General features: G+C 48.6%; 110 protein-coding genes, 1 tRNA gene, 1 pseudogene and 1 riboswitch (2 of these 113 cut by a window edge). Of the genes and pseudogenes, 62 read left to right on the top strand and 50 right to left on the bottom strand.

Annotated elements, in window-relative coordinates:
* The 4 genes from H6F51_19650 to H6F51_19635 all read right to left on the bottom strand — a co-directional run.
* A protein-coding gene (locus H6F51_19650; GenBank protein ID MBD1824687.1) for a HAMP domain-containing protein crosses the window boundary here: on the bottom strand, nt 1-1,242 show its beginning. The gene continues 1,407 nt to the left of window position 1, outside the view; 1,242 of the gene's 2,649 nt are visible here — the first part of the coding sequence; it begins with the start codon at nt 1,240-1,242; its stop codon lies off the left edge, out of view.
* Nucleotides 1,243-1,500: 258 nt separating this feature from the next.
* On the bottom strand, nt 1,501-2,031 hold the full coding sequence (locus H6F51_19645) for a chemotaxis protein CheW (GenBank protein MBD1824686.1): 531 nt from the start codon (nt 2,029-2,031) through the stop codon (nt 1,501-1,503).
* A 12-nt stretch (nt 2,032-2,043) separates the two neighbouring features.
* Entirely contained in the window at nt 2,044-2,409 is a 366-nt protein-coding gene (locus tag H6F51_19640) for a response regulator (GenBank protein ID MBD1824685.1), read from the bottom strand.
* A 128-nt stretch (nt 2,410-2,537) separates the two neighbouring features.
* Complete coding sequence (locus H6F51_19635; GenBank protein MBD1824684.1) at nt 2,538-3,782, bottom strand: DUF4388 domain-containing protein; 1,245 nt, start codon at nt 3,780-3,782, stop codon at nt 2,538-2,540.
* A 230-nt stretch (nt 3,783-4,012) separates the two neighbouring features.
* Between H6F51_19635 and H6F51_19630 the strand changes: the two genes are divergently transcribed.
* The gene (locus H6F51_19630; protein ID MBD1824683.1) at nt 4,013-5,722 is read left to right on the top strand and encodes a hypothetical protein; all 1,710 of its coding nucleotides are present in this window, start codon (nt 4,013-4,015) and stop codon (nt 5,720-5,722) included.
* On the opposite strand, the gene tilS is transcribed toward H6F51_19630, so the two are convergent.
* Genes tilS through ccsB form a run of 3 tightly spaced genes read right to left on the bottom strand, consistent with a single transcriptional unit; the run spans nt 5,719 to nt 8,122 of the window.
* Nucleotides 5,719-6,684 carry a tRNA lysidine(34) synthetase TilS gene (tilS, locus tag H6F51_19625; protein ID MBD1824682.1) on the bottom strand — a complete coding sequence of 322 codons (966 nt, stop codon included), beginning with the start codon at nt 6,682-6,684 and terminating at the stop codon, nt 5,719-5,721. The genes H6F51_19630 and tilS overlap by 4 nt on opposite strands.
* Before the next feature lie 49 nt (nt 6,685-6,733).
* Nucleotides 6,734-7,126, bottom strand: coding sequence for a KGK domain-containing protein (locus tag H6F51_19620; protein ID MBD1824681.1), 393 nt, complete (start codon nt 7,124-7,126; stop codon nt 6,734-6,736).
* 36 nt (nt 7,127-7,162) lie between these two features.
* The gene (gene ccsB, locus H6F51_19615) at nt 7,163-8,122 is read right to left on the bottom strand and encodes a c-type cytochrome biogenesis protein CcsB (GenBank protein ID MBD1824680.1); all 960 of its coding nucleotides are present in this window, start codon (nt 8,120-8,122) and stop codon (nt 7,163-7,165) included.
* A gap of 184 nt (nt 8,123-8,306) precedes the next feature.
* Between ccsB and H6F51_19610 the strand changes: the two genes are divergently transcribed.
* The 6 genes from H6F51_19610 to fabI all read left to right on the top strand — a co-directional run bounded on the left by H6F51_19610 (nt 8,307) and on the right by fabI (nt 12,441).
* Nucleotides 8,307-9,326 (top strand): adenosine deaminase, encoded by a 1,020-nt coding sequence (locus tag H6F51_19610; GenBank protein ID MBD1824679.1) that lies wholly within the window; start codon nt 8,307-8,309, stop codon nt 9,324-9,326.
* Between the two features lie 106 nt (nt 9,327-9,432).
* On the top strand, nt 9,433-9,936 hold the full coding sequence (locus H6F51_19605; GenBank protein MBD1824678.1) for an SMI1/KNR4 family protein: 504 nt from the start codon (nt 9,433-9,435) through the stop codon (nt 9,934-9,936).
* A gap of 173 nt (nt 9,937-10,109) precedes the next feature.
* Nucleotides 10,110-10,337 (top strand): hypothetical protein, encoded by a 228-nt coding sequence (locus H6F51_19600; protein ID MBD1824677.1) that lies wholly within the window; start codon nt 10,110-10,112, stop codon nt 10,335-10,337.
* Between the two features lie 5 nt (nt 10,338-10,342).
* Nucleotides 10,343-10,798, top strand: coding sequence for a type II toxin-antitoxin system VapC family toxin (locus H6F51_19595; protein MBD1824676.1), 456 nt, complete (start codon nt 10,343-10,345; stop codon nt 10,796-10,798).
* 184 nt (nt 10,799-10,982) lie between these two features.
* Complete coding sequence (gene aac(3)-I / locus H6F51_19590; GenBank protein MBD1824675.1) at nt 10,983-11,399, top strand: AAC(3)-I family aminoglycoside N-acetyltransferase; 417 nt, start codon at nt 10,983-10,985, stop codon at nt 11,397-11,399.
* Nucleotides 11,400-11,643: 244 nt separating this feature from the next.
* Nucleotides 11,644-12,441: an enoyl-ACP reductase FabI gene (fabI, locus tag H6F51_19585; protein MBD1824674.1), complete on the top strand. Its 798-nt coding sequence runs from the start codon at nt 11,644-11,646 to the stop codon at nt 12,439-12,441.
* A 289-nt stretch (nt 12,442-12,730) separates the two neighbouring features.
* On the opposite strand, the gene H6F51_19580 is transcribed toward fabI, so the two are convergent.
* From H6F51_19580 to H6F51_19550, 7 genes and pseudogenes are all read right to left on the bottom strand, one after another.
* The gene (locus H6F51_19580; protein ID MBD1824673.1) at nt 12,731-13,297 is read right to left on the bottom strand and encodes a hypothetical protein; all 567 of its coding nucleotides are present in this window, start codon (nt 13,295-13,297) and stop codon (nt 12,731-12,733) included.
* A gap of 41 nt (nt 13,298-13,338) precedes the next feature.
* Nucleotides 13,339-13,878 carry a pantetheine-phosphate adenylyltransferase gene (gene coaD / locus H6F51_19575; GenBank protein MBD1824672.1) on the bottom strand — a complete coding sequence of 180 codons (540 nt, stop codon included), beginning with the start codon at nt 13,876-13,878 and terminating at the stop codon, nt 13,339-13,341.
* Between the two features lie 104 nt (nt 13,879-13,982).
* The gene (locus tag H6F51_19570; GenBank protein ID MBD1824671.1) at nt 13,983-15,155 is read right to left on the bottom strand and encodes an aldo/keto reductase; all 1,173 of its coding nucleotides are present in this window, start codon (nt 15,153-15,155) and stop codon (nt 13,983-13,985) included.
* Nucleotides 15,156-15,166: 11 nt separating this feature from the next.
* On the bottom strand, nt 15,167-15,409 hold the full coding sequence (locus H6F51_19565) for a DUF433 domain-containing protein (protein ID MBD1824670.1): 243 nt from the start codon (nt 15,407-15,409) through the stop codon (nt 15,167-15,169).
* 24 nt (nt 15,410-15,433) lie between these two features.
* Nucleotides 15,434-15,625 (bottom strand): annotated as a pseudogene (locus H6F51_19560) (hypothetical protein).
* A 337-nt stretch (nt 15,626-15,962) separates the two neighbouring features.
* Complete coding sequence (locus tag H6F51_19555) at nt 15,963-16,871, bottom strand: ROK family protein (protein ID MBD1824669.1); 909 nt, start codon at nt 16,869-16,871, stop codon at nt 15,963-15,965.
* Nucleotides 16,849-17,010, bottom strand: a complete 162-nt coding sequence (locus H6F51_19550; protein MBD1824668.1) for a hypothetical protein — start codon at nt 17,008-17,010, stop codon at nt 16,849-16,851. The genes H6F51_19555 and H6F51_19550 overlap by 23 nt, the downstream gene beginning before the upstream one ends.
* A 135-nt stretch (nt 17,011-17,145) precedes the next feature.
* Between H6F51_19550 and H6F51_19545 the strand changes: the two genes are divergently transcribed.
* The gene (locus H6F51_19545; GenBank protein MBD1824667.1) at nt 17,146-19,236 is read left to right on the top strand and encodes a flavin-dependent dehydrogenase; all 2,091 of its coding nucleotides are present in this window, start codon (nt 17,146-17,148) and stop codon (nt 19,234-19,236) included.
* Nucleotides 19,237-19,804: 568 nt separating this feature from the next.
* On the opposite strand, the gene H6F51_19540 is transcribed toward H6F51_19545, so the two are convergent.
* On the bottom strand, nt 19,805-20,872 hold the full coding sequence (locus H6F51_19540) for a glycosyltransferase (GenBank protein ID MBD1824666.1): 1,068 nt from the start codon (nt 20,870-20,872) through the stop codon (nt 19,805-19,807).
* Nucleotides 20,865-22,058, bottom strand: a complete 1,194-nt coding sequence (locus H6F51_19535) for a glycosyltransferase (protein MBD1824665.1) — start codon at nt 22,056-22,058, stop codon at nt 20,865-20,867. The genes H6F51_19540 and H6F51_19535 overlap by 8 nt, the downstream gene beginning before the upstream one ends.
* A 225-nt stretch (nt 22,059-22,283) precedes the next feature.
* Between H6F51_19535 and H6F51_19530 the strand changes: the two genes are divergently transcribed.
* The 4 genes from H6F51_19530 to H6F51_19515 all read left to right on the top strand — a co-directional run bounded on the left by H6F51_19530 (nt 22,284) and on the right by H6F51_19515 (nt 25,831).
* On the top strand, nt 22,284-23,318 hold the full coding sequence (locus tag H6F51_19530) for a WG repeat-containing protein (protein MBD1824664.1): 1,035 nt from the start codon (nt 22,284-22,286) through the stop codon (nt 23,316-23,318).
* A 66-nt stretch (nt 23,319-23,384) separates the two neighbouring features.
* Entirely contained in the window at nt 23,385-24,659 is a 1,275-nt protein-coding gene (locus H6F51_19525; protein ID MBD1824663.1) for a sodium:proton antiporter, read from the top strand.
* Between the two features lie 101 nt (nt 24,660-24,760).
* A complete protein-coding gene (locus tag H6F51_19520; GenBank protein ID MBD1824662.1) occupies nt 24,761-24,856 on the top strand; it encodes a photosystem I reaction center subunit XII in 96 nt (31 codons plus the stop codon).
* 552 nt (nt 24,857-25,408) lie between these two features.
* The gene (locus tag H6F51_19515; protein ID MBD1824661.1) at nt 25,409-25,831 is read left to right on the top strand and encodes a hypothetical protein; all 423 of its coding nucleotides are present in this window, start codon (nt 25,409-25,411) and stop codon (nt 25,829-25,831) included.
* A 137-nt stretch (nt 25,832-25,968) separates the two neighbouring features.
* On the opposite strand, the gene H6F51_19510 is transcribed toward H6F51_19515, so the two are convergent.
* Nucleotides 25,969-26,274, bottom strand: coding sequence for a hypothetical protein (locus tag H6F51_19510; GenBank protein MBD1824660.1), 306 nt, complete (start codon nt 26,272-26,274; stop codon nt 25,969-25,971).
* Between the two features lie 651 nt (nt 26,275-26,925).
* Nucleotides 26,926-27,057: riboswitch (cobalamin riboswitch) on the top strand.
* Nucleotides 27,058-27,088: 31 nt separating this feature from the next.
* Between H6F51_19510 and cobG the strand changes: the two genes are divergently transcribed.
* From cobG to H6F51_19480, 6 genes are all read left to right on the top strand, one after another.
* A complete protein-coding gene (gene cobG / locus H6F51_19505) occupies nt 27,089-28,411 on the top strand; it encodes a precorrin-3B synthase (GenBank protein MBD1824659.1) in 1,323 nt (440 codons plus the stop codon).
* Nucleotides 28,404-29,033: a precorrin-8X methylmutase gene (locus tag H6F51_19500; GenBank protein ID MBD1824658.1), complete on the top strand. Its 630-nt coding sequence runs from the start codon at nt 28,404-28,406 to the stop codon at nt 29,031-29,033. Before cobG ends, H6F51_19500 begins: the two co-directional genes overlap by 8 nt.
* 2 nt (nt 29,034-29,035) lie before the next feature.
* Nucleotides 29,036-29,731 carry a precorrin-2 C(20)-methyltransferase gene (locus H6F51_19495; protein MBD1824657.1) on the top strand — a complete coding sequence of 232 codons (696 nt, stop codon included), beginning with the start codon at nt 29,036-29,038 and terminating at the stop codon, nt 29,729-29,731.
* A complete protein-coding gene (cobJ, locus tag H6F51_19490; GenBank protein ID MBD1824656.1) occupies nt 29,719-31,134 on the top strand; it encodes a precorrin-3B C(17)-methyltransferase in 1,416 nt (471 codons plus the stop codon). Before H6F51_19495 ends, cobJ begins: the two co-directional genes overlap by 13 nt.
* Before the next feature lie 366 nt (nt 31,135-31,500).
* Nucleotides 31,501-32,205: a MotA/TolQ/ExbB proton channel family protein gene (locus H6F51_19485; protein MBD1824655.1), complete on the top strand. Its 705-nt coding sequence runs from the start codon at nt 31,501-31,503 to the stop codon at nt 32,203-32,205.
* Nucleotides 32,206-32,213: 8 nt separating this feature from the next.
* Nucleotides 32,214-32,621: a biopolymer transporter ExbD gene (locus H6F51_19480; protein MBD1824654.1), complete on the top strand. Its 408-nt coding sequence runs from the start codon at nt 32,214-32,216 to the stop codon at nt 32,619-32,621.
* 65 nt (nt 32,622-32,686) lie between these two features.
* Here H6F51_19480 and H6F51_19475 read toward each other — a convergent pair whose 3' ends face one another.
* Complete coding sequence (locus H6F51_19475; GenBank protein MBD1824653.1) at nt 32,687-33,769, bottom strand: hypothetical protein; 1,083 nt, start codon at nt 33,767-33,769, stop codon at nt 32,687-32,689.
* A gap of 497 nt (nt 33,770-34,266) precedes the next feature.
* On the opposite strand from H6F51_19475, the gene pstS reads away from it, so the two are divergent.
* The 5 genes from pstS (at nt 34,267) to pstB (ending at nt 39,939) form a co-directional block, all read left to right on the top strand.
* A complete protein-coding gene (pstS, locus tag H6F51_19470) occupies nt 34,267-35,310 on the top strand; it encodes a phosphate ABC transporter substrate-binding protein PstS (protein MBD1824652.1) in 1,044 nt (347 codons plus the stop codon).
* A gap of 124 nt (nt 35,311-35,434) precedes the next feature.
* On the top strand, nt 35,435-37,228 hold the full coding sequence (locus H6F51_19465; protein ID MBD1824651.1) for an iron uptake porin: 1,794 nt from the start codon (nt 35,435-35,437) through the stop codon (nt 37,226-37,228).
* 72 nt (nt 37,229-37,300) lie between these two features.
* The gene (gene pstC / locus H6F51_19460) at nt 37,301-38,260 is read left to right on the top strand and encodes a phosphate ABC transporter permease subunit PstC (GenBank protein MBD1824650.1); all 960 of its coding nucleotides are present in this window, start codon (nt 37,301-37,303) and stop codon (nt 38,258-38,260) included.
* 11 nt (nt 38,261-38,271) lie between these two features.
* Nucleotides 38,272-39,147 (top strand): phosphate ABC transporter permease PstA, encoded by an 876-nt coding sequence (gene pstA, locus H6F51_19455; GenBank protein ID MBD1824649.1) that lies wholly within the window; start codon nt 38,272-38,274, stop codon nt 39,145-39,147.
* Nucleotides 39,148-39,150: 3 nt separating this feature from the next.
* Complete coding sequence (gene pstB / locus H6F51_19450; protein MBD1824648.1) at nt 39,151-39,939, top strand: phosphate ABC transporter ATP-binding protein; 789 nt, start codon at nt 39,151-39,153, stop codon at nt 39,937-39,939.
* Between the two features lie 44 nt (nt 39,940-39,983).
* On the opposite strand, the gene H6F51_19445 is transcribed toward pstB, so the two are convergent.
* Nucleotides 39,984-41,288: an SGNH/GDSL hydrolase family protein gene (locus tag H6F51_19445; protein ID MBD1824647.1), complete on the bottom strand. Its 1,305-nt coding sequence runs from the start codon at nt 41,286-41,288 to the stop codon at nt 39,984-39,986.
* A 355-nt stretch (nt 41,289-41,643) separates the two neighbouring features.
* Here H6F51_19445 and H6F51_19440 point away from each other — a divergent pair, with 355 nt between their 5' ends.
* The 4 genes from H6F51_19440 to H6F51_19425 all read left to right on the top strand — a co-directional run bounded on the left by H6F51_19440 (nt 41,644) and on the right by H6F51_19425 (nt 44,902).
* Nucleotides 41,644-42,918, top strand: a complete 1,275-nt coding sequence (locus H6F51_19440) for a hypothetical protein (protein ID MBD1824646.1) — start codon at nt 41,644-41,646, stop codon at nt 42,916-42,918.
* A 69-nt stretch (nt 42,919-42,987) separates the two neighbouring features.
* A complete protein-coding gene (locus H6F51_19435) occupies nt 42,988-43,587 on the top strand; it encodes a helix-turn-helix domain-containing protein (GenBank protein ID MBD1824645.1) in 600 nt (199 codons plus the stop codon).
* Nucleotides 43,588-43,645: 58 nt separating this feature from the next.
* Nucleotides 43,646-44,245, top strand: a complete 600-nt coding sequence (locus tag H6F51_19430; protein ID MBD1824644.1) for a Uma2 family endonuclease — start codon at nt 43,646-43,648, stop codon at nt 44,243-44,245.
* Nucleotides 44,246-44,359: 114 nt separating this feature from the next.
* A complete protein-coding gene (locus tag H6F51_19425) occupies nt 44,360-44,902 on the top strand; it encodes a DNA starvation/stationary phase protection protein (GenBank protein MBD1824643.1) in 543 nt (180 codons plus the stop codon).
* Between the two features lie 56 nt (nt 44,903-44,958).
* On the opposite strand, the gene H6F51_19420 is transcribed toward H6F51_19425, so the two are convergent.
* The gene (locus H6F51_19420; protein ID MBD1824642.1) at nt 44,959-45,423 is read right to left on the bottom strand and encodes a GNAT family N-acetyltransferase; all 465 of its coding nucleotides are present in this window, start codon (nt 45,421-45,423) and stop codon (nt 44,959-44,961) included.
* Nucleotides 45,424-45,652: 229 nt separating this feature from the next.
* Here H6F51_19420 and H6F51_19415 point away from each other — a divergent pair, with 229 nt between their 5' ends.
* The gene (locus tag H6F51_19415; protein MBD1824641.1) at nt 45,653-46,189 is read left to right on the top strand and encodes a diheme cytochrome C; all 537 of its coding nucleotides are present in this window, start codon (nt 45,653-45,655) and stop codon (nt 46,187-46,189) included.
* A 324-nt stretch (nt 46,190-46,513) separates the two neighbouring features.
* Nucleotides 46,514-49,612: a preprotein translocase subunit SecA gene (gene secA, locus H6F51_19410; protein ID MBD1824640.1), complete on the top strand. Its 3,099-nt coding sequence runs from the start codon at nt 46,514-46,516 to the stop codon at nt 49,610-49,612.
* Nucleotides 49,613-49,686: 74 nt separating this feature from the next.
* Here the strand turns inward: secA and H6F51_19405 are convergent, their stop codons facing one another.
* Nucleotides 49,687-50,871 (bottom strand): NAD(P)H-quinone oxidoreductase subunit H, encoded by a 1,185-nt coding sequence (locus tag H6F51_19405; protein MBD1824639.1) that lies wholly within the window; start codon nt 50,869-50,871, stop codon nt 49,687-49,689.
* A 246-nt stretch (nt 50,872-51,117) separates the two neighbouring features.
* Nucleotides 51,118-52,011, bottom strand: coding sequence for a helix-turn-helix transcriptional regulator (locus H6F51_19400; GenBank protein MBD1824638.1), 894 nt, complete (start codon nt 52,009-52,011; stop codon nt 51,118-51,120).
* Between the two features lie 84 nt (nt 52,012-52,095).
* Here H6F51_19400 and ureG point away from each other — a divergent pair, with 84 nt between their 5' ends.
* The 6 genes from ureG (at nt 52,096) to urtE (ending at nt 58,153) form a co-directional block, all read left to right on the top strand.
* Nucleotides 52,096-52,728, top strand: coding sequence for an urease accessory protein UreG (gene ureG / locus H6F51_19395; protein MBD1824637.1), 633 nt, complete (start codon nt 52,096-52,098; stop codon nt 52,726-52,728).
* 181 nt (nt 52,729-52,909) lie between these two features.
* Nucleotides 52,910-54,229, top strand: a complete 1,320-nt coding sequence (urtA, locus tag H6F51_19390) for an urea ABC transporter substrate-binding protein (GenBank protein MBD1824636.1) — start codon at nt 52,910-52,912, stop codon at nt 54,227-54,229.
* Nucleotides 54,230-54,330: 101 nt separating this feature from the next.
* Nucleotides 54,331-55,491, top strand: a complete 1,161-nt coding sequence (locus H6F51_19385; protein MBD1824635.1) for a branched-chain amino acid ABC transporter permease — start codon at nt 54,331-54,333, stop codon at nt 55,489-55,491.
* Between the two features lie 12 nt (nt 55,492-55,503).
* Nucleotides 55,504-56,679 carry an urea ABC transporter permease subunit UrtC gene (urtC, locus tag H6F51_19380; GenBank protein MBD1824634.1) on the top strand — a complete coding sequence of 392 codons (1,176 nt, stop codon included), beginning with the start codon at nt 55,504-55,506 and terminating at the stop codon, nt 56,677-56,679.
* Nucleotides 56,639-57,394 carry an urea ABC transporter ATP-binding protein UrtD gene (gene urtD / locus H6F51_19375; GenBank protein MBD1824633.1) on the top strand — a complete coding sequence of 252 codons (756 nt, stop codon included), beginning with the start codon at nt 56,639-56,641 and terminating at the stop codon, nt 57,392-57,394. The genes urtC and urtD overlap by 41 nt, the downstream gene beginning before the upstream one ends.
* A 6-nt stretch (nt 57,395-57,400) precedes the next feature.
* Nucleotides 57,401-58,153, top strand: coding sequence for an urea ABC transporter ATP-binding subunit UrtE (gene urtE, locus H6F51_19370; protein ID MBD1824632.1), 753 nt, complete (start codon nt 57,401-57,403; stop codon nt 58,151-58,153).
* 529 nt (nt 58,154-58,682) lie between these two features.
* Here the strand turns inward: urtE and H6F51_19365 are convergent.
* Nucleotides 58,683-59,174, bottom strand: a complete 492-nt coding sequence (locus tag H6F51_19365) for a hypothetical protein (protein MBD1824631.1) — start codon at nt 59,172-59,174, stop codon at nt 58,683-58,685.
* 236 nt (nt 59,175-59,410) lie between these two features.
* Here H6F51_19365 and H6F51_19360 point away from each other — a divergent pair, with 236 nt between their 5' ends.
* A complete protein-coding gene (locus H6F51_19360) occupies nt 59,411-60,391 on the top strand; it encodes an NHL repeat-containing protein (protein MBD1824630.1) in 981 nt (326 codons plus the stop codon).
* Nucleotides 60,392-60,682: 291 nt separating this feature from the next.
* Here H6F51_19360 and H6F51_19355 read toward each other — a convergent pair whose 3' ends face one another.
* From H6F51_19355 to H6F51_19345, 3 genes are all read right to left on the bottom strand, one after another.
* On the bottom strand, nt 60,683-61,393 hold the full coding sequence (locus tag H6F51_19355; protein MBD1824629.1) for a bacteriorhodopsin: 711 nt from the start codon (nt 61,391-61,393) through the stop codon (nt 60,683-60,685).
* Nucleotides 61,394-61,669: 276 nt separating this feature from the next.
* Nucleotides 61,670-62,305 (bottom strand): bifunctional phosphoribosyl-AMP cyclohydrolase/phosphoribosyl-ATP diphosphatase HisIE, encoded by a 636-nt coding sequence (locus H6F51_19350; GenBank protein MBD1824628.1) that lies wholly within the window; start codon nt 62,303-62,305, stop codon nt 61,670-61,672.
* A 27-nt stretch (nt 62,306-62,332) separates the two neighbouring features.
* Nucleotides 62,333-64,060, bottom strand: a complete 1,728-nt coding sequence (locus H6F51_19345; GenBank protein MBD1824627.1) for a CBS domain-containing protein — start codon at nt 64,058-64,060, stop codon at nt 62,333-62,335.
* 99 nt (nt 64,061-64,159) lie between these two features.
* On the opposite strand from H6F51_19345, the gene psbZ reads away from it, so the two are divergent.
* The 3 genes from psbZ to H6F51_19330 all read left to right on the top strand — a co-directional run bounded on the left by psbZ (nt 64,160) and on the right by H6F51_19330 (nt 66,198).
* A complete protein-coding gene (psbZ, locus tag H6F51_19340) occupies nt 64,160-64,348 on the top strand; it encodes a photosystem II reaction center protein PsbZ (GenBank protein MBD1824626.1) in 189 nt (62 codons plus the stop codon).
* Nucleotides 64,349-64,461: 113 nt separating this feature from the next.
* The gene (locus H6F51_19335; GenBank protein ID MBD1824625.1) at nt 64,462-65,037 is read left to right on the top strand and encodes a 6,7-dimethyl-8-ribityllumazine synthase; all 576 of its coding nucleotides are present in this window, start codon (nt 64,462-64,464) and stop codon (nt 65,035-65,037) included.
* Nucleotides 65,038-65,181: 144 nt separating this feature from the next.
* Nucleotides 65,182-66,198 (top strand): sulfate/molybdate ABC transporter ATP-binding protein, encoded by a 1,017-nt coding sequence (locus tag H6F51_19330; GenBank protein ID MBD1824624.1) that lies wholly within the window; start codon nt 65,182-65,184, stop codon nt 66,196-66,198.
* 13 nt (nt 66,199-66,211) lie between these two features.
* Here H6F51_19330 and hpnJ read toward each other — a convergent pair whose 3' ends face one another.
* On the bottom strand, nt 66,212-67,657 hold the full coding sequence (gene hpnJ / locus H6F51_19325) for a hopanoid biosynthesis associated radical SAM protein HpnJ (GenBank protein MBD1824623.1): 1,446 nt from the start codon (nt 67,655-67,657) through the stop codon (nt 66,212-66,214).
* 299 nt (nt 67,658-67,956) lie between these two features.
* On the opposite strand from hpnJ, the gene H6F51_19320 reads away from it, so the two are divergent.
* The 8 genes from H6F51_19320 to H6F51_19285 all read left to right on the top strand — a co-directional run bounded on the left by H6F51_19320 (nt 67,957) and on the right by H6F51_19285 (nt 74,228).
* Entirely contained in the window at nt 67,957-68,544 is a 588-nt protein-coding gene (locus H6F51_19320) for a TetR/AcrR family transcriptional regulator (GenBank protein ID MBD1824622.1), read from the top strand.
* Complete coding sequence (locus H6F51_19315; protein MBD1824621.1) at nt 68,541-69,713, top strand: ABC exporter membrane fusion protein; 1,173 nt, start codon at nt 68,541-68,543, stop codon at nt 69,711-69,713. The genes H6F51_19320 and H6F51_19315 overlap by 4 nt, the downstream gene beginning before the upstream one ends.
* A gap of 33 nt (nt 69,714-69,746) precedes the next feature.
* Nucleotides 69,747-70,364 carry a GNAT family N-acetyltransferase gene (locus tag H6F51_19310; GenBank protein MBD1824620.1) on the top strand — a complete coding sequence of 206 codons (618 nt, stop codon included), beginning with the start codon at nt 69,747-69,749 and terminating at the stop codon, nt 70,362-70,364.
* Between the two features lie 14 nt (nt 70,365-70,378).
* Nucleotides 70,379-70,744 carry a DUF5367 family protein gene (locus H6F51_19305; GenBank protein ID MBD1824619.1) on the top strand — a complete coding sequence of 122 codons (366 nt, stop codon included), beginning with the start codon at nt 70,379-70,381 and terminating at the stop codon, nt 70,742-70,744.
* Entirely contained in the window at nt 70,734-70,934 is a 201-nt protein-coding gene (locus tag H6F51_19300) for a hypothetical protein (protein ID MBD1824618.1), read from the top strand. The genes H6F51_19305 and H6F51_19300 overlap by 11 nt, the downstream gene beginning before the upstream one ends.
* 9 nt (nt 70,935-70,943) lie before the next feature.
* The gene (locus tag H6F51_19295; protein ID MBD1824617.1) at nt 70,944-72,095 is read left to right on the top strand and encodes an FtsX-like permease family protein; all 1,152 of its coding nucleotides are present in this window, start codon (nt 70,944-70,946) and stop codon (nt 72,093-72,095) included.
* 2 nt (nt 72,096-72,097) lie between these two features.
* Complete coding sequence (locus H6F51_19290) at nt 72,098-72,805, top strand: DevA family ABC transporter ATP-binding protein (GenBank protein MBD1824616.1); 708 nt, start codon at nt 72,098-72,100, stop codon at nt 72,803-72,805.
* Nucleotides 72,806-72,899: 94 nt separating this feature from the next.
* Entirely contained in the window at nt 72,900-74,228 is a 1,329-nt protein-coding gene (locus H6F51_19285; protein MBD1824615.1) for a hypothetical protein, read from the top strand.
* A 117-nt stretch (nt 74,229-74,345) separates the two neighbouring features.
* On the opposite strand, the gene H6F51_19280 is transcribed toward H6F51_19285, so the two are convergent.
* The gene (locus H6F51_19280) at nt 74,346-75,281 is read right to left on the bottom strand and encodes a phytoene synthase (protein ID MBD1824614.1); all 936 of its coding nucleotides are present in this window, start codon (nt 75,279-75,281) and stop codon (nt 74,346-74,348) included.
* A gap of 32 nt (nt 75,282-75,313) precedes the next feature.
* Entirely contained in the window at nt 75,314-76,732 is a 1,419-nt protein-coding gene (pds, locus tag H6F51_19275; protein ID MBD1824613.1) for a 15-cis-phytoene desaturase, read from the bottom strand.
* 606 nt (nt 76,733-77,338) lie between these two features.
* Here pds and H6F51_19270 point away from each other — a divergent pair.
* Entirely contained in the window at nt 77,339-79,435 is a 2,097-nt protein-coding gene (locus H6F51_19270) for a pre-peptidase C-terminal domain-containing protein (protein ID MBD1824612.1), read from the top strand.
* Between the two features lie 44 nt (nt 79,436-79,479).
* Here H6F51_19270 and H6F51_19265 read toward each other — a convergent pair whose 3' ends face one another.
* A complete protein-coding gene (locus H6F51_19265; protein ID MBD1824611.1) occupies nt 79,480-79,575 on the bottom strand; it encodes a cytochrome B6-F complex subunit VI (PetL) in 96 nt (31 codons plus the stop codon).
* Nucleotides 79,576-79,694: 119 nt separating this feature from the next.
* On the opposite strand from H6F51_19265, the gene H6F51_19260 reads away from it, so the two are divergent.
* Nucleotides 79,695-80,783, top strand: coding sequence for a 3-dehydroquinate synthase (locus H6F51_19260; GenBank protein MBD1824610.1), 1,089 nt, complete (start codon nt 79,695-79,697; stop codon nt 80,781-80,783).
* 253 nt (nt 80,784-81,036) lie between these two features.
* Here H6F51_19260 and H6F51_19255 read toward each other — a convergent pair whose 3' ends face one another.
* The gene (locus H6F51_19255; protein MBD1824609.1) at nt 81,037-82,638 is read right to left on the bottom strand and encodes a peptide ABC transporter substrate-binding protein; all 1,602 of its coding nucleotides are present in this window, start codon (nt 82,636-82,638) and stop codon (nt 81,037-81,039) included.
* Nucleotides 82,639-82,718: 80 nt separating this feature from the next.
* Here H6F51_19255 and H6F51_19250 point away from each other — a divergent pair, with 80 nt between their 5' ends.
* Together H6F51_19250 and H6F51_19245 are read left to right on the top strand one after the other, a co-directional pair.
* The gene (locus H6F51_19250) at nt 82,719-83,531 is read left to right on the top strand and encodes an RNA methyltransferase (protein ID MBD1824608.1); all 813 of its coding nucleotides are present in this window, start codon (nt 82,719-82,721) and stop codon (nt 83,529-83,531) included.
* Nucleotides 83,532-83,545: 14 nt separating this feature from the next.
* Nucleotides 83,546-83,860 carry a TMEM14 family protein gene (locus H6F51_19245; GenBank protein ID MBD1824607.1) on the top strand — a complete coding sequence of 105 codons (315 nt, stop codon included), beginning with the start codon at nt 83,546-83,548 and terminating at the stop codon, nt 83,858-83,860.
* Between the two features lie 10 nt (nt 83,861-83,870).
* Here H6F51_19245 and H6F51_19240 read toward each other — a convergent pair whose 3' ends face one another.
* The 5 genes from H6F51_19240 to H6F51_19220 all read right to left on the bottom strand — a co-directional run bounded on the left by H6F51_19240 (nt 83,871) and on the right by H6F51_19220 (nt 87,035).
* Nucleotides 83,871-84,524, bottom strand: coding sequence for an FHA domain-containing protein (locus tag H6F51_19240; GenBank protein MBD1824606.1), 654 nt, complete (start codon nt 84,522-84,524; stop codon nt 83,871-83,873).
* Nucleotides 84,525-84,709: 185 nt separating this feature from the next.
* Nucleotides 84,710-85,306 (bottom strand): hypothetical protein, encoded by a 597-nt coding sequence (locus H6F51_19235; protein ID MBD1824605.1) that lies wholly within the window; start codon nt 85,304-85,306, stop codon nt 84,710-84,712.
* A gap of 165 nt (nt 85,307-85,471) precedes the next feature.
* A tRNA-Ser gene (locus tag H6F51_19230) sits at nt 85,472-85,561 on the bottom strand.
* A 69-nt stretch (nt 85,562-85,630) separates the two neighbouring features.
* Entirely contained in the window at nt 85,631-86,722 is a 1,092-nt protein-coding gene (locus H6F51_19225) for a phospho-N-acetylmuramoyl-pentapeptide-transferase (GenBank protein ID MBD1824604.1), read from the bottom strand.
* Between the two features lie 79 nt (nt 86,723-86,801).
* The gene (locus H6F51_19220) at nt 86,802-87,035 is read right to left on the bottom strand and encodes a DUF3134 domain-containing protein (protein ID MBD1824603.1); all 234 of its coding nucleotides are present in this window, start codon (nt 87,033-87,035) and stop codon (nt 86,802-86,804) included.
* A gap of 290 nt (nt 87,036-87,325) precedes the next feature.
* Here H6F51_19220 and H6F51_19215 point away from each other — a divergent pair, with 290 nt between their 5' ends.
* The 3 genes from H6F51_19215 to recJ are packed head-to-tail and all read left to right on the top strand — an operon-like array spanning nt 87,326 to nt 91,018.
* Nucleotides 87,326-87,910, top strand: a complete 585-nt coding sequence (locus H6F51_19215; protein MBD1824602.1) for a PAP/fibrillin family protein — start codon at nt 87,326-87,328, stop codon at nt 87,908-87,910.
* 3 nt (nt 87,911-87,913) lie between these two features.
* Nucleotides 87,914-88,684 carry a PD-(D/E)XK nuclease family protein gene (locus tag H6F51_19210; GenBank protein MBD1824601.1) on the top strand — a complete coding sequence of 257 codons (771 nt, stop codon included), beginning with the start codon at nt 87,914-87,916 and terminating at the stop codon, nt 88,682-88,684.
* Nucleotides 88,685-88,720: 36 nt separating this feature from the next.
* Entirely contained in the window at nt 88,721-91,018 is a 2,298-nt protein-coding gene (gene recJ / locus H6F51_19205) for a single-stranded-DNA-specific exonuclease RecJ (GenBank protein ID MBD1824600.1), read from the top strand.
* On the opposite strand, the gene H6F51_19200 is transcribed toward recJ, so the two are convergent.
* Together H6F51_19200 and H6F51_19195 are read right to left on the bottom strand one after the other, a co-directional pair.
* Complete coding sequence (locus tag H6F51_19200; GenBank protein MBD1824599.1) at nt 91,015-91,425, bottom strand: hypothetical protein; 411 nt, start codon at nt 91,423-91,425, stop codon at nt 91,015-91,017. The two genes, recJ and H6F51_19200, sit on opposite strands and share 4 nt — an antisense overlap.
* Nucleotides 91,426-91,514: 89 nt before the next feature.
* Nucleotides 91,515-93,257: an N-acetylmuramoyl-L-alanine amidase gene (locus H6F51_19195; GenBank protein MBD1824598.1), complete on the bottom strand. Its 1,743-nt coding sequence runs from the start codon at nt 93,255-93,257 to the stop codon at nt 91,515-91,517.
* A gap of 195 nt (nt 93,258-93,452) precedes the next feature.
* Here H6F51_19195 and H6F51_19190 point away from each other — a divergent pair, with 195 nt between their 5' ends.
* Both H6F51_19190 and H6F51_19185 read left to right on the top strand, forming a co-directional pair.
* Nucleotides 93,453-93,917 carry a hypothetical protein gene (locus H6F51_19190; GenBank protein MBD1824597.1) on the top strand — a complete coding sequence of 155 codons (465 nt, stop codon included), beginning with the start codon at nt 93,453-93,455 and terminating at the stop codon, nt 93,915-93,917.
* A 6-nt stretch (nt 93,918-93,923) separates the two neighbouring features.
* Nucleotides 93,924-94,475: a glutathione S-transferase family protein gene (locus H6F51_19185; protein ID MBD1824596.1), complete on the top strand. Its 552-nt coding sequence runs from the start codon at nt 93,924-93,926 to the stop codon at nt 94,473-94,475.
* An 81-nt stretch (nt 94,476-94,556) separates the two neighbouring features.
* Here the strand turns inward: H6F51_19185 and H6F51_19180 are convergent, their stop codons facing one another.
* Both H6F51_19180 and tgt read right to left on the bottom strand, forming a co-directional pair.
* Nucleotides 94,557-94,694, bottom strand: coding sequence for a photosystem II reaction center protein K (locus tag H6F51_19180; protein MBD1824595.1), 138 nt, complete (start codon nt 94,692-94,694; stop codon nt 94,557-94,559).
* 156 nt (nt 94,695-94,850) lie between these two features.
* The gene (tgt, locus tag H6F51_19175) at nt 94,851-95,969 is read right to left on the bottom strand and encodes a tRNA guanosine(34) transglycosylase Tgt (GenBank protein MBD1824594.1); all 1,119 of its coding nucleotides are present in this window, start codon (nt 95,967-95,969) and stop codon (nt 94,851-94,853) included.
* A gap of 220 nt (nt 95,970-96,189) precedes the next feature.
* Here tgt and H6F51_19170 point away from each other — a divergent pair, with 220 nt between their 5' ends.
* Both H6F51_19170 and H6F51_19165 read left to right on the top strand, forming a co-directional pair.
* Nucleotides 96,190-96,996, top strand: coding sequence for a metal ABC transporter ATP-binding protein (locus H6F51_19170; protein MBD1824593.1), 807 nt, complete (start codon nt 96,190-96,192; stop codon nt 96,994-96,996).
* Between the two features lie 2 nt (nt 96,997-96,998).
* A complete protein-coding gene (locus H6F51_19165; protein MBD1824592.1) occupies nt 96,999-97,904 on the top strand; it encodes a metal ABC transporter permease in 906 nt (301 codons plus the stop codon).
* Here the strand turns inward: H6F51_19165 and H6F51_19160 are convergent.
* On the bottom strand, nt 97,882-98,175 hold the full coding sequence (locus tag H6F51_19160; GenBank protein ID MBD1824591.1) for a hypothetical protein: 294 nt from the start codon (nt 98,173-98,175) through the stop codon (nt 97,882-97,884). The genes H6F51_19165 and H6F51_19160 overlap by 23 nt on opposite strands.
* 161 nt (nt 98,176-98,336) lie before the next feature.
* Here H6F51_19160 and H6F51_19155 point away from each other — a divergent pair, with 161 nt between their 5' ends.
* Nucleotides 98,337-99,815: a nucleoside:proton symporter gene (locus H6F51_19155; GenBank protein MBD1824590.1), complete on the top strand. Its 1,479-nt coding sequence runs from the start codon at nt 98,337-98,339 to the stop codon at nt 99,813-99,815.
* Nucleotides 99,816-100,153: 338 nt separating this feature from the next.
* On the opposite strand, the gene H6F51_19150 is transcribed toward H6F51_19155, so the two are convergent.
* From H6F51_19150 to H6F51_19115, 8 genes are all read right to left on the bottom strand, one after another.
* Nucleotides 100,154-102,358 carry a HAMP domain-containing protein gene (locus tag H6F51_19150; protein MBD1824589.1) on the bottom strand — a complete coding sequence of 735 codons (2,205 nt, stop codon included), beginning with the start codon at nt 102,356-102,358 and terminating at the stop codon, nt 100,154-100,156.
* A gap of 64 nt (nt 102,359-102,422) precedes the next feature.
* Nucleotides 102,423-103,619, bottom strand: coding sequence for a chromate efflux transporter (gene chrA / locus H6F51_19145; GenBank protein ID MBD1824588.1), 1,197 nt, complete (start codon nt 103,617-103,619; stop codon nt 102,423-102,425).
* A gap of 75 nt (nt 103,620-103,694) precedes the next feature.
* Complete coding sequence (locus H6F51_19140; protein MBD1824587.1) at nt 103,695-105,329, bottom strand: CTP synthase; 1,635 nt, start codon at nt 105,327-105,329, stop codon at nt 103,695-103,697.
* Nucleotides 105,330-105,546: 217 nt separating this feature from the next.
* Nucleotides 105,547-107,376 carry a polysaccharide deacetylase family protein gene (locus tag H6F51_19135; protein ID MBD1824586.1) on the bottom strand — a complete coding sequence of 610 codons (1,830 nt, stop codon included), beginning with the start codon at nt 107,374-107,376 and terminating at the stop codon, nt 105,547-105,549.
* Nucleotides 107,377-107,501: 125 nt separating this feature from the next.
* Nucleotides 107,502-108,179: a HEAT repeat domain-containing protein gene (locus H6F51_19130; GenBank protein ID MBD1824585.1), complete on the bottom strand. Its 678-nt coding sequence runs from the start codon at nt 108,177-108,179 to the stop codon at nt 107,502-107,504.
* 48 nt (nt 108,180-108,227) lie between these two features.
* Nucleotides 108,228-109,157: an NAD-dependent epimerase/dehydratase family protein gene (locus tag H6F51_19125; protein MBD1824584.1), complete on the bottom strand. Its 930-nt coding sequence runs from the start codon at nt 109,155-109,157 to the stop codon at nt 108,228-108,230.
* A gap of 357 nt (nt 109,158-109,514) precedes the next feature.
* Nucleotides 109,515-109,829, bottom strand: a complete 315-nt coding sequence (locus H6F51_19120; protein MBD1824583.1) for a hypothetical protein — start codon at nt 109,827-109,829, stop codon at nt 109,515-109,517.
* A gap of 103 nt (nt 109,830-109,932) precedes the next feature.
* Nucleotides 109,933-111,711, bottom strand: a complete 1,779-nt coding sequence (locus H6F51_19115) for an AAA family ATPase (GenBank protein MBD1824582.1) — start codon at nt 111,709-111,711, stop codon at nt 109,933-109,935.
* Nucleotides 111,712-111,810: 99 nt separating this feature from the next.
* Here H6F51_19115 and H6F51_19110 point away from each other — a divergent pair, with 99 nt between their 5' ends.
* The 3 genes from H6F51_19110 to H6F51_19100 all read left to right on the top strand — a co-directional run bounded on the left by H6F51_19110 (nt 111,811) and on the right by H6F51_19100 (nt 115,144).
* Nucleotides 111,811-113,589 carry an ArsA family ATPase gene (locus tag H6F51_19110; GenBank protein ID MBD1824581.1) on the top strand — a complete coding sequence of 593 codons (1,779 nt, stop codon included), beginning with the start codon at nt 111,811-111,813 and terminating at the stop codon, nt 113,587-113,589.
* 34 nt (nt 113,590-113,623) lie between these two features.
* On the top strand, nt 113,624-114,208 hold the full coding sequence (locus tag H6F51_19105; protein MBD1824580.1) for a Uma2 family endonuclease: 585 nt from the start codon (nt 113,624-113,626) through the stop codon (nt 114,206-114,208).
* A 66-nt stretch (nt 114,209-114,274) separates the two neighbouring features.
* Nucleotides 114,275-115,144: a 6-carboxytetrahydropterin synthase gene (locus tag H6F51_19100; GenBank protein MBD1824579.1), complete on the top strand. Its 870-nt coding sequence runs from the start codon at nt 114,275-114,277 to the stop codon at nt 115,142-115,144.
* A gap of 56 nt (nt 115,145-115,200) precedes the next feature.
* Here the strand turns inward: H6F51_19100 and phoU are convergent, their stop codons facing one another.
* A protein-coding gene (gene phoU / locus H6F51_19095; protein ID MBD1824578.1) for a phosphate signaling complex protein PhoU crosses the window boundary here: on the bottom strand, nt 115,201-115,343 show its 3' portion. Its footprint extends 529 nt past the window's final position; only the last 143 of its 672 coding nucleotides appear in the window; the start codon falls outside the window, past its right edge; it ends in the stop codon at nt 115,201-115,203.

Genomic DNA, 115,343 nt, shown 5'->3' with positions numbered 1-115,343 from the left:
GGTGGCAAATGAGGCATTTTCCAGGGGGGCTAACCAACCCTGCTCAACGGTGGGTGTGGGGTCGGCAACCGGTGCATCGACCTGAGTGGTAAAGCTCGGAACCGGTTCAGCAGTGCTGGAGATGCTGAACAGTTCGTCTTCAGACAGTTTCGCACCTGCACCGTTTGAAGAGCCGAAGCCTGGGTCTTGGACAAAATCAAGGTCGGTGCTATCTGAAGCGGCTGACAGATCTGAAGAGAAACCAAAGGCACTGCCGACCGAGGGACTGGTAAAGCCGGCAGAATCTTCAGACAAGTCAAAATCGGCTAGATTGCCGAGGTCGTCAAAGTCTTCAAAATTGTCAAGAAAATCAACGTTGCTTTGGCTGCCGGGAGCTACAGGAGCGCGATCGTTCGGTTCATCGTCGATCGGGGCAAACTTGCCCTGCTCAGCCGGAAAGTCAAACTGAGCCGCCGCTTGCTCATCGTAAAAACTGGGAGCTGCCATAAATAACGTATCTTCGCTGGTGTCGCGGCTTACGATCGGACTGTGACCCAGATCTGCTTCGCTAGAGATGCCTGGGTTGGTTGAAACAGTCGTCATGCCGCTGGGAGTTGCGTGATCGTCTGCTGCGAAGACTTGATCAAAATCATCTAGAACGCTTGAAAAGTCAGTGTTTGCTGTGAAGTCTGATTGAGCGAGAGTGTCTGAAGTGTGACTGGGTGAGATCGCGAACGGATCGTCTAAGCCAAAATGATTGTGCTGCTTTGAGCCGTTTCCATTTTGAAGACTTTTGTGACCGTTGTAGTTTGCCTCAAACGGATCGCTAAATAAAGCGTCATGCTCGGTATTTGCATTAAATCCGTCATCGTGTAGCACAAGGTGATCAAGCGAGTTTACATCAGAAGCGGCAAAACCATTGGACTCCCCGAATGCTGAGTAATCGGTTTCTAAGTTTGTATCACCAATGCTATCTACTCCATTTGCTGCAAACTGCCCCGCATAGGCCAATCCGCTATTGGCGTAATCGACGAACTCTGGGTCAGAGGTCAGCTTCAGCACCGATTGATACTGCTCTTGTGCCACATCGTATTTCTGAAGTCCGTAGCAGTAAATGTGACCACGCAATAATCGAGCGCTTGGATCGTCAGGATAGTGATCGACTAGACGATCAACAATGCCTGCGGCTTCTTCATACTTGCCCTGCATATAGGCTCGCTCTGCCTGCTGATATTCTTGGGCAAACTCATTTCCTCGTGCCATATGCCTCCTCCTGCAAGTACGTGCTGCTCTGAAAACCGGATTTGAAACTGGGAGCAGTTAGGGTAAAGTGAAAATGATACATACTCTGATAAATTGCGGCGCAACCAATTAAAACGTTTTTCAAGCGCTCAAGTTTCTGATGTGCAGCATTAAAGTGTATCTCGAGCAGAGAACCTCTCTTGAAAGGAGAATTCCCTAGATTCTTCACAGAATCAACATATTTTTCTAAATTCAGTGTCGATCGGCTTGACACGCTCCTCATGCTGCCCACCGTGCCGATCGTAAGATCGAAACTTGATCGAGCAGCCGCAAACATTGCCCCCCTTCTTGAGCGAGAACCCATTCTCCCCGTAGAAAAGGTGCAACAGAGTCAGGAACGGCGGTTGCAGCTTGTACATGGTCAATATCAAGCCACTCCATCCCCAGAATGCGATCGACCGCCAAGCCCAGCATAATATCTTGATCTTCGATCGCGATCACTGAAATTTCTGGGCGATCGGTGTTGAGTGCTGCCGCATCGCCTAAAAACTGCCCCAAATCTGCCACCCAAACCACTCGACCTCGAACATTCAGCGTTCCGAGCAGGAGCGGCGAAACATTGGGAACAGGCGTAATTCGATCCGGTGAGGGAGAAAGCACTTCGCGAATTCCAGTTGCAGGCAAAGCAAATTCAGCCCCCGACGGTGTATAGAAGCGCAAATGCAACTCACCTTCAGGGCTTTCTAGCTCTTGAAATTCGGGCGCTTGATCCTGCCCTCTTCCGGTTAAGAAATCTGGACTTCCTACCATTACCTCTATTTCCTAACTACGCAACAATTGTTTCACCGTACCCACGAGTTCGGTCGGCTGAAAGGGCTTGGCAATATAGGCATCTGCGCCCTGCTTCATGCCCCAATAGCGATCGAACTCTTCTCCTTTTGAGGAACACATCACGACAGGTACTTTTTGAGTCTTTGGATCTGCTTTAAGCCGACGACAGACCTCGTACCCATTCATTCGAGGCATGACGATATCCAACACCACTAAATCGGGACAGTGCTTCTCAATGTGTTCCAAGGCTTCTACGCCATCGGTCGCGATCGTCACGGCGATTCCACTGCCTTTGAGTAGATTCGTAATCATTTCTCGCTGAGTGACGCTATCTTCCACGACTAAAACTGTACTCATAACCCCCTACCTGTGAGCTTGGCTGAACCGATGACGGGAGGGACTAAGCCCCGTTTACCTTGAATCCTTACTAAATAAAGTACCCGCAAATCTTGAAATAATCTGATTTACTGCAAAAACAAGTATTTTTACGAGGGATTTAAACGAAGCTCTGCTTCTAAAGCATCCAAAATTTGCGCGGTTGTTGGAATTGGGTCAGGTTGTCCAATCCCAATATATTTTTCAAGCAGCATCAGAATTTCATGTTCTCCAAACGGTTTGGTTAAATAATCAGTTGCCCCTACCATTCGCGCCCGCACCCGATCGATAAATCCATCTTTGCCGGTCAACATGACGATCGGGGTGTGCCGAAATGCGGTCGATTGTCGCAGCATGGCACAGAGTTCATATCCATCTAGCTCTGGCATTGCAATATCGCACAGAATAAAATCGGGCTTGAGTTGAAACACCAAACTCAAGGCACTCAGTGGATTTTCGATCGTCGTAATTTCGTAACCATTGCGATTTAGCATTAATTCTACTGCCTTCCCAATCGTTGGGCTGTCATCAATGCAGACGACTTTAGGAGCCTTGATCTGCAAAGACAGTTCCGAAGCAGGCTGTGAGGGTGAAACGGCGTGGTCGGCCTGTAGCCAACCGCGCTGAAGATACGGATAGACTGCCCGTGCAACCGTAGAAATATCACGATTCAGATATCGAGCGATTTGGCGAATGGAAGTTTGTCCGTCCAGGTAGCGATCAAGTGCTTGAAACGTGGCTTCGGGAAGTGCGGCTTTAAGTCTTGCTGCCTCTGCAATCAAGAGACATTGATCCGGAGAATGAAGCTGTGGATGGAGCTGTTTCCACTCTTGAATCTGCTTCAACATTTTCATCGCTAGGGGTGCAATTTCCAGCGTTAGCAGTTGAGGGGTCAGTGGATTTCCTAGCTCAAACACAAATGAGCCTTGATGGAGACTGAGCAAATCAAACAGCGTCTCCTGTACCATGCCTCGGAGAATACTGCGCCCTTGAGCGGGTGTGACGAGATGATTTTCTAGTAGTGCCCAAAGACAGCCGTACTCTGGGGTGTTGAAGGTCGCGATCGACGATGCCGGAATTTGGTCGATCGTGGCTTCTAAGCGATACCGATGTAAATAATCGCGTAAGCGGGATAAATCCGACTCTGTTTCCCCGGCATAGATGATCTGACCGTTGAGAAAAAAGACAAACCAGGACGGATAATGATCAACGCTACTGTGCCGAAGGTGACGACGATTGAGCGCACCAGACGATTGCGGCGAGTAAGCCTCAACAAATAATTCACCCGTGCGCTGACCGAGTTCGATCAGTTGCAGAATACTTCTGATATCAATTTCGCTTAACTGTCCTTGCATGAAGGGATGCCATAGGTCGGGGGACGATCGACATTCACAATGCAGCTAAATTGAATCTGCGTGAATTGACCCCACATTGTATCCGCTAATGCTGGGGTGTATCGAATTTTTTAAAGATTCGGTTTTTTGGGGTATCGAGTGATCAAAATTTTTGATCAGATGGGTAGAACGCAGCCAGTTCGGGCACATTAAGCGAAGCATTGAGCATCGATTAGAAGAGGGCTATTAGTGTGCTGTATCTAGCAGAAGTGGTTCAGAAGAAAGGCGGAATCATGGGCGGTGGCAAGTCTGAACTGAAGTTACTGGCTTGTCAGCGAGCAGAGCAAAATTGGAGCGCGATTACCGCAGAGGAGATTATTGCTGCGGATGAAGCGAGTAAGTTTGGCTCTGGGACGCTCTTGCTCGTCGATTTGACTGGCAATAAGCAGGTACAGCGGGTTCAAGAAGCAGGTCGCCCGATCGCCAACATTCTGCAAACGTTTTCACGGCTGCAAGACAAAATCAAGACTAAAGAAGTCGAAATCGAGCAGTGGAACGAGTCGCTGACGTACCAGAGTCAGGAATTGACCCGCCGGGAAATGGAAATGGAAGCGCGGCAGGAGGAGCTAAAAATCCTGGAGGCTGAATGCCAGCAAATAGAGCAGCAGCGCCAGGAGTTTGAAGCAGAGCGGGAAGAATTGGCGCGCCAACAGCAGGAGCTAGAGCGCAATCGCCAGGAATTAGAGGGGGCATGGGAGCAGTTACATGGACAAAAGCGCCAGTTAGAAGAGCAACAAGCAGAATTATTCGGGGCTTGTGTTCTGGATGAAGCGAAGGCACAGGAACTTTATCAATGGCTCGATCGCTTAGTCGAATCTGGGACATCGCCTGAAGCGATGCAGCAGTGCCATGAGCTACTCAACTATCAGCAAAGTCTCCTAACTCATCACTGGCAAACGCTAGAAGAGCAGCGGCATTCGGCGGAACAGATGCGGCAAGACATTGACCAACAGGCACATCATCTGGCTGAGCAGTGGCAAGCCTGGGAGCAGGCACAAGTGTCTCTTGAACAAGCCAAAATCGAGCTAGGAACCCAGCATTCTCTTTTGCAGAGTCAGCAGGAGTTTGCTGGACTGCTCAGAGCACAGATTGAGTATCAGACTCAGTTGCACCAGCAACTTCAAAACATGGTTGAAGGGGTCGATAGTGACGCACCGATCGTCGATGTGCAAGCGCTGGAAACCATGGATCTTGGAGAACTGCGATCGATTGTGCAAGGAATGCAGCGTGAGTTTGATCAGTCCTCGCAATTTGTGCATCATCAGGATGAGGAGCTTCGGCTGAAAGAGGAGGAGATTCAGGCACTCAAAGACAAGATTGCTCAGGTGAATGAGTTCGATCGCATGAGCCTTGAAACGGAGCTAACCGATGAGCAGGATGCTTATGAATTTCTACATCAAACTTTAGTCGGTCAGCGCCGCAGTTTAAGAGAAAAAGAGGCAATTTTGCGCCAACATAAAGCGGTGCTAGTGCGGCGCGGTGGAGCAGAACCCGATGGAGAACGCGAACTAGATTTTTCGATCGTCTTTTCCCAAATTGAAGCACAGCGCCAAAAGCAAGCTGAAAAATTACAGCAAATCGAAGCACAGATTCAAGAGCTTGAGTTAAAAACTCAACAACTTCAGCATCAAATCAATGAGCAATCGGGTGAGCAAGATGCCAAGCGCAGCGAATTAAAGCAAATTGAAGCGGCATTACAAGTCCAAAGAGTGACAGCGGCGGAACTTGCGGGTAAAGCTTCGCTGTACCAAGAGATGCTACAACCGGTTCAAGATTCGATCGCTGCAATGGGGCAGCACCTTGAAGCGATTGCACAGTCCGAGGGACAACATCACGCGATTGGGGAAATGAAAGCAGTGATTGCGAACCTCACTCAGAGTCCACAGTATGCAGTGGCTTAAGAAATCTGACTGAGACAAATGAAGTTGCCACGGACTTGCGCGATCGTCGTTTTGATCAATGGATCGGTGCGCGATCGGTTTGGCGCAGCGATCAGTGCAACCAGTTTTTCAACTTGCTCAAAATTGGGATTGAAGTTGAGCGATCGCGCTAAAAACTGCCGCATCACTCGGCGCTGGAGGGCGATCGGAGCTTGACGCAAAACTTGACGATCTAAACCATCGGGTGAAATTGCTTGTTCGTAGATTTCATAGGCAGCATTCTCTAAATACTCGACTTCTGCGGAGAGAAGTTCGATCGTTTGGGCTAAGTGTTGCTCGGTTTGAGGATTAAAATACGTTTTTAGATAGGGAATAAGTTCCTGTCGAATTCGATTTCGAGCATAAGTCAGATCCGAGTTTGTGCTGTCTTCCCAAATTTGAAGATGACGATCGCGGCAGAAGTCACCGGTTTGAGATCGGGTCAATTCCAATAGTGGACGCACTAGCGTTTGAGTTGAGCTGAGCGATCGTGTCCAATGAAGGGATTGCAATCCGTCGGCTCCGCTGCCGCGAATTAAGTTGAATAAGAGCGTTTCAGCCCGATCGCTTGCCGTATGTCCCGTGACGATTGCGCTTTTGCCTGAGATCGATTGAAGCTGAGCATAACGCCATTCTCTAGCAGCCGCTTCGCTGCTGGGCGCAGAGTCAGCAGTCTTTAGATAAAACGGTAGGTTCCACTGTTGAGCTAGGGTTGCTACATACTCGGCATTAGCTTGGGAATCAGAGCGCCAGCGGTGATCACAATGCGCGATCGCGAGTTGCCAATTCCAGCGAGATCGTAAATCTACAAGCAGTTGAGCAAGGCAGAGTGAATCTTGTCCACCAGAGACGGCAATGACGATCGATTGATTTTTGTGTAAGAGCTGGCGTTGGCGAATTGTGCGATGAATTTGAGCATGGAGCGGTGTCCAAGATTGCGCCATATAGATAGAGAGACGCTAGAGACGCGATTAATCGCGTCTGTACGGAAGATTAGTAATCGTCTTCGGCAGCGTAAATATCGTCAATATTTCGGGGGCGGAGTCGATCGGTGAGCGGTTCAGGCTTGCCCAAAGGCTCAGGCTGCCGAGCAGAAGAGCGCTCCGGTAATCGTTCTTGGGGTCTAAGCGGCGCAAATTCTAACCGGATTCGGACTCTACCTCGTTGCCATCCTGCACCAGAAGTGAGCCGCAGCGCCTCGCACTCTAAGCCTTCATCAAACCAAGCTTCACAATCTTCTGACCAATCGCTTGAGTTATCGCTGACGGCTTGTGCCAGCTCATCTAGAAATTCGCTGACTTTGAAAGTCGGATTGCCCATCAAAACGCGACCGCGATCGACGAACAAGACTTCATCTTCATTCATTGGGGTAAATCCATTATCCATGTCGCTTTTCTATCCTCGCTCCCGTTCTCTTGTGCATTATAAGAACCATCCGTAGCTATGGAGTCCTTTACCGAGCAGATTCACGCCCAAATAGCAAACCCAAACCACGACGAAGCCGACTGCGGCGAGAATTGCAGGTCTCCGACCCTGCCAACCTTTGGTGATCCGGGCATGAAGATAAGCTGCAAACACAAGCCAGGTAATGAACGCCCAGGTTTCTTTTGGATCCCAACTCCAGTACGATCCCCAAGCTTCGTTTGCCCAAACGCCGCCTGCAATAATGCCGATCGTCAATAGCGGAAAGCCTAACCCAATGACGCGGTAGCTGATGTTATCTAAGGTGTCGGCTAAGGTCAAGCGCTGAGGAGAAAGGGTTGTGCGCTCTAAAACGGCAGTTCCGCCAGAGTTCGCATTCATTTCTTCTGAGCGGTGCAGTTGGTAGGATTTTTCGCGGTAGCTGCCCGTTCCGATCGAGCTTCCTCGGAGTTCGATATTTTGTCCGCGAGTAATGACGAGAAAGGCGATCGCCAGTAACGATCCGACCATCAGCGTGGCGTAGCTCAACATCATGACGCTGACATGCATCATTAACCAGTTGGATTTCAAAGCCGGAACCAGAGGGGCAGAGGCTTGCATCGTGTCGGGTAGAGTGAGGGCTGCAAATGCCGTAATTGCCATCGCAACCGGAGCCGTAACGACTCCAACCAGCTTACTTTTGCTCATGTTCTCAGCGATCAGGTGCATCGTAGTAATGCCCCAAACCAGGAAAAAGAGCGATTCATAAAGGTTGCTCAGGGGAAAATAGCCCGCTTCGATCCAGCGAGCGGCAAGCAGCGTCGCGGTTGAAAGGTTGGCGATCGCCATTCCTGCGGTGCCTAAAGCCGATGCGTAAGGAATCTGTGGAAAGGCTGCACCGACCCAGTAAATCAGCATCGTGGCAAATAAAACGGCAAAGGATAAGTTATCTAAAATCCCTTGAAGCGCAACCAAATCCATTTGTGTTTCCCTTCGAGTAAGTGTCGGTCTCCTTACTATTGTATAAGCCTGTGGAGCGAGAAGGGTTTTACCGGTAGCTGTACTCAGGGTGTAAAAAATCGATTTTGGTATTACAAAGAGCCTGTCAAGTTGAGAATGACAGGTCAGAATAGGAACAATCATCAGAATTGATACAGAGGTTTCCGTGGCTTTATACGCAGAATTGCATCGTCACTTAGGCGGCTCGGTTGTCCCTCGCATTTTGTGGCGCTATTTAGAACGCAGCGAATCGGAATTAATCGATCGCTTTTCCGCTTATGCTGAATTTGAAGATTTTTACACTCGTCCGCGTAACACGCTCGATGAGTATTTGGAACTGCATACGATCGTCGAAGGTGTGCAAACGGCTGAGGCGTTGCCCTATTTCATCTATCGCTTGATGCGGGGCGCGTACATTTTCGAGAATTTGGCGTACTTGGAACTTCGCTATACGCCTTATTTGCGAACGAATCCGAACTTGGATCAGTCGCATCGCATCGAGCAGATGATCGAAATTGCTCAGATTGTCGGTCGTGCCAGTCAGTTGAAAGAATATCCGATCGTCAGCAGTCAGATTCTCTGTATGCACTCGAAATTGCCGTATGAGGTGAATCGAGCGATCGTGGAGTTGGCGGCTCAGATGCCGGAGTATATTTGCGCGATCGATTTGGCGGGCGGTGATTCGTATTACGGGGAACGGTTGGAGGAGTTTATCGGGCTGTTTGAATATGCGCGATCGCTCAATCTCCATACAACTTGTCACCTGTACGAAACGGAAGGCAATTATCCCGAACTGCTACCGTTTTTGGATCGGATCGGGCATGGCATTCAAATTCCGCTCCGTTACCCACATTTGCTGGGAGAAGTAGCGCAACGAGGTCAGTGCTTAGAAGTCTGTCCGACCACTTACCTGAAAACGGGGACGCTTCAGGAAGTTCGGCAACTGAAACAGGTGTTTGATCAGTGTTTTGATGCAGGCGTGGATATTGCGATCTGTACTGATAACGCGGGTCTGAATGATGTGCGGTTGCCGTTTGAGTATGAAACGCTGCTGACTCAGGATGTGATTGGGTTTGAAGAGTTGGAGGTTTGTCAGGATGCGGCGTTCCGTCATGCGTTTGCGTGGCAATATGCACAACGTCCGGCATCGTTGATCGATCGGCTTTTGAAGTCTGAAGCGAGTTAGAAGATTGGGAAGATGGGGAGAAACACTCTCCATCTTTTTCATTCTGCTCTGATTGCTAGTACAACTTATCCACGGTGGATATATTAAATGAAACCCCACTAATTGTATGCAAAGAATCAATTTCCAGGGCATTACATTTATTTCTGACGCACCACTATCTACTGTTTCTATCAAGGAATTAGAAGCTATCGAAGCGCGACTAGGATTTACGTTTCCAGGAGATTATCGAGCATTTATTAGCACTTTAGGTTTTGGGGAAACCGAGTTTCATGTACAAGCATTCCCACCTCTAGATCAAAATTTATTTGAGCCACGTGATCGGCTGGCTGAGTTCTGGTTCTGGGGTAGAAGCTCACAGATTTTGACACAAACTCATGCAGTGGAATGTGTGGGATTTTTTGGCAGTGCTGATGGGGATACCATTCTCTTTCACCCGCTTGATCGAAATCGGTGGTATATCCTTCCACATGAAGAAGAGGAAGCTATCTTAGTGCAGTCATTTCAGGAGCTTAGTGCGTATTTTTTACAGCGTTATGATGATTTACAGGCTCCTTACGAATTTGAACCGTGGTCAGATATTAATATTCATGCTGCAACACAAGATAGCTGAATTTAGGTTGTATCACGCCGCACATAGTAGATAGTTCTAGTGGGTTTATAACAATCGTTGAGAAAGGATTAGCGATCGCATCCGCTACAATCAAGCTACAGCTTTGAGCCACGATCGCAATTCGCTGAACTGCTCAGGAAGTACAATTGAGCTAACTTGTTTGGAGAATCATCATGAGTCCTCGATTGCAGCAAGTTCTGGCTGAAATTGCTCAACTCACATCCGAAGAACGATCGCAACTAATCGAGCAAGTTCAGCAGATGCAAACCCTTGAAGCGCAGCCTAGAAAATCTTGGCAGGATTTAGAAGGAGCCGCGCTGAATTTGCTCAATGGTGAAGATGCTCAAGCTTGGATCAATCGAATCCGCGATGAGTGGGGCGATCGCGAACAGCAGTTCTGAAAACAATATATGTCACGCAATTTGAGCAAGCTTTCAACGGCGCAACCCAACTTTTCTTAGACACAGCCCCAGCCATCTATTATATTGAACGGAACTCTAGTTACTTTGCGATCGTTCAACGTATCTTTCAAGGCGTACAAAATAATACCTTTCAAGCTGTTACCTCGCCAATCACTTTATCAGAATGCTTGATCTTACCAACACGCCAGGGTTTGTTAGCACTGCAACAGGAATTTAACGCAGCAATTGTGAACGGGGAGAACACAATTCTTCAGTCAATCGATGCAGTCATAGGACGAAAGGCAGCAGAATTGAGAGTGAAATATAATTTGAAACTGCCAGATGCTCTCCAAGTTGGGACAGCTATCGTGGCTGGGTGCTATGTTTTTCTTACAAATGATTCAGCCTTAAAGCGAGTTCAGGAATTGAGAGTGGTGGTCATCGGAGATTTAGTAATTTGAGGGGCAACAGAACCCTGATCTTCATTCATCCCATCCCAAAGCTCAGACAGGCACTCCCAATGTACTGGCGAGTTAGGAATTAGAGAAATTCTTTTGTGCTGCAGTTTAGGAGGTGTACTTGTCTTTACAATCCCGTTTCAGCATTCACCAAATCGCGCCCGACGACGTAGCTTTGTTGGAAGCCATGTTGACAATCTTTGGCGAAGCCTTTAATGAAGTGGAGACCTACAGCGGGAATCGACCTAGTGTGACTTATCTCAAGCGTCTGCTCAACAGCGGCTACTTCATTGGGATCGCTGCTGTGCAGGACAGCGAAGTTGTAGGCGGTATCGCAGCCTATGAGTTGATGAAGTTCGAGCAAGAGCGCAGCGAGATCTACATCTATGATTTGGCTGTTGCCGCAATTCATCGTCGTAAGGGTATCGCGACAGCATTGATTCGGGAGCTTAAGCAGATCGCCCAAGACCGAGGAGCATACGTTATTTTCGTGCAGGCAGATATCGATGATGAACCCGCGATCGCGCTGTACACGAAATTGGGCATTCGCGAAGAAGTGCTTCATTTCGACATAGCAGTTGAGGATGGCAATGGCACTGCATAACAACTGCATAACAATTGAGATGTAGCGGGTTTTGAATCAGCGTTGCGGAGATAAATTAAGAAATCGCATCTTCTACAATCAATCTACGGTCTTAAGCTATTCATGCCGTAAATCTCCACGTTTCCTCGATTCAATTGAGTGCTTCGCTTCATTGCACGAGTTTGAGTTCTATCCGAATCGATCAGTTCAATTATGGCGTGTCAGATTCTGGTATCCTCATAAATGCTTACCACGGTAGAAGACCATGCTAGACCTGACTGGAAAAAACGCACTTGTAACGGGAATTGCTAACAATCGCTCGATCGCATGGGGCATTGCTCAACAGTTACACAAAGCAGGCGCAAACATTGGAATTACTTATCTACCCGACGAAAAAGGCAAAGCAGAAAAGAAAGTCGCAGAACTGACCGAATCCTTGCAGCCGAGTTTATTTCTGCCGTTAAATGTGCAGGATGAGGCTCAGATCGAATCCGCATTTAACACCGTGCGCGACAAATGGGGCAAGTTAGACATCCTGATTCATTGTCTTGCCTTTGCCAACAGAGAAGATTTATCTGGAGACTTCTCCAACACTTCGCGCAGTGGGTTTTCTCTTGCACTCGATGTCAGTGCTTATTCGCTGATCCAGCTTGCCGGAGCCGCAAAGCCCCTGATGACCGAAGGCGGTAGCATTGTCACCCTAACTTACCTGGGTGGCGTAAAAGTGATTCCGAACTACAACGTCATGGGAATCGCCAAGGCTGCCTTAGAAATGAATGTGCGTTATCTCGCATCAGAACTCGGTCAGAACAATATTCGCGTGAATGCTATCTCGGCAGGCCCGATTCGCACGTTGGCTTCTTCTGCGGTCGGCGGCATTCTCGATATGATTCACCACGTCGAGGAAGTTGCGCCACTGCGTCGGACTGTGACTCAGATTGAAGTTGGTAACACGGCAGCGTTTCTCTGTAGTGACTTGTCGAGCGGTATCACCGGACAAGTGATTTACGTCGATGCGGGCTACGAAATCATGGGAATGACCGGATCAAAAGCGGCGGAGTAATCAAGCTCTGAATTAATATCAGTGCACTCACCAAATTCTAGAATTTGGTGAGAATCATTGCGATCGAACTCATGAACCCAGCCGTTTTTCCAAACTGTGATCGAATCCGTCGAAGCCCTTTCCGACCTGTTTGGAGACGAGGAATGATACCCAGTCAATTTGGTATGAGAGCGCTGCTTTTTGGTAAGGGCTTTCGTCGTGCCCTGAAGAAACGAGGAAGCCAAAGAAGCAGAGATCGTTTTCATCGACGTGGGAACGCACGCCGAAGCGGACTAACAGGCTCGATCGCTTACTGCACCTTACGATCGCCCACATTCCCCTTCGGCTTCGGAATCGATGGCGGCTGCGGTTGGTTGATGTGCAACTGAGCGCGACCGTTTCGCACAATTCGCAGCATTTCGCTCATCTGCGTTTCCATATCGCGTAAGACCTTATCGGCGTACTCGTCTGCACCATTTTGGACATCTTCGCTTTCTTCGATCGCCAAGCGTCGCATTTCCTCTAAATCCTGCTGCGCTTGTCTTCGCATCTGTTCGATTTGCGCCAGAGTTTGCTGCTGCACCGCTTCACACTCATGCTGTACCGCACTGCGAATTTGCTGCGCTTCTTGCTCGGCTCGCTGAATAATTCCAGTTTCATTCAACATCAGAGCGGCGCGGCGTTCTGCCTCTTCGACAATCTCTTGAGCGTACTGCTCCGCCTGATCCAAAATCTCATCACGGTGCTGCGCGATCTCCACCGCTTCGTGAAACGCCTCTGGTAAGCTCAACCGCACCAGATCTAACTGATCGAGAAATTGTTCCTCGTCGATTAGCGTCCGACGAGACAGGGGAATCCGGGGGCTATCGAGAAGCATTTCCTCTAGCCGATTCAGTTCTCGTTGAATATCGAGACTGCCTACTCGCTGAACGTCGTGGCGACGATCGCTGGGGTTGGCTCCGTCTGGGGTGATGCTGGGTGGGTCTTGGCGTAACATCGGTAAATATCTTCGGCGACGTGGGTAGGAACCAGGTGATCGATCGATCCACCAAAGCGGGCGATTTCTCTGACCACACTGCTGCTGAGGAAGCTGTGCTCGTTCGAGGTCGCAAGGAATACGGTCTCGATCTGAGTCGATAGCGTCTTATTTGTGTGTGCCATCTGCAACTCCATCTCAAAATCTGAGACAGCGCGTAATCCTCGAATCAGGGCGGTCGCTCCCCGCATTTGAGCGTAAGTCACAGTTAACCCTTCAAAACTATCGACTTCAACGTTGGGAAGGTGGTGAGCCGCGATCTTAATTTGATCGAGGCGCTCTTGAACGCTAAAGAGCGGGGTTTTGTTAGGATTTCGCAACACGGCAACAATGACGCGATCGAACAATAGCGCACCTCGCTTGATAATGTCGAGATGTCCGTAGGTAATCGGGTCAAAGCTGCCGGGGTAGATGGCTATCACAAGAAAAATTCAGTGTCTGTACTGAGGGCAATAAAACGAATCTACTTACTTTACCTCGCCGGAAAAAGTTTGAGCCGTTTAATTTAGAAGAAATTTTTCAATGGTTATTGCTCGGATAATCGCTTGACGGCTTCACCGCCTAGCAGTTGGTGGGTTTCGTGCAGTAATTCTGGGATGCGATCGGCAAAGGGACTGGCAGCTAAGCAGGGTCGCAGGGCTGCGATGTCGATTTCATTCACCCGCGCTCCCGGAAACCAGTGGCTGCCTTGACCAAGAAGGTTGTAGCGCATTTTGGCGTAATCGACCAAATCGTAAGCGATCGCTAAATTTCGTAACCATAAAATCGTGTGCAGATTCAGCCGTCCGGGAGTTTCGTCAACTGTGGGTAATCCAGTTTGCCAGCGTTTTACCCAATCGGCACCGAGACGATCGATTGCTGCTTGCTCTAGTCGCTGAAGAATTGGGGGGAGGAGTTCATCGGCACGATCGAGCAGGTCTAAGGTTTTCAGGTGTTCGTCGAAATCGCTCGGTTTTGCGGCTCCGATGCTGAGGGTGTGGACTTGCGGATGGCTCAGACAGAAGAGATTGTTAAACACAATCGGGGAAAGCGGCGCACAGAGATCCACCAAGCGCTGGGGTGGATTGTAGAGGTTGCCGCCTTTGTTGGAGGGGCTGATGATGAAAACGCCCATATCGTGACGGGTTGCGGCTTCGATCGCGCTCCAGTTTTGCTGATTGATGTAGTACCAGTGCAAATTGACGTAATCGAACTGGTCGGTTTCGATCGCTTGGGTAATAATCTCGGTCGATCCGTGCGTGGAAAATCCCACCGATCGGACTTTTCCTTGGTCTTGTAGCTTTCGCACGACTTCTAGGCAGCGCAGTGCCTGTTCTAAGGTTTCTGCATTGTTAATTCCATGCAGTCCCAAGAGATCGACGTAATCCAGTTTGAGGTATTTGAGCGATCGTTCAAACGTATTGCGAAACGCCTTTGGATCTGCCATTGGCACAACTTTGGTTTGGGAGATCAGCTTTTCGCGGGGGAGTTTTGGCAAAATTTGACCCAACTGCATTTCCGAAGATCCATAGCCGCGTGCGGTTTCGATGTGATGAATTCCTAACGCGAAGGCTCGTCGAATGGTGGCTTCTAAGTTTGCCTGATTGTCTGACGGAACTTGATCGCGAGGGACATCTTGCCATTTGTATTGATAGCGCATTCCCCCGCACGAAAATACAGGCATCTGAAGTTCAGTGCGTCCAAAACGTCGGTACAGCATGAGCGATCGCGTCAAAAGTGAAGGTCAGATTCTATCCTAGCGGTTGAAAAAGTCAATTGCGGCGCGGCAAAGAGCAGACAAGCTTGGATGTCCTCAGGTTCTAGATCGGGGAAGTCTTCTAAAATTTCTGTGCTGCTGACATTCTCGGCAAGCATTTCTAGAATGTCGCTGACTCGGATTCTCATGCCGCGAATACAGGGACGACCGCCGCACTGTCCGGGCGTTTGGGTAATGCGATCGAGGAGAGGATTCATAGATGTTTTGCGATCGAGGTTCTTCTATTCTAAAAGTGGATTAGCAATCGGCATTCGAGGCGGCGCGGTTTTCCACATCAAATCAATCTCTTCAGGGGTGAGTCCGTAAGCTTGATTGATCAGATCTGAAAGTTGGTGTTCGAGTTTTTGGGCTTCGATCGTGCGTGTTTGTATCGGAATTGCGTAGTCGTTATAGGCTTCGGTGACTTCTTTCATGCCTGCTATGCCGAGGCGATCGCTGCTTTTTGATCGTCACTGCTATCTTTAATCGGAACATTTCCACTCAAAACAGCAACATTCCTACTTTGAGCAAGACTGTTCCCACGTCAAACAGCAACATTCCTGTTCAGAAGCGAAACACTCCTACTTTGAGCAAGACTATTCCCACGTCAAGCAGCAACATTCGTGTTCAGAAGCGAAACATTCCTACTTTGAGCAAGACTGTTCCCACGTCAAACAGCAACATTCCTGTTTTTAACGCAATTTGTCTCAGTTGACGCACCAATCTTGCTGCTGAAAGCCCCAAACGGCTCTAAAAGGCGAAGAGCAAACCCTAGCGGGTTGCTCTTAATTCCTCGGTGCAATATCGGTCGATCGCTAGTTTCGCGGCTCCAAGCATTCCTGCTCGATTTCCCAATTCTGCTCTCAAAATTCGTAATCCTTCCCGCGAAGTAGGCATGACTCGCTGTTCAATTTCAGCGATCGCACTCGGTAAGAAAAACTCCGCACTCGCGCTCACACCGCCCCCGATGACGATCGCTTCCGGTGTCAGCACATACACTAAGCTCGTCAATCCAACGCCCAAATCGCGCCCATACGATCGCCAAAACGAGAGCGCTTCCGGATCGCCCGATCGTGCCAATTGCCCTAACTCGTCCGGTGCGTTTCCGGTGCGTCGGCGAATTGCCCCGATCGAGAGATGCTGCTCTAGCGATCCACGATTACCGCTATTGCAGAGCGTCCCATTCGCATCGAGACTAATCAGCCCTAGTTCACCGGCTGCACCGTTGTGCCCGATAAATAGTTCACCATTGAGCATAATCGCCCCGCCAACTCCCGTTCCCAGCGTCAGCAAAATGAAATTGCGAAACGATCGCCCCGCTCCTAACCAAGCCTCTCCCAATCCGGCACAATTGGCATCGTTCGCGGCGATCGTGGGTCGTCCGGTTTTCGCTTCTAACCAATCCGCTAGCGGCACATCGACCCAATCCGGTAGATTAATCGCAATTCGCGCAATGCGTCCCGCTGCATCGGTCGGCCCTGGCATTCCAACCCCGATCGCCAAAGCCTCTCGATTCGGATCAAGTTGCTCAATTGCCTCAACGATCGCAGCGAGAACGGCTTCGGGAATTGCAGGCTGCGGAGTCGGAATCGAACACGATCGCAGACAGGTGCCATCGCTCTCAAACTGCCCTAGCTTAATCGCCGTTCCACCGAGATCAATTCCTAGAACCTGCTTCATCCTGTGTGACTTCCCATGCCTGCGCCACCTTTTCACGCCACCAATAGCGCTGCTCAACTTCTAGCAGCGTATCATCTTCCATCACTTCTGCTAATGGTGGGATAGATCTGGAGACGGGGCGCGGACTAGGATAATTCATTGGGCAGATCCAATCTGGCGGCTTCAATCATGAATAATGAGATGTGAAGTTTCTGAAGTTGGTATCAGGAGTAGCTTGTTTTCCCTCAATTTTTCAATCCGCTTTCGTTCTTATTTCGGAGTTTAGAACCCACTCATGAAAGAAATTCTTTATCTCGAAGTTCCTACCCCTGATACCAATGCTGTGATTCAGTGGCTACACACGGATTATCACCCCGATCGCGGCGAAAAAACACAAACTCCTGCCGGAATTCGGCTAACTTTGGGCGGTGAGCTTTCAATTTTTGTCTGGTCGCTTCAGCGATCGACTTATCTTAAAGTCTTTCGTACAGGCACGATCGTCCAAGAAAAACAAATTATTCATCACTTTGTCAGCGCGATTAGAACACAGTTTCCAAACCTTTACCCGGAACCGCCAAACCTTGATCTATCGCAACACTCCATTTTTGAGGCATTAGCACCGTACTATCCCAAAACCGTAGAGTTCTTTAAGAAAATTCCGAACGGGGAATATGATCTCAATCGAGTTTACTGGTGGGAACAGCGCTGGCGTGAGGGAGTCCGAGCACCGCAGACTCCTAAGCAAGTTGTGTTTGTGACCGATGATGGCAATATCTCGCCTGCAAAGCCTGCGTTTGATCTGGTCTATGTTGGCGGGGCATTGGGAATTGTTCATGCGGCAGTAATGGCGAGACTAGGCTATCGCGTGTTGCTGCTTGAGCGGATGCCCTTTGGACGGATGAACCGGGAATGGAATATTTCGCGCGGTGAGTTCCAGAGTTTGATTGATCTGGGATTGTTTACCGCAGCCGAGTTCGATCGCGTGATTGCCAATGAGTACGTCGATGGGTTTCACAAGTTCTTCGATGCGAATAATCCACCGCAAGCGAAGGCAAAAATTCTGCACACGCCTACGGTTCTAAACGTTGCGATCGATGCTGAGAAATTCCTCAAACTCTGCGGCGATAAACTCCGCGAAGCAGGCGGCGAGATTTGGGATGAAACTGAATTTCAACGCGCTGACATCAGCCGCAATCAAGTGACTATTTATGCAACGCATCTTCCAACCCAAAGCGACAGACAAATCACCGGACGATTGTTAGTCGATGCCATGGGAACGGCTTCGCCGATCGCGTGGCAATTAAACGGTGGACGGGCGTTTGATAGTGTCTGTCCAACCGTTGGCGCAGTGATTTCAGACGGCTTTGATCCAGCAGTGTGGGATAGTCACTATGGCGATGTGTTGAACAGTCACGGCGACATTTCACGCGGACGGCAATTGATTTGGGAACTGTTCCCAGCCGAAGGTAAAGAACTGACGTTTTATCTATTTCACTATCATCAAGTGCATCCCGAAAACCCTGGATCACTGTTGGAAATGTATGAGGACTTTTTCACGATTTTGCCAGAATATCGACGTTGCGACATGGATAAGCTGGTCTGGAAGAAAGCAACCTTCGGCTATATTCCTGGACATTTCAGCACCAGTAGCCGCGATCGGACGGTGGCATTCGATCGGCTCATTGCGATCGGTGATGCTGCCTCCTTGCAATCGCCGCTAGTGTTTACCGGATTCGGCTCACTGGTGCGAAATCTTTCCCGCTTGACTCAGTTGCTCGATACAGCACTCAAGCATGATTTGTTAACGAAACAATATCTGAATGCAATTCGAGCCTATCAAAGCAATATCTCTGTCACCTGGATGTTTTCTAGGGGCATGATGGTTCCGACCGGAAAATCCTTGCCACCGCAGCAAGTCAACTCGATGTTGAATACATTCTTTGATGTGTTGGCGACGCAGCCGCCTGCGATCGCAGATGCGTTCATCAAAGATCGCGTCACCTGGACAAGATTCAACAGGATGGCGATCGTTGCGGGTTGGAAGAATCCATCTCTCTTGCTCTGGATCTGGCAAATGGCAGGCGCAAAAGACTTATTACGCTGGACAAGAAGCTATCTTAGCTTCGGGGTAAATGCTTTGATTAGCTGGATTTTGAGCGGCTGGTTTCCGAAATTGCTGTTTCAGATTCAACCCTGGTTAGAGCCAAGATTTCCGGCTTTGTGGCTGTGGGGATTATCGCAAAGCTATGCGCTCACCTACGGTATGGGTAAACCCGACTTGATGCCGAGATTTAAGCTATCGAGACCGAGAACTGCGATCGGCATCAATCCGCGATCGCGCTTAGAGAGCCGAGAACCAGAAGCCGGAAATCGTCAGGTTAGCTAACTAAACAGCTTCTAGAGTGGGGAGATGCTGGATCTTCTCACTCTCTGCTTAAGTAACTGGCACAAAGTTCAACGGTGCGATGATCAAGGTGTTACCGATCCGACCCCTGCCGATTGGGGATTAGTACTTCGTTCACGATCGCTTGCCCTTCAAAGCGCCTTGGAGCAAACAAAGGATTCGCTGGTCTGAAGTTTTCCAATTCTGCGGATGAGTGGTGAACTCCAAAGAACTTGAATAATAGATGAAACATTTCCCCGTCCCTCCAATTCATTCATCTATTAGCTAGTGATGTTCTATCTTGTTTTGTGACTGTTGCAATTCCGTTCACGATTCGATTTTGAGCATTAATTCTCGATTCTCTATTAATTTGTAAATTAACGTCAGTTCGATACAAGTCTTGGCCGCGTTTGGATCTGCGGGTAGCCCCCTAAATCCTCCACGAGTGGGGGACTTTGAAGCTTAGAAGGCGCTTAAATTTGGGGAATCGCGATTCTCTAAGTCCCCCAAAATGGGGGATTTAGGGGGCAGAGCGGCTCAAATCGAAGCGAAAAAACTCATCGAACTGACGTTAATCCTTCGGGCGAGAAACCCGAAATCTAGGCGATCGTGCCTTCCCTCTCAATTCCTGCCAAAGTTGCTCATATTGTTTGGTCATTGCTTCAACCGTGTAATTCGATAGTGCCATTTGTCTGGCTTGTTGCCCCATTTGCAGACGTAGAGGAACATCATCTCGCGATCGCATTAAAGCTTTTACCAATCCATCCACAGCGTTCTTTTCGATCAACCATCCCGTTACACCATCAATCACCGCTTCGGGCATACTTCCAACTCGTGTAGCAATCACCGGACGAGCCGCTAACATGGCTTCGACCATTGCTAAAGGAAAGCCTTCTGAGCGAGAAGGCATTGCCACTACATCGAATTTTGATAGATACGATCGCGGATTGTCCACCCACCCTAAAAGCTGAACTCGCTCTTGAATACCTAGATCAATTGCCAGTTGTTCTAAGTTCGATCGCTCTGACCCTTCACCTAAAATCACCGCATTGATGTTCTCAGTTTGAGCGATCGCTTTCAATAAAATTTCATGCGCTTTCATTGCATCTAATCGCCCGATGCTTCCGACGGTCATGGTGTCTGCTGTGACTAATTGAGCTTCTCCTAAATCCGGTACACCATTCGGAATCGAGATTACTGAATTGCGGCCGAGCGCGTAAAAGTCCTCCATGCGTTGAGCGCTCTTCTTTCCTACGGCAACATGAGCATCAAGCCGCAAGGATAGAAATCGAGTGCGCCAAAGCTCGATCGCATCAGTCGTCCTGAGAGGTAATTGATCCACTCGAACCGCTCTGGTATTTGGAATCATCAATGCGGCTGTTAGACCGATCGCGCAAGCCCAGGGTGTACAGCAATTGATGTGAATGATATCGGGCTGCAATCGAGCGAAGGTTAACCAATGCGAGAAAAGTGTTTTAGGCAGAATAAATTTAGGACGATCATGGGCAATTGCATTCACCACTGTCTCAGAAACACCGACTACAGTTACGTCTGCCGAGGTAGTTGCAACTAAATGACCTAAGCTAATTTCCGCACCACCAATTCCTTCCGAATCAGTGTAGACCACAACTTTAAGCATGAGACAACACCGATCGATAGATTGCAAGATGAGCTTCGGCGATCGTTTTCCAGTTGAACTGCTGCACGAATTGATATCCTTGTTGAGCTAAGCGAAATCGCTCTGATGAATCTTCAATTAGCTCTAACAGTGCATGAATTAGTGCATCAGAATTACGCGACGGAATCTGTTTAACTAGGCTAGTTAAGGTTGAATCCGCCGATCGAGTTGCAATCACAGGTAATTGATGTGCCATTAATGCTAGTAATGAACCGCTTTTCAAGGTCACACCATGATTAAACGGTAGCACTCCGATATCAGCACCCGATAGATAAACAGAAGCAACCTCCCCCGGAACATAGCCTGTCATGTGAACTCTACCATTGAGTTGCAGCTCAGAAATCATGCTTTCTAGCTTGTTCCAATACTGTTTAGCCTCTGCTCCACGCAACGCTAGGCTTTCAACCCCACCTATTAAAATCAATCGTGCTTGAGGTTGCTGCTGCACTACGATCTGAAAAGCCTTGAGCAATGTTTCCAAACCTTTCACCGGATGCAAAAATCCGAAGAACGCGATCGCAATCACATCCTCAGACCAACCACAGTTCTCTAATAGCTTTTGTCTTGCAGTCTTACACGCAGTCACATCAATATTTGCGCCGATTGGAATTCGATGTACTTGTGCATCGGGGAGACGATCGACAATTACTTTTTCAGCCTCATCATTCGTTGCGATAATTGCAGCACTTTGAGTTAGCAAAAAACCATCTTCACGATCCCACCATTGCTGCTGTTGACCCCACTGTTTCAAGCCTTCTAACAATGCAGATGGAATCCATTTCGGTTGCCATTCCCACCAGCCATATTCGTGGGCAGTGGTGATGATCGGTTTATGCCATCCTGTAGCCCGAAGTACGATCGGTAACAGAAAGATGGCTCGATCGAATCCATAAGTTCCTGCTGCGTGTTGAATGTGCAAGAGATCCGCCTGCGTTTGATGAATCGCTTGCACCAATGCAGGTAGATTCTGTAAATTCCAGTCCTCTACAACGCCTAAGACGCTTGGATCGTTGGCAAGTTTGGCGGCTTCAGTTGTCGTTAAAACAATAGTATCGATCGACAGTTCCGATCGCAGTCGTGCCGTATAGTGAGCCACCCCACAGCGATCGGGTAAATAAGTTCCAGCAATCAAAGCAACTTTAGGCATTTCCAATATCACGAACATCCTAGTTAGCGATATTAAATTTGCTACTTCAGATAAAGCGCAACTACTTTACGGCATAGCCACTAGATCGAGGCTTGAATACAATCCCCGTCGCAATACTTGATCGCGGCAATAGTTTTAGTTTAGCGACGATCGACTTTCACCTAGTTTTAATGTTCAAACTGTTGTTCCTCGTTACACTTAAGCATATGTGTTACTGATATTTCGATGATGTTTCGCCTCTTTTTGCTTGCGGCTCTCAGCTTGGTAACGATCGGAGCTTGCACGGCTCCTCCGAGAATTGCAATCGCACAACGCGCTATCGCTGTCACACCCACTCCACTTGCGATCGAAAATCAGTTTGACAGCGCAAGTGACTTCGCTGAAGGTGCAGCGTTAGTGCAGTTCGGACGAGAATTTCGCTACATCGATCACGCTGGGAGATTAACCGTTACGCCAAAAATCGAGCTTGAAGCCTACGCACCGTTTTCTGAAGGATTAGCGATCGTCAAACTCGGCGGTTTATTTGGTTATTTGAATCGGCAGGGTGAGTTCGCGATCGAGCCAAAATTTGAGCAGGTGTCAAAATTTCAAGAAGGACTGGCTGCCATTCGCGTCGATCGACGCTACGGATTTATTAAACCTACAGGTGAGGTAGTGATCCCGCCGAAATTTGAACTGACCTCCGGATTCTCTCAAGGACTCGCAGCCGTAAAATTGGGCGCAAAATATGGCTACATTGACCCAACTGGACAGATCAAAATTGAGCCAAAATTCGATGATGCTTGGCGATTTTCTGGGGGATTAGCGGCGGCTCGAATCGGTCAAAAATGGGGCTACATCAACCAAAACGGTCAATTTGTCGCCCAACCTCAATTTGATGGCGCGTTTAATCTTTCCGATGCAATGGGGCGCGTCCGAGTTGGTGAGCGTTGGGGATATGTCGATTCCAGGGGAAAAGTTGCGATCGCACCTCAGTATTCATTCGCCTCTGATTTCTCTAACGGTTTAGCCTTAGCTCAAAGCAATCAAAAATGGGGCTACATTGATAAATTCGGCAAATTTGTAATCGAGCCAAAATACGAATTTGCTGCAAGCTTTCAAGAAGGATTTGCCCCCGTCAAAATTGGGGACAAGTGGGGCTACATCAACCCAACCGGAAAGATTGCGATCGCGCCTCAGTTTGAAGAGGCAGGCGCATTTCACGAAGGATTAGCGCGAGTCAAACTTAACGATAAATGGGGCTATATCCCTAAGCCCTGAGAAAGACGGCGAATCTATCAGCAGACGAATAGGACATAACCAGATGCCCCATTAGAGTAAAGACGAATGCAATGTGGGAAAGCACCTGTGGATGTTTATATTCTTGATTTATTAGTCATCGGCTTACTGCTACTAATGGTAACGCTGGGAGCAGGATGGATCGCCCGCTTACCGCTCTCCTATGCACTAATTTATCTACTTGTTGGTATCATTTTAAGCCCGTATGGTTTTAATCTGGTTCAGGCTCGCCCAGACGCAAATTTTTTAGAGCGAGTGACGGAAATAGTTGTCTTGATTTCGCTCTTTAGCTGCGGACTCAAAATGAATCGTCCAATGCAATTTTGGGCTTGGCGATCGACCACGCGATTAATCGGTTTATTAATGCCGATCACGATTTTTTCAATTGCTGCGATCGCGCATTTTATTCTCAAATTGGACTGGGGATTAGCCATTCTTTTAGGTGCAATTCTTGCCCCGACTGACCCGGTTCTCGCCGCAGAAGTACAGCTCGAAGACCCCCACGATCGCGATGAATTGAGATTTGGTATCACTTCCGAAGGTGGATTAAATGATGCGCTGGCATTTCCGTTTGTCTACTTTGGTATTCACTCGATCGAAAAAGGCAATTGGCGCAGTTGGTTTCGAGAATGGCTCATGATCGATGTGGTGTGGGCAATTTTTGCCGGATTAGCGGCTGGTTTTTTGGTCGCAAAAGCGATCAAATGGATTGATAAAAAACTCGAACGCTTTCGGACTCCCGATGATTTGATGGAAGATTTCGTCGCTCTCAGTGCCATTCTCATCACCTATGCCGTGACTGAGTTAATCAACGGATATGGCTTTTTAGCGGTCTTTATTGCAGGAATCGCTATGCGAAGGCGACGGAATACCGAGTACACAAAAAATCAACTCCACTTCATCGAACGGTTAGAAAAACTATCAGAAATCGGAACCATTCTCCTGCTCGGCTCGATGCTGCGATTCCAACCGATGCTGAAATATGCGGGCGATGCGTTTCTAATTGCCTTTAGCTTAATCTTTGTGATTCGCCCATTAGGAACTTGGATTAGCACGATCGGCTTAAAGGCTCATCCCGCAACGCGCTGGCTTTATGGCTGGTTCGGAATTCGCGGAGTCGGCTCGATTTACTATCTCGCCTACACGTTCGGTCATGGACTGAAGGGTGAAACGGGTGAACAAATCGCCTGGATTACCTTTTGGACGATTGTCATTTCCGTCCTGCTGCATGGCGTAACTTCAACCCCCCTAATGCGCTGGTACGAGCGTCACGTCGAACACAACCCAACTTTAGAGCAACATCCCGCCCAGCACGAAGCTTAATCGGGACACGCTCTGTTGCATCTTGTTACGAACTACTTCCCGAAATGTGCATTTTCGTTCACATTGAGGAACGATACCCTGAGATAAGGAGTTTTCACACAATGTCTTTATCCGATACTCAAGTTCTGGTTGCACTGGTCGTGGCTCTCATTCCGGGAGTCCTCGCATTTCGGTTAGCCACTGAACTGTATAAGTAGGTTCCGAATCAGTAGGTTCCGACCAAAGTAAGAAACTCGCCTTGATGGTGAACAAGCAAATCGTTAAAAGAAAACTGTCAATTCAGTGCTCATTTTTCGATTCAGCTAGTAAACTATCTAGGCGAGTTTCCTGCCTAAATGGGTTCTTTCCAAGCAGGTAGGCGAACATATCGCGATCGAAAAGCACAAAAAAGCGCCATTCAAAACTGCGAAAAAATTCAAATCTTTTCTCTCAGTTTTCAGTTCTTTTTTGTTGTAACTGTGCTTAGTTCACTCGTACTTCTTGATTTTGGGTGCCAGATTTGTAATCTTGAATAAGCTCTACTGATAATCAAATTTTGAGAGTCAATCCTTTGATGAATTAAAGTTTGATATTCTTCCCGTTGAATCGGTGAGATATTTTGGTCAGTCTCTTATCCAAGAACATCGAATTCAGTTAAGTTACAGGGATTCACGTTAAAAGTGAAGCCTAATCGTGAATACTTCTGGATGAAAGTTTTTTGTGCTTGAGTGACTTTCTTTTGCTATCTGCTATCACACGTTAACGAACCCATGAATGCACTTCCTCTTCCACAGCCGCCTGAATCTCCCAAGCCTCGTCGCGCTCGACAGTCTGCACGTCGCGCCCGTCCGCAGCCTGAGCAGTCAGCCAGCAGCCATCGTATTTTAGCGGCTGAAGCGATCGCGAAACTGGGTGTAAATGCTGTCATTTCTAGCGCCGCGATCGCGGCATTGGTGCAGCTTATTCCTCAGAGCATCAGCCAGCAGACAAAACTCAAAGAAATTCAAGCGGAAGTCCAGATCGCTGAGACGCGAGTGACTCGCTTGAAAGCAGACTTTAACCGCTATTTCGATCCGCAGCAGGCAACCGCGATCGTTCAGGAGCAAACGAATCGTGCAGACCCGAATCAGCGCTTGATTGTGTTAGATGGTGCAGAGTCCCCCAAGCAAGCGGCTCCCGCTCAAAATCCTTAGCGATTCGCAACTCTGAAGCCCCAACAGAATTCGATTGAATGTCGAGGTCAGCTTGATTTCGACGCTTTTGCATGAAAAAATCGCATCCTCATATCAAGGATGCGATGCCCGATTTTGCTTAACGCTTTGCTTAACGCCTAGAGCGAAGAAGCCGTAACTTCCAACTCTGAAAGCATTGCCCCAGACTCAATGACACAAGGAAAGGCGCTGGTAAATGAGTTTCCGCCAGCGCTGGTCGTGCTGCGCGATCGGGCAAATGCTACTTCAGGATGCCAGGGGGCGACTTCCCATTCTGGTTCAAAAATTGGAGTTGCCAGAGAACAAGATTTCCAGGTACTTTGAACGGCGACATTGAGTTGATTACAGTGTCCACCGCGCCGTCCTTCAGGAGAATAGAATCGACAGTGGCGACAGATTGAGGTCAAGGCATCGTTATTGTTCATGTTCTCGGACAGGTTAGAGTGCGAATGTGAAACAGCAGGACTACTTCTTATGAAGTATTTTGGTTTGTTACTGAGTGAAATCAATTAAGAAATATTGAGTAAGTTGCCTATACTCAATACCGATTAGAACGATTAACCGGGGTTCACAACTACTGTGTTTCTGATTCTTATTGTTAAGCAGGTTCGCAGGAATGTGTGTTTATAAAAACCTTGAAAATCGTTGCTATATCTCGCTTCTAGCAATCAATTGCGAAAATGGAGTTTCATATTGATTTTAGATTTCGGGGATCGCTCTAAACCGTGAAAAATAATTGTTTAGAGCTGTACAAAGGCGAACTAGAAGTGCAAAAACGGGATGGGGATCAGAGAGAAACACATAGCAAACTCACTTATTACAAATCAGGCTTTTTGAAGGTGACGAAACAAGAAACCTGTTTTTAGCGTCACTTTTTGATTGCGCCCTACAATAAGTATCCCCAGCAGAATCGCTGTACTCCTCTAGCAAGAGTTAGAAATTGGGATCGCTGAGTAGAGAGTTTACAAATGAACGCAACTATGAATTGAAAAACAACGATCGCGATCGTTACAATCTGTAAAAACTTCTAAATTTGTCAATTTTCAGTTTTCTTAAGAAAGAGGTAACGATCAGAATGCGAGTGAATTGAGTGTGATATGCTGCATTGGCTTAGGATTGGGAAAGTCCGGTCAGATTCCGGCACTGTGGCGCAACTGTGATGAACAAGGGTTCGAGTCAGAATGCCAGTCTTGAGCAGTCTGTTTAATTCTCTGCGACCCACGGAGAAGGGGCATATTCATGAGTTGGTTGGCTGCATCAAATCCCTGTCCAGGCTTGTTTTATGGCACCGCTGCTCAAGACGGAACGTTGATTCGGATTCGCGTTCCGGGCGGTTGTATAAGTCGTGATCAAGCAATTGCGATCGTCGAAATTGCCGATCGCTGGCAGACTTCCAGGGTTCAAGTGACGAACCGCGCGAATCTTCAGTTTCGAGCGCTGCGATCGATTCCAAGTCCCGAAGTGTTTAGCACGCTGCAATCGGTCGGACTTGCATCTCAGAATCCACACCTGGATCACCTCAGAAATATCATGGCAAGCCCAACGGCAGGAATTGATCCAGCAGAGTTAATCGATGTGCGATCGCTAGTTCAGGCAATTGATACTGATCTTCAGAACACGCCCGAATTGATCGGACTGCCGCCTAAATTTAGTATTGGAATTGATGGTGGTGGAGCGATCGGGATTGGGGCGAGATCCAAATCAGCTTGGCAGCATCGGTACAATGAAATTCAACTTTCAGCCGTGACAGACGATCGATTTAAGTTGACGCTGGGGAGCAATCGGCGATTCTATGAGACAGGTGTGCTAATCAAAAAGTCAGATTGTGTGGCAGCAATCTCAGCGCTGACGCAACCGTATCTCGCTTATGTGCAGCAGTCCCAAAGTCAGAAAAAGCCGCGTCTGCGTGATTTATTAAAAGATTGGGGGATTGAATCGTATCTTGAGCGCGTTCCGTTTCAGTTTGAGCATGATTCAGATGCTTCGATTTCGCCTGCTCGAACACGAAGTGCAGCAGAGCTAACGCAGTATTTAGGCATTCAACCGCAGCGCCAACCCGGACGGGCTTATATTGGAATTGCGCTCAAACTGGGATGGATGACGATCGCTCAGCTTCGAGGCTTGATTCAACTGGCGGAAACTTACGGTTCTGGAGAATTGCGGCTCACCCCCTGGCAGTCTATTTTGCTTCCCGACGTGGCGATCGACCAGACAGCAACGGTGCTCGACGCGATCGCAGCGCTTGAGCTTTCCACCGATTTGATCAATTCTACAGTGGTTGCCTGTGCTGGAAAACCAGGCTGTGCAGCCTCAGAAACTCACACTCAAGCCCACGCATTAACCTTGATCGACCAATTAAACCATCCTGTTAACATTCATGTTACTGGCTGCCCAAAACGATGCGCTCAACCCAGCCCCGCAGAATTTACTCTGCTGGGAACAACTGTGCAAGGCTCTGAAGCTTATGCTTTGTTTGCAGGCGATCGACCCCTCAGCGATCGTCCGATTCTCGCAAGTGAACTTTCGACGATCGTAGAGTTAATTAACACGCTACATGATTGATTACATTCGTAACGGTGACGATATCTACCGCAAATCCTTTGCCATTATTCGCGCAGAAGCTCGACTCGATCGCTTACCTGCTGATCTGGCTCATGTCGCAGTCCGGTTAATTCATGCTTGCGGGATGACTGATTTGGCTGAAGATATCGAGGCTTCTCCGGATGCAGTGGAAGTGGGGCGATCGGCGCTTGCGCTCGGTGCTCCGATTCTGTGTGATGCTCAGATGGTGGCAAATGGCGTGACCCGCAAACGCTTACCTGTAGATAATCAGGTAGTCTGTACGCTCAATGATTCGATGGTTCCAGAACTTGCACGATCGATTAACAACACGCGATCGGCTGCCGCTTTGGAACTTTGGAAACCCATATTGGGTGGAGCAGTCGTAGCGATCGGCAATGCTCCGACAGCGTTGTTTCGGTTGCTGGAGTTGTTAGACGAAGGTGCGCCAAAGCCCGCGCTGATTTTAGGGTTTCCGGTGGGATTTGTCGGGGCCGCAGAGTCAAAGGCGGAACTTGCGGCAAATAGTCGGGGTGTCCCGTTTATCACGCTGCACGGGCGGCGGGGTGGAAGCGCGATCGCAGCGGCAGCGGTAAATGCTTTAGCAAAACAAGAGGAGATATAAATATGACAGGTCGGCTTTATGGCATTGGCATTGGCCCTGGAGATCCAGAACTACTGACAATGAAAGCGTTTCGGGTGCTGCGATCGTCCTCAGTCGTGGCTTACCCGATGTCAGATAGTGGGCGCAAATTGGCACGATCGATCGTGGCGGAATATCTCCGACCCGAACAAATCGAAGTGCCGATGTATTTTCCGTTTAAGCTCGAAGAATCAGCACAGCCTTACTACGATAAAGCCGCAGAAACGCTGGCAGAACATCTAGAAGCAGGGCGTGATGTGGCGGTTCTGTGTGAAGGTGATCCATTCTTTTTTGGATCGTTTATGTATCTGTACAATCGCTTGTCCGATCGATTTCAAACTGAGGTGATTCCGGGTGTGTCTTGTGTGATGGCAAGCCCAGCGATTTTAGGAACGCCTTTAACTTACCGCAATGATGTGTTTATGGTGGTCTCTGCCATTCTTCCTGAAGAAGAGTTAGCATCGCGGTTATCAGTCGCTGATGCTGCTGCAATCATCAAACTGGGTAAGCACTTCAATAAAGTTGTCAGTGTGCTGAAACAGTTGGGACTGTACGATCGTGCCAAATACATTGAACGTGCAACCATGCCCGATCAGCGCGTTGTGCCGATTGATCAAATGAATCCGGCTGAAGTTCCTTATTTCTCAATGATTGTAATTCCGAGTCAATGGCAGCCTTAACTTCTTCTACGATCGCAGTAATTGTCTTGAGTCAAGCCAGTATTCCGATCGCTCGTCAGATTGTGAATACTTTCCCGAATGCAACTTTGTACGGCTTAGAACATCGGACTCATGGAGCCGATCGCGCCTTTACTCAGTTCGGGGAAACCGTGCGCGAATTGTTCAGTCAAGGGACTGCGATCGTGGGAATTTGTGCTGCGGGAATCTTGATTCGCACCGTTGCACCTCTGTTAAACAATAAATGGCAAGAACCACCTGTGCTTGCGATCGCAGAAGATGGTAGCGCAGTGGTTCCCTTACTGGGTGGCTTGCAGGGCGTGAATGATCTAGCGCGTCAAATTGCTGCAATTTTTGAAGTTGCGCCCGCAATCACCACGAGCGGAGACATTCGATTTCGCACGGCATTGCTCGCTCCACCCAAGGAATATCGCTTGCTCAATCCTGATGATGCAAAAACTTTTCTAGCGGATTTACTCGCAGGAGCGACCGTTAAGATTGAGGGCGATGCGCCTTGGCTGGTGGAGAGTCAGCTACCGATCGCGCCTGATGCCCGATTAACCATCAAAATTACAGAACAAGGGGACGGCTCAGCGGAGCCGAAGGGCAGCGCAGGTCGCGCAGATTGTTTGGTTTATCAGCGAACTTCAATCAAACGGCTTGCCATTGTTGGCACAGGTCCCGGCTCAGCCGAGTGGATGTCTCCTCAAGTTAAAGAAGTGCTGCGATCGGCGACTGATTGGATCGGTTATCAAACCTATTTGAACTTGGTCGAACCGCTCCGCACAGCACAGCGCCTTCATGTCTTTGATAACCGTGAAGAGCTAGAGCGAGCAGCACTGGCGCTAGATTTGGCAGCAGAGGGGCGATCGGTTGTGATGGTGTCATCCGGCGATCCGGGCATTTATGCAATGGCGGCAGCAGTGTTTGAGGTTCTAGAGCGCGACCAGAAACCGGACTGGAGCGCGATCGACCTTCAAGTTTGCCCCGGAATTTCGGCGATGCAAGCGGCAGCCGCTCAAGTGGGCGCACCGTTGGGACATGATTTCTGTGCGATTTCGCTCTCAGACATTCTCAAACCTTGGGAAACGATCGCTGATCGCATCGCTGCCGCCGCTCAAGCAGACTTTGCGATCGCCTTTTACAATCCCGTTTCTAAAACGCGTACTTGGCAGCTTGAGAAAGCAAAAGCTTTATTGCTGAACTCTCGATCGCCTGATACTCCGATAGTTCTTGCTCGAAATCTCGGTAGACCCGGACAACAAACTCAGGTAAAAAAACTGGGAGATTTAGCGATCGACGATGCCGATATGAGAACCGTGATTTTGATTGGATCAAGCAAGACGCGAGTGATCGATCGTGCAGACGGCGGCGTTTGGGTCTATACTCCACGTCGTTATGATTGATCTGTTAGACAGTCTTGATATTGACTTGCGGAAACGGATGCGAGTGAAGCAGTGCTACTTCAGCAGGAGATATGCGATCGCTAACCTTGTCATTCTTCGATTTAACGCCGTTGTATTCACGCAACGTTATTTTTTATTGTTCTTAACTAGAATTTCGATTGTTCATTACGCTGCCTTAACCTGGTTGAACGGATGTTTCCGATAAGCTAAACAGGAGTTTGCTTTGTGTTGATTAGATCTCTTACGTGAATCTCAAGCGTTCATCAAATTCGATCGAGCCTTCACGCGAGAAGTTCACTTTGTTCGACAATCTGCATTTCTTTGACAACTTTCCCGGATCAGTTCAGTACGCCAGTTCAGTACGTTATGTCTAATCTCTACGAAGTTCTTGCAAAAGGCGGGCCGATCATGATCCCGCTCGTCGGCTTGTCTGTTGCAACGTTTGCTTGTGCGTTTGAACGATCGACGTTTTGGATTCCTTTACTGCGGACTGAGGCGAAGCTTGCCCACGATGTTCTAGAAGCCGCGAAATATAGCTTAGTTGACGCACGAACGATCGCAGAACGGTCTGAGTCGCCGATCGGACGCTTTTTGCTGGCTCCGCTCAAGCTGAATCAACCAACTCCCGAAACTTTTCGCCTCGCCCTCGAAACCGCAGGCGATGAAGAGTTTGCCAAAATGCGAAAAGGCGATAAATTGCTTGAGAGTACGATCGCGATCGCGCCACTGCTCGGACTGTTGGGAACCGTGACCGGTCTGATGATTACCTTTGCCAACTTAAATGTAGGCGGTGGGGCTGCTTCTGCCGAATCCACCACAAAAGCCGCCGCCGGAATCGGAGAAGCCTTAACGACTACGGCGGGCGGTATGGTCGTGGCAATCATCGCGCTCTGTATCTTCCGAGTCTCGGTGACGCTGCAAGCCAAACAAATCGACTATTTTTCTAAGGTTGGCAGCGAGTTGGAATTGATTTATCGTCAATATTGGTACGAACCTGCGATGAATGAGCTTGCGCGAGTAGAAATGGCGGGGCGTTCTCAGCAGACCGATTCGACTGGACTCCCAGTTTAAGGTAGATTATGAGATTCAAGAATCAGCACAAAGGATCGCAAATGCCAGAAGTCAATCTCGTGCCGATGATGGACGTGATTATGACGATTCTGACGTTTTTTATTATCGTGTCGATGACGTTGACGAATTTTCAATCGGTAGATGCAACGCTACCGAGTTCGGAAAAAGGCGCGAACAAAGAAGCACCTGCTGATCCGTTAGTGATTGGAGTAACGAGAACAGGTCAAGTCGAAATCAATCAAGGTACAGTGACAGAAACGCAAATGGCTGAACAAGTCGTTTCGTACTTTCAAAAGAATCCGAAAGGAACGATCGTTTTGAAAGCCGATAAATCTTTGTCGTATGAACAGGTTGTGAAAACGTTGGGAGTGCTGCGGGATGTTGGAGGCGATCGCGTTTCGTTAGCGATCGAGTAATCGTCGTAGAGAAAGGGGAAACACGTTTTGTATTTCCCCTTTTATTATTTTATTAACTGGTTCTATTAACTGGCCGGATTTTTTAACCACGTTACAACGATCGTTCCGCCTTGATCTTTAGTCGGAACCAAATTCATGTAGAACGTGATGTTGTCTTTTTTCAGCTCATAAAGCTTGCCGCCGCCGTACTGACCTTTTGGCGTGACTTGAAACGTTCCAGCCAGTCCTGCGGTCGAAATCGTGTTATAGAATACCTCCGGTGCCTGACCCAGAATCAGAGTCGGACTGCCATCAATCCCCGATCGCGTTTCTGGAATAGCTCCGCTCTGCAAATCCGCTTCATTCAACACTTTGAAGAACAGTTGCGGATTTGCAAAGTGTTCGGGTCTAGCATTCGTTTCAGGATTGTCAGAGCGATCGACTTGGGGTGCAAGCTCGGTAATCAGATTGTAATAATCTTCAGGAATATTGACTGATCCTTTTAGCGTTGCCAAATCTGCAACTTTACCGTCACTCACAAGCACAACAGTAGTCGGCTCATCCTTGAATAGATGCAGAAATAGCGTTTTCTTGTCGGGAGTCGTGACGGTATAGATCTTTTTGTCAGCGCTCTCTTCGTCTGGAGTTAAGGTAAATCCTTTCGCCTTCGGTGCAGAAAGATAGAATGCTGCAACCGTAGACAAATTCGCCGTCGCAACCCGGCAGTTTTCACCCAGCCCTAGACCGAAACAGTTCGGAGTCGAGGGATTGTAGTGTGGAAAGTCGGCAGCCGTTGCGGTGTCTGCTTTGGTTGAGGCTCTGGTTTCCGTTGGGGGTGCTTCGGCTGTTGCTTGCGGCTGGGGCAACTCGCTGGCTGATTTCTGAACGATTGGATTAGTATTGGGTCGATTAATTTTCGGAAGCGCAGGTCCACTTGGTTTTGCAGCCGCGATTTTCGGAGTTTTTGTCGTGTTAGCTTTTGTCGTGGGCAGTTGCGTAATTTTAACCGGAGCTTCCTTGTCTTCGGGTGGCTTTTCGCTGGCTTTGGGAAACGGCATAAACAGGACGATCGCGTGTAATCCTAATGCTGCAAACAGCATTGGTCGAATAAAGCTGCGAACGGCTGCCGGAAGTTGAGGAAGGGACGGGATCGAGAGCGTCTTTATCATAAGGTCGGATGGCGCATGAACTAAGGGCAGGATGAGATGTTCTCGCTTTTCTAAACTTGGATCGCAATTTGTGTCCGAAGCATTTCTGCTGTGATACCAGATTGATTTGTGGATGCGACAGATTCTCGCCCCCTAAATTCCCCATGCTGGGGGACTTTGAATATGATCTGTCGCAATCTATGTTTAATTCGGTATGAGATCTAAATCCAAAAGATGCCTACATATTTAAAGTGCCATTTTTGCTTGTTCTACCAGAATGCAAAAGCAACAGTGTCATCATATCAAACTCTGTCCTAAAACGGATTTTTTAGCCGAGCTTTTTGTAGTATCACTGGTATCACTCCGCTATTGCGAGTAGTGTTGCATTTTTATTAACCTAACTTTTAACTAGATTTAATTTTCTGTTATCGTTCTGTTTGCCTTCATTTAACTGCCAGAGTTGTAGGGTTGTTTTTGTTACTTCAATCGACACTTGATCGCGCAAGGACGAGGACACCATGACACTCTCTAGAAAAGCTCTCCGCCGTGGAGCGATCGCGCTGTTTGTGGCAACTGCGATCGCGCTTTCCCCAGTTCTATCGGCGATCGCTCAGTCCAGAGCCACAATTAACGGTGCAGGCGCAACGTTCCCGGCACTGTTGTATGAGCGCTACATCTCGGAATTTAAGAAAAAAGAGCCGAACATTACGGTCAACTATCAAGCGATCGGAAGCGGCGGTGGAATCCGCCAGATGCTGGCAAATGTGATTGACTTCGGTGGCAGTGATGCCGCAATGACCGACGAGGACATGGCGAAAGTTAGTCGCGGTGTCATTTTGGTTCCGACAGCAGGCGGCGCAGTCACACCAATTTATAATGTTCCCGGTGTCAATAGCCTGAAACTTTCGCGGGAAGTGTTACCCGAAATTTTCGCAGGGCGAATTACCAAGTGGAACGATCAGAGAATTGCCAAAGACAATCCTGGAGTGAATCTGCCGAATTCAGACATTAAAACGGTGGTGAGAGCCGATAGTAGCGGCACAACGTTTATTTTCACAAATCATCTTAGTGCGGTGAGTCCTTACTTTAAGGGTCGCGTCGGTGTGGGAACGGCTCCAAAGTGGACAACGAATCCGCTCAGAGGTCGAGGAAATCCTGGAGTTGCAGCGTTGGTACAGAGAACACCAGGTTCGATCGGCTATGTCGAATATTCTTATGCGAAGAAGAACAACGTCGCAGTTGCAGCAGTGCAGAATCAGAAAGGCGACTTCTTGACTCCTTCGATCGAGAACACCAACAAAGCATTGTCTACTGTGACCTTTCCCGCAAACTTCCGTGTGTTTGAGGGCAATCCCGCCGATGGCTATCCGATTACAGGGCTGACCTGGATGATGGTGTACAAACAGTACAACGACCCACAGAAGTCAGAAGCAGTGAAGAAATGGGTTGAATATGTCTTGACTGAGGGACAGAACCTTAACGCAAGCTTAGACTTTACTCGGATTCCGCCTGATGTGGCACAACGGGCACTTCAGCAAGTGAGAAGCGAAGTGAAGCCCTAGAAGGTTTGAACTTAAAGGCTCTGAAACTGCCGTAAAGCCGCTAGAACTTTGCTCTATGATCGATGCGAGTTCTAGCGATTTAGAGCGGCTTGCCCGATTTACTTGTGATGTGAGGATTAGTTCCATGTTTCGCCTATTTTGGTATTCCCTTGTGTTGTCGCCTACATTGATAGGCGCGGTAGCACTTTCCGCGACGGCTCAATCTCTAGGTCAAGAGCGCGTCACTTCAGTCAATGAAATCTGGGCTCAACCTAATGCGATCAAAGGACAGGTGACTTCGGTGTCTCAGTTGTCTGATGTTCGACCTACAGATTGGGCATTTCAAGCTTTGCAATCTTTAGTTGAGCGGTATGGCTGTATCGCCGGATATCCTGACCGTACCTTTCGCGGCAATCGAGCATTAACCCGCTTTGAATTTGCAGCAGGACTGAATGCATGTCTCGATCGCGTCAACGAACTGATTGCCGCATCCACTTCGGATTTGGTGAAGAAAGAAGACCTGACAGCCCTGCAAAAACTACAAGAAGAGTTTGCCGCAGAGTTAGCATCACTGCGCGGAGCGGTGGATAGCTTAGAAGCACGCACCACTACCCTAGAACGGCAGCAGTTCTCGACGACCTCGAAACTGACCGGAGAAGTAATCTTTTCGGTCAGCCAAGCCTTTGGTGCAGATCGAGCCGTCAATTCTGACCAGCAGCGAGTGATTGATGCAGCCCTCACACCTGCGGCACGAGAAGCAGCGCGAAATAATGCAATCACCGGATCGCCAACCAACCCTGATCGTGGAGTTCGCGAGAATACAATTTTTGCCGATCGGGTACGGCTTGCGTTTGATACGAGCTTTACCGGACGCGATCGCTTGAGAACCCAACTGCAAGCCAGAAACATTGCTGCGTTCAGTGGCACCGGGGCGACCGGAATCACAGGCACAAACATGACCCGTTTGGGCTATGACGGCAGCAACAGCAACTCGATCGAGCTTCGACGCTTGGAATATCGCTTTCCGCTCGGCGATCAAACCACTGTATTCATCGGAACGGGAACGAATGACGGCTTAGAGTTTAACGATTCGATCCCGACGCTTAGCCCGTTTGAATCCAGTGGGAGCGGTTCAATTTCGCGGTTCGGTCGGTTCAATCCGATCTACCGCACCAGCACTGGAACCGGGATCATCGTGAACCATCGATTAGGGCGAGAATTTACGCTGGGTAATCAATTCACCCTTTCGCTCGGTTACTTAGTGCCGACTGGAGATGCTCAAGATCCGGGTCTCGATCGTGGATTATTCACCGGAAGTTATGCGGCGATCGCGCAGCTCGTGTATCAGCCAACTCCAAACCTGGGGATTGGTTTCACGTATGCGAATGCGTACTACAACACGGGTTCTGGCGTGACAGGCAGTACCGGGAGTAGTTTTGCGAACAACCCCTTTGGCAGTAACCAAACGATTAATTCGGCTGGAAACGTTCCGACCAGTACGAATCAGTTTGGACTGCAAGCCAATATTCGGCTTAATCCTGGTCTAACTCTGGCAGGTTGGGCAGGGTTGACCGACGCAAGAGCGAGACGCACGATCGGAACTGGAACGACGGTTCGAGAAGACGATCGAGCAACGATCTTCAATTGGGCGGTGGGTCTAGCGTTTCCTGACCTATTCAAGGAAGGCAGCTTGGGTGGAATCATTTTTGGTATGCCGCCGAAAGTAACCAGCAGTGACTTTGGCTTGGCGACACCCACTGCCGTTTCTGCTCGTCGAGAAGATCAAGATTCTTCCTATCATTTGGAAGTTTTCTACCGCTATCGCCTCAACGACAACATTTCGATCACACCGGGCGCATTTGTGATTTTCAACCCAGAAGGCAATTCTGCGAACAATGCGATCTACGTCGGTACGATCCGAACAACATTCACGTTTTAGCTTTCACACCTCACTGCGGGGACACTTCCATTTAGGGTGTCCCTTTCTTTATTCCTCTCAATCTTCAGCATTATGGCAACGATTCCATCTCAGTCGAGAAATATTCCAGAGTCGATCGAGGGCGGGAACACCGCTTGGATTGATTTAGGCTTTACCTGGGGCTTGCGAATTTTATCGCTCAGCGCGATCGCGCTTTTGCTCTGGATGGGCTGGATTATTTTTAACGCTGCACTCCCCGCGATTCGACAATTCGGATGGGGATTTCTGATGCGGCAGGAATGGGATGTAAATCAGCTTCAGTTTGGGGCGCAAACTTATTTATACGGAACGATCGTCACTTCTGCGATCGCGCTTTTATTCGCAGTGCCGATTGGAATCATGGTGGCAATTGTCACTAGCGAGAAATTTCTGCCGGGATGGTTGCGATCGACGTTAGGATTTTTGATCGAATTGATTGCCTCGATTCCCAGCGTGATTATTGGCTTGTGGGGCATCTTCGTGCTGATTCCATTGATGAAACCGATTCAATCCGAATTACATCAACAATTGAGTTGGATCCCCTTATTCGGAACTGATACCTTTGGCCCCAGTATGCTGGTGGCAGGAACTATTCTTGCGGTGATGATTTTACCTACGATCGCTGCAATTAGCCGAGATGTAATGTTAGCGATTCCCCAAGATTTACGCACCGCATCTCTTTCACTAGGGGCAACTCGTTGGGAAATGATCACAACTGTATTAATTCCAGCAAGTCTATCGGGAATCATTGGCGCGATCATGCTGGCGTTAGGACGGGCATTGGGCGAAACAATGGCAGTAACGATGGTGATTGGTAATTCGGATCAAATCAGCTTATCGTTGCTAGATGCAGGAAATACGATTCCGTCAATTCTTGCAAATCAGTTTCCCGAAGCATTAGACGAATTGCATATTGGAACGTTAATGTATTTGGCGTTAATGCTGTTTGCGTTAACCCTAGTAATTAACATGATTGCAAATTCGATCGTCAAAACATTCGGCTTAAAACAATAGATTTTAGAACAATGAATGCAGAGCAACCGTTAACGAAACCCCTATCGCTCGATCGCCGGATTTTTAGCCATGCGATGAGCGCGATCGCGGTTCTTTTCACAGCACTTGCACTCTTGCCGCTCCTCTCGGTTTTGCTGGAAATTCTGCGTCAAGGCTTACCGAATCTGAAGTGGGAAGTGTTTACAAATCTACCTGCCCCGGCTGGCGATACCAGCGTTGTCAGTGGATTTGCGAATGCGATTCAAGGAACAGTGCTAATGGTGAGTATCGCAACGGCTTTTAGTATTCCGTTTGGAATTGCGATCGCTATCTATCTTGCTGAAATTGGTAAATCTGGTGCAATTGCTCAAACAGTCCGGTTTGTGTTGTCAATTCTGAGTGCAGTTCCTTCGATTGTGGTTGGTGTATTTGCTTACGCTGTGATCGTTCTCGCTACAATCTTTGGCTATCGCGGATTCTCAGCATTAGCGGGGGCGTTTGCGCTAGCGGTAATTATGTTACCGATCGTCGTTCTCTCGACCGAAGAAGCTTTGAAGCTTGTTCCCAATCATCAACGATTAGCCTCAGCAGCACTCGGTGCCAATTCAATTCAAACGGTGTTTAAGATTGTATTGACAACCGCATTACCGAGTATCACAACCGGAGTATTGTTAGCGATCGCTAGAGCCTCTGGTGAAACCGCTCCGCTCATTTTCACGGCCTTGTTTAGCCAGAGTTGGGTCGAGGGTCTTCTTAATCCTGCACCTTCGCTCTCGGTGATGATCTACAACTATTCGAGTTCTGCTTTTCCCGAACAAACTCAGCTTGCTTGGACAGCTTCACTGGTGCTGCTCGGTCTTGTGACTGTCACCAATCTTTTGTCTCGTCTGATCACCCGGAAACGTTAACCTATGACTTCTACTTCTCAGTCCGAACTTGCGCTTTCAGCCCAAAATATGGATGTGTTTTATGGCGATCGTAAAGCCTTATCGTCCGTCTCGATGGCGATTTATCCCGGACAAGTCACCGCGATTATTGGTCCGTCCGGCTGTGGTAAATCAACCTTTATCAAAGCGCTAAATCGGATTGGCGAACTCGAAAGCGAGATGCGAGTGAAGGGACAGGTGCAATTTTTTGGTCAAGATATCTACAGTCCTCGCGTCAACCTGAATCGACTGCGGCGGCAGATTGGCATGGTGTTTCAAAAGCCAAACCCATTCCCCATGAGCATTTACGATAATGTCGCCTATGGGGTGCGGGTGTTTAGTCGGGTTTCGCGATCGCGTCTTGATGAAATCGTTGAAACCGCGCTTGCAGACGCAGCCTTGTGGAATGAGGTCAAAGATAACCTGAAAAAATCAGCCCTCAGCTTATCCGGTGGACAGCAACAGCGGCTCTGTATTGCGCGGGCATTGGCAGTGAAGCCGAAAGTTTTGCTAATGGATGAACCCTGTTCGGCGCTTGATCCGATCGCCACCATGAAGATCGAGGAATTAATCAACTCATTGCGGAAAGAATTCACGATCGTCATTGTCACCCACAATATGCAGCAAGCGGCGCGAATTAGCGATCGTACAGCCTTTTTCAGCACCGACGAAAGCCGCATCGGTCAACTGATTGAAATTGACAATACCGCTAAAATTTTTAACGGTGCAGCCCATCCCCGCACTCGCGATTATGTCGAAGGGCGATTTGGGTGAGCCTTAGCCCGTCTTGGCTGCAACGCCCTTATACAGATGAGCGGTCAAGAGGGCGGAACATTTCCTCCGGCGTAAGGCTTGGGCTGGACGTGTAGCTTCGGTACGATCGCATCATACAATCGATTCGAGATTGCACCATTCGCACTATCGGTTAAGTGAATTGCATCTTGGAACACTTCACCCTGAGTAGAATTCAAGCCCTCAACGAGATTCAGCGTTGAAATTCCAGGTGTATCACGCTTCACTTGCTCGATCGCGCCTTGGAGCTTGCCGTAACCCGCTTGAATCTGCTGGGGATAGCGCGATCCTAACTGATCCAAAATCTCTTTTTCCCGTCCGGCAGGCTTTCCGGCGCGAGTAGACACTTCAGGCTGAAGCGCAACAAAGAGCGGAATTTTAGCAGCCGTCGCCAGACGTGAAACCTGTTGAAGATTATGGCGATAGCGATCGGCGCGGCGTTCTAGTTCTTTAGTATCCGTCGTTAATCGCTCTTGTACAGGGTCTTCAACCGGAGGAATTAGCTGCTTGAATGCAGTATGAGGGCGAAATATCCAGTATTGAATCCCCTTCACTAAATAGAATTGCTGGAAGAAATCGTTAATTTGATTGCCCCAGCTTGTCATCAAATGCCGAGGCGCACTTTCTAACAGCGCTTCTACTTGGGGAACATCCACCCCATCCTGAACGCTGGGAAGCAGCAAATCAGAGTAGCCATTGATCAGGACGATCGCATCAGGTTGGCAAGGCAACACCTCAAACGCTAATTGTGCTAACTCATTGCCTGACGCATATCCCGGAACGGCTGCATTAATCACGCGATAGCGAGTTTCTCGAATTCGGGGCGGCAGTTTCAGTGCCTTTTCTAGCTCATCGGCAAAATAGGGCAGCGTATCGGGGCGAAACTTATTCGGGTTGGCTTTTTGGGCGGACACTTGTTGGTTGAGACGGGATTCAAGCTGAGCCGCGATCGTCGCTTGATTGTTAGAGCTGAGTTGTCCAAACGCCGCTGAACCGCCAAGCAGGAAGATTCGCACTTCATCTTTAGGTTTATCGGGGCTGATTGGCTGATCGGCTCTAAAGCCTTGCTCATTAATTTTCCAGGCTGAATTTTGCTGATTGCCAACGAGCCGATAGCCCAGAACAGGGCTGCGTTTTACAGTCAGTTGTCCATGATCTGGAAGTCCATCGAAGGGGTTTCCCTGCTGATCGAGAAACTTGAGCCGGTAAGCTGTGAGATTTAGGGGTTCGCCTTCAAAGGCGTTTAATTCTGCGGTTTTTCCTGTAGCGCCCACAATTAGACGCAGCAACAGTTCTAGCCCCACCAAAGCGAGTGGAATCGACAGAAAAATCCACCGTTTTGGAAACGCCTTTTTCTTCTGATATAGCGAACGGCTAGACCAGGAAGACTTTCGGCTATGCCTAAAAAACATTGACAATTTCCTCTTTCTACGATCGCACTAGGTTACTTAGAACTCGTATTAAACCCGATAGATGTACCAGAGTTGAACATTTAGAGCAGCACCCATTCGATGATTGACGGTTAAAGTTGATTCGATCTCACCTGATGATTTTTCAATACTTTAAGACAGAGTTCAAGTCTGTCTGCAAAACTGCACAGCTTTAGATATCGGTTTCAAATTCCTATTACCATACAATGAAGTCGCACCGAATTTGCTGATATTTTGGAATCTTTGAATAAGATTTGTGGTTGACAAGTTGATCGTCAAATCGGGAATTCTAGCCAGGAAAATGAGTGGACTTCCCGATATGAGTGAGTTAACGCTTGAGCAATGTTATGCGCTATTAGAGTTAAGTCCGGGAGCCTCGATCGTTGAGGTTGATGCTGCCTACTCGAAAAAGGCATTGGAGAAAATACAGCAGGGTGCAAAGCAAGAAAAAGCTCTGCTCAAAGTTGCTTATGAGCAAATAAAAGAGCATCTCTACGAAACGGCTCATCAATCTGAATCAGACTCTTTAATGAATCAAATTGTAGAGTTTATACAGCGCCTCCACCCGGAGCCGTTCCATGTCAAGATTCAAGCTGACACACTTCAAATCTTTTTCAAAACTAATTTAAATCATGACTATGGCAACCAAATTTATCAGCAGATCCGCACCTTAGAGCTACCTGAAATTACAACGATCGTGATCTATGGAATGCGATCGTCAAGGCTCGTAAGTTGGAAAAAACAGTTCACGATCAATGCGGTTTCTCCGGAGGATTGTGATCCGTATTCATTCAAGAATCGTTATGTGTTGCTTTTAGCGTTTCCGGTGGCGATCTGCTCTGCAATTCTGTTTCAATCACTTGGCTTCACAAAATTATTGTTATTTCCATTACAGCTTTGGGTGCATGAAGTCGGTCATGCCACAGTCGCTTGGTTTTCTGGACGACGCGCTTTACCGCTACCGTTTGGTTGGACAAGTGTGTTGCTAGAGCGATCGCTATTTGTTTATTTTGGCATGCTGCTGCTGTTGGGCTTACTGTTCTGGGCAGGTTGGAAAGAGAAAAAGCGATCGACAATGTTGTTTGCGGTGATTTGTGCGATCGTACAGTTTGTGATGACCTGGATACAGACGGCGGATCAGTTTGAGATGTGGCTTGCCTTTGGTGGCGTGGGTGGTGAGTTTTATCTCAGTGCTTTAATGATTGCTGGCTTTTATTTTCAACTTCCGAACGATTGGCGATGGGACTTTTGGAGATATCCCTTAATTATCGTCGGCGCGAACACATTCTGGGGAGCCTTCTCAATGTGGCAGGACATCCAGAAAGGCACACGCTCAATCCCTTGGGGGTCGCTTCTACTCGGAGAAGATATAGGTGATATGAATACACTCAGCGAAGTGTACAACTGGAGCGATAAAACAATCATCACAACCTACAACACTTTAGGCAATGTTTGTTTGATTGCTTTGATTAGTCTTTACGTCTTTTTCTTGATCAAGCATCGTCGCTGGATTGTTGGTGCCTTCGGCTAGTGCTTCGCACAGTGATCACCAGCAAACCACTCTGATACAGTGAAAGCAAGATGTTTGATCGCGCCTCATATGACCGACTACACGCCAAAAATCCGAGAATTAATGCGATCGCGTAACCTCGCTACCTTTCGAGCCTTGCGCGATCGTACAGGTCTGACCGAAAAGCAGCTTGCCAAACTGCGGCAGGGTCAACTGCAACAATTACGTTTAGAAACACTCACACAATTTGCAGCACGCTTAGAGATTTCTTTGAGTGATCTGCTTTCATTGTTTGATCTGATTCCAACGAACACCCTGCAGAAAGAATACGATCGACTCCAAATTCAACTAACAGAACAACGCGAAACATTACTACAGGACTTCCAACAATCTAGCCTGCAAACCTTAGAACCTTGGTTAATCCAATGGTCGGCAGCCGCTTATGCAGCCCAACAAAATCCTCAAGCGCCTGCGGTGAAGCTTCTACCATTGTTGCGCCCGATCGAACAACTGCTACAACAATGGGGCATTGAGCAAACTGCGATCGTTGGTTCTGAAGTTCCTTACGATCCGCAGCAACATCAACTCATGGGCGGTGCGGCTGAACCTGGCGATCTGGTTCGCGTTCGGTATGCGGGGTATCGACAGCACGATCGACTGTTGTATCGCGCCAAAGTGAGTCTGATTTAACAGTACAGAAATTCTACTCCAGAATAAACTTATCCCAATAGCATCCAGGAGTCGCACGATGGTGCAAACCAAGCGCAAATACACCGTAGAAGAATACTTAGAAGCCGAGGCGCAATCTGATGAGAAACAAGAATACATTGACGGTGAAATTGTTCTGATGTCGTGTGAATTTCCAAATCACAACAAAATTACAGGCAATCTTCACACTGAGTTAAATGTTGCTCTAAGGAGTTCACCTTACGGTATTTTTGTAGCGGCTCAACGATTGTGGATTCCTAAAAAGCGAATTTATACGTATCCAGGCATTATGGTCGTCGCTCAACCTCTACAACTTCAACCAGGTCGGCGCGATACGATTACAAATCCTTGCTTTATTGCAGAAGTATCATCTAAATCAACTCATAGCTATGATAAAGACGAGAAATTTACTGCTTATCGCACTATTCCAGAGTTTCAGGAATATCTATTAATTGATCAATATACAATTCATGTCGAACACTATGTCAAAAGCGACGATCGACGCTGGATTTTAGTCAATTACGACGATGAAAATACCGAAATCTCACTTTCGTCTGTCCCCTGTCAATTTGTAGTATCTGACCTCTACAACAAAGTCGATTGGACTGAGCCACAAGAAGAAGCAAGCGAACCCACCTAAAACACTCTGAAGACGGAATTGACAAACCCCTCCTTCCTTCCTTCGACTGATGCCCCCATAACAGAAATTTGGTGAACTAGCAGAAGAAACCCGATAAGGTAAAAAGTGATTGTCATGCGTAAAATTAACATCGGCTTAACTGACGAACAGCGCCAAGGCGTATGCGAAATGCTGAACCGCGACCTGGCAGATGAAAACTTGCTTTTGATTAAAACAAAGAAATATCATTGGGATGTCACAGGCCCTGAATTCCGCTCCCTGCACCAAATTTGGGAAGAGCAGTACACCATCCTAAACGAAGCGATCGACCAACTTGCTGAGCGCATTCGTCAATTGGGCGAATACCCGGTTGGAACAGCGGCTGGCTTCATCCAATACGGCTCACTTCAAGAACATACGGGTGAAGTTCCTCCTGCCTCAACCATGGTCGAAAACTTGGTTGACGATCACGAGACAATTATCCGCAACTTGCGCGAACACATCGATCGTTGTTCTGAAGAGTTCCACGATGAAGGAACGGCTGACTTCCTTACCGGAATGATGGAACAGCATGAAGAAATGGCATGGATGCTGCGATCGTTCATTCAAGGCAAGCGCGTTGAATCCGACAACGTAACCCCGAACGAAGTGAAGTTCCCCGCAGGTGTTGCAAACTAACTTCTAAGTTTGTGAATATTCGCCCCCAGCGTTCTAACAACACTGGGGGCTTCGCTTTACCTGCCAATATCACATTCGACTTCAGGTGCAGGAGTCGGCAACACTAATGGCTGATTGAAATACACCATTGTGGTTGTCTGATTGATCTCAAATCCGATCCGCTTATAAAACTCTTGCTGATTCGTCGTCATCAAGTACAGCCGCTCGACCTTTGATACGTGCGGATGACTCAATACAGTTTGCACTAACTTGCGTCCGAGACCTGCTCCCTGATAATCCGGATGCACGACGACATCCCAAATCGTAGCGCGGTAAACTCCATCCGAAGTCGCTCTCGCAAATCCAATCAGACGATCGTGATCCCACGCCGAAATCACCGGATCACTATTTTTAATCGCGATCGCTAAATCTTCGAGCTTGCGATCACCCGCCCAAAATGCCGCAACTTGAAACAAAGCCTGAAGCTGAACCAGATCGACCTGACTTTTGCGATCGCAAAGCTGAACGTGACTGCAATCCATCGTGAAAATTCCTGAAGTTGAAGGTGAGGTTGTGTGTGATCGAACAGGGATCTCTGACGATTCTCATGCCGATCGCACTTTGACCGCAGAAATCTTCTCGATTATTCTATGAATTGCTTAGAGATCACATCGCACTGATGTTAGATTCCGAAACAAATTAAGTCCAGCATAAGTCGATGTCTCTACAGCAGAAAAACAAACTCACCCGGATTCACGTCAGAATCACCGTATGCCAAACTCATCTCAGTCTAAACCGCGTCGGATTCGTAGGCGTTCTCCGGTCATTCTCATCCTGATTTTGCTGATTTGGAGCCTAATTTTAGGCTGGGGACTGGCTCAAGCTGTAGAAAAACCTCAATCGGCCGAAATCGGAACCGTTGATGTCGTTTCAGGCAATCTCCAGCTTGCCCAGCAAACGTATCTCCAAAACTGCGCGACTTGTCATATTGGCATTCCTCCCGCCGCTTTCCCAACCCAAACCTGGCGCGAATTGCTCCGAGACTCGCAGCACTATGGCGCAACCCTGACTCCACTGGTTGAGCCGGAACGATCGCTCGTCTGGACTTACCTCAGAACCTTCTCTCGCCAAGCCCTCGAAGACGAGCGCATTCCTTACCGTTTTGGCGAATCGAAACCATTTAAGCTTCTGCATCCGAAAGTTGGGATTTCGCGATCGATTTCCCTCTCTAGCTGCGCCACCTGCCACCCCGGAACGAATCAGTACAACTTCCGTAAACTCACCCCAGATTGGGAAAACGCACCTTAAATTTGAGGTGCTACTCTGAGCGATAAGCAAAGTAGCACAGAAGCTTCAAGGACAACGGCTGCGACATTACATCAAGTTGACCGGATTAAGCGCGATCGCAAAGCGTTGAGCGTAGAACGTCCTGTAGAAGTTGCCACTTTTACCTAAAGATCCTCTCACCACTCGCGAATTACGGTTTTCCCCGATGCCATTGCCCGTTCAGGTTTCGATCTGAGTGATAGGATTGGAATACCTTTATCGGGATCGGAATAAATGTGCAACTCTGCACGTTTTGGTCGATCGCACCCCCACACCCACATTCAGAAGCTCTGATTTTCCCCTGTCATGCTTAAATCTCTCCTGGGCGACCCCAATCAACGCAAGCTCAAGAAATACAAACCCCTGGTCAATGAAGTCAATCTTTTAGAAGAAGAGATTGAGCCGCTCTCAGATGACGCATTGAGAGCCAAGACCACTGAATTCAGAGAGCGACTCGCCAAGGCAAAGAATAAAGACGAAGAAAAGCAAATTCTCGATGACATTCTGCCGGAAGCGTTTGCGGTCGTGCGTGAAGCGGGCAAGCGGGTCTTGGGAATGCGGCACTTCGATGTGCAGCTAATCGGCGGTATGGTGCTGCACGATGGACAAATCGCTGAAATGAAAACCGGGGAAGGAAAAACCCTAGTTTCGACGCTGCCTGCTTATCTCAATGCGCTGTCTGGAAAAGGCGTTCACGTCGTCACGGTGAACGATTACCTGGCAAAGCGCGACGCGGAATGGATGGGACAAGTTCACCGCTTTTTGGGCTTGAGCGTGGGGCTAATTCAGCAGAACATGAGTCCGATCGAGCGTCAGAAAAACTACGCTTGCGACATCACTTACGCCACCAACAGCGAATTAGGATTCGACTACCTGCGCGATAACATGGCGACTGCGATGGAAGAAGTCGTGCAGCGTCCGTTTAACTACTGCGTCATCGACGAAGTGGATTCGGTGCTGATCGATGAAGCCCGGACTCCGTTGATTATTTCGGGTCAAGTTGAGCGCCCGACTGAGAAATATATGCAGGCGGCAGCAGTGGCACGATCGCTTAAACGCGATGATCATTACGAAGTCGATGAGAAGCAGCGTAATATTCTGCTCACCGACGAAGGGTTTATCGCCGCAGAACAAAATCTGGGTGTTTCTGACTTATTCGACCCGAATGATCCTTGGGCGCACTATATTTTTAACGCAATCAAAGCAAAAGAACTGTTCATCAATGATGTGAATTACATCGTTAGAAACGGCGAAATCGTGATTGTAGATGAATTTACCGGACGAGTCATGCCGGGTCGGCGGTGGAGTGATGGACTGCACCAAGCGATCGAAGCTAAAGAAGGAGTCGAGATCCAAAACGAAACTCAGACCTTAGCGACAATCACCTATCAAAACTTCTTCTTGCTTTATCCGAAGCTTGCGGGGATGACCGGAACCGCGAAGACCGAGGAAGCGGAACTTGAAAAAATCTACAAGCTCGAAGTCACGCTGGTTCCAACTAACCAACCGCGCCGCCGGATCGATTTGTCGGATGTAGTTTACAAGACCGAAGCAGGCGATCTGAAAGTGTTTGCGCGGGAATGTGCAGAAAAATCGGCTCAAGGTCGTCCCGTTCTCGTTTGGGCGATGAACCTAGAAGCATTGAGTAATCTGTCTCAATTGCTTGATGAACAAGGACTTGCCCATAATCTCTGTCCGGGTCTACCTCAAAGCAGCGATCAAGCGAGAGAAATCGTGCGGCAAGCGAAACATCCCGGCATGATTACCGTGACCAACAGTTACGAAGTTTACCGGATGATTCGTCAAGCGGTTCCTGAAGGTGAAAACGGACTGTTTGTGTTAGGCATCACCGGAAAATGGAGCGCGATCGCGCTTGAATGCGAGGAAATGCACCGCACCGGTCGCCCAGTCCTGGTTGGAACCACCAGTGTTGAGAAGTCTGAACTACTGTCTCAACTGCTGCAAGAATTGAACGTTCCTCACAACTTGCTGAACGCAAAACCAGAGAACGTAGAGCGGGAATCTGAAATCATCGCTCAAGCAGGTCGGACAGGCAAAGTGACGATCGCCACCAACATGGCAGGACGCGGAACCGACATCATCTTGGGCGGTAATTCCGATTACATGGCGCGTCTGAAGATCCGCGAATACTTCATGCCGCGAATTGTCGAGCCAGAAGACGACGATGATTTTTCGGGGATGGGCTTTGGCGATTCGCGAGGCGGCGGACAAGGCTTTGAACCCGGACGCAAGATCAAAACCTGGAAAGCGAAATCTGATATTTACCCGACCGAACTTTCTCAGGAAACGGAGCAGGCATTGAAAGATGCGGTTCACTTCGCGGTGCAGCAATACGGGGAACGCAGTCTGCCAGAACTGGAAGCCGAAGACAAAATCGCGACCGCAGCCGAAAAAGCTCCCACGAACGACCCGGTAATTCAAAGCTTGCGGGAAGTGTATAAGCGGATTCGTGTGGAATATGATGCCTACACCGATCGCGAACACGAAGAAGTTGTGAAACTCGGTGGACTGCACGTCATTGGAACAGAGCGCCACGAATCGCGGCGGATTGACAACCAACTGCGGGGACGAGCCGGACGGCAGGGCGACCCTGGATCAACCAAGTTCTTCCTCAGTTTGCAGGATAACTTGCTGCGGATTTTCGGGGGAGATCGAGTTGCGAACATGATGAATATGTTCCGCGTTGAGGAAGATATGCCGATCGAGTCGAAGATGCTGACGCGATCGCTCGAAGGCGCTCAGAAGAAGGTGGAAACCTACTACTACGACATCCGGAAGCAGGTGTTTGAATACGACGAAGTGATGAATAATCAGCGTCGAGCCATCTACGCTGAACGTCGTCGAGTGCTAGAAGGACAAGATCTCAAAGAGAAGGTGATTGAATACGCAGAACGCACGATGGATGACATTGTGGAAGCGTATATCAATCCCGAACTGCCGTCAGAAGAGTGGGAACTCGACAAGCTCTTGAGCAAAGTGAAAGAATTTGTTTATCTGCTGAGCGATCTCGAACCCAAAGATCTTGAAGACATGAGCCTGGGTGAGCTGAAAGCGTTCTTACACGAGCAGGCTCGAATTGCTTATGACCTGAAGGAAGCGGAAGTCGATTCTGTGCAGCCGGGATTAATGCGTCAGGCAGAACGATTCTTTATTCTCAATCGGATTGATACCCTGTGGCGTGAACACCTGCAGTCAATGGATGGCTTGCGTGAGTCTGTTGGGTTGCGGGGTTACGGACAGAAAGATCCGCTGATTGAGTATAAGAGCGAAGGCTATGAGTTGTTCTTGGAAATGATGATCAATATTCGTCGGGATGTGGTCTACTCGCTGTTCCAATTCCAGCCGCAGCAACAACAGCCACAGGTTGAAGTTGAAGTCGTTTAAAGCGTATTGATAGCAAAGACGATCGCAGTTCTCAAACCGCGATCGTCTTTTTTGAGCAGATTTGCTTGATGAATTTAACGATCGACCGATCCCATAACCAAATCGATGCTCGCCAAAATCACAAAAATATCAGCAACTTTACAGCCTTGAATTAACTGAGGCAGCAATTGCAGGTTGTTGTAATCTCCGGGGCGAATTTTCCAACGCCACGGAAACACATTGTCATCGCCAATGATAAATATTCCCAGTTCACCTCGCCCCGACTCTACTCGAACATAGTGTTCGCCTTTGGGGATTTTGAAGGTTGGCGCGATTTTTTTGGCAATAAATTGATAGTCGAACCTATTCCACTCGGATTTTGCTCCGGATTCGATTCGTTTTACTTCTAGGTTTTCGTAAGCTCCACCTGGTAGCGCCTTTAGAGCTTGCTTGATGATTTTGATCGACTCTCGCATTTCTCGGATTCGCACCGCGTATCTAGCAAAACAATCGCCTGCCGTTTCCCACTGAATCTCCCAATCTAATTCGTCATAGCATTCATAGTGGTCAACTTTGCGTAAGTCCCATTTCACACCCGAAGCCCGTAACATTGGTCCTGTCACGCCCCAATTGATTGCGGTTTCGCGTGTGAGGATACCAACGCCCTCTGTGCGTCGTCGGAAGATTGGATTATCCGTCATCAATCGTTCGTACTCATCCAGAGTTGGCGGTAGATAGTCGCAAAAGTCCGTACATTTATCAACCCAACCGTAGGGTAAATCTGCTGCAACGCCTCCCACACGGAAATAGTTGTGATTGATCATGCGATAGCCTGTGACGGCTTCAAACAAATCGAGGATGAGTTCACGATCGCGCAGCGTCGGAAAAAATAATGCTTGTGTGCCTACATCGCCGACAAATGGACCTAACCACAGTAAATGATTCACAATGCGAGTGAGTTCCAACATGATCATCCGAATGTAACGGGCACGTTTCGGAACTTCGATCTGCGCGAGCTTCTCAACTGCATTCACGGTGACAGCTTCGTTAAACATTCCACCGTAATAGTCCCATCGGCTCGTATAGGGAATAAACATCGTCGTGGTGCGGTTTTCAGCGATCTTCTCCATGCCGCGATGCAGATAGCCAATCACGGGTTCACAATCGACCACATCTTCCCCATCTAACGTGACAATGATCCGAAAACAACCGTGCATTGCTGGATGGTGAGGTCCCATATTGATCACCATCGGTTCTGTTTTGGTTTCGATCCAGCCCATAAGTCGAACTCCTGATGTTTATTCTGATACCGAATCAATTTATTAATGCGACAGATCCTTCGCCCCCTAAATCCCCCATACTGGGGGACTTTGAGAATCCGAAACAGATTGGGCTTGAAGTCCCCCACGCGTGGGGGACTTCAAGGGCTTCCAAGATCTGTCGCACTCAAAAATCAATTTGATATGACTATCAAAAATTGAGGGTGCGATCGTCTTGTAGATTCTTCCGCTTTTTGTAAATTCTTCCTATGAGTTTTGAATCATTTTTGGTGTGATACCCAATAGCTTTTTACAGTGCCGATGCAAGTGACTTTGATCCACAAATCCGACCTGCTTTGCAACTTCTGCGATCGGTAATCTTCCTGCAATGAGCAATTCCTTTGCCCGCGCCACTCGCGCCCGAATCACGAACTGATGCGGTGTCACGCCAGTCGATTGTTTGAACAACTGTAAGAAATAGCGCGGACTCATTTTTGCGATCGCAGCAAGTTCACCCAAGCTCAAATCTTGATCTAAATGAGCCTGTATATAATCGACAACGCAACGTAAACGGGATTGAGATAATCCGTTTGTATAGTCTCGAATTAAGGGTCGTTGTGCTGAATAATGCTGTAGGAGATGAACGATGAGCGCATTTGATAGTGATTCAGCATATAAGCGACTTGCGTTGCCATCACGCTCTAGAACCGTTTTTAGGGAGAGTCCAATGTGATAGACCAGCGGATCATTCAACGCGAATTGCGGTAATAGTTCAGTTTGATCAGTCGCCTCATCAACAGCTTGAGCAAGCTTAATCGAATCAAATCCAAAGAACATCACGCCACCCCAGTCAAACCAGCGGCTTCGACAACCGATCCGGGCGGGAACCAATACCATATTGCCGTTCGCGACCTGTTCCCGATGAAACTTGCCATCAATCGATCGCTCTGCAATCTGTGACTGATTGGTATGCGTAAAAATTGCTAACGTATGCTGCAAAGAAAAAACTTCAGTCGTTTCTCCGGGCGGCATATAGTCATAGCCAAAGCAAATTCCATCCCACCCTGCTGCAAGACTTGTCAGTTGAGGCGATCGCGCAAAAATTCGCCGATAGCCTGCCTCTCCTTCTCTTGCAAAGTCGATTGTGAGTGCATTGCTCATAGCGCTAACTTAAGAGTTTCTTTCACCGTAATCCAAAGCGATCGTGATAAGTCATTAAGATCAGCAAAATTTTAAGAAACTCTCATGACACACACTCTGGTTTCTACTGCCTTTCGCGTTGGAATTGCGGGACCTGTGGGTTCTGGTAAAACCGCACTCGTTGATGCACTCTGTAAAGCAATGCGCGATCGCGCTCAAATCGCGGTTGTCACCAATGATATTTACACCCAAGAAGATGCCAAGTTCTTAGTGCGATCGCAAGCACTGACTCCCGATCGCATTCTCGGAGTTGAAACCGGGGGATGTCCACACACAGCAATCCGTGAAGATGCGTCGATGAATTTAGCTGCGATCGACCAGCTTGAGCAGCGATTTGAGAACTTAGAATTAATTTTTGTCGAGAGCGGCGGAGATAACTTAGCGGCAACCTTTAGCCCTGAATTAGTTGACTTGAATATTTATGTGATTGATGTTGCAGGCGGCGACAAAATCCCCCGCAAAGGGGGGCCTGGAATTACGAAATCTGATCTGCTTGTAATTAACAAAATCGATCTTGCTCCCTATGTGGGCGCAGATTTAGACGTGATGGAGCGAGATGCAAAACAAATGCGGGGAGAAAAACCGTTTGTGTTCACAAATCTCAAAACTCGTGTAGGACTAGATAGCGTGATCGACTTTGTAGCAACCTACGCAGGGATGAACTTGAAGCAAAAATAACAAAACAATCCTTAAAAAGTAATCTTGTATACAATTTCCCGAAAACCCAAGCCCTAGTATTTCAGAGTTATTACTTAAAGCTTGAAACCGCGATGATTCTGCGACTCGCTCCTCCGCAGAAGCAATCTCGATTGGGATTGTTGATCGCCTGAGCTTGGATCAACTCACTACACCTTTGGACATGACAAAATCATTTGGACGGCGCGAATTTATTATCCTTGGCTCTACGGCGGCAGGAAGCGTTCTGTTAAAGTCTTGTGGCGCTCCGCCTCAAACGGGAACAACGTCTGCCAATGCTCCCGCAGCTTCTCCCGCAGCCAATACGACTGCATCAGGCAACACGATCAAAGTTGGTATTCTGCACTCGCTGTCTGGCACGATGTCGATCTCTGAGAAGAGCGTCGTCGATGCAGAACAACTCGCGATCGAAGAAATCAACAAAGCGGGCGGTGTGTTAGGTAAGCAAATCGAAGCCGTCGTCGAAGATGGCAACTCCGATTGGCCTACCTTTGCTGAAAAAGCGAAGAAATTGATCGATCAAGACAAAGTAGCAACGGTGTTTGGCTGCTGGACTTCTGCCAGCCGTAAAGCGGTTCTGCCTGTGTTCGAGTCGAAAAAGCACTTGCTTTGGTATCCGGTGCAGTACGAAGGACAAGAATGCTCGAACAATGTGTTCTACACGGGCGCGGCTCCGAACCAACAAATTGAGCCTTCGGTGGAATGGCTGCTGAAGAACAAAGGTAAAGACTTCTTCTTGGTGGGTTCAGACTATGTGTTTCCGCGCACGGCAAACACGATTATCAAAGCCCAACTTGCAGCATTAGGTGGCAACACCAAAGGCGAAGACTACATTCCGCTCGGTAACACCGATGTCAAACCCGTAGTAGACAAGATCAAGCAAGCTCTGCCGAACGGTGGCGTGATCTATAACAGCTTGAACGGTGACACCAACGTTGCCTTCTTCAAAGAACTGCAAGCCTCTGGCTTGACTCCAGATAAGTATCCGTCAATGTCGGTCAGTATCGCAGAAGAAGAAGTCAAAGCGATCGGGGTCGAATACTTGAAAGGACATTACGCCGCTTGGAACTACTTCCAAACCGTAGAAACACCCGCCAGCAAGAAGTTTGTCGAAGCATTCAAGGCAAAATACGGCAGCGATCGCGTGGTCAACGACCCGATGGAAGCGGCTTACATTATGGTTTACCTGTGGAAGCAAGCGGTCGAAAAAGCCGGAACCGCTGACGATCTTGCAAAAGTGAAAGCCGCCGCTTACGGTCAGACCTTTGATGCACCGGAAGGCAAGGTAACAATGAACTCGAACCACCACTTGTCGAAGTTCGTGCGGATCGGTGAAGTTGCACAAGACGGACTCTTCAAGATCGTATCCGAAACTAAGGATGCGGTGAAACCTGTGCCTTGGAACCAGTTTGTGACAGAAACGAAGGGCTTTGCGTGCGACTGGTCTGATCCGGCGAAGGGCGGAAAGTTTAAGACCACTTGATGAGTGGGGAGTAGGGAGTAGGGAGTGGGGGGAGAAGTCAGTTTTTTCCCCGCTCCCTACTTTCTACTTTTAGGGAACACGATTTAGACACGGAGAAAGCTTTGCTGTCAGGACTTTTAAACGGGATCTTCAGTGGTGTTAGCGTCGGCTCGGTGTTGTTGTTGGCAGCATTGGGACTGGCGATCGTCTTCGGGCTGATGGGCGTGATCAACATGGCTCACGGGGAGTTGATGATGCTCGGTGCTTACACAACCTTTGTGGTGCAGAATGCGCTCAGACCAATGGGTGGGTTTTGGTTTGATATCTACATCTTTGTAGCTCTAATTGCGGCGTTTATCGTTACGGCGCTGTTTGGCATTGTTCTAGAACGGGGCGTGATTCGATATTTGTATGGGCGACCGCTTGAAACATTGCTGGCGACTTGGGGCGTGAGCTTGATTCTGCAACAGTTGGTGCGGAGCGTGAGTTGGCAATTAGTCACGCTGGTGGCGATGTTCTGTGTGCTGTTTTTTGGCGCATTGTGGATTCTGGCACGTCGTCCGAACTATGAGCAGATTCGCGGCTGGTCGATCGCGCTGTTGCTGCCGCTATCGGCTGCCATCGCAATTGTCACGGGCAACACGGTCGGACAAATCTATGGGTTAGCCGTCACCAAACCTTGGTTTGGCGCACAGAACGTCGATGTCACCGCTCCACGTTGGCTGCGGGGGGGATTGTCGATCGCGGGAACACAGCTATCGTATGCGCGAATTTTCATTATTGTGTTGACGATCGCGGCTGTGTTCGGCGTGTATTGGTTCTTGAACAAAACGTCTTGGGGTTTGAGAATTCGGGCGGTGACTCAAAATCGCAGTATGAGCGCTTGTCTTGGAATTCCGACTCAGAAAGTGGATGCGCTGGCATTTGCGCTGGGATCAGGACTGGCAGGAGTTGCGGGCTGTGCGGTGAGCTTGTTGGGATCAGTCGGGCCAAACACGGGACAGAACTATATTGTGGATACGTTCATGATTGTGGTCGTGGGTGGCGTTGGAAAGCTGGTCGGCAGCATTATTGCAGCTCTAGCGATCGGCACTGCTAACTACATCATCGGATCGAATGTGTTAGTCGATATGTTTAGCTTCTCTCCGCAACTGTCTGAATTTTTCAAATTTTTCTCGACGATCAGCATGGCAAAGGTGATGGTGTTTGCATTGATCATTGTGTTTCTGCAATTCCGTCCGGCTGGGCTATTTCCGCAGAAAGGACGAACCGTGGATGCTTAGGGAGAAGTTGACGTGAATAAAGAAGCGCCTTGGTGGAAGCAGCGATCGTTTTTAATTGAAGCGGGACTCGTCGTGGTGATCGCGCTCGCGCTCATTTACATTGTGCCGAATTTGCTGGTTGGCATTGGGCAAGGGTTTCGAGTCGGATTGTTGGGGCGGTTTTTAGCGCTGGCGATCGTGGCTTTAGGAATCGATTTGATTTGGGGCTATACCGGAATTCTCAGTTTGGGACACGGCTTGTTTTTTGCGCTGGGTGGCTATAGTTTGGCGATGTTTTTGCAGTTGCAGATTCCGGCTGGACAGTTACCTGACTTTTTTACACTGTATGGTGTGACTGAGCTTCCGGCGTTTTGGCTGCCGTTTTACTCGCTCCCGTTTACCGTATTTGCGATCGTGTTGTTGCCTGCGATCGTCGCGGCGGTTCTCGGTTATTTGGTGTTTCGTAACCGACTTCGCGGCGTTTATTTCTCGATTCTGACGCAAGCGGCGTTGATTGTGTTTTTTAACTTCTTCAACGGTCAGCAAAAGCTGATCAATGGTACGAACGGCTTGAAAACCGATACGACAACCTTTATGGGTCAAACGGTTGGCGATCCGCCGTTGCAGTGGGCGTTTTATATCCTAACCGTTTGGCTATTAGTTGGGGCTTATGCGCTGTGTCGGTGGCTGACGAGCGGCAGGCTGGGAAGGCTATTGGTTGCGATTCGAGATGATGAACCCCGGCTGAGATTTTCTGGCTATAACCCGACTGTGTTTAAGGTGCTGGTGTTTGCGGTTTCTGCTGCATTAGCAGGGGTTTCGGGGGCATTGTTTACGGTGCAGTCTGGGATCATTTCACCAAAAGCGATGGATATTGCGTTTTCGATCGAGATGGTGATCTGGGTGGCGGTTGGGGGTCGTGCGAGTTTAGTCGGCGCGATTCTGGGCGCACTGATTGTCAACTTCGCGAAAAGCATTCTCAGCGAACAGTTTCCGCAGTTCTGGTTCTTTTTCCAGGGCGCATTGTTCCTGATCGTGGTGACGGTGGTGCCGGGCGGACTGATTGGGTGGCTGCGTACCGATGGAGTGGAGCTAGTTCGATCGCGGTTCTTGGGCAAGCGCAGATTAATGACCTATCCCAGCTTAGAAGAAGATCCGGAGGTGCAATATGAGCGAGAAAATCTTACAAATCGAAAATCTGACGGTTAGTTTTGATGGCTTTAAGGCGATCAATAATCTCAACTTTGATCTCGATCGGGGCGAGTTGCGCGTTGTAATCGGACCGAATGGAGCCGGAAAAACAACGTTCCTAGATACCATTACAGGCAAAACGCAGCCGACGGTTGGAACGGTTTATTTCAAAGGGCGCAATACCAAAGGCTTGAAAGAGCATGAGATCGCTCGGTTAGGTGTCGGGCGCAAGTTTCAGACTCCGCGTGTTTATCTCAATCTCACGCCCCGCGAGAATTTGGAACTGTCTTGCACTCGTGATAAAAATCTGTGGAATGCGATCGTCGGTAAGCGTCCGGTTGCAGAACAGCGCACTGTATCGGGATTGCTGGAGACGATCGGGCTTGACCTCAAAGCCGATATCAAAGCGGCATTGCTCTCTCACGGCGAAAAGCAACGCCTAGAGATTGGAATGCTTGTAGCTCAATCACCGGAATTGCTCTTAGTCGATGAACCTGTCGCGGGGCTCACCGACGAAGAAACTGAGAAAGTTGGAGATTTACTTTTGGCGCTGGCTGAAAGTCATTCGATCGTCGTGATTGAGCACGATATGGAATTCGTTAGACAAATTGCTCGGAGAGTGACGGTACTTCATCAAGGCAGTGTCTTATGTGAAGGCACAATGGACGAAGTACAGAACGATCCGCGAGTGATTGAGGTTTATCTGGGTCAACAAGAAGATCACGCTGCTTAGAACACTATGAGCTACACGAACACCACGCTAGAGCCAATGGAATTCAGTACAACAGCGCCAACGCTGCAAGTTTCTGATCTGAATGTGTATTACGGAGAAAGCCATATTCTTCGCGGCGTTGATATGACGGTGCAGCCGGGCAAAATGGTTTGTCTCATCGGGCGAAATGGGGTCGGTAAAACGACGCTGCTGAAGTCGATCATGGGATTGCTGAAACCACGATCGGGATCGATCATGTTCGCTGGAGAACCCGTCACCGCGAAGTCTCCGGATCAACGCGCTCGTCTCGGAATTGGCTACGTTCCACAAGGGCGAGAAGTGATTCCGCGCCTGACGGTGAAAGAGAATCTGATTCTCGGACTTGAAGCGCTCCCGAAGCGGAAGAAAACGGCTGAGATTCCCGATGAGATCTTTGAACTGTTTCCGGTACTGAAAACGATGCTGTGGCGGATGGGCGGGGACTTGAGCGGCGGACAACAGCAGCAACTCGCGATCGCGCGTGCCTTGATGGGTCAGCCGAGATTACTGGTGCTGGATGAACCGACCGAAGGGATTCAACCGTCGATTATTCTGGAAATCGAAGCGGCTGTGCGTCGGATTATCGAAACGACTGGGATTTCGGTTTTGCTGGTGGAGCAGCATTTACATTTTGTGCGCCAAGCAGATTGGTACTATGCGATGCAGAAAGGTGGAATTGTGGCATCGGGTTCGACCGCCGAACTGAGTAAAGACGTGGTGCAGCGATTTTTGGCGGTTTGATTTTGATCGGCGTTTGATCCTGGGGGGTTTTTGCTTTGTTGCGTGGTGGGTTGCCCCCTAAATCCCCCACTCGTGGGGGACTTTGAGCCATAGAGCGAGGTTTCGGTTTTTTAGAGCAAGGTTTTGATTTTTTAGACTCACGTTTCGGTCTTTTAGAGCAAGGTTTTGATTTTTTAGAGCAAGGTTTTGATTTTTCACAGCAAGGTTTTGATTTTTTAGAGCAAGGTTTTGATTTTTCACAGCAAGGTTTCGGTTTTTTAGAGCAAGGTTTTGATTTTTTAGAGCAAGGTCGCTGTAAACGATCGCAAGTGTCCTGTTCAAAAAAGAAACGCTCCTACCGCGAAGATAGGAACGCTCTCATACCAAATCAGTCTGTTAATGCTACAGATCTTTCGCCCCCTAAATCCCCCATTCTGGGGGACTTTGAGAATCCGAAACAGATTTAGGCTTGAAGTCCCCCAGAATGGGGGATTTAGGGGGCACGACTGAGCATCAACGAAGCGAAAAAATCCGTCGAACTAACGTTAGATTAAGCGGGTGTCGCCTCCAATTCTGCGCTAGTCTCAGCCGCCTCTTTCTTATTGCGACGCGCAAACTGCTGCTTTAGTTGATTCACAACAATCTTCATGCCAGGCTGATCGTCATGCGATTTGACCGAATCATAGACTTTCAGCGCTGCAACATACGCTTCACTGTGGGCAGCAAGATAGGTGTCATCGACCAAGCTATGCAGTTCAGTCAATGCCATCAACACGGGATAGAGATCCTCGACCAAGCGGATATCTTTCTGCATTTCCTCAACGTTGAACGATCGCGGTAAACAGTCCGTATGTTGCTGTGCGGCATCCAAGCAATTGAGCATAAAGCCACGACCCCGATCGCCTGTTTTCGGTAGGCTCTTGCGTTCTTCTTTCGACAAATGCACCAGAAAGGGCATCGCTTGTTTAATCGTGTCGATCGCGCTCATGATCTGCTTGCGGTCTTCGGCGCTTAAGGTGGCACTGATCCGATTGGTTGTCATATTTAATACTTTTGAACTCGATTAATATCTAAGTAGCTTAATTGATTAGCGATCGTCGAAGGGGTGAGACACCCTGAAATCGCTTCTTTGGTGCGCTTCGCTCCGAAGCCGTATATATTTTCTTTTACCCATACGATTCTTACGCGGATTTACAGAGGTCGCGAAACAAAATCTCGCTTAAATGGCAGTAGTCGCTACTCAGAGCAGGGGTGGCGAGTTCTCTACGATGAGCAAACATGTCTATAAATACAACAGCCCCCACGATCGCACCATCTCCAAAAAGACGATCGACGATCGCAAAACTGGGAGTCGGAGCGATCGCAGGTTCAATCCTGTTAGGTGCGATGCAAACAGAATCTGCGATCGCGCTTTCTTACGCTTCCATACCCACCACTTTTGCAACAGGTCTCAACCGTTCTTATGGCATCGGAGTTGCCAGCAATGGTGATGTGTTGGTCGCGAATTTTGGCAACAGTACCGTGAGTCGCTTTAGCAGCACAGGTACCTCCCTAGGCACCTTTGGCTCCGGTTTCAATGGTCCTCTTGACATTGCGGTTGCCAGCAATGGTGATGTGTTGGTCGCGAATTATAACAGCAGTACCGTGAGTCGCTTTAACAGCATTGGCAACCCCCTGGGCACCTTTGGCTCCGGTTTCACTAATCCTGCTGGCATCGCGTTTGCCAGCAATGGTAATGTGTTCATCTCAAACAATAGCGGTACCGTGAGTCGCTTTAACAGCGCTGGTGGCTCCCTGGGCACCTTTGCCTCCGGTTTCAGCGCTCCTCGTGACATTGCGGTTGCCAGCAATGGCGATGTGTTGGTCTCGAATGCTGGCGGCGGCGTGAGTCGCTTTAACAGCGCTGGCACCTCCCTGGGCACCTTTGGCTCCGGTTTCAGCGGTCCTTGGGGTATCGTCATCGACAGCAGTGGCGATGTGTTGGTCTCGAATTTTAGCGGCGGTACCGTAACGCGGTTTAGTAGCAGTGGTACTTTACTGCAAACTCTCACTGGCTTAAACCAACCCGCTAGCATGGCGATCGCGAGCAATGGGGATCTCTTAGTCGCAAACCACGGTAATAACTCCGTTTCTCGCTTTGCGGTCGCGACTCCTGTACCCTTCGGCTTCACACCGATTTGGGGATTCCTGTCGCTCGGCATTCGTCCGTTGATCAAACGCTTCAAGCCGCGCAAGCTGGCAACGGTGGCGGCAAAGTAGACAGTTTGTTTCGGGGATGAGGGTGGCAGGTTGCTTGCAGTTCTTCGAGTCGCAAATTCAACTTGCCCCCGAACTGCCGCTTGAGCATCCTTGACGCTAATACGACGTGATACCCAATTGATTTTTGAGTGCGACAGATCTTGGAAGCCCCCTAAATCCCCCACGAGTGGGGGACTTCAAGCCTAAATCTGTTTCGGGTTCTCAAAGTCCCCCAGTATGGGGGATTTAGGGGGCGAAGAATCTGTCACATTAATAAATTGATTCGGTATGAGAAGCTCTATCGAACTCACGTTAACGCGACATCTCAACACGATCGAACTCCGTCTGTCTCACGTCCGCCTGCTCTAATTTCTGCAACGAACTCAGCGCCAAAAATCCAAATCCCACTTTTGCCGCGACATCGAGAATGGTATAAAACGCCGTCTCAGTTGTGCTGTTGATGACGTTAATTCCAGTTCTGGCAAGAATCCACACGACCGGATACAGCGACCAAATGACTAAATGTACGGTAAGCAAGCGGTTAAACACAGACTTCGATCGTGGATAAGTGTCGATCGCTTGATTACGATAATGCTTCAACAATAAATACGCCAGTCCCAAATAAAAACCACAACTGACGATATACCAAAGATTTGTAATCGGCTTCGGCGAAATCGCCGCCACAAACCCCGTCGCAATCATCAACACATCCGCCCCGATCATGCTGGCGAGAATAATCGGTTTCGTTTTGCCCAAATAGCTCAGTAACACGAGCGTCAACGGAGTCGAGAATGTCCAGGTGATATAGCGCACCCAAAAAGTGGGACGATCGAAGATCACATTAAACCCTTGGCGCTGCGTCATTGCGAGATATAGCACTGCTGCGATCGCGCAGATAAAGAAGTTCAGCACATAAACGATTTGCCAGCGATCGTTTTTCGCTCGTTCTGCTCCAAATCCGAAAAAGATTGCTCCTGCGGTCATACTGAGACAACCGAGCCACAGCCATGCTTGTTGTGTCATTGCGCCCTACTCTGAGAATGGTTTATCAACATCAGTTCGACGGATATCTTCGCTTCGTTCCTGCTCGGTCGTGCCCCCTAAATCCCCCACTCGTGGGGGACTTTGAAAGCTAGGGAACTCCTCAGCCTGAGACATTGCTGTTCTCTAAGTCCCCCAGAATGGGGGACTTAGGGGGCAACCCGCAGATCTAAACGTAGCCAAAAATTTGTGTCGAACTCACATTTATTAGAACTGTAGAGCGTGTTTAACTGAAATACCTCTGACCGACGAATGACGTTATCGCCGTTCTTGCAGCTTGCGATACACCGCTTTGAGATCGACATTGTGATGAGCCAGCGCCACCAGCGTATGGAAGAACAAATCTGCGGCTTCTCCGGCGATCGCCTCTTTGTCATCGTCTTTACAAGCCATCACGACTTCTGCCGCTTCTTCTCCGATCTTTTTGAGAATTTTGTTATCCCCGCCTGCAAATAAGGTTCGAGTGTAAGATCCTTCAGTTGGATTATCACGACGATCGCACACCACCCCAAACACTTGCGACAACGTATCCGCAGGCGGCGGTGTAACCTTGCCATCGACTTGATGAAAACAGCTTCGCTCTCCGGTGTGACAAGCAATATCCCCGATTTGCTCAACCGTGACGAGTAGCGCATCACTATCACAGTCGTATCGAATCGCTTTCACCTTTTGCGTGTGTCCTGAGGTTGCGCCTTTGTGCCAGAACTCTTGGCGCGATCGACTCCAAAACCAAGTCTCTCCCGTAGAAAGCGTTTTCTGCAAAGATTCCTGATTCATCCACGCCATCATTAACACGGTGCCATCGAGGTAGTCTTGAACGATCGCAGGCACTAAACCACGATCGTCGTATCGAATTGCATCGGTGGGAATTGAATCAGCAAAAATCGGAGCCATAAAGGAGTTGTGCAATCAGGGCATTTTTCAGTTTAGCGGGTAATGTTCGGCTAGATACTGTTCGGCAGTAGCGCGATCGCAAATCTCGCCGTCCAAGGTCGCCTTCAGCAACTCTTCAAGCATCAATTTGAACTGTTTACCGGGTTTGTAGCCGATCGCTTTTAGATCTGAACCATCAAGCGGTGCTTTCACCTGTAACCAAACCGTGAAATATTGCCAGATTGATCGACGCAGCGATCGCGTTCCTCGTGCCGCAACTAATCCCAGCGTTTCAGAATCAAACGGTTTCAACAATTGCACGATCTGACTGGGTTTCTCACACTGCGGTAATTTTTGCCCGATCGTTTGCTCAATTTCGCAGAGATGAGCTAATCGCTGAATCGCATCCTGCGGTAGCTGTAGCGTTTGGGCAACGATTGCGCGGTCATCGATTCTCGCAATCAGCACCTCTAATAACAATTGCCAATGCGGAATCGAAAAATCATATCGCTGGAACCGATCCGCCCATTTCAACTGTCGCCAAAGTTCGCGATCGAGCTTCAAGTGTGGATGAATGCAAACCAAGGCATCGAGATCGGCTAACTTTCGGATCGCCGCTTTCCAATAAGCCGCTTGCAAAATGTACTTCAGTTCCGACCTGAGCCGACTTTGCAACGCTGGAACAGGACGATTGCGAAACTGATAAACTCCGGATGCGATCGCATGACGAATATACATTTCCGTTTGCGGCTCAATCTCAAATCCCAACCGCACCGCAAACCGGACGGCTCGATAAATTCGAGTCGGATCTTCGATAAAACTATTCGGATGTAAAACGCGAATTTGTTTCGATCGTAAATCCGCCACACCTCCAAAGAAATCGAGAAGTTCTTGCGATGCCTCTGGCGCACGGGTACGTGTTCGTGGCTCGGTCAATCTCAACGCCAACGCATTGATCGTAAAATCCCGACGGTAAAGATCTTGTCGAATTGAACTCGATTCGACCTCCGGATTGGCGGCTGGATACAAATAAAATTCAGTCCGCGCTGTAGCAATATCAATCCACAGCGAACCCAACTCCAGATCATTGTGCCAAAGTACCGCCGCCGTTTGAAACTTCCCGTGAATCTCCAGTCGGGCTTGCGGGTAAATCGCCTGAAGTGCTTTCGCTAACTCAACTCCCGCCCCCACATCCGCCGATCGATGAAACCCATCCACCACCATATCAATATCGCTCAAACTGACTTCAGCATCCGGATCAGCAAGAAGCAAATCCCGCACCGCACCCCCGACTAGATAAAGATGCCATCCCCGCGCTTCAGCCGCTTGAGCCGCGATCGTCAAAATTTTCTGAAACGGCACCGCCAGCCGCTCTAATTGCAGCAATTTCGGCGCAGCTTGAATCTGTCGCAGCACATCAGTTCGCGTCACAATCCCCACTAATTGCCCGCGATCGATCACCGGAAGCCGCCCGATATCATACGTTCCCATCAACGCTTGAATCTGGGACATCGGCGTATCAGGCGCGATCGTTCTTACCTGCGTCACCATCACCTTCTCCACAGGCACCTGCTTCAACCCGTGATGCGCCGCCAACTCCACATCCCGTCGTGAAACGATCCCCACCAATCGATCGCCCTCGACGATCGGCAATCCCGAATGTCCGTAGCGCAGCAGCAGCTTTTGTGCCTCCTCGATCGTCGTCTCCGGTCGAATCGTCCGCACCGGCGACGACATCAACTCGCGGGCAGATTGCTCTGGATTGATATGAGGCATAGAATCGCGTCCGCCTTTTCTGATAACGTACTATTCAGGACTTTCGATCGCGTCTTAAGAACATTGAGACACTAAAAACGCTGTTTTAGGGAGAGACACATGACCTTTATTTTCCAGCTAGCGCTGTTGGCACTGGTTCTATTCTCGTTTGTGATGGTCGTTGGCGTTCCGGTCGCTTATGCAACGCCGCAAAACTGGGATACCTCCAAGAAATTGCTTTATCTTGGTTCGGGCATCTGGTTCATTCTAGTGATTACGGTCGGCGTTTTAAATTATCTTGTGACCTGAGTTCTGCATCAACTGGGGAAGAATTCAAGCTTCATCCCCAGTTTTTTCAGTTCATTCTGTAGAGTGTTGTAATGACTGCGTAGCTATCGCGTCTTGGGACTCGGACTAAAACAATGACTATTTTTGAAGGAACGTTCGCTCAGAGTGAGTCGCTACGGTTTGCGATCGTGGTCGGTCGCTTTAATGATTTGGTGACAACGCGCTTGCTCGAAGCTTGTCAAGATTGTCTGAAGCGTCATGGCATTGATGTTAATCCCCAGGGAACGCAAGTCGATTATGCTTGGGTTCCGGGCGCGTTTGAGGTGCCACTGGTGGCGCGTCAATTTGCGCTCTCCGGTCGCTACGATGCAGTCATTTGTCTCGGTGCGGTGATTAAAGGACAAACGCCTCACTTTGATCATGTTTCGGCAGAAGTCTCGAAAGGAATCGCGGCGGCAGGATTTCAGACGGGCGTTCCGGTGATTTTTGGAGTGCTGACCACGGATACGATGCAGCAAGCGATCGAACGCGCTGGAATCAAGAGCAATCTCGGTTGGGAATACGCTATGAGCGCGATCGAGATGGCAAGCTTGATGCGGCAAATCCGCGCCGGGGGAGAAATGCCGTCCGCGCAGTCCAGCATCACCGCAGCTTCGATTCCGCAGGCGACGCTCTCCCCAGCACACAGCGAGAGCCAGAACGCGCGCTAAACAAGTTTGGATTTAAACACAATTCAGGGTGTCTCATCGGAGATACCTTTTTAATTTTGCGAGGTCTTAGAAAACGATCGCAGCTTTATGCTATAAAACTACAGTAATCTTGTCGGAAAACCGGGATTCCTTGAGGTCATTGCTGTGGGTATCGTAGTACAGGACGTTTCTAAACGCTTTGGGAGCTTTCAAGCGGTCGATCAAGTCAGTTTAGAAATTAAGAGTGGTTCGCTGGTGGCGCTGTTAGGCCCGTCAGGGTCAGGTAAATCGACGCTGTTACGCTTGATCTCAGGCTTAGAAAGTCCGGATTCCGGTCGGATTTTTCTCACCGGCGAAGATGCCACCGATCGCAGCGTCCAAGACCGCAACATTGGCTTTGTGTTCCAGCATTACGCCCTGTTCAAGCATCTGACTGTACGGAAAAACATCGCCTTCGGCATGGAGATTCGCAAGTATCCTCCTGATAAAGCGAAAAAGCGAGTCGAGGAGCTGCTGGATTTGGTGCAGTTAGGGGGAATGGGCGATCGCTATCCGTCTCAACTCTCTGGCGGTCAACGGCAACGAATCGCCCTGGCTCGCGCTCTAGCCGTCGAGCCGAAAGTGTTATTGCTCGATGAACCGTTCGGAGCGCTCGATGCCAAAGTGCGGAAAGATTTGCGGGCTTGGCTGCGACGATTGCACGATGAAGTCCATGTCACGACCGTATTTGTGACGCACGATCAAGAAGAAGCGATGGAAGTCGCAGACGAAATCGTCGTGATGAATAAAGGCAAGGTTGAGCAAATCGGAACGCCTGCGAATGTTTATGATCATCCGGCAACTGCGTTTGTGATGAGCTTTATTGGCCCTGTGAATGTGTTGCCAAGTTCGTCGCGAATTTTCCAAAATAACGGCTTTGACTCCGCACATCCTGAAATGTTCTTGCGTCCGCATGATGTCGTTGTAGAAACGTCTCCGAATGGTTCGACGGTTTCCGCACGAGTCACGCGATTAATTCACTTAGGTTGGGAAATTCAGGCAGAATTGACGCTCGATGATGGTCAAGTGGTGACGGCGCATTTAACCCGCGATCGTTTTGATGAGTTGAATCTTTCGCCCGATCAGCGCGTTTATGTCAAACCCAAAGACGCGAAGTCCTTCCCGCTGTACTACTCGATTTAGGTGAGAGCGGCTCTCAAGAATGCACAGACTGCTTCTGAGCTTGGGCACGACGCTCTTTCAGATAATCAAAGAATTCACGACCTTCTCGTAAGCGTCGAATCAGCATTTGGCGATCGCTCAGCATTTCCCGCACAATCGGGACGATTGCTTTCGGTCGAAAATAGAAGCGACGATACATCTGCTCGACCGCAGCTTCAATGTCTGCACTCGACAGCGAGGGATAATGCAAAGTTGAAGTTTGAATGCCTGAATCCGTCACCATTGCGGCATCGCTGAACCAGCCGTTCGCTTGCGCTTGGGCAAACAGTTCAGTCCCCGGATATGGAGCTGCGATCGACACTTGAATTGTATGCGGATTGATTTCACAAGCAAATCGAATCGTTTCTTCGACTGTTTCAGGCGTTTCGATCGGCAGCCCGATAATGAATGTGCCGTGTACAGTAATGCCTAAGTCGTGGCAATTTTTCATAAATTGTTTTGCGACTTCGAGCTTCACACCTTTGCGGATATTATTGAGAATCTCTTGATTACCTGACTCAAATCCAACCAGCAGCAACCGTAAACCATTGTCTCGGAGTTGCTTCAAGGTGTCGTAGTCGAGATTTGCACGAGCGTTACAGCTCCAAGTCAGCTTCAAGCGCTTCATATGTTCGCTAATCGCGATCGCTCGATGCTTGTCAATGGTGAAGGTATCGTCATCAAACATGTATTCGCGCACACGATCGCCAAAAATTGCTTTCGCTTCCTCCATTTCCCGCCCAACGACATCAGGACTCTTAGCGCGGTATTGATGTCCGCCGATCGTTTGAGGCCAAAGACAGAACGAGCATTTTGCAGGACAACCGCGACCCGTATAGAAAGAAATGTAAGGATGTAGCAGATAGCCGATGAAGTATTTGTTGATATCGAGATCACGATCGTAAGTCGGGAGAACACTCGGCATCTGATCCCAATCGTGAATCAGGGCGCGATCTTTGTTGTGGTGAATCGTGCCAAATTGATCCCGATAGCTCAGACCATCAATCTGATCCCAAGGTTTCCCTTCTGCGAGTTCTTTGCAGGTGTAGTCGAACTCATGCCGACAGACAAAATCAATAATCGGGTGCTGCTCTAACGTTGGCTCTGGTAACACGGCAACATGAGCGCCAATCAGTCCGACTTGAGTGCCAGGATTTTGTGCTTTGATCGCGGCAGCAACTTTAGCATCATTTGCAAGTGTTGGCGTGCTGGTGTGCATGATCACCAGTTCGTAGTCTTTAGCGATCGCTAAGATATCCTCAAGCGTTTGATGATGAGGGGGTGCATCTACAAGACGGCTTTCTGGAACGAGAGCAGCAGGCTGAGCGAGCCAGGTTGGGTACCAAAATGAAGTGATTTCTCGCTTTGCTTGATACCGGGCACCTGCACCGCCATCAAACCCATCAAAGGAAGGTGGACTAAGAAATAAAGTTTTTTTCATCGCCGCTTCGCACCTCAAGTTGATCACACTATCGAGAATAGTAAGCGAATCTTTTGACTTGAGCAATCTTCGAGCGGATTTAGGAGCGATCGCCTAAAGAAGATGCAAACTGCATCTCAAACAATTTTCTAAAGGGGGTTTACAAACAGAAATTTATGAGACAGAATTTATAACAAGCGTTCGATATAAATAGAACGATCGAGCAAGGATCGTCAAAGAACAATTGCAGAAGACATCGGGGGTTTCTCAATGTTTAACCAGTAAAATATATCGAATGTTCGATATCTGAATTCACCTGTATGCCTAAGGTTGTTGACCACGATCGCTATCGCAAGGAACTGTTAGTTAAGTCGTTTGATCTGTTTGCAGAGAAAGGATATGCCGCGATCACAATGCGGCAAATTGCTCAAGGGTTAGGTGTTTCGACTGGAACGCTGTATCACTACTTTCCGAGTAAGGAGGCATTATTCGAGCAGTTACTAAAAGAACTATCTGAGTTAGATATTCGCAATTTTTCGACTCGGTTAGAAGGAAAGGACCTTGCAGAGCAAACTCAGGCTGCATTTGCAATATTTGAGGAGCATCGAGACTACTTTCTAAAACAAACATTGCTGATGGCAGACTTTTACCAACATCAGCAACGAGAAGGAAAAGAAGTCAGCGAAGTCTTCAGACGGATTTGTGACCAAGCTGAAAAGATCATGTCTGAAATGCTTGGAATTGATAATCCACAAATCTTGCTCTTCATGATGAGCGTTGTTGATGGATTATTACTGCAAGAACTTTATGGACATCGAAAGATTGATTACCAAGCACAAGCGAAATTGTTATCGGAAATGCTAACGCTGTACTTAGAGAAACACAACCTGAAACCAAAAAAACCATGAGTCTTGACATCTTTCTGAAACCTAAGAATCGTCTTTGGATTGGAATTGGGATTGCTACACTGATTACAGGTGGAACGTCATTTTATGTTGTTTCTCAATTCACTCCGAAGCCTGCCGCTCTGCCTGTCGAAACCGCTCCAACTGTTAAGAAGATTGCTGCCTTGGGACGACTAGAACCTGGATCTGAGGTGATTCGGATCTCGGCTCCGATCGCGCTTGATGGAGATCGCGTAGCCCAACTCTTGGTTAAGCAGGGAGATCGAGTCACGAAAGGTCAGGTAGTTGCGATTTTAGATTCACGAGATCGCTTGCAAAATGCGCTCGATCAAGCCCGTGAACAGGTACGAGTTGCCCAAGCCAAGCTTGCCCAAGTCAAAGCAGGCGCAAAGACGGGAGAGATTGAAGCCCAGCAAGCCGCGATTACTCGCTTGCAAGCCGATCGCCAGGGTGAAATTGCAGTTCAAGCCGCAGAAGTCAAACGTTGGCAATCTGAAGCCAGAACCGCACAAGCAGAGTTCGATCGATTCAATCAACTCTATCAGCAAGGTGCGATCGCAGCGTCTAACTTAGATAGTAAACGTCTTGCACTTGACACAGCACAATCCCAACTGAGACAAGCCCAAGCGAAACAAAGTCAATCTGCGAATTCACTCGAAGCACAGTTAACCGAAGCAAGAGCTACATTAGATCGAATTGCAGAAGTGCGCCCTGTGGATGTTCAGACGGTTGCCACTGAGGTAAGTAGCGCGATCGCAGCAATGAAACGTGCTGAAACCGAACTAGAGCAAGCCTACATTCGTGCGCCGATGGCGGGTCAGATTCTCAAAGTTCATACCCGCAGTGGCGAAAAGATTAGCGACTCTGGCGTTGCAGATTTAGCACAGAATGATCAGATGGTGGCAGTGGCTGAAGTTTATCAAAGTGATATTGCCAATGTGAAAGTTGGACAGGCAGCAACAATTACAGGGCAAGCCTTTACTGGAGAATTGCAGGGAACTGTTTCTGAGATTGGATTGCAGGTGGACAAGCAGAATGTGTTTAGCAATCAACCCGGAGAAAACCTCGATCGGCGGGTCATTGAGGTAAAAATTCGCTTAACTCCAGAAGCAAGCAAGCGAGTTTCGAGCTTAACCAATTTACAAGTTCAAACCTCAATTCTGCTGAACTAACGGATAACGAACGTTCGATTTAAGGAGAAAGAGATGGACATTGTTAAGTTGAACCCGTCAGAGTTTGCGATCGCATCGAATCAACTCGCAGCTGCTTTTAGTCAAGATCCACTTATTGGGCAGTTTTTACCCGAAGAAAGTACCGCAAAGCAAACGGCTCTAAAGCAAATCAGTCAAGCCATGCTCAATTATGGGCAATCGTACAACCAGATCTATACGACTGCCGAATATCCCAAAGGAGTTGCAATGTGGCTGCCTCCGGAGGCTGCTCGAATTACCCTATCTCAACTGTGGCAAGTCGTGACATCAGGATTGCTCTTTGTCCCGTTTTATCTGCGTTGGGATCGCATTCTTGATTTTGCTTCGTTTATCGGTACAGAGATTCGATTGCACGATCGCACCGCTTCAGAACCGCATTGGTACTTAGCGATGTTAGGAGTGTCGCCTGAATGTCAAAGTCAAGGCATTGGTGGACAGTTACTTCAGCCCGTTTTGCAAGAAGCCGATCGTACAAAACTACCTTGCTATCTAGAAACCTCAACCCCAGGCGGAGTGCGATTTTATCAGCGTCATGGCTTTGTGATTGCTCATCACGGAACCTTTGCAGGTCGTGATTACTGGGCAATGAAACGTTCACCTCAAGAAGCATAACAGGGGAATTCACAATGCTGTTTTTAGGAGTTGGGTTTCTGATCTGGCTTGTGGCAACGATCGCATTTCGTTTGATCGGCCAGTTCCTTCTTAATCCATCTAACCTTGCACTATCGATTGGATTGTTTTTAGCAACAACGATCGCAATGCTGATTGTTGTGACAGGAGTTTTTGTCTGGCAGCGAGTGGATGCGATCGCACGTCCCAAAGCTGCATTGCTGATTGCTTTACCGGGAATGCTATTAGATGTTGGAAGTGTCTTATTCTTTCCAATGGTCTTTCCAAACATTGATCCAAACGCAAATATCTTATTTGCGGGCTTGATGTTGTGGGGCTATTCATCAATTCTCGTAACAAGCTTTTTACGCTATGAACTTTAAGACTTTCTCAGTGTGGGTACGTTTTGCACGGATGCAGCTTTCACCGTGGTTTACGCTGATTCAAGCAGGATATCAAGCGCTTCGAGGCTGCTCTTACAGTCGCACTCGCCTCATGATATCGATCGCAAAGCTCAACATACTGACGATCTACGATTTGCTCGATGATTTAATCCGCTATCCACCCTATTAGGACTGTGATATGCCTCGCAAAACACCACTGGCGTGGTTCCAGTTAATGAAAGAGAAAGCCCGCTTAATTGTTGCGATCGCGGGAATTGGCTTCGCAGATATGCTGATGTTTATGCAGCTTGGCTTTCAAGATTCGCTGTATGACAGTGCAACAGTGCCACATCGGTTGTTGCAAGCGGATTTGGTACTGATTGATCCACAGTTCAAAAGCTTAGCTTCCTTCACACCGTTCTCGCGGGAGCAGCTTTATCAATCGCTGACCAACGATCGTGTTCAATCCGTCAGTTCGATCCGGATTGCAATGGGACAATGGAAAAATCCCGAAACTCGCTTAACTCGAAGCATTCTGATTTGGGGAATTGAACCAGATGCACCGAGCTTTAAGCTGCCCGCATTGCAAGAGAGCTTAGAACCACTCAAGCTATTAAACAATGTTGTGTTCGATCGCGTTGGTCGTCCTGAATTTGGCGCGATCGCAGATACTTTCCAAAAGCAAGGCACGGTTACGACTGAACTTAATCAGCAAGTGATCCAAGTGAGCGGACTCGTCACCATGGGCGCATCCTTTACCGCAGATGGAAATGTGTTCATGAGCGATTCAACTTTCCTGAAGCTCTACAACGATCGACAAGCAAACAAAATCGATATTGGACTGATTCAACTCAAACCAGACTCAGATATCAAAGCAGTTCAGGCGCAACTGAGTGCAAACTTACCTAATGTAAAAGTGCTGACTCCTCAAGAGTTTGCAGCGATCGAACGGAACTACTGGGAAAGTCAAGGAACAATCGGATTTATCTTCGGAATTGGTGTAGTTGTAGGCTTTATTGTTGGAACAGTGATTGTTTATCAAATTCTCTACACTGATGTTGCTAACCACTTACCTGAATATGCCACATTGAAAGCAATGGGATATAGCGATCGCTTTTTGCTCAATGTTCTACTTCAAGAAGCACTAATTCTCGTTGTGCTTGGCTTTATTCCAGGCTTTGCGGTTGCGGTTGGACTCTATCAAATTACCTATGCTGCAACCTTGCTCCCCATTGCCATGAATACCAATCGTGCCATTACGGTGTTTGTTCTTACTGTTGCGATGTGTTCGATTTCGGGCGCGATCGCAATGCGAAAACTCCAAGCTGCTGATCCTGCGGATATTTTCTAATCATGCAACCTGTTATTTCTGTTAAAAACCTGAACCACTACTTTGGTCAAGGCAATCTGAGGAAGCAAGTTTTGTTTGATATCAATCTCGATATTTATGCAGGCGAGATTGTGATCATGACGGGTCCTTCTGGTTCGGGTAAAACTACACTGTTAACGCTTTTAGGCGGCTTGCGATCGGCTCAAGAAGGCAGCCTCACGATTCTGGATCAACAAATTCGAGAAGCCACAAAACAACAATTGTCGCAACTCCGCAAAAACATTGGTTACATCTTCCAAGCGCATAACTTAATGACGTTCTTAACCGCAAAGCAAAATATCAGAATGTCGCTGGAATTGCACGATCGCTATCTCCATCAAGACTTGGATGCGATGGCGATCTCAATGCTCGAAGCCGTTGGACTCGGACATCGAGCAGACTACTATCCTGACGGACTCTCTGGCGGTCAAAAACAGCGAGTCGCGATCGCTCGTGCCTTAATCAGTCATCCAAAAATTGTGCTTGCCGATGAGCCGACTGCTGCACTCGATAAAAAGTCAGGTCGCGATGTGGTTGAACTAATGCAGAAACTTGCAAAAGAGCAGCACTGTACGATTTTGCTCGTCACGCACGACAACCGCATCTTAGATATTGCCGATCGTATTGTCTACATGGAGGATGGACATTTAGTCAGCGATGGGAAAAGCGCGATGAGTATGACATCAGCCTGACAAAGAAGTCTGGTGGGGTTGCAATACCTTCCAGAATTGAGGCAAACACGATTGTATCTCAATAGAGCAAACACATAGATTGATGTTCCTGTAAATGTTCACGTCACTTAGATTACAGTCGTATCTCCTCCGTTCTTTATTTCCGATTCTCTTACTTGCAAGCCTCACTACAGCTTCAAAACCTGCTCTTGCAAACTGTGCTGGCTACGGTCGCCCACCCGAACAAGTCAACCTTGAAGTTAGACAACGCGCCAATCAACTTAAAAATGATCCCAATCAGTTCTTTGGGAAGAAGATGTTAGAGACGATCGCAGAGCGCCGCATTACGCTGACTCCGGCTTTCGATCGTTTAACTGGACTCGAAAAACGACAAATTCTCAACACCTTACAGTTAGAAGGCTCGACCTATGAAGTTTACACAGCCGATGGGCGATTAGTCTCGGCTCAATATGATGGCTGTACTCGAACGCATCTAATGACCGAGCGCGATCGCTATAGCTGGTATCTCAATCGTCCCCCCGTACAGATGCCTTTACCAATGCTGCGTGATGCCTTACGGAACCCAGGGCAACCCCGCTGGCGTAAAGTCAACCAAAGTATCCATCCTGAAGACGAACGCAGAGCGAGGTTTAAGTTCTGGGAAACTGTAGGCTACGCTAGGGCAAATCAAGGCTGGTGGATTGCTTGGGTTCCTGAAGGGGGCTACTTTGAAGTGGCTGTTCGCAATGCTGATGATCTCAACCAACTCAAGCCTTACCTAGCTACTGCATTTCGCCAGTACCGCTATGTCGTGTTAGCAACGGACGGAACACCGCTTTATGACACACAGAAAGCATTAAACAATGCCTGGATCTCTCTACTTGGTAAAACGTCTGCGCCTGCAGGATGGCAGGTTCGCCCATGCGATCGTGAAGCTCCCTTTTTGTGCGCCTACCGCAATCAAGTGTATCTGGGCAGCGTCGAACTCCAGCGCTGGACATACGACAAGTCTCCGATCTTGCAGGCTCAATTTGACAAGCTTGGCTTAGTTCCAGGACTGTTTACTTACAGTAATCCGAATGATAAAGCAAAGGTACTAACAGCATTGAAAGCTGTAATCGCAGATTACTACAAAACCATTCAAGCCGATCGAACTTCAACTTACGGCAAAGCTTACAAAGTTCAGGTACAATCCCCCGAAGAAGTTAAAGTCGGTGCTCTACCCGGATTAAGGTATGGCTTTAAGGGAATCGATCAGTCTGGAAAGGTTCGAGAAAAGTACGTCAGTTACATGGCGTTTGATAGCAATTTGAACACCATCGTCACGGGATACGACCCAGCGGCAGAGAGTAGTGTGTTCAAAGAGCTGAGCAGCTTAGAGCAGTTTGAGCCTCACTTAAAGACGATCATTGAGAACCTCAAACTATCTGAAGGCGATCGCTAGCTCTAAAACTCTTGTTCCCTTTGGGAAAGGTTATGGCAAGCCCGGAATTCTTCAATTTTGGGAAAAACTCAAGTTCATGCCAGCGATCGCACCTCGTTAATTGTGCGATCGCGATCGTTATAGTACCTTCGCTCTCAGCCAAGAAATCGGCAGCAGCGACAACTTCCGCATTCCCGGCACATATGCCCGACGATTGAAGTTGTCGTAGTTGTTGTTCTCGATCGCATTCAAAATCCGGCTATACAGCATCAATGCCGACCAAACGGGCCAACGCGCATCTTCATTCAGCGTAGCGATTCCCCGCTCTGCCTGCGTGTAAAACTGCCGCGCCCGCTCAATCTGAAACTGCATCAGCGCTTTCCAACGATCGTCGTTCACGCCCTTGAACAAATCATCTTCGCCATACCCAAAGCGCCGCAAGTCCTCAAGCGGCAAATAAATTCGACCCCGTCGCGCATCTTCACCCACATCGCGCAGAATATTCGTCAACTGTTTTGCCACACCGAGCGCGATCGCATCATCCAGCGCTGAATATCCCGGCTCTGGGCAATACCAAGGTGCAGAAGTATCCGGTTCGGCGAGTCCCATCACTGAAGTAGACATTAGCCCAACGGTACTCGCCACTCGATAGCAATAGAGATAAAGATCGTCAAACGTCTCATAGCGACTGCGATAGAGATCCATCCGTTGTCCCGCGATCATGTCGCGGAACGGCTGAATCTCGATCGGGAATCGCTCCACCGTGTCTACCAGTGCCACATCAAAATCATCTTCCGGGTAGCCCGCAAAGATTTTTTCGAGTCGTGTTTCCCACTCGTCCAGGGTGTCCATCGTGGCGGACTTGCCGTTGAAGCCATCGACTAACTCATCGGTGCGACGACACCAGACATAAATTGCCCAGATCGCACGTCGTTTTTCAGTCGGAAATAACAAGGTCGCCAAGTAGAAAGACTTGGTGAAGTGTTCCATCAATTGGCGGCACTGTTCGTAAGCCTCATCGACAGAAGCCAGCGATCGTACATAGGAGGAGGGTTGTTCGGGCAATTGCAGCATTCGTTAGAACAAATGGAAGGGTTGACAAAGCGCTAATTGCTACTGGTGACTAAGCGTTTCGGCTCAGTCGGGGTAGAGACAGGCGCGTTCGTAATTGCCTGCGCTGTCAGCTTACCAGAAAGGACGGCACCTTCCATACTCCCCAGATACTGTTGCATCGTGTAGCTCCCCGAAAGATAGAAGTTTTCAATCGGAGTCATTTGCTCTGGTCGATAAGCCTGTCGCCCCGGTGAAGCGGTATAGACCGATCGCGGCGTTTTCACGACTTTGTATTTCCGCAGCTTGGCAGGATCATCTCCGGTCAGGTGCTGCGGGAATAACCGCTCTAGCTCCTTCATTGTGGCTGCGATGATTTCTTCGTCGGATTTGTCGATCCAATCTTTTGCGGGAGCCAGAACAAATTCCAGCATCGAGCGATCGGGATCTTCATAGGCTTTGCAGGTAATGCTCATGTCGGCATACACGCTCAGCAAGTCCGATCGCGAAAATAAAAGCTGATCGATGTCGGTGAGTTTGCGATCGAACCACAAGTGCAGATTGATCACAGGAACGCCTTCTAGCCCTTCGAGCTTTTGGAAGAAGGGCACCGCTTTCCAAGGTTCTGGCATCAAGACCTTCATCACATCGACCGACATTGCCGAAACATAGCGATCGGCGGTAATCACTTCATCGGGCGCACCATCCAGTCCGCGAATCAGGAAGCCGTTTACCGTATTGTCATCGTTTAACAATATTTGCTTGAGCGGTTTTTTCAGGTGAACTTCCCCACCGTTAGCAACGATGTGATCCACGATCGGCTGACACAATCTTTCCGTGGGTGATCCGTCGAGAAAAGCAATTTTCGAGCCGTAGCGCTCTTGCAAGAATTTGTTCAGCGCCGTCAGAATAATCGTCGCTGAAACTTCGTCAGGGTTAATAAACGTCAGCGCTTTCGAGGCAGCGATAAAAATATCAGAACTAACGCGCTCTCCGATGCCTTGTCGCCGCAGCCATTCGAGTAGGCTGTATTTGTCCATGTCTTCGACATACTTTTGACCCCTGAGCACACCGGGCCAAAGTCCGAGCGCAAATCGGAGCTTTTGCTCCCAGGTCAACATATCGTTATTGTTCAGAATCGACATGATGACGTTAAACGGAGCCGGGATATCTGGAACTTTGAAGTAGGAGTAAGTCTCTGGCTTTTCCGGCTGGTTGAAAATCAGCGCGTGTTCTTTCCACTGAAGTCGATCGAGAATATTCAGTTCTCCCATTAGTTGCAGCATGTTTGGGTAAGCCCCAAAGAAAGCATGAAGTCCGGTTTCGTACCAATCGCCGTCTTCATCTTTCCACGCTGCGACTAGACCACCCAAGACATCGCGACTTTCCAGCACGATCGGCGTGTGTCCAGCATCCACTAAATATTTCGCACAGGATAATCCTGCTAAGCCGCCCCCGGCGATCGCTACTCGCATGTAGTCTGTTCACCTAACTTGTGATCGACAATTCGCTCCCAATTATACGTTGCGAACCGTTACATTTTTTAGACTTTGTGCAAAAACTTAGGCGCGGTTGGGTAGAGCGTCAGCAGAAATGATCATCTCACCCAAGTTAGATTCATCGGCGATCGGGGAAGACTTAGCCAGGTTTGACATTGAGTTTTGACATTGAGTTCAGAAAAGTCTAGGAGTTGCGCTCTACCAAGATTTGCATCTGTTAAGTTCAACGTTAATCTGCGTTTTGCCAGAAAGTAAAAATAGTCACTCACATAAAATTAGCTGGTCTAGGATACGGAGAAGTTTCAATCAGAACTATTACAGCTTCACCACTTAAGTTGCTTGCTTACTCTTTTGCACTAGGCACTTCAACTTTGTACTTCTTCTAATGTGTGAAGCGAAATGATCTGATTGTTTGAGTTCGTTTTGTTACCCCAACTGAGTTTCCACATAGATGTCCTGGCTGATCGCCAGATGTGTTTCAAGGCTGTCACTCAGGCTTGCTTCTGACTGTGCCTGATTACAGGTTTAAAAATCCCGGTAAAGCTTGCGCTCAGTTTGCTCTCAATTACACAGGAATTCATAATGGTGTTAGACCCATCTCCCAATCTCAATCGGGATATTGGCAGCTTTAGCCTGTCTGCAAATCCAACCGCCGCGCTTATGAGTGATCCAAATCCTGATGCGTTGTTTCCATCGATGAATGTGGTGGCATCTTCGAGTTCTACCACTTATGGTGCGATGGGACTCAAGGCGGAATACTTCAATGACACCCATCTAGAGCAGCGATCGATCACTCGCACTGATCCGACGATCGATTTCAACTGGGGCAGGAGTAGCCCAAATTCGGCGGTGAATGCCGATGATTTTTCGGTGCGCTGGACAGGGGAAGTTACCCCACTGTATTCCGAGCCTTATACTTTTTCGGCAGATGCAGACGATATGATTCGCGTTTGGATCAATGATCAACTGCTGATCGATCGCTGGTACAACCCGACCGATCGCAATTCAACCATCGCTCTCGATGCGGGGCAAAATTACAGCATCCGAGTCGAATATGCAGAATTCGGGGGAGATGCGTCAGTCAAACTCCAGTGGTCAAGTCCGAGTCAAACCGAGGAAGTGATTCCACAAAGTCAGCTACGATCGCCCCTGATTAGCACGAATACCAATCCGGGTGCAGCCTTGTCGAGCGATCCACAAGACATCAATCTCGATGACTTCACTCCGATTAATGGCGCTTTGAGTCCCGATCACCCGGCTGATTTTTATCGGTTTACCCTAACTGAACCCACACCGATTAACATCAGCATTGGAAACTTAGCTGCTAACGTAGATCTGAAACTGCTCAATGAGCAGGGCGATATTATTAGCACCTCTGCCAATGATGGAACCATGATCGAATCGATCGCTGCTGTTCTGAGTGCTGGAACTTATCTACTGCAAGTGTTCTCTAGTCAACCTGTAGACACAAGCTATGTCATGACGACTGCGATCGCCAACACGATTCGAGAACGGGCAAGACCAGCAGATACGTTTATTGACTCGATCGGCATGAACGTGAATCTGCGCTATACGGGGATTAGTTATCATGACCGTTACGCCGATGTCTTCGAGCCGCGTTTACGAGAATTGGGCATTCGCCATATTCGCGATGGTGGAAACAAGCCAGAAGTGTTCACTAAGCTGCGACGACTGGCAACGTTTGGAATTAAGTCTACGCTGATTATCGATCCGCGACTCGGCGGTACACCCGACAACGTTGTACAGCAAATCAAACAGGCATTACCAGGAATTGCGGCTGTCGAAGGCCCAAACGAGTGGGATGCTAGCGCTGAAACGATGCGCTATGAAGGCAAGCCTTTCCCGGATGGGCTGCGGGAGTATCAGGCAGATTTGTATCGTGCGGTAAAAAGCGATCCGGCGACCGCTCATCTTCCAGTGCTCGTTCCATCGATGGCGCAACCAGAGAACGGGCAACGAGTGGGATCACTGGCTGAATTTAGCGATTTCGGTAATATGCACAGCTATTCAGGCGGACGAATTCCGGGATTTGATTTCGATCGTCGCTGGCTTCCATTGACCAGAGAGTATTCTGGCAATCAACCGATTATCGCGACGGAAACGGGATATCACAATGCAGTGAACGATCGTGAAACGGGTCACAAAGCGGTGACTGAGCAAGTGTCAGCGAAATACATTCCGCGAACGTTCTTGGAGTTTTTCAATCGTGGCGTGAATCGGACGTATCTCTATGAATTCATGGATCAGCGTCCTTTACCGGATGCTGAAAATAACTTTGGCATTATTCGTGCCGATGGAACCCCGAAACCTGCGTTTTATGCGCTGCGAAATCTGATTCGCATCCTAAAGGACACGCCTGGAAGTACCGCAAGCGGAGGGCTTTCCTATTATTTCAGTGGAAATGTGAAAGACTTGCGCCACACGCTTTTACAAAAGAGCAATGGGGAGTTTTATCTGGTGATGTGGCTGAATTCTGAAAGTACCGAGACGCTAAAAACTCAGCGAGTCACCGTGAATTTGCTAACGCCAACCCAGGAAGCTGCAACCTTTTTACCGAATCGATCGCCGAATGCAACTGCCACGTTTGCGACCCCAAGCCGCATTACGATGGATGTACCCGATGCACCAATCATCCTGAAAGTGGTGCCAAAAGCTTAGAGGGTCAATTTGGGGCTGTACAACTTGTATCGCCCCAAAGAAACCTAGATCAGCTTGATTGCGCGGAAAGTAAAGAACAGACCATAAGCAAGCGCGATCGCGCCACCGACAATCAAGAAATAAGCAATGACTGCAGACATAAATTGTGTCTCCTAACCTCTCTAACAAAACTATACAAAAAAACGGAGGGCGTTTGATCACTTCATGCGGCTCGATCGCTTGATAAAATCACTCCAAACGCTGTTTTTGAGAGCGACTCATGCCGTCTGTTATTCCCGTTACGCTACCCCAAAACTCCTACGACATCGCGATCGCGTCGATTAACGAAATTGGCGATCGGATGCAAACTTTGACCAAGCTCGGCAAAAAAGCGCTAATTGTCTCGAATCCAGTGATTTTTAAGCATTATGGGCAAACGGTGATCGATGCGCTGACGCAAGCAGGCTTTACGGTGAGTTCGTGCATTTTGCCGGCGGGGGAGCGATACAAAACCCCGGCAACGCTGCAAAAGATTTATGATGCAGCGTTAGAGAATCGGTTAGAACGATCGTCGGTGATGGTCGCGTTAGGTGGCGGCGTGATCGGAGATATGACGGGGTTTGCTGCGGCAACTTGGCTCCGGGGAATTAACGTGGTTCAGGTGCCAACGACGCTCTTGGCGATGGTGGATGCCGCGATCGGTGGCAAAACTGGGGTGAATCACCCGAACGGGAAAAATTTGATCGGGGCCTTTCATCAGCCCCGACTGGTCTTGATTGATCCGCAAGTTTTGAAAACGCTGCCTTCGCGGGAGTTCCGCGCCGCGATCGCCGAAGTGATCAAATACGGGATCATCTGGGACGCGGAGCTATTTGAGAAACTAGAGCAAGCGAAGCGATTAGATCAGATTCGCGCTGTCGGAGATGATTTGGTGTATGAAATGTTGGTGCGATCGGCGCAAGCGAAGGCGCACGTCGTCAGCAAAGACGAGAAAGAATCAGGATTACGGGAAATTCTCAATTACGGACACACGATCGGACACGCGATCGAAAGTTTAACGAATTATCGCGTGGTCAATCACGGAGAAGGCGTTGCGATTGGCATGATGGCGGCGGGATTGATTGCGGTTGAAATGGGACTCTGGGATCGAGGAGAGTGCGATCGTCAAAAGGTTCTGATTGAAAAAGCGGGTTTACCAACTCGAATTCCGGAGGAGTGCGATCGGTCGAAGATTCTGCCAACGCTGCAAGCTGATAAGAAAGTCAAAGATGGAAAAGTCCGCTTTGTTTTACCGCGACAAATCGGAACGGTGATTGTGACGGATCAAGTTGAACCGGATGTGATCCAGTCTGTAATTTCTCAGATGTAGATTTAATGTGAATTCGACGGATCGCTTGCTTCTTTTTATCGGCTTCTTGCCCCCTAAATCCCCCACGTGTGGGGGACTTTGAAGGATAGAAAATCTCTTAATCTTAGGAAGTCTCCTGTCTTTAAGTTCCTCAGTCATGGGGGATCTAGGGGGCACAGGCTGACTAAAACGGAGCGACAAACGATTTTGTGTGTACAGAGTAGGAATGGGGGGTTTAGGGGCAACTCGGCTCGAATCGGAAAAACTCATCGAACTAAGCCTTTTTCATCGTTCCAAACGGAACTTTCTGAGTCACTTCTAGCGTTGCATCTTGAATATTTTTCTGCACAAATAGAACATCCTTGTTCTGCCAAAGCGGAATGAAGGGAACATCTTTTGCCAGTGCATCTTGCAGTTGTTCAAACATTTGCCGACGCGCCTCTGGATTGCGTTCTTTGCGGCTTTGATCGATTAATTGATTCACGCGATCGCTGTAATAATACGATCCCTGCAACGCGCTCGATCCCTCTTCACAGCCCTGATTCGGTGAGCCTTTTGCACATTCCATAAACGGCTGAATATAGTTATCTGCATCCAGAAAATCAGGTGTCCAGTCCAGCAAAAAGATCGGATATGCGCCTTTGTCGAGATTTCTGTAAGCGGTAACGGATTCAACACTGTTGAGTTGAAGCTGCATCAAATTACCGAGATATTTTTGCACCACTGCCTTTAAGGTCACGGCTGCAAGCTGATCGTTTGAGATGTTCGATCGATACCAAAATTCAACCTTAAGCGGATTCGATTCTGAATAACCCGCTCTTGTAAGTAAATTTCGCGCTTTCTCAATGTTGCGATCGCCATATTCCTTAAACACGGGCTTCTGTTCCCGTAAGCTGCTCGGAATCAAACTATATAAAGGCTCAACTTGTCCTTGAAAAATCCGACTCTCTAAAATTGGACGATCCATGATGGCGGCGATCGCTTGTCGCACCTCCAACTGATCAAGCGGCGGAGATTTCATATTTAAAGTGAGATAGTCGATTCCACTGCCCGATCGCTCGATCATTCTCCAAGTATTGTCGCCAGCGTTTTCTCTGAGATTGCGGATTTGTTCGAGTGCAAGTCCCTGGTAAGCGACATCGATCGCGCCTGTCCGAAACGCATTAAATAAGTTCGCTGGACTTGAGAAAAACTGAACGTTTACACCCCGATTTGCAGGTTTATCGCCCCAATATTGCTCGAACGCATCGAGGACGATCGAATCAGTCCCAAACTTCGCTAATTTGTAGGCTCCAGTTCCCACAAAACTTTCAGAATTAAACGATCCTTTCTCGATTTTGTAGGCTTTGGGAGAAACCGCACACGCACCTGAAAATGCAAGCAGAGCAGGAAATCCAGCAAACGGCTTTTTCAACTTAATGCTTAACTGATTTTCACCCTGTGCCGAAATCGAATCCACGGCATCAGCTAGCAAAAATGCAGGCGAACCCCCATTTTGAATAAAGCGCCGCAATGAAAACTCCATTGCTTTTGCGTTAAATGGCTCACCATCATGAAATACAATCCCACGCCGCAACGGAATCGTATACGTCAACTGATCCGCACTCACTTTCGGTAATGCTGTCGCTAACTGCGGCTCTAACTCACTCGTACCCGGTTTATAGCGATAAAGTCGATCGCCTAAGTTATACAGGAGATTTCCGGCAAAAATACTATACGCATCTGCCGGATCAAGGGTGCTGATACTGGCAGTCGTCCCGATCGTAATTCGCCCGTCATTCTGCGCCATTGGTTCAGGCGTAGACCGAGTACAGCCGATCACGACAGAAAAACACAGAACGCAGAGGATCAGCGATCGCCAAAGTTCTCTCAGCATGACAGCAGCCCAAATTGAGTTTTTTGAGTGTACCAGGAATTCAGCGACGCACTAAAATTCCTTTAGTGTCGGAAGAGAAGATGATTACCAGTCTGCAAAATCCACTGATCAAACAATTACGAAAGCTGCATCGCGCTAAAGAACGGCGAGAACAACAAGTCGTTTTACTTGAAGGAACGCATCTGATCGAGGAAGCAAGCGCGATCGGCTTATTTTTTCTCACCGTCTGCTGCACCGAAACCTGGCAGCACCAGCATCCGGATTTGTTTGCATACCTGCAACGACGATCGCAGCGGCTTGAGCTCGTTACCCCGGAAGTGATCAAAGTGACCGCCACCACCGTAGAACCTGATGGAGTTGTAGCAACCGTCGATCGCTTTCACACTCGTCCCGTCGAATTTTCTCAATTGGGTCTAGTTCTCGAAACGATTCAAGACCCCGGCAATTTAGGCACGATTATTCGCACGGCTGCTGCCGCAGGAGTGGAAGGACTCTGGCTGAGTGAAGACTGTGCCGATATTGAAAATCCGAAAGTTTTGCGATCGTCTGCTGGACAATGGTTTCGCTTACCGATGTCAATTCGCTCGGACTTAAAGGCGGATTTAGCGACAGCCAAATCTCAAGGAATGCAAATCATCGCAACCGTTCCCACAGCGACCCGGAGTTATTGGGAAATTGACTTTTCTCGACCTAGCGTGATTTTGATGGGAAATGAAGGCGCAGGACTATCAGCCGAATTGCTGGAATTGGCAGAGGTTCAGGTGACAATTCCATTAGTAGCAGGGGTGGAATCGTTAAATGTAGCGATCGCGACTGCATTAATGCTGTACGAAGCACGACGGCAATATCAGGCATCTGCCTCTACAGTGAAGGAACCGTTTTTAGACAAATAACTAGATTAATCACAATGCTCTGGACAATTCTCATTGCCCTCTACGGATTGTTAGTCGGGATCGGCGGCATCATTGGCTATATCAAAGCGGGAAGCCGCGTTTCTCTCATGACAGGATTAGGAAGCGCTGTTGCGCTTGGAGTCGCTGCCTACGCCAATTCAGGGAATCGAGTCCGAGGGTTGCTCGTTGCTATCTTAATCGCGATCGCACTCACAACCTTTTTCGGCTTGCGCTGGAGAGAAACTCGTAAATTCATGCCTGCCGGACTCATGACGCTACTGAGTGCCGTCGCCGCGATCGCATTTGCGGTTGGAGTTGCTAATCGTTAGACCTGCCGCCCTACATCTGAAACAGAAACGCAACCTTATCGCCTTTACCCAGTGAGATGCGATCGCCCGCTCTCAGCCGGTGGCGATTACCCATCGGCAGCGGTGAGTTATTGATATAGGTTCCATTCGAGCTACCCACATCTTCAATGTAGTAAGCATCGCCCTCTACTCGAATATCTGCATGAATCCGCGACACGATCTCAGAATTGGGAAACCCAGAGACATCAATATCCGGGGGAATGCGATCGTTAGGCTTACCGATGTGAATCACCGTCAAACTCGGCGGAATCTCGATCTCGGTACTCGTCTGTAAGTTCAGCAATCGGGCATAACTCTGCTGAAGTTGGGTGACTGAATTTGATTGCGGGATTGACGCAGGAGCGGCTTCGGCTTGAGTGGGAAGCACGATCGGATCAGGTTCGATTAACGCATCAGGAATTACCGGATCAGGAAGTTTCTGCGGATCAGAAGATTCAGGAGTCGATAGCATAGAAGCGTTCATAGATTTCAGGTTAAAGCCGCACTGTCCACAAAAGCTGGCATCGGCTTGGATGGTCGCAGAACAGTTGGGACAAGCGATCGTCGCAGGCAAAGGGGTGTAACAAGACTCACACTGCACCGCGCCGTCTGGATTGGGATGATTGCAATTTGGACAGACAATCATTCGAGCATTCCATTCAAAATTGAATTGATCATATCTGCCAAATGCTCAGCAGAGGATGACCCTTGTGATAAATACAAGCTGAACTCTCAGATTACGGTTAGTTTGCAATCTACCTGTAAATCTATACAGGAGCGATCGCACCATCGTTTGACCCGTGTGAGCCGATGCTGCGATCGCTCCAAGAATCAGGAGGTTTGTCTTCTTCTACTGCTCAAGCCAACTAATCCAGCAAGCCCTAAAGCGCCTAATAGTCCCCAGTTGCCGCCAGAGTCTTGATTGCTCCCTGCGGTCGAAGTGTTAGCACCCGCAGGAGAAATCGTGGTTGCACCTGTATTTCCGCTTGGGTCAGTCGTTCCTGCCCCAGAAACACCTCCGGTTCCAGTCGTCCCTGTTGTCCCAGTGCCTGTTGTCCCAGTCGTTCCCGTGCCTGTCGTTCCTGTACCTGCTGCTCCGACACCTGCACCTGTTGTATCTGTACCTGCCGCTCCAGTTCCAGTCGTCCCCGAACTTCCTGTCGTTCCGGTTCCCGTGGTTCCGGCTCCGGTCGTTCCCGCAGTTCCTGAACTTTCAGTTCCCGTGGTTCCGGTACCTGTTGTTCCAGTTCCTGTAGTGCCAGTCGTTCCCGTGCCTGTCGTTCCGCTTGTAGAGCCAGCAGTGCCATTTCCTGACGAGCTACCCGAACCACTGCTTTGAGCTACAGCAGGTAATCCCAATGGCAAGGTTGCAAGACCGATCGCTAACGCACTCGCAGACAGAATTTTAGACAAATTCGATCGTGTCATATTTTGTGCCCTCTAGAGTTAAAGATGCTTTTTCAAACGAAGATACGAAAATCTACGCTTGATCCATCTCATTCTCGATAATTCGTCGATTGTCGCCTCTGCCTAAAGCAGTAGTACACGATCGAGGGCGCACATTGTTGTTAGAGATAAGTTGTTAGAAATAAACGGAGAGAGAGGGATTCGAACCCTCGGTACGGTTCAAGACCGTACAACAGATTAGCAATCTGCCGCTTTCGACCACTCAGCCATCTCTCCAGAGTGATGAGCCACTATTATAACAGATTTTAGTGACTCGATCATAGTTTTTGTGCGGAATTAAACTTTTTAATGAATCACGAGACTGAAACCAGCGAGTAGTGCGGCGATCGCATAGAACCAGCCGACAACCTGAGTTTCTGTCCAGCCCGTCAATTCTAGATGATTGTGGAACGGAGACATCTTGAACAGGCGTTTACCCACTCCGTTAGCATCTTTCGTTGCTTTGAAGTATGCGACTTGGGCAATCACCGAGAGCGTTTCGAGGAAAAATAGACCACTCAAAATCAGCAAAGCAAACAGCGAATTTGTCAATAACCCAACTGCCGCTAATGCGCCGCCTAGCGCCAGCGATCCCGTATCGCCCATGAATACTCGTGCCGGATTCCGGTTATGTACCAAGAATCCAAGGCAACCACCGCTCAAAGCAGCGCAAAAAACCGCCAGATCAGGATGACTTGGAAAGATCAGCGCCCCCAAACCGAGAAACGCGATCGCCACCGTTCCACCCGCCAAGCCGTCCATGCCATCGGTCAAATTCGTTGCATTGCTTTCTGCGACTAACACAAAGCCAGCCAGCACCCAAAAGAGCGCTCCCAACGGCAACATCAAACCGAACGGCAGGGCGATCGTCGTCAGGCTAGAATTTGTCACCATCAACCAAAGACAGAAAGCAACGGCAAAAGAGATTTGCAACCCCATCTTGGTTCTAGGGGAGATGCCTTTGTTCGACTTGCGGCGAATAATTTGCCAATCATCGAGAAAGCCGATCGCCGCATAAGAGAGTGTGAGGGCTGAAACCGCAATCACATTGCCGGAAAATCCAGAGAGATACAGTGCGATCGCGACTGCGACTGGAACAAAGAATGCGCCTCCCATCGTCGGAGTACCAGCTTTCTTTAGATGGGATTGTGGCCCATCTTCGCGAATAATCTGTCCCGCTTTGAGCGCTTTGAGAAATGGAACCGCCCAGAAACCGACTCCTGCGGTTGCCAGTCCACTCATCCACATGGGGAAGGTTAGCGATGTGTTCTGGCTCCAAGCGCGACCACTGGTTTGATCGAGTGCGATCGCGGCGATGGTCATGCCGATCGTTAATACAAGGAACAATCGCGTTCCTGAAAAGTTTAAGGCTCTTCCTGTCAATAGTTTCGCGTCCACAAGCTTTTCATCTCACTCCGCACAGTACACCACATTCATTAAAGGACTAGGTTCTTTAGAGAACCTAGTCCAGCATCATCTAATCTTCTAAATCGAGGTCATCATCGTCGTCGGTGTCAAAAGTACCACCGTCGTTTTCCATCAGTTCGTTAATTTCTTCCTCATCATCAAGGTAGTCGAAATCTGCATTGTCGCGTGCTAACAGTCGTCCGCTGCTTTCAAGCCAGTCGAGAATTGACGACTCTTGCTGCATTGGAATGATAGCGGCACGCTGATTTCGAGTTTCTTGACGTAAGGACGGATTGTGAGTCATTGAGGGTTTATAGCTCCAGCCGTAAAGGAATTCTAATGCTATCTTAGATCGACTAAAACACCCAGAGTCTACCACTTGCGGTCACTCTTAGAGTGGATTTTTGCTTGAATTAGAGCAATAGGCTTGATTCAGCTTTCTTGCTTAAGATTCAAAGCATTTTCTACATTTTTCTGAAAATGTCAAGTATTTTTTCAAAGAACGATCCAGGCAACTGTAAGAATATTTCTCCAAACTGAGACACAGCTATGGAGAGCGATTAGGATTAAGTCTATTTACTCCAGGAGCGTGCCATGATCGGGAAGGCGGCTTTACTTGAAGTGATTGCAGGAAAGAATCGCGGCATTCTTGCCGATGAAGCGCAAAAACAGGGAATTTTAGCGGCGATCGCACAGCTTGAGGATCGCAATCCAACTCCACGACCGCTCGAAGCCCTGAGTTTACTCGATGGCAATTGGCGCTTGCTTTATACAACCAGTCGCGGGATTTTGGGGATCGATCAATTTCCATTCTTAAGGTTGGGGCAGGTGTATCAATGTATTCGCGCTCCGGAAGCGAAGCTGTATAACATTGCAGAGGTTTCGGGGTTGCCGTTTTTAGAGGGAATTGTTGCCGTTGTGGCGCGGTTCCGTCCTCGGACAGAGCGGCGAGTCGAAGTGAAGTTTGAGCGATCGGTCATTGGGTTGCAGCGGCTGATCGATTACCAGTCGCCCAACTACTTTATTCACCAGCTAGAATCCGATCAGAAGTTCGCCGCGATCGATTTTAGTATCGAGAGCCGAGATCAGCAGGGTTGGCTGGATATCACGTATCTCGATGAAGACTTGCGGATCGGGCGTGGCAACGAGGGTAGTGTGTTCGTTTTAACCAAAGAGTAATCGATGCGGCTTTCTCAAGGTCATCTCAATTTATTGGAACTCTGTCCACGCAAATTTCAGCACACTTATCTAGAGCAGTTGGGATCGCCAAATTCTCTGGAGCAGCAAGAGCGGCTCTTAGCGGGGAGCCGGTTTCACTCGTTGATGCAGCAGTGGGAGATGGGGTTACCGATCGCGCCCTTTCTCCAGGAAGACCCGCAATTGCGGCAGTGGTTTCATGCGTTTACCGCAGCCGCTCCGCAAATTCTCCAGATTCACGATCCCTTGTTTCGAGAAAGTGAACATTTACGGATGCTGGAGTTTCGCGGGCATATTTTGACGGTGGTGTATGATTTGCTAATTCTGACCGAGCAGGAAGCACAGATTCTCGATTGGAAAACCTATCCGAAGCCGTCTAGAAGTGATTTGTCTCAAAGCTGGCAGTCTCGCTTGTATCCCTTTGTGCTGGCTGAAACGAGTGAGTATGCACCGGAACAGATTTCGATGACTTATTGGTTTTTTCAGGCGAATGGAGAAACAGCGCAGAGCTTGAGGCTTCCCTACAGTTCCAGGCAGCATGAGGAGACGCGACAGACGTTGACGCGATTGTTGGATCAGTTTGGGATGTGGCTCGATCGCTACGAAACACAGGGCGAGTTTTTCCCTCAAACTCCCGAAATTGTGGAGTCTTGTGCGGACTGTAGCTTTGCGATTCGGTGTGAGCGATCGGCTCAAGATTCGGTGAGTTCTAACCCGTTTCGCAGCCTTGCAGAGATTCAGGAAGTTCCTATTTAAGAGGTAGTATTTATGTATCTATTTCTTGGTTAACTTATGGGTGATCCGGTTCTGCAATGGCAAGTTTATGGTGATTCTGAGGTTCCAGAAGCGTTTGTGCAAGCGGTGAAGCAACAGGCTCCAGGAATTGAAGGACGCTATTTACCTCAATTGCTGTGGCAGCGTGGCATCCGAGAGGTAGAACGATTAGCGGGGTATTTGTTTGCAGCAAGCTATCAACCGACGAGCGCGATCGCATTCGGAAAAGAAATGCAGTGGGCAGTACAGCGATTAGTGCAGGCGATCGAGCGGGATGAAACGATCGCAATCTGGGGGGATTTCGATGCCGATGGAGTTACTTCTACGGCGGTTTTATGGGACGGTCTAGGACAGTTCTTTCCGCAGCATGAAAAGCTGTTCTACTACATTCCAAATCGCTTGACTGAATCACATGGACTATCCAAGACGGGAATTGATCAACTAAAGCACGTTCACTTGATAGTGACTTGCGACACGGGCAGTACGAACCTAGATGAGATTCAGTATGCTCAAAGTCTTGGAATCGATGTGATTGTGACTGATCATCATACTTTGCCAGAATTGCGTCTGCCTGTGATTGCGATCGTCAACCCGCGATCGCTGGATCAAAATCATCCGTTTGCCTCGCTCTCTGGGGTTGCAGTGGCTTACAAACTGGTTGAAGCACTGTACGAAGCTTTACCGGATGTTCCCGAAAAGTCGATCGAGCAATTATTAGATTTAGTCGCGATCGGCTTGATTGCTGATCTTGTTGAGCTAAAGGGAGACTGTCGGTATCTAGCACAGAAAGGCATTGAGCAACTTCAGAAGCAATCCACAAAAGAGGCAACTCGACCGGGGATTACTCGACTATTGGAATTGTGTAAGCGATCGGGCGATCGACCGACTGATATTTCGTTTGGGTTAGGCCCTCGAATCAATGCAGTCAGCCGAATTCAGGGGGATGCTCATTTCTGTGTGGAACTACTTACCAGTCAGGATGTCCAGCGCTGTCGAGAACTTGCAGAACAAACAGAGCTTGCAAACACTCGTAGAAAAGCGTTGCAGAAAGATGTGTTGCAGCAAGCAAAGGCGAAACTGAGTCAGCTTGATCTTTCAACAACAGGTGTGATTGTGCTGTGGGATGAACAATGGAGCGCGGGTGTCCTTGGATTGGTTGCAGGACAGATTGCTCAAGAATACGGTAAGCCAACGATTTTATTAACTATAGATGGAGAGTTTGCCAGAGGATCGGCACGATCGACCAATCAAATTGATCTCTATCAGTTAGTCAAAGATCAAGAGCATCTTTTACATCGCTTTGGGGGGCATCCGTTTGCAGCAGGATTGAGTTTGGCGATCGACAATTTGGAATTATTCGCTCAAGCTATCAATCAGCGATTATTACAATCGAGTGAGCCTCCGATTCCAACCATTCAAGCAGATTTGTGTGTCACCGTCAGCGAACTGAACTTAGAACTCTACAAGGAAATTCGGCTGATCGAGCCTTGTGGCATGGGTAATCCGATTCCTAAGTTACTGATTCGGAATTGTTGGTTCCAAGCCGGACGAAACACTAAACTTCAAGATTTCCGTGGACGCAAAGTAGAATACATTCGCACTCCTTTCACCATTTGGGATGAGACAGTTGAGAAAGGTTTTCCGGGTATTTGGTGGGGACACTATGCGTATGAGCTGCCATCAGGGCGGTGTGATGCGATCGTTGAACTTGAAAACAATGTTCAGCAGAAACGGTATGAGGTTCGCTTAATTGCGGTGCGTTCTTGTGAGCAAGTGAATGTTGCTGCACAGTCACAATGGCTTTTAGATTGGAGAAGCGATCGGACAACTGAAGATGCGTTGCCTCCGGCACACGGAAACGTGCTCGAACTTAAAACTGCTCCTGCAAATTGGATCGAGTTTCAAACCTGGTTTAGACGCGCAATTCATCAGCAGCGTCCTTTAGCGATCGCTTATCCTCCCCCAACTTTGATGCCTGCTGCTGAAATTTGGCAAACCTTGGTGGGAATTGCAAAATATCTCAGTCGGACTGGAAAAACAGCAACCCGACAGCAGTTGTACGATCGCTTACACATCGGTGATGTCGCGCTCAAAGCAGGCATTCAAGCACTAGAGCAACTTGGTTTTCAGGTGACTTATGCCGATCAGCGCTTTAGGATAACGCTGAAAGACTCCGATCAGTTAGCGAATGCTGCGATCGAGCAATTTTTCACCGCAGTCCGCGAGGAACAGTTCTACAGACAATACTTTGCACAAGTCTCGTTTAGTACCCTGCAAGCGATCGTCGCTCAGTGGGATATTCCAACAAGGAACTAAGATTTGAAAATCGCCAGTTTCCAGTTGTTTGGCTGCTCTAACTGATTGATCTGTCCTTTTGACATCAACCAAAGCGTCGTCCGAGTTCTAAAGAATGCTGTGACTTGACGATCGCCGTTTGCAGCCGAATGTACCACTACATCTCCGCAGTAGGGGCTTGATCCCTCAAACCTCACTACAGCAAACGGAGTCGGATGATAGCCATCAGGAACGTTGAACGTTGCAAAAACATTGTGCCGCCCCTGCCACGGTTCAACGACAATTTGATTGGGATGAACAAACTCTGTTGCGGCTTCGGTCTGTGTCAGTACCCAATCTGGACAGCCGGAAACAACACCGGGTTTACGGGATTGAAGCTTGTTAAATGCGACACACGCGACTGCTACGAATAGCAGCAGAAATAGCATTAGACCCATTCTTTTCACGATCTACCCTTGTCTCAAACAACACACGCTACTAAGGTAGACCATTTCATTCCAATCTGCCAAAGGTCGATCTATTGAGCCTGAGCAAACCAAGTGGTTATACCATTTGCCAGCGTTACTGCTAGTTTCTTTTGTTCCTGCGGGTTGGTAATCCACTCAAACTCGTCAGGGTTAATCATAAATCCCAGTTCTAACAACACAGAGGGTGTCGTCGTGGGGCGAGTCAGAGCAAGATTATTCCAGTACACCCCATAAGAAGGTCGATCGAGTTCTTTCACCAAGTAGTTGTGCAGAAACATCGCCAAATCATGCGCTTGGGGTTGATACCAAAATGTGCCAACCCCTTTGGTATTGATCGCATCGCCATCATCCGGCAGCGCGTTGTAGTGAACTGAAAGCGCGATCGCAGGCTCAGTGTCGTTAATCCGCTTGATGCGATCGGCAAGTTCTACATCAACGTCCGCTTCACGCGTCATGGCAACGGTTGCACCCCGACTCGTCAATTCATCCCGCAGTAATTTGCTCGTAATCAAGGCGACCGATTTCTCTGGATAGCCGTTTCCACCTCTTGATCCCAGGTCTTCGTTTCCGCCATGTCCTGGATCAATCAGAATTTTGATGCCTGAAAGTGATTTCTGCTTGATTCGGGGCGGATGTTTTAGCGATAAAACTAACGTTGTTCCCTCGTATCGCAATTTATATCCCCATTGCTGCTTCGATTTTAAGTCAAAGCGATATTCAATTCTCTCAGGCTCAACTTGTTGCCAGTTGGCTCTAGCAATCACGGGATCATTATCTAATCGGATTGTGTCTGTTTGTGCAGTGGTGTTATATAGCGTAAGCGTGAATCGATTTTGATCCTGTTGTACGGAGAGCGGCACAGGCGTTTGCAGTGGGAATAAAATTTCTGTCCAGCCTTTTACCTGACGAGAAGTAATGCCGCGAATGATCGATCGTGCTGGTGTCGCTCCAGGAACAATTTTGACATCGCTCGATCGAATCCATCCACCATAATCGAGCCGTACCCAATCACCCTCACGCGCTGTAATCGTGGCTCTCGTTCCTTTCGGTAGTGGAGTCAGACGCGAGAAATTCGTACTTGCGCCTGTTCGCGCAGCGCCTTGATCAGCTGTCACTTCTGCGACTTCTAATCGAGCCGGATCAAGAATCACAAGCTTTCCAGGGGCTTCCTGAGTGACATTGCCTAAAAGATAAGTCACTTTTCCCAAATCTCCGATCGATTGCGGTCGAATACAACCAGCATACTGAGTGGCTTGAGTCGAGAGCGGCTGAACCAAGCCCGTTAATACGCCCGAATTTGCGGGGAGATTCGCGATCGGCGTTTGCGGCATCAATGGGATCAGTTGACCTGCAACCTTTGCATTCACCATCATGTTAGGAGGCGCGATCGCGCTGAGGCAGATTGTTTCTCCGGGCGATCGAGTGAGATCCACATCAGGCATGAGCGAATCTTTGGCAAACGTCATGCCAACGGGTGCGGGCGGTTCGATCGGGCTACGCGTGATTTTAAGTTTGAGTTCTTGATCTTGATAGCGCACTGAAAACTGATTTTCACCCAACTGAAGCGGAAGACTCGGTGCAAAATGACCACCAGGACTGCGTTGAATTGGCTTGCCATTGATTGTCACTTCACCTTTGGGCGGGGCTGAGCCGATAAAGAAAATCTGTTTGGCAGTTGTTTCATGCTGGTTTGGCGGATAAACCACGCCCAGAGAAGGCTTCGACCAAGCTGCACCGACAATCAATCCAGTCGTCAACACTGCCAAAATTAACGCGCCGAGAAATCGCTTCATTGCCGCAGACAAAATAAAGAAAGGATAACGGTATCACATCCCGTCCCGTTGACGTGCAAAATTCTTGGAGGTTGCGGCTCGATCACTTCAATCGCATCAAGATTAAGATTTACATCGTTCTGAAAGTTCGATTCTAAGCGGTTGATACGATCGCAACTGTGCTAAATCCCTTCAATCTGGCTTTCACCACCGCTTATGACTACTACGATCGCTTATCCTCACACTGATGATCTAACCAGCGCTGATTATCTTGTTGTCGGTTTAGCCACTTGTTTTATCAAAGACGATGACGGAGTTCACGAAGTCCGCGTCGTCGAGCCGATTCCCTCTGCTGCACTCGAAGCGATCGTCAAAGGCATTCCGACCTCTTATGAATCGGCAACCGCAACTACGATCGGGGCTGTGATCTCAGAGGACTCCTTGCATCTGCCTGAAAACTTCCCTACTGATGTGCAGTTTTGCGACGATTTCGCCTTTCGCGCCACCGCATCCGCTCGCACCTACAAAGCCAAATCGAGCGCTCAATCTCATATTCCCGCAGGCACAAGCCGCAACGATTTCAATTTTTCGGTCGATCGCAAGCGCGTTCTCAATTCACAACGCATCGTCAAGACCGAAGATAATGTAAAACAACATCAGTACACTCACGAAGTTCTGTAAGACATCATGCTTAAGCTTTATGGCGGTGCGCGGAGTCGGGCATCGATCGCGCAATGGTATCTCGAAGAATTAGAGGTGCCTTACGAATTTGTGCTGCTGGATATGCAATCCGGAGAGCATCAACAAGCCGCATTTCGCGAAATCAATCCGTTTGCCAAAGTTCCTGCGATCGTCGATGGCGATCTCAAACTTTGGGAGTCGGGCGCAATTCTGCTCTATTTGTTTGACAAATACGGCAATTCTAATTCGAGCGATCGAGCGATTGCGGCTCAGTGGGTGTTATTTGCAAATGCGACCTTAGGCCCTGGAGTCTTTGTTGAAGCGAGTCGAGAGCGCGAAACGCCGCGGCTCATGCAGCCCTTAGACGAGATTCTTGCAAAACAGGAATTTATTGCGGGCGATCGTTTCACTGTTTCTGATGTCGCAGTGGGTTCAATGTTGGCGTATATTCCCATGATGTTGAAGCTTGATCTCAGCGACTATCCGAATGTCGTGAATTACATCAAGCGCATGACAGAACGTCCTGCATTTCGAAAAGCGATCGGCGGACGGAAGTAATTCACAGAAGATTCTGCTTAAACAAACAAAGAGAGGGATCAGCTTTGACCCCTCTCTTTGTTTACGTTTTGATTCAGCCGTTTATTTGAAACCGACGGCAGCTTGCCACACAAACGCCAGCAAGAGAAAGAAAACAGGAATCACAGGCAGAACATTAACTAACGGATCAAAAATTGCGTAAGCTTCAGGCAATTTTGCAAGTAGCATTGCTGCTTCCATGACGCGATGACCTCTCCAACACAGGACTCATAATTGATACGGATTTTAACACGATTCGAGGAGCGTCTCTAGTTGCCAATTTTTCAGGGATTCATAGATTAAGGTTGAAAGCCTGGAGCAAGCAGTTCGAGAAAATCACGATCGTAGAATTCCATCTCATTCCACGGGTTGAAGCCATGCAGCAAATTCAGTGTGAAACGTGCCGTTAAAGATTGCGGTGCGAATGCGTTGAGTGAAGCGGATCAGTTCGGTGATGTTATGAATTGAGATGAGGGTATAGGCAAGCAATTCTTGCGATCGCAGCAGATGACTGACATAAGCCCGACTAAAATTCTGACAGGTGTAACACGGGCAGGATTCATCGATCGGCGTAAAATCTTCGCGGAATTTCGCATTCTTCAGATTCCAGCGTTCTCCCTGCACCAAAGCCGCTCCGTGCCGTGCTAATCGAGTCGGAATCACACAGTCGAATAAATCCATTCCCGCCGCGATCGCTCGTGCCATTTCGCGATAGGTTCCCACTCCCATTAAGTAGCGTGGTTTATTTTCGGGTAACAACGGCGTTGTCGCTTGAACGACTCGATCGATAATTTCGGGCGCTTCACCGACACTGACACCCCCGATCGCATATCCCGGCAAATCTAAATCCGCTAACTGTCGAACCGCTTCGGCTCTGAGGTCTAGAAATTCTCCGCCTTGCACAATTCCAAATAAGGCTTGATCTGATCGTTGGTGCGCCTCAATGCAGCGTTTTAGCCAATCGTAAGTGCGAGAAGTCGCCTTCTCGGTGGCATCGCGTCCCACGCTTGGAGGCGGACATTCATCAAACGCCATAATCACATCTGCACCCAGCGCATTTTGAATCTGGATTGACTTCTCTGGCGTAATTTTGATCATCTGACCATCGCGAGGAGAGCGGAAGGTTACGCCTTCATCAGTGATCGATCGCATCTCGCTGAGGCTAAAGACCTGAAAGCCGCCAGAGTCCGTCAGCATCGGCTTTGACCAATTCATGAAACGATGGACACCGCCTGCTTTTTGAACAATATCCTCCCCCGGCTGCAAGTGCAAATGATAGGTATTCGACAGCACCATCTGTGCCCCCGTGGCTTCGAGCTGATCCGGCGTGATGGTTTTCACGTTCGCTAGCGTTCCCACGGGCATGAAGCGCGGCGTTTCGACAATTCCATGCGGGGTGTGAAAAACTCCAGCGCGGGCGTGAGTGTGTTGACAGCGGGCTTGGCAGTGGAAAGAAAATTGATTCAAGGCAGGCATCCGACTTTTGAAACAGAAGCAGATTCCATAATAAGTGTGTCGCGGGGCGAATGCGATCGTCTGCCCGAATGGTGATTGCACTCGATCAATCGCTGCCTACACTCAGGGATAGGATTGAAGCCCTCCAAAATTTTTCTTAGCTTTCATAATCCTTTCATTTTTCTGCAATACTTTTAGTAATCACGGTTTTCATTTTTTTTTCATTTTCGGAGAACCCGTTATGCAATCGACTCCCTTTTTCGACGATGCCACTCCTAGATTTACCGTTCATTCTCAAGCCCATCCCCACCAAGCGACATCGAATCTGGTAGTCGAAGATCTCAGCGTTCGATATCGTGCGATCGAAGCTCTGAGCCAAATTAGCTTCTCCGTCAAACCGGGGCGCTTAATTGGAATTTTTGGTCCGAATGGAGCTGGAAAAAGTACCCTGATCAAAGCCATGTTGGGTCTAATTCCAAGCATCAGCGGTAAAGTTCTTTATCAAGGAAAACCGCTCGTCAATCAGTTGGATCAAGTCGCGTATGTGCCGCAACGATCGCAAATTGATTGGACATATCCTGTAACCGTCTGGGATGTCGTAATGATGGGACGCACCAGAAAAACTGGATGGTTTCAGCGCTATTCTTCGATTAGTCGGCGATTGGCAACTCAGGCACTCGAACGAGTTGGAATGATCGAATTTCGCGATCGAGCGATTTCTGATCTGTCCGGTGGTCAACAGCAACGGGTATTCCTCGCAAGAGCATTAGCGCAACAAGCAGAAGTGTTTTGTTTCGATGAACCCTTTGTCGGAATTGATCAAAAAACCCAGTCGATTATGTTCGATGTGTTCAAGGAATTGACCCGCGAGAATAAATTAATCTTGGTGGTGAATCATGACCTGGGTGAATCGATTAGGCACTTTGATGATTTGATTTTGTTGAATAAGTCGCTGGTTGCCAGCGGATCTCGTCAGCAAGTCTTGACGCAAGAGAATCTACAACAGGCTTATGGCGGTAAAGTTGTCTTCTTCTCGGATGCTGCATAACTATGGATGCTTTGATTGAGCCTTTGCAATATGGATTCATGCAGCGATCGCTAATCATTGCGATTTTGGTCGGATTAATTTGCGCGATCGTTGGAAGCTACCTGATTGTGCAGCGATTGGCACTGTTGGGTGATGCGATTAGCCATTCTGTACTGCCAGGACTCGCGATTGCGTTTCTATTCGGATTCAATATCTTTGTGGGCGCTTTTATTGCAGGCGTTCTCAGCACCTTAATTATTGCCTGGATACGAACACGATCGCCCATCAAAGAAGATGCTGCAATGGGCATTGTCTTTAGTGCATTCTTTGCATTGGGAATCACGCTAATTACCGTGATTCAAAAAGATAACAAAATTGATTTGAATCATTTTCTATTCGGTAATATCTTAGGCGTTACCGCTAGTGATGTTCGAGATACTGCAATTATTGCTGGGATTATTTTAGCGATCGTCTTTCTTTTTTATAAAGAGCTTCTCTTCTATACCTTTGATTCACTGGGCGCACAAGCGGCAGGACTACCGACGAATTTACTCAATTTAGGCTTAATGGTACTGATTGCTTTAACGATCGTCGCTAGCATGAAAGCCGTCGGTGTGATTCTCGTGTTATCGCTGCTAATTACACCCGGCTCAACGGCTTATCTACTGGTCAAACGATTGCATCATGTGATGATTTTGGGAGCCGCGATCGGAATTGTTTCTAGCATTAGCGGAATGTACCTCAGCTACTTCTACAATCTGCCCTCTGGCGCGGCGATCGTCATGGTGGCATCGGGCTTATTTTTTCTAGCATTTTTACTTAGTCCGCGACACGGAATTCTCACACAGCCTGGATCAAGGACTATGCCTACATTGCCTCTACTGCGCGAACTTAGAGAATTGATGCCTAAAAGTCGTCAAAAGGGTTAAACGAATCCGATCGGCGGCGGAGATCGTCTTCGCGGTTTCCGAATTCGCTTGGAGGTCGCTCACTGCTCCAAGCCCACCACGCCTGACCACATTGACAGTGATAGAACTCCTGCCATTTTTTGCGGTAGTCCTCGGTAAAGACAGGCGATCGGCGATTAATCCAAACGCGATCGGCTTCGATCGCAGGCTTATGACAGGTCGGACAAGCAAACGAGAAAGAATGAACCGCCGTCTGTGTCCAAGTTGGCGGAGTCGGCTCAAAAGCGTCCATCATTTATGCAGGGTCAGTTAACGCTGCAATCATTATGGCTTGGAATTCGGGTTTCAGGATCATTTAGCCTTAAGCCTGAAAGATTATTGCGCCGAAATCGGGAATCTTATGTATCGTGCTATGAACGATGACTTCTCTAGCGTTCTCGCCCGATTCTACCCATGAGCGTACTCAATCTTGTTTCGTTGGCTGGCATCTTTGGCTTGTGTGCGATCGCGTGGCTGTTCTCTGAGGATCGCACGCCTAAGCTGTTTCCTTGGCGAGTGGTGCTGTCTGGGATTCTGCTGCAACTGGTTCTTGGTGCGATGGTTTTTGTGGTGCCAGGAACTCGTGAAGCACTTCAGATTTTTAGTAATTTGCTCGATGGAGTGTTTCTAGCGGCGGACGCTGGAGCGCGTTTTGTGTTCGGGCGAAATATCGTTCCTGTGCTCGGACAACCGAGCGACGTGAATTTAGGATACATTTTTGCGTTTCGTGCTCTGCCAACGGTGATCTTTTTCTCCGGGTTGATGGCACTATTGCAAAATCTCGGTGTGATTCAGGTGATCACCAACGTATTTGCCAAAGCGTTTTATGCGGTGATGCGATTGAGTGGCGCTGAAGCCTTGAGCGGGGCGGCGAATATTTTTGTTGGGATTGAGGCGGCGATCGTGGTTAAGCCCTATTTGCCGAAAATGACCCGCAGCGAACTCTGCGCGATTTTGTCCTGCTGCTTTGGAACCGCCGCTTCATCGACTTTAGCGATCTATGTCAGCTTTCTACGTCCAGTGTTTCCGAATATTCTGGGTCACTTAGTTTCTGCGTCGATTATTGCAATCCCGGCTTGTTTTGTTCTGTCCAAAATCCTTGTTCCTGAGACCGAAAAGCCATTAACAATGGGTGGCATTCCCAAAGAGGAAGAATATCTCGCTGAAGATGGCGGAATCGTTCAAGCTAAGGAAGAGCGAGTCAGTCCCCTGGATGCAGCAATTCTGGGGGCATTCGACGGCGTGAAAATGGCAGTGTCGATCGCAGCCGTGCTGATTCTGATTCTGGGCTTGGTTTCACTAATCAATCAAATCTTTGGTGGATTGGCAACGCTTCCAGCGCCGATCGGAGATATCTTCAAAGTCGTCACTTTGGCGAATATTACAGGCGTTTTATTTTTGCCGTTTACGTTTCTGACCGGGGTTTCGCTGGACTGGAATGAGCTTTGGGAATCTTCTGTAATCATCGGACGGCGCTTGCTCGAAACAGCAATTCCTCCCTATCAAGCTTTAGCAGCGGCAGCATCCCGACCGGAAAATCCGATTAGCGATCGCGCCGTTCTCATTATCAGCTATGCGCTTTCGGGCTTTGCTCATTTAGCTTCGGTTGGCATCTTTGCGGGAGGAACGATCGCGCTGATTCCCTCACGCCGCAAAGATATCTCTGAGTTGGGATGGAAAGCTTTATTTGTTGGAACTCTAGCCACGATGATGATCGCTTGTGTGGCAGGAGTTTTTGATACAGGCAATCCAGGAATTTTAGGAGAAAAAGCAGCTCCTCGTGCGATCATCGCGCCCAGCCCAAAACCCAGCGTTGTTCCAGTCCCGTCGGTGCCACCCTTGCCCAAAGCGCTGAAAGCTCCAACTCCGAAGCCCAGTTCAAAGCCTCAATAACGATTGATTGAGTTATCAGTTGAATTTGCAGTGATAGCATCTCATAGGTACTGCTATCACTCGTGCCAAATTACTACAATCAATGAAAGGTGCAACAGAGCGGATTAGAGGGATTAGCACGAACCAGCGGTAGGTAAAGGAATGGGACTCGGACTAACGATCGCCCGTCAAATTGTAGAAGAAAACCATGGCGGTCGTTTAGAGGTTCAGTTCGAGCTAGGTCAGGGAATTGAGTTCATGATCCAGTTGCCTATCCTAGCTTAAATCATTAGAGTTGAACATTCGAGGTCGTGGATCATCCGTGATTTGTCTGCAAGATTGCACTTGCAATCCTGACCTCAGTGCAATCCGACAAGTCTTTGTGCCTGCTGATTTTCTGGATGCGATTGCTGCTGTAGTGGAATCCGGACGATAAACTCTGTTTCCCCAGCGGTGGAAAAGCACTCCAGCTTGCCGTGATGTTGTTCGGTCACGATTTGATAACTGATTGCCATTCCCATTCCGGTTCCTTTACCTAAAGATTTCGTGGTGAAGAATGGATCAAAAATCCGTTGCTGAACGGCTGGAGGAATACCACATCCATTATCGACGATCGCCACCTCAACCCATGCCCTATCAACAACCGAAGTGCGAATTGTAATTTGACCAAGATTGTTGTCGAACGCTTGTTTTGCAATGTTGTCTTCGATTGCGTCGATCGCATTCACCAGGATATTCATAAACACTTGGTTGATTTGTCCCGCATAACATTCGACGTGCGGTAAGGTTGCGTAGTCTTTGATTACCTTAATCTCCGATCGACGAGAGGTCGCTTTAAGGCGGTGCTGTAAAATCAGCAGTGTACTGTCGATGCCTTCGTGGATATCGACCTCTTTGTACTCGGCTTCATCCATGCGCGAGAAAGTCCGCAAAGACAGCACAATCTGGCGAATGCGATCGGTTCCAAGCTGCATCGAAGACAAGACTTTCGGCAGGTCTTGCTGCAAGAACTCTAGATCAATGTCTTCAGACAGGGTTTGAATTTCAGTGACCGGATCGGGATAATAGTGTTGGTACAACTGCACAAACGCTAATAAATCCTGAGCGTATTCCGCAATATGCTTAAGATTGCCGTGAATAAAGTTGACAGGGTTGTTAATCTCATGTGCAACTCCAGCAACTAATTGCCCCAAGCTCGACATTTTCTCGCTTTGCACCATTTGAGCTTGAGTTCGCTGCAATTCTGCCAACGCATCCTTCAGCTTAGCGGTGCGTTCCTCGACGCGATCTTCTAATTCGTTCTTGCTGTGTTCTAGTGCGGTGAATAGCTCATTTAGCCGTCCTGCCATGTGATTGAAAGAGCTGGACAAAGCATTGAGTTCGTTAATGTTGCTAGATTCCACAGTTTGGTCAAGATGACCAACGGCGATCGCTTCACTCGCTCGATTGAGGCGAAGAATCGGACGAGCAATCCAACGAGTTGTGAAGATTCCCATCAACGAGGCAATCACTAATGCACCAAAACAGAGCGCGATCGTCGTGCGTGTATTGGCGTTGATCTGCGCCATAAAGGTCTGCTCCGGTACGCTCACGACTAACAGCCAGTCTAAGCCGTACTCGTCACGCCAGGGCACAACATTGACAAAATGCTGTTCTCCCTGAATCTCAAGCTCAAGCAAAGAGGATTGAGCGATTGACTGAAATCCTTGGGTGCTTTGGATGTGCTTGGCAACGGTTTGGACAATCGGATCGGGGCTATCGATCGCTTGCAAGCGCTGAATTTTGTCGTTAACGAGGGTGAAGGGCTTTGCTGGACTAGAGTTCGCAATTAAGTTGCCGTCGCGCTCAACAATAAACACCTGCCCCGTGTTTAACTGGCGTAGGAAGTCACTCAGTTTCAAGAGATGGATTTCCGCTGTGATAGCGCCGAGTAAGCGATTTTGCACATCATAGATTGGGCGACCCGCAGCCGCAGCGATATAAGGACCGGTTGGCAGGTTAATTGCAAAAGTTCCTCCCCAAATCGGTTTACCCGCCGCCATTGGATTGGTATACCAAGATTCGCTGAAATTGTCAGCAGTCCAACGGCTCTTCATTCCAATCCGGTTGCCCTGGCGATCCGTCGCGTAGCTGGTCAGATTGTTGAGTGATTTTGCAGTCCATTCGTCAACGGTCACAGTGCCATCAAAACGACCTGATCCCGCTCCCGTACCGTCAGTTAATCCAACGCCAATATAACTGAGGTCATACGCCTGCATTTGATCCCAGAAATACCGTCCCATTGCTTCGCGATTCCTTACATCCAGCGTTCCTCGACGAATGGCTGCCGCATTTACCTGATTGAGCTTTTGGGGAACGGCGAGATAGGAGTCTAGATGTTGATCAACAACATCAGTTGTCCGATCGATCAGTTGTTCTGCTAGTTCGTTAACCGCGCTTTGACCGTTCCGAAACGACAAATATCCCACGAGACCCACGGCTGCAAAAGTTTGGAGCACAAAGGGAACGACAAGAACAATCTGTAATGGAAACGACTTACCTTTGAGGAATCGCTGGGGCTTCATTGCGGGAAAGCTCTGAGTAGTCACAATGCCTATAAGATGCCCACGATACTAATCGGAACAACCGTTATCGAACATAGCCTAAGGTGAAGGCAATCCATCCAATTGCAGCTCCTCCCAATACCAGCCAAGCGGCACTGACTCTAAATTGAAGCGCCAACACTGCACTCAGGAGCGCGATCGCAACCGCTAAACCATCAACATAAGGCGCACTTGATTTGCTGAAGGTTGCGATCGCAAGCTGGATAGTTACAACTGTCATCAGCGCCAACGCACTGGCATTCACCGCATCCAGAAATGCAGATGCCCATTTTGAGCGACGCAAATACGGAATGATTGGGTTTAAGGCAGCGACAAAGATAAAAGAAGGCAGAAAAATTCCCACAGTTGCGACGATCGCGCCCGGAAGCCCTGCAATCACGTAACCAATAAACGTTGCGGTCGAGAGAATTGGGCCTGGAGTAAATTGTCCGATCGCGATCGCATCCAACAACTGCTGCTGCGTTAACCAGCCGTATCCCTGCACAAACTCACCCTGCACAAACGACAGCAACACATAACCACCCCCAAACAAAATGCTGCCGATTTTCAAAAACGATAAACCTAATTGCCACAGTGAGATCTGCGATGCGGCGGTCATTGCTGCCGTTGCCTTCAAGGTGCTGCTAGTGACAATGCTTGCGATTAAAATGTTTGCTTCTTCTTTTGTTTGTTGAGGGCGATCGGGCGATCGCAGCCAAATCATTCCCAGCACCCCGCCGATAAGAAGCGCAATGATTTCGCTGATGTTGCCTAACCAAAGCAGCAAAGCAATGGCGATCGCAATCACAAACAATTTGCGCGTTTTGATTGCCTTTTTCCCCAATCGCCACAGGGCATCGACTACGATCGCCAAAACCACAGGCTTGATGCCATACAGCAAAAATGCAAACTGCGGCACCGCACCCAGCGCAACATAAGCCCAAGCAAACCCAGCCGTGATCAAGACCGCCGGAAAAATGAATGCTACGCCCGCCACAATCAAGCCCAGCCAACCCGCATAAATGTAGCCGATATGAATCGCCATCTCGGTCGAGTTAGGTCCTGGAATCAGGTTTGTTGCTCCAAGCAAATCGAGAAAGTGCTCTCGGCTCAGCCATTGGCGTTTGCCCACGACTTCCGCTTCAATCATGGCGATATGGGCATTGGGGCCTCCAAACCCGATTACCCCCAGCTTGAAGAAAAGGGCAGCGAGTTCTTTTAGTCGATCGAGCGATCGTTCCATAGAGAAGTTGAATGGAAGTCAACTTCCATTCAACCGCAAAACTCTTATCAAAGCAGGTATCCAGCGAAACTCAACTTATGCTTCGACGGGGACTTTACCTCTTGAAATTTCGATTTCTCGATTTAATGCTGCCTGCATGAATCCTCTGAACAGGGGGTGCGGCGTACTCGGACGAGACTGAAACTCTGGGTGAAACTGGGTCGCAATAAAGAACGGATGCCCTGGAAGCTCGATAATTTCAACCAGCCGACCATCGGGAGAAGTTCCACTCACCACATATCCCGATTCTAAAAATAGATTCCGGTATGCGTTGTTAAATTCATAACGATGGCGATGACGTTCGTAGATCACTTCTTTTCCATAAAGCGATAACGTTAGTGTGTTTGGAGTCAAGCGACAAGGATATAAACCGAGTCGCATCGTTCCACCCAAATCGACGACATCTTGCTGCTCTGGCAGTAAGTTAATGACTGCATTTTTGGCATCAGGAATAAATTCTGCACTGTGAGCGCCATCGATATGCGCGACATTTCTCGCCCATTCGATTACCGAACACTGCATTCCCAAGCACAATCCGAGGAATGGAATGTTATGAGTGCGGGCATATTCGATCGCCGCGATTTTCCCATCGACCCCACGAATGCCAAATCCACCCGGAACGACAATTCCATCCACGTTTGCAAGGTAATGTTCGGCTCCTTTTTCTTCGATTTCTTCTGAGTTAATCCAGCGCAGGTTTAAGGCGCTTCCGGTTGCGATCGCCGCGTGTTTTAGCGCTTCTACGACCGATAAGTACGCATCGGATAGACGAACATATTTTCCAACGATCGCGATTTCAAGCTCTTGTGAAGGTTGATAAAGACGTTCAACCAAGGTTTGCCACTGGCTGAGATTTGGAGTGCGTTGTTCGAGTTGTAGAAGATCGATCGCTTGCGTTGCGAGTCCTTCTTTTTCCAGGCGTAAGGGGACTTCATAGATACTGCGGGCATCTTGGCAAGTGATCACGCACTCTGCCGGAACATCGCAGAACTCCGACATTTTTTCTTTCATTCCCAATGGCAAAGGACGATCGCAGCGACAGACGAGAATATCGGGTTGAATGCCGATCGATCGTAACTCTTTCACCGAATGTTGAGTCGGCTTTGTCTTCATTTCGCCTGCTGCTGGAATCCAGGGAATCAGCGTGACGTGCATATACATCACGTTCCGCCGCCCCACTTCTTTACGAAATTGACGAATTGCTTCCAGAAAAGGCAGCGATTCAATATCACCAACTGTTCCGCCAATTTCAGTAATCACTACATCGGGATTTGTGTTTTGAGCGACGCGCAGAATTCGCTCTTTGATTTCATTGGTGATATGCGGGATGACCTGAACGGTTCCACCGTTGTAATCACCCCGTCGCTCTTTATTAATCACCGCTTGATAGATCGATCCGGTTGTGACGCTATTCAACCGCGACATGGATGTATCAGTAAAGCGCTCATAATGTCCCAAGTCGAGGTCTGTTTCTGCACCATCTTCGGTGACGAACACTTCCCCATGTTGAAACGGACTCATCGTGCCCGGATCAACGTTGATATAAGGATCGAGCTTGAGGATCGACACGGAGTAATCTCGTGACTTGAGTAATCGTCCGAGACTCGCGGCTACAATCCCCTTTCCAATGCTAGAAACAACGCCACCCGTAACGAATACAAATTTAGTCATAAACTTCTGTGTCGACCCCGCCAAAACTGCATCCGGTCTATTCTGCCATAGTTGCGCGGAAGTCTGGGGAGAATGTTTAGAGTTTCTCAAGAGATTCTGGTAGTGACGCGATTAATTGCGCCGCTACCAGAAATTCCGCTCGTGTTAAAAATAAATGCAGCACGATCGAAACAATACGATCGCACCGATACGATCGCACCGATCGCGCTACCTTTACTTACGGATTTGCAGCAGTCTTACAAGATGAGGAATCGGTCTGCACAGGCGGCATCAGCGCCACAATATGCGGCACCGGACGCGGCGTATAACTCATCATCGATTCACCCTTGTACACCAGTGATGCACTCGCCCCAGAATCCAACATTACCGCTTCTTTGAGTCCCGCTTTTGCCAGCGCTTCACCCAGCGCCACCGAGTTGACGTAATCGCCCGAAACTCCAACTAACGGACGATCGGCTTGATCAATTCCCCAAAACGCTCGATCGCGCTCTGCATCAAAGCCAAACAGTCCCCGGAAAGTTTCAGCAGATTGCGGTTGCCCATCTTTCACCAACCATGCCCCAGCCACAAACGCATCTTGAACCCCGTCTAATTCAGAGGCAATGCCTTCGCGGGTATTATGCTTCAGCGGGTCAAACGGAACGTATTTGATCGTGCGCTCGCTAATCAAAACGAGCGGTCGTCCTTCCAGCTTTGTCAGCGTCCCTTGAGGTGCGGGCACGAACGTTCCAGCTTGAGAACTCATCACAGGGCCAATCATCTTATTCGAGTTCAGCGCCTCTAATGAAAAGAAGCCACCATCGACACCCGCGATCGCCGGAGTGCCTTTCATGATTTCTCCAACCTGGTAACGGCTGTCTGCATGAATCGTAGTTGGCTTTCCACCTGCTGCCATGATCAGGGGCACTTTGTTGACCGTAGTTTTAATCAACTCCACAGGTGCACTAAAGTTCAGTCCATCTTTAATCAACGCCACGGGTGGGCCACCGTTTGCTGCCTCGATCACTTTCTCGATCTGAGATTGTCCAATTCGCGAGACGTTAAATAGGTTTTCGGATTCAGCGGCAAAAAGGTTTGCCTCATCGCTCATTGTCCAAGCTGCTTGATAGCCGGCCGCGATCGCCGCTTGCTGCACCCGCTCATCGTTCTTGCCTTCGGGATAGACAAAATACTTAATCGGAATGCCGAGTTTTTCCTCTAGCGCCCGCTTCGATTCGGTCATTTCAAACGCTAACTTGGCATCCTCCTTGATTTCGCGTAGATCACGCGGATGATTCACACTATGCGAAGCGATCGTTACCAAAGGATCAGCCGACATCTCCTTGATTTGCTCCCAGGTCATGCCGGGACGACCTCTAGGCTTGTCGATTTTGGCAGGATAGATCGCGAATGCTGCGGGGTAGCCGTACTTTTTCAGCAAGGGATAGACAAACTTGTAGTGACCTAAATATCCATCATCAAAGGTGAGCACGATCGGTTTTGCAGGCAGCGGGATTCCCGTCTTCAGATGCTCAACAAGCTGATCAAAGCTAATCGGAGTGAGATTATTTTTCTGGACCAGCTTTAAGTGCGCCTCAAACTCTTCGGGCGTGACATCAAAGAACACTTCTTTCTGTGCCACAATGTCGTGATACATCATGATCGGCACCTTTGCCAATCGCGCCCGCACATTAATTTGCGGAAAGGGTGCTTCTGCAAACTCGGCTTTCCAGGCTTCAGCGAACTGCTTCGATTCAGCGTTAAACGTGACAGGCTTGAAATCTTGAGGAATCGAAGTCGAAGCTTGATAGCCAATCTGCGCCCCTTGCGTACAAATTGGAGCGATCGCAACGTTAAGGCTCGATTTCAGCGTTGGTGGCTTTTCAATCACCTCCATCAAGGTTGGCGGCGCGATCGTTGCCATTTGAGTCGGAATCATTCCAGCGCAAGCCCCAATCGTCACGGTTGCAGCGAGGGACAAACCAAAAAGCGCGAATCGTTTCCAGTGCGATCGAGGAGCAATTCGTTTAGAAAAGCTCGAAAGGCGTGTCCAAAGCGACAATTTCATGATGAAGATGGGGTTAGGGTCAGTTATTAGATGTACTCGATCGGACTGGCATCCCTAAGTCATGCAACTTACACAATTGAAGGGAAGCTTGTCAATCTTTTCTCCCTAGCCCCTGCCTGATCCGGTTAAACCGCTTCAGACTCGCTCAACCGCTTTAAGGCAAGCCGCGCCGATTCTGCCACGTTGGAATTATTGTCTTTCTCCAAATAGCGCAGAGCAGAATGGCTCTTTTCGCTCGGCAGGTTGCCTAATGCTTCTGCAAGCCGCTGCCGCACAAGCCAATCTTCGGACTGGGCGAATCGCAGGATCGCATCGACGGTATCGACGGCTTTAATTTCTCCCAACGCCGCGATCGCAGCTTGTTGTACCACTACTTCTTCGCTGTCTAATGCCTGCAAGAGCACTTCCCGCGCTCGTGAATCTTTCAGGTTTCCCAGCGCCACCGCCGCACTAAAGCGCACCAGCCAATCTGTATCCTCATAAAAGGCACGCACTAACGGCTCGAAGGCTCTGATATCTTCGAGATATCCTAAAGCACCTGCGGCGTCTGCGCGAATGCCATAATCTTTCTCGGTTTCAAGAATATTAAGCAAGATTGGAAAGCATTCGTCAGTTTGCTTAATTCCCAGCGCAAAGACTGCCATCGATCGAATTTGTAAACTCTCGTCGTTCAGCACCTTTTTGATCAGCGGTACGGCATCTTCTGCAGGGACTTCTCGCAGGTTCGCTAAAGCAATCATGCGATCGCGACTGGAGGTGCTTTCGAGGTGTTGGGAAATCTGCTGTAGGCTGAAACTCATAATTTTCACAAATCTTCAAGGTGCTGATCTCATTGTGGCAGAATTACACGATTAGAGGACGTATAGATCCCGATGGGCGGTATACCATTCGACAGTTCTTCTCAAACCTTGCTGTAGAGAGGTTTTTGGCTTCCAGCCTAGCTTTGATATTGATTGTGCAATCTTTGCTGCCCGGACTTGTTCCATCGGTCGATCGGGTAATGCTCCAAATTGAGGTCGAATGCTGGGATTAATTAATTGATTAATCTGCTCGACAAGGGTTGAAATTGGGGTTAAGGTGCTTGACCCTAGCTCGAATGTACAGCCTTCGACACCGGGCGCTTGGGCGGTTGCAATCAAGCCATCGACGAGATCCTCGACATAAATCCAGTCGATTTGTCGCTGACCGCTGCTGAGTTCGGGTGCTTTTCCTTCCAGCATCGAAAGCGTCACATAGGGAATTAACTTTTTGATGTCTTTTTGAGCAGGGCCGTACACCATGAAAATTCGCGCATTGACGATCGGCACTTGGTAAAGCTGATAGAACATTTGCGCATAAGCGCTACTCGACCATTTCGCTGCGGCATAGGGTGATGAAGGAATCGGAGCATCGCCTACATCTGGTTCTTCCAGTGACCCTGCCAAAATGATTCTGCGTCCGCCGGCTTCCGCCATTAGGGTTAATAGATTCACGGTGCTGAGGAGATTGTTTTCGAGAGTCGATCGCACAGCATCGATACTGCGTGAACCCGAAACATAGCTCGCTAAGTGAAAGACAATATCGGGCTTAATGCTCGTAAAAATCTGCTGCATTTCATCAAAGTTTCTGACATCTGCCTGTAACCATTGAATCGAACCATCTTCAGAGAATTGCTTATAGCGAGACACGCCATATACAGTGGCATCACAGTGAATCAAGCGCTGGCAAAGATGAGAGCCTATGAAACCCGTTGCGCCAGTTACTAAAACTTTTTGCCCATCAAACGATTGAGGAGAATACATACGAAGATTAGGGGAATTTTTAACGTTGAGAATGACAAACCCAAACAGCGGTAGCCGTCGTGTCGCATCTAGTCTGGAGAGAAACAATGCTTCAGCAAAAATATTAAATTGCTTGTGTTTCTATGAAGACAGTCAGTAATTTTAAGCAGGCTCTAAATTCAGCAACACTGGACATTAATTGATACTCGTCGCTCTAAGGAATAAACCTAGAGTATTAACATTGATGCCAAATTAGCTCTACAACACTGCAGCCTGTAGAAAATTGACCAACCGAAAGCGGCGAAGGCTTGGATTCATTCTGCCTCTCACCGCCGATTAGTTATTGCACTTCTGGTTACTGCACTTCAAACGAAGCAACTAGCTTGGTAAATCGACGCGATTACCGTTGTTATCTTCGTAGTACATCGGGGGTTCAACTGCAAAATTGTTGATCTGACCAGACTCAGTGATTACATAGCCATCGGTTGTCTTTAGATCTGTGTCAGATTCTGCTTCGACTGCTTCTTCAAGCTGATGAATGTTCTTTTCAACATTGACCCCAGAGGGAATGCGTTCATCCGGAGCATTGACATCAGTCGGCTGTGCGGTTTGAACAGCCCAATGATCGTTTCCTGCTGCACCTCTTCCAGGTTGAGCGGTTTCAGGGGAGGATAAGTCTGGATTATTTGTCATAGGTGTTTACTCTGAATTCATTTCTGGTTTAGACGATAGCTCGATCGACCTTTGTAAGATTCTTCCGATCGAGATAACTTGGTAAACCAGAAGACAGACTCCGCTAACGTCGCTGACTGAGTAAGGCTTGATAGGCGATCGCGAAGTCTTCTCCGGTAATCTGTAAGTCAGTCGGTTCGCTCATGCCTAAAGCGCGATAGCGTCGAACAGCTTGCAGCGCGGCTTGATTACTCAAAAGCGCCAAGTCTGCACCGTTCCAGCCTTCGGTTGAATGGGCGATCACGTCTAGATCAACCTCGGCTAAAGGTCGATCGGCATTATGCACTCGGAGAATTTCCAAACGACTGGATTGATCCGGTAGAGAGACTTGAATTTGTAAATCTAACCGTCCAGCCCGAAGTAAAGCTGGATCGAGTTCATCAGGGCGATTCGTTGCTCCGATCAATAGCACTGTGCCACAGTCTTGTAGACCATCGAGTTCAGTCAGGAGTTGACCGACGACGCGATCGCTCACCCCCGAATCGCCGCTAAACTTACCGCGCATAGGGGCTAACGTATCAATTTCATCAATGAACACCACACAGGGCGAAGCTTGACGCGCTTTGTTGAATAAATCGCGAACTTCTTGTTCTGCGGCTCCGACCCAGCGGCTCATCAACTCTGCACCATTCACCGTAATAAAGTTTGCTCTGGCTTGAGAAGCAACGGCTTTGGCTAACAAAGTTTTACCTGTTCCGGGCAGTCCCCACAGTAAGATGCCGCGAGGTGCTTTCGCTCCAGTGCGCTGGTACAGTTCAGGATAGAGCATTGCACCTTCGACGGCTTCTTGTAAGGTGCGTTTGATGTCTTCGAGTCCGCCGATCTGCTCCCAAGAAACGTTAGGAGATTCAACTTCAACCGATCGCAGTACCGAAGGTTTAATTTCTTTGAGTGCCTGCAGAAAATCCGTCTGTTCGATCATCAATTCATTCGGAACTGCTTCTAATGAAGGTACTTGTCGTCGCAAGGCGGTATAAGCTGCTTTTTGACAAACTGCTTTGAGATCTGCACCGACCATGCCGACCGTGAGATCTGCGATCGCATCAAGATCCACAGAATTGAGCGGCATCGATCGCGTCAGAATCTTGAGAATTTCTAAGCGTCCGCTGCGATCGGGCACTCGGAATTGGATTTCGCGATCAAAGCGTCCCGGTCGCCGTAGGGCTGGATCGAGATGATCCGGTCGATTCGTTGCTGCGAGAACAATCACACCTTTCGTTTGCGCGAATCCATCCATTAAGGTGAGCAACTGAGCCACAACGCGCTTTTCGACTTCGCCTTCGACTTTGGCGCGATCGGGCGCAAGGCTGTCAATCTCATCGATAAACACAATGCAGGGAGCCGAAGCTGCCGCTTTCTCGAAAATGCTGCGAAGTCGGGCTTCTGCTTCCCCATAATATTTGCCCATGACTTCGGGAGCGGCGATCGCAATGTAGTTCACGCCCAATTCGTTAGCGAGCGATCGGGCGGTCAAGGTTTTTCCGGTTCCGGGTGAACCTGTAAGCAGCACTCCGCGGGGAGGCTCAAGCCCTAATTTTTCTAAAACTTCTGGTCGCTTCAGCGGCAGTTCGACCAATTCCCGCAACTCTTTCAAGACATCACCCAATCCCCCGATGCTTTGTAGCGACACAGGATTTGCAGGCGGGGGCGTAATCACCACCTCTGGAGCAGAAGGCTGAGCGGGTTGAGGGCGGCTCACGCCAATTCCTGTATTGCGAGGAATGCTGCTAAAAGCTGCCCGATTCACTTGCACATTGGCTTTGATTTCACCTTTTTCTGCTTTTTCTTCGAGCAGTTTGGCAAGTTCTAATAGTTGCTCAAATCCTTTAAATAGCTCACTCATAATTGGTCGGGTTTTGGGGAAGACTATGAGTGATTGTGCCCAAACTCGCCCTTCTGAACGATGAAAACTCTAAACTCCTTTAATTCTCTACATTTAGCAATGTTTAGCGGGAAGGGAGGCGTGGGAAAATCAACGCTCTCTAGTGGATTTGCACGACACTGGGCAAAACAGTTTCCCAAGGAGCGAATTTTGCTCCTTTCAACTGATCCAGCGCATTCACTGGGCGATGTGCTGCAAATAGAAGTGAGCAACACGGCTCAAACAGTTGAGGATTTGCCCAATTTAAGCGTCAGGGCATTAGATGCGGGACTGCTGCTGAAGGAGTTTAAGGCGAACTATGGTGAGATTCTGGAACGGTTAGTCGAGCGGGGCAGCTTTGCGGAGAAAGGAGATTTGTCTTCGGTGTGGGATCTGGGCTGGTCGGGACTCGATGAACTGATGGGAATTCTCGAAATTCAGCGACTTCTGAACGATCGCATCGTCGATCGCATTGTGGTAGATATGGCTCCGAGCGGTCACACCTTAGCGCTGTTTAATCTCATGGATTTTCTCCAAGAGTTTCTATCTGCATTGGAACTCTTTCAGCAAAAACATCGCACCATCAGCGAAACCTTTACCGGACGCTACACTCCCGATGAGGTCGATCGTTTTCTCGAATCGATGCAGCGTGACTTAACAGACGGACGGCAATTGCTGCAAGATCGATCGCGCGCTGCTTGCTTTATTGTAGCGATCGCAGAATGGTTGAGTTTATGTGAATCAGAACGCTTTCTAAAATCTCTGGAAACGCTACAGGTTCCATTCGGGGCACTGTTTCTCAATCAAATTAATTCTGAGAGCGAAATGCTGATTGAGAAGTTTCAATACAGCTTTGAACCTGGGTCTATTATCACAATTCCACAACAGCTCGAAGAACCGATCGGAGCAAGCGCGATCGATCGCTTAATCTTGCAAATTGGTCTTTCAGGTTCACTTTTAACTTCTCACTTCGTTGAACCTTCGACTAAATTCGCAGATTTCATCCTAGAAGGTCGCAAGCTGATTTTAGTCGGCGGTAAAGGCGGAGTTGGAAAAACAACTGTTGCAGCCGCGATCGCGCTCAATCTGGCGCAACAGCATCCCGATAAAAAGATTCGGGTGATTTCGATTGATCCAGCACATTCATTAGGCGATGCCTTCGGCACTCAACTCAGACATCAACCCACCGAAATCTTATCCAACCTCAGCGCTCAGGAAATAGATGCGCGTGAAATGCTCGACGAGTTTCGATCGACCTACCTGTGGGAGTTAGCCGACATGATGAGCGGCACAACTCAAGACGAAACTCTGCAAATTGCCTACACTCCGGAGGCATGGCGCAAAATCATGGCGCAAGCCCTCCCCGGAATCGAAGAAATGCTCTCTCTAATTGAGGTGATGGAACTTTTAGACTCGCAAGCTCAAGACCTGATTATTCTGGATACCGCTCCGACGGGACACCTGTTGCGCTTCCTCGAAATGCCTTCCGTTTTGTCAAACTGGTTAGCTTGGATTTTCAAACTCTGGCTGAAATATCAAGATGTTGCTGGACATACGGAACTCATGAGCCGTTTGAGAACTTTGCGTCAGCGAGTTGTGCAAACCCACAAAAAACTGCAAAATCCTGAACATACAGAGTTTATCGCCGTTATGCAAAACCGATCGACCATCCTTGCCGAAACCGAACGTCTGATCAAATCGCTCGAACAGTTGCAAGTCTATCAGCGCTACATCGTTCACAATCGAGCGGTTGATCGGCTCGATTCATGTGTAGACAAAACGATCGTCACACTGCCTAACATCTCTGCGGAACTCCCGCCATTCGCTCAACTGGAGAAAGTCGCCGAACTGCTGAGATAGAATGAAACAACTCCGATCGACGCGCTTGAACACCATGACTCAGGCTCAAACGAAAAAACTCACTTTTGAGGAGTATCTGGCTTACGACGACGGCACAGATACGCGATACGAACTTGTGGACGGAGAACTAATCGAAATGCCGCCAGAATCACAGCAAAATAACGATGTTGCTAAGCGCATCTTTTTTGAGCTTCTCAAGCATTTTCCGATCGGGCTGATTGCCTACAAAGATACTGAGATTGAAGTGTCCGGCAGACAAGCCAGATGCCGACTGCCTGATTTAATTCTTCATACCGAGGAGTCTAAAGCAGCACTAAACCAAGCAACACGAGCAACCATCACTCATGATATGCCGCCACCCGCGATCGTCATCGAAGTCGTCTCACCCGGCACAGTGAATCGCGATCGGGATTATCGCCACAAACGCACCGAGTATGCCGCTCGCTGCATTCCCGAATATTGGATTATTGATCCGCAAGAACAGCAAATTACTCTCTGTACCTGGGTAAACGGTCAATACGAAGATCAAGTGCTGAGAGGCGATGAGAAAGTTCCATCGTCGATCGTCCCAATGTTTGATCAAAGCGTGAATCAGATTCTAAACGCCCCACAAATTTAAACGCATTCCCAACCGGGAGAGCTTATCCTAAAGGTGTATGAAGTTTTTTAAACTCCCAACCTTTCTATGAAATGTATCATCGATCGCCGCGCCCAGTTTTCGGCAAGCCATCGGTACTATCTGCCAGAACTGAGCGAGGCGGAAAACGTCGAGCGATTCGGGGCTTGTACGCGCGCTCCCGGACATGGGCATAACTATGTCGTGTACGTCTCAATGCTGGGGGATCTAGACGAATATGGCATGGTACTCAATCTGTCGGATGTCAAGCATGTGATCAAGCGCGAAGTCACCAGTCAGCTTGACTTTTCCTATCTAAATGACGCGTGGACAGAGTTCCAGCAAACCCTTCCCACAACTGAAAATATTGCTCGATCGATCTGGTATCGACTCGCGCCGCACTTGCCGATTGTCAAAATCCGACTTTACGAACATCCTGAACTCTGGGCAGATTATCTAGGAAACAACATGGAAGCTTACCTCACCATCAGCACTCACTTTAGCGCTGCTCACCGTCTCGCTCGTCCTGATCTGAGTTTTGAGCAGAACTGCGAAATCTACGGCAAATGCGCCCGCCCCAATGGTCACGGTCACAATTATCACCTTGAAGTCACAATCAAAGGTGAAATGGATCAGCGAACGGGAATGATTGCAGATTTAGTCGCATTCCAGAAAGCGGTTGATGATTACGTTGTAGAACCTTTCGACCACACTTTCTTAAACAAAGATATCCCTTATTTTGAGAAAGTTGTGCCCACCGCAGAAAACATCGCCGTTCACATTCGCGACTTGCTTGAGGAGCCGATTTGTCAAATCGGGGCACAGTTGTACAAAGTGAAATTAATCGAGAGTCCGAATAACTCTTGCGAAGTCTATGGTGCAACTGCGATCGATGCAATTGCACCCCTGATGCGTGAACCTGCACTCGCAAAAGCGTAAAACCAGATTGTTTGCATCGGGCGATTGTTTGATTAGATAGAATCGCCCGGAAAAAATTAGCGTTTGCCCGTGACAATGTACGCCACTCGCTTACCGATATTTGCCGCATGATCTGCCATGCGCTCTAAGTGGCGAATGATCAGCACTTGCAGCACGATCGGTTCGATCATGCCCTTTACATCTTTCTGACGCGCCAATA

It is taken from the genome of Cyanobacteria bacterium FACHB-DQ100, from assembly GCA_014695195.1.
GTDB lineage: Bacteria > Cyanobacteriota > Cyanobacteriia > Leptolyngbyales > Leptolyngbyaceae > Leptolyngbya.
This window is presented reverse-complemented; position numbering and strand designations above follow the sequence as displayed.

Bases quoted from the DNA above. Each gene is read 5' to 3' on its own strand.
- tilS (MBD1824682.1), bottom strand. From the start codon at position 6,684: ATGGCGCAATCTTGGACACCGCTCCATGCTCAAATTCATCGCACAATT.
- H6F51_19270 (MBD1824612.1), top strand. From the start codon at position 77,339: ATGGTGTTAGACCCATCTCCCAATCTCAATCGGGATATTGGCAGCTTT.
- urtD (MBD1824633.1), top strand. From the start codon at position 56,639: ATGAGCGAGAAAATCTTACAAATCGAAAATCTGACGGTTAGTTTTGAT.
- H6F51_19495 (MBD1824657.1), top strand. From the start codon at position 29,036: ATGACAGGTCGGCTTTATGGCATTGGCATTGGCCCTGGAGATCCAGAA.
- H6F51_19570 (MBD1824671.1), bottom strand. From the start codon at position 15,155: ATGCTGTACCGACGTTTTGGACGCACTGAACTTCAGATGCCTGTATTT.
- H6F51_19475 (MBD1824653.1), bottom strand. From the start codon at position 33,769: ATGATAAAGACGCTCTCGATCCCGTCCCTTCCTCAACTTCCGGCAGCC.
- H6F51_19215 (MBD1824602.1), top strand. From the start codon at position 87,326: ATGATCGGGAAGGCGGCTTTACTTGAAGTGATTGCAGGAAAGAATCGC.
- H6F51_19425 (MBD1824643.1), top strand. From the start codon at position 44,360: ATGCGTAAAATTAACATCGGCTTAACTGACGAACAGCGCCAAGGCGTA.
- H6F51_19140 (MBD1824587.1), bottom strand. From the start codon at position 105,329: ATGACTAAATTTGTATTCGTTACGGGTGGCGTTGTTTCTAGCATTGGA.
- urtA (MBD1824636.1), top strand. From the start codon at position 52,910: ATGACAAAATCATTTGGACGGCGCGAATTTATTATCCTTGGCTCTACG.
- H6F51_19555 (MBD1824669.1), bottom strand. From the start codon at position 16,871: ATGAAGCAGGTTCTAGGAATTGATCTCGGTGGAACGGCGATTAAGCTA.
- H6F51_19290 (MBD1824616.1), top strand. From the start codon at position 72,098: ATGCAACCTGTTATTTCTGTTAAAAACCTGAACCACTACTTTGGTCAA.
- H6F51_19260 (MBD1824610.1), top strand. From the start codon at position 79,695: ATGCCGTCTGTTATTCCCGTTACGCTACCCCAAAACTCCTACGACATC.
- H6F51_19530 (MBD1824664.1), top strand. From the start codon at position 22,284: ATGATGTTTCGCCTCTTTTTGCTTGCGGCTCTCAGCTTGGTAACGATC.
- H6F51_19355 (MBD1824629.1), bottom strand. From the start codon at position 61,393: ATGACACAACAAGCATGGCTGTGGCTCGGTTGTCTCAGTATGACCGCA.
- urtE (MBD1824632.1), top strand. From the start codon at position 57,401: ATGAGCTACACGAACACCACGCTAGAGCCAATGGAATTCAGTACAACA.
- hpnJ (MBD1824623.1), bottom strand. From the start codon at position 67,657: ATGAAAAAAACTTTATTTCTTAGTCCACCTTCCTTTGATGGGTTTGAT.
- recJ (MBD1824600.1), top strand. From the start codon at position 88,721: ATGGGTGATCCGGTTCTGCAATGGCAAGTTTATGGTGATTCTGAGGTT.
- H6F51_19150 (MBD1824589.1), bottom strand. From the start codon at position 102,358: ATGAAGCCCCAGCGATTCCTCAAAGGTAAGTCGTTTCCATTACAGATT.
- H6F51_19335 (MBD1824625.1), top strand. From the start codon at position 64,462: ATGACTATTTTTGAAGGAACGTTCGCTCAGAGTGAGTCGCTACGGTTT.
- H6F51_19265 (MBD1824611.1), bottom strand. From the start codon at position 79,575: ATGTCTGCAGTCATTGCTTATTTCTTGATTGTCGGTGGCGCGATCGCG.
- H6F51_19400 (MBD1824638.1), bottom strand. From the start codon at position 52,011: ATGAGCAATGCACTCACAATCGACTTTGCAAGAGAAGGAGAGGCAGGC.
- H6F51_19200 (MBD1824599.1), bottom strand. From the start codon at position 91,425: ATGCTATTTCTGCTGCTATTCGTAGCAGTCGCGTGTGTCGCATTTAAC.
- H6F51_19220 (MBD1824603.1), bottom strand. From the start codon at position 87,035: ATGACTCACAATCCGTCCTTACGTCAAGAAACTCGAAATCAGCGTGCC.
- pstA (MBD1824649.1), top strand. From the start codon at position 38,272: ATGAATGCAGAGCAACCGTTAACGAAACCCCTATCGCTCGATCGCCGG.
- H6F51_19155 (MBD1824590.1), top strand. From the start codon at position 98,337: ATGAGCGTACTCAATCTTGTTTCGTTGGCTGGCATCTTTGGCTTGTGT.
- chrA (MBD1824588.1), bottom strand. From the start codon at position 103,619: ATGGAACGATCGCTCGATCGACTAAAAGAACTCGCTGCCCTTTTCTTC.
- H6F51_19485 (MBD1824655.1), top strand. From the start codon at position 31,501: ATGTCTAATCTCTACGAAGTTCTTGCAAAAGGCGGGCCGATCATGATC.
- H6F51_19580 (MBD1824673.1), bottom strand. From the start codon at position 13,297: ATGCTTCTCGATAGCCCCCGGATTCCCCTGTCTCGTCGGACGCTAATC.
- H6F51_19320 (MBD1824622.1), top strand. From the start codon at position 67,957: ATGCCTAAGGTTGTTGACCACGATCGCTATCGCAAGGAACTGTTAGTT.
- tgt (MBD1824594.1), bottom strand. From the start codon at position 95,969: ATGCCTGCCTTGAATCAATTTTCTTTCCACTGCCAAGCCCGCTGTCAA.
- H6F51_19510 (MBD1824660.1), bottom strand. From the start codon at position 26,274: ATGAACAATAACGATGCCTTGACCTCAATCTGTCGCCACTGTCGATTC.
- secA (MBD1824640.1), top strand. From the start codon at position 46,514: ATGCTTAAATCTCTCCTGGGCGACCCCAATCAACGCAAGCTCAAGAAA.
- H6F51_19420 (MBD1824642.1), bottom strand. From the start codon at position 45,423: ATGGATTGCAGTCACGTTCAGCTTTGCGATCGCAAAAGTCAGGTCGAT.
- H6F51_19305 (MBD1824619.1), top strand. From the start codon at position 70,379: ATGCTGTTTTTAGGAGTTGGGTTTCTGATCTGGCTTGTGGCAACGATC.
- H6F51_19160 (MBD1824591.1), bottom strand. From the start codon at position 98,175: ATGGACGCTTTTGAGCCGACTCCGCCAACTTGGACACAGACGGCGGTT.
- H6F51_19635 (MBD1824684.1), bottom strand. From the start codon at position 3,782: ATGCAAGGACAGTTAAGCGAAATTGATATCAGAAGTATTCTGCAACTG.
- H6F51_19110 (MBD1824581.1), top strand. From the start codon at position 111,811: ATGTTTAGCGGGAAGGGAGGCGTGGGAAAATCAACGCTCTCTAGTGGA.
- H6F51_19550 (MBD1824668.1), bottom strand. From the start codon at position 17,010: ATGAATTATCCTAGTCCGCGCCCCGTCTCCAGATCTATCCCACCATTA.
- pds (MBD1824613.1), bottom strand. From the start codon at position 76,732: ATGCGAGTAGCGATCGCCGGGGGCGGCTTAGCAGGATTATCCTGTGCG.
- H6F51_19365 (MBD1824631.1), bottom strand. From the start codon at position 59,174: ATGACAACCAATCGGATCAGTGCCACCTTAAGCGCCGAAGACCGCAAG.
- H6F51_19600 (MBD1824677.1), top strand. From the start codon at position 10,110: ATGAGTCCTCGATTGCAGCAAGTTCTGGCTGAAATTGCTCAACTCACA.
- H6F51_19405 (MBD1824639.1), bottom strand. From the start codon at position 50,871: ATGGGCTGGATCGAAACCAAAACAGAACCGATGGTGATCAATATGGGA.
- H6F51_19415 (MBD1824641.1), top strand. From the start codon at position 45,653: ATGCCAAACTCATCTCAGTCTAAACCGCGTCGGATTCGTAGGCGTTCT.
- H6F51_19245 (MBD1824607.1), top strand. From the start codon at position 83,546: ATGCTCTGGACAATTCTCATTGCCCTCTACGGATTGTTAGTCGGGATC.
- H6F51_19240 (MBD1824606.1), bottom strand. From the start codon at position 84,524: ATGATTGTCTGTCCAAATTGCAATCATCCCAATCCAGACGGCGCGGTG.
- H6F51_19250 (MBD1824608.1), top strand. From the start codon at position 82,719: ATGATTACCAGTCTGCAAAATCCACTGATCAAACAATTACGAAAGCTG.
- H6F51_19645 (MBD1824686.1), bottom strand. From the start codon at position 2,031: ATGGTAGGAAGTCCAGATTTCTTAACCGGAAGAGGGCAGGATCAAGCG.
- H6F51_19300 (MBD1824618.1), top strand. From the start codon at position 70,734: ATGAACTTTAAGACTTTCTCAGTGTGGGTACGTTTTGCACGGATGCAG.
- fabI (MBD1824674.1), top strand. From the start codon at position 11,644: ATGCTAGACCTGACTGGAAAAAACGCACTTGTAACGGGAATTGCTAAC.
- H6F51_19605 (MBD1824678.1), top strand. From the start codon at position 9,433: ATGCAAAGAATCAATTTCCAGGGCATTACATTTATTTCTGACGCACCA.
- H6F51_19430 (MBD1824644.1), top strand. From the start codon at position 43,646: ATGGTGCAAACCAAGCGCAAATACACCGTAGAAGAATACTTAGAAGCC.
- H6F51_19565 (MBD1824670.1), bottom strand. From the start codon at position 15,409: ATGAATCCTCTCCTCGATCGCATTACCCAAACGCCCGGACAGTGCGGC.
- H6F51_19345 (MBD1824627.1), bottom strand. From the start codon at position 64,060: ATGCCTCATATCAATCCAGAGCAATCTGCCCGCGAGTTGATGTCGTCG.
- H6F51_19125 (MBD1824584.1), bottom strand. From the start codon at position 109,157: ATGTATTCTCCTCAATCGTTTGATGGGCAAAAAGTTTTAGTAACTGGC.
- pstB (MBD1824648.1), top strand. From the start codon at position 39,151: ATGACTTCTACTTCTCAGTCCGAACTTGCGCTTTCAGCCCAAAATATG.
- H6F51_19210 (MBD1824601.1), top strand. From the start codon at position 87,914: ATGCGGCTTTCTCAAGGTCATCTCAATTTATTGGAACTCTGTCCACGC.
- H6F51_19185 (MBD1824596.1), top strand. From the start codon at position 93,924: ATGCTTAAGCTTTATGGCGGTGCGCGGAGTCGGGCATCGATCGCGCAA.
- H6F51_19465 (MBD1824651.1), top strand. From the start codon at position 35,435: ATGTTTCGCCTATTTTGGTATTCCCTTGTGTTGTCGCCTACATTGATA.
- H6F51_19360 (MBD1824630.1), top strand. From the start codon at position 59,411: ATGTCTATAAATACAACAGCCCCCACGATCGCACCATCTCCAAAAAGA.
- H6F51_19285 (MBD1824615.1), top strand. From the start codon at position 72,900: ATGTTCACGTCACTTAGATTACAGTCGTATCTCCTCCGTTCTTTATTT.
- pstS (MBD1824652.1), top strand. From the start codon at position 34,267: ATGACACTCTCTAGAAAAGCTCTCCGCCGTGGAGCGATCGCGCTGTTT.
- H6F51_19540 (MBD1824666.1), bottom strand. From the start codon at position 20,872: ATGCTTAAAGTTGTGGTCTACACTGATTCGGAAGGAATTGGTGGTGCG.
- H6F51_19350 (MBD1824628.1), bottom strand. From the start codon at position 62,305: ATGGCTCCGATTTTTGCTGATTCAATTCCCACCGATGCAATTCGATAC.
- ccsB (MBD1824680.1), bottom strand. From the start codon at position 8,122: ATGGATTTGGTTGCGCTTCAAGGGATTTTAGATAACTTATCCTTTGCC.
- ureG (MBD1824637.1), top strand. From the start codon at position 52,096: ATGACACACACTCTGGTTTCTACTGCCTTTCGCGTTGGAATTGCGGGA.
- H6F51_19235 (MBD1824605.1), bottom strand. From the start codon at position 85,306: ATGACACGATCGAATTTGTCTAAAATTCTGTCTGCGAGTGCGTTAGCG.
- H6F51_19435 (MBD1824645.1), top strand. From the start codon at position 42,988: ATGACCGACTACACGCCAAAAATCCGAGAATTAATGCGATCGCGTAAC.
- cobG (MBD1824659.1), top strand. From the start codon at position 27,089: ATGAGTTGGTTGGCTGCATCAAATCCCTGTCCAGGCTTGTTTTATGGC.
- H6F51_19525 (MBD1824663.1), top strand. From the start codon at position 23,385: ATGCAATGTGGGAAAGCACCTGTGGATGTTTATATTCTTGATTTATTA.
- pstC (MBD1824650.1), top strand. From the start codon at position 37,301: ATGGCAACGATTCCATCTCAGTCGAGAAATATTCCAGAGTCGATCGAG.
- H6F51_19100 (MBD1824579.1), top strand. From the start codon at position 114,275: ATGAAATGTATCATCGATCGCCGCGCCCAGTTTTCGGCAAGCCATCGG.
- H6F51_19255 (MBD1824609.1), bottom strand. From the start codon at position 82,638: ATGCTGAGAGAACTTTGGCGATCGCTGATCCTCTGCGTTCTGTGTTTT.
- H6F51_19180 (MBD1824595.1), bottom strand. From the start codon at position 94,694: ATGGAAGCAGCAATGCTACTTGCAAAATTGCCTGAAGCTTACGCAATT.
- H6F51_19520 (MBD1824662.1), top strand. From the start codon at position 24,761: ATGTCTTTATCCGATACTCAAGTTCTGGTTGCACTGGTCGTGGCTCTC.
- H6F51_19165 (MBD1824592.1), top strand. From the start codon at position 96,999: ATGGATGCTTTGATTGAGCCTTTGCAATATGGATTCATGCAGCGATCG.
- H6F51_19120 (MBD1824583.1), bottom strand. From the start codon at position 109,829: ATGACAAATAATCCAGACTTATCCTCCCCTGAAACCGCTCAACCTGGA.
- cobJ (MBD1824656.1), top strand. From the start codon at position 29,719: ATGGCAGCCTTAACTTCTTCTACGATCGCAGTAATTGTCTTGAGTCAA.
- H6F51_19315 (MBD1824621.1), top strand. From the start codon at position 68,541: ATGAGTCTTGACATCTTTCTGAAACCTAAGAATCGTCTTTGGATTGGA.
- H6F51_19135 (MBD1824586.1), bottom strand. From the start codon at position 107,376: ATGAAATTGTCGCTTTGGACACGCCTTTCGAGCTTTTCTAAACGAATT.
- H6F51_19500 (MBD1824658.1), top strand. From the start codon at position 28,404: ATGATTGATTACATTCGTAACGGTGACGATATCTACCGCAAATCCTTT.
- H6F51_19170 (MBD1824593.1), top strand. From the start codon at position 96,190: ATGCAATCGACTCCCTTTTTCGACGATGCCACTCCTAGATTTACCGTT.
- H6F51_19115 (MBD1824582.1), bottom strand. From the start codon at position 111,711: ATGAGTGAGCTATTTAAAGGATTTGAGCAACTATTAGAACTTGCCAAA.
- H6F51_19310 (MBD1824620.1), top strand. From the start codon at position 69,747: ATGGACATTGTTAAGTTGAACCCGTCAGAGTTTGCGATCGCATCGAAT.
- H6F51_19515 (MBD1824661.1), top strand. From the start codon at position 25,409: ATGAATGCACTTCCTCTTCCACAGCCGCCTGAATCTCCCAAGCCTCGT.
- H6F51_19295 (MBD1824617.1), top strand. From the start codon at position 70,944: ATGCCTCGCAAAACACCACTGGCGTGGTTCCAGTTAATGAAAGAGAAA.
- H6F51_19280 (MBD1824614.1), bottom strand. From the start codon at position 75,281: ATGCTGCAATTGCCCGAACAACCCTCCTCCTATGTACGATCGCTGGCT.
- H6F51_19640 (MBD1824685.1), bottom strand. From the start codon at position 2,409: ATGAGTACAGTTTTAGTCGTGGAAGATAGCGTCACTCAGCGAGAAATG.
- H6F51_19545 (MBD1824667.1), top strand. From the start codon at position 17,146: ATGAAAGAAATTCTTTATCTCGAAGTTCCTACCCCTGATACCAATGCT.
- H6F51_19195 (MBD1824598.1), bottom strand. From the start codon at position 93,257: ATGAAGCGATTTCTCGGCGCGTTAATTTTGGCAGTGTTGACGACTGGA.
- H6F51_19620 (MBD1824681.1), bottom strand. From the start codon at position 7,126: ATGGATAATGGATTTACCCCAATGAATGAAGATGAAGTCTTGTTCGTC.
- H6F51_19190 (MBD1824597.1), top strand. From the start codon at position 93,453: ATGACTACTACGATCGCTTATCCTCACACTGATGATCTAACCAGCGCT.
- H6F51_19105 (MBD1824580.1), top strand. From the start codon at position 113,624: ATGACTCAGGCTCAAACGAAAAAACTCACTTTTGAGGAGTATCTGGCT.
- psbZ (MBD1824626.1), top strand. From the start codon at position 64,160: ATGACCTTTATTTTCCAGCTAGCGCTGTTGGCACTGGTTCTATTCTCG.
- H6F51_19480 (MBD1824654.1), top strand. From the start codon at position 32,214: ATGAGATTCAAGAATCAGCACAAAGGATCGCAAATGCCAGAAGTCAAT.
- H6F51_19535 (MBD1824665.1), bottom strand. From the start codon at position 22,058: ATGCCTAAAGTTGCTTTGATTGCTGGAACTTATTTACCCGATCGCTGT.